We start from the raw sequence: 115,343 nt of genomic DNA, 5'->3' as shown, positions 1-115,343 counted from the left end.
GGCTTGTCTTTTCTGTCCGCTTTTTTGTTTAGGTTCATGTGCCGCTATGCCCAGCTCTTGTCTGTTTTTACCGCCAGCTACTGTATCAGAAACAACGCCGCCCGCCACGCTTGAACCGTGGCTCAATACTGACGGTTCACTCACTGCGCTGCTTGAGGCCAAAGCAGGTCAAGCGCTTCGAGTCGAGCCCAGCTTTGAGGGTTATCGGCTATTGACACTGGCGCAGAAGCGGCAGCTGGGCATGACAGGTGTTGCGCTCAATCGGCCGCAGCTGGCATGGGTGCGTGATGCTTTGCTCTATGGTAATGATGAGTGGCCTTGGGTGGCGGCGCAAAGTATTTTTCCATTGAGCAGCCTGACAGGGGAGGCGCGTCGCTTGCAGCAGCTCAAAGGCACACCCATTGGTTATGTGCTCTTTAAACGCTGTCGCCACCTCCCCAATCAGCGCCGCATTGTCTTAACTCAGGCAGGTTGGCAACGGCAAACGCGCTATGATTGGAGTGGGCGTGCTATTTTAATCAGTGAAACGTTTTTGCCCGCCTTTACGTCTGCTTGCACTGAACAGTAAACCTATCTTAGAGAGTGATAATGGTGCAGGTGGGGTGTTGCAGTAGTGAGCTGATATGGTAGAGGGCTATCTCAATAAATACACAGGTTTGTCGTCTAGGGTATATTCTAAAGACACGTTCTTAAGCTGGTCCTATCCTATCTAATAAACTGCTACCTATAATTTAATGCGACATATCATCTGGTTATTTTTGTCGCTTGCTGACAACGGCTTATTCAGGCTCAGGCCTGCGTATTTTGCGCTCGTTATAGGGCGTTTCATGTTACACTTGCTGCCAGTAATATCAGTGATGTAGGAGCGCATCTGCTATATTACTGAATGTTAGAAGCCCATTCTCGGCCATACCCTTCTGATAATTGTCACTATATAGGACATCAATATGTTTAAAGATATTTCTATCCAAGAATTTGATCCAGCACTTGCCGACGCCATGGCTGCCGAAAGCGCCCGCCAAGAAAGCCACATCGAACTGATTGCTTCAGAAAACTATTGCTCACAGACGGTGATGGAAGCACAAGGTAGTGACTTGACCAACAAATATGCAGAAGGCTATCCAGGCAAACGCTACTATGGTGGCTGTGAGCATGTGGACGTGATCGAGCAGTTGGCTATTGATCGTGCAAAAGAGTTGTTCGGTGCCGCGTATGCCAACGTTCAGCCGCATTCAGGCAGCCAAGCCAACTCAGCGGTATTCTTAGCGCTGCTTGAGCCAAATGACACTGTACTTGGTATGAGCTTAGACGCGGGTGGTCACTTGACGCATGGCTCACATGTCAACTTTTCAGGCATCAACTACAAAGCCGTACAGTATGGCCTAAGCGATGAGACAGGCGAGATTGATTATGACGAAGTCGACCGTTTAGCGCGTGAAAACAAACCCAAAATGATCATCGCAGGCTTCTCGGCTTATTCGCAAGTGGTTGATTGGCAGCGTTTCCGCGACATCGCTGACGAAGTGGGCGCATACTTAATGGTCGATATGGCACACGTGGCGGGTCTGGTTGCTGGCGGCGTCTACCCAAGCCCAGTACCCTTTGCCGATGTGGTCACCACCACCACGCACAAAACCCTACGTGGCCCACGTTCAGGCCTAATCATGTCGCGTGATGAAGTCCTTGCCAAAAAGTTAAACTCAGCCGTATTCCCAGGCAACCAAGGTGGCCCACTGGTGCACGTCATCGCGGGTAAAGCAGTGTGCTTTAAAGAAGCGCTAGAAGACAACTTCAAAACCTATCAGCAGCAAGTGGTTAAAAACGCCAAAGCGATGGCCGAAGTGATCCAAGCGCGCGGCTATGACATCGTATCAGGCGGTACTGAAAACCATCTGATGCTGATCAGCCTTATCAAGCAAGAAATGACGGGTAAAGAAGCAGACAAATGGCTTGGCGATGCGTACATTACCGTCAACAAAAACTCTGTACCCAACGATCCAAAATCACCGTTCGTAACTTCTGGTATTCGTATTGGTACGCCAGCGATTACCACGCGCGGCTTTGACGAAGCAGACGTAAAAGAGTTGGCAGGTTGGATGTGTGACGTACTTGACAGCCGCGGCGACGAAACCGTCATTGCTGAAACGCGCGAAAAAGTAAAAGCCATCTGCGCGAACAAGCCAGTATATGCCAAAAATCAGTAAGCACTGATTGAGGTATATCAGTAGGGCAGGTGGCGAACGTCACCGCGCCCGAAACTAAAAAACCGCCTGTGATAGGGCGGTTTTTTTGTGGACGTTTCTGCATCTGTATATTGAGCGTATGCATTGAAAGCGCGCAAAGATAAAGACAATCAAAGCTTATCGACACTGCTTAATTAAAAGCTAATATTCGGACGTCTTCAAAGACAGAAAGACATACCACCTCATTTTCACTGCGCTGTATCGTTATTATATTAGATTCACTGTATGTAGAGCGTCATCAGTAGATGCTTCGAGTAGTTCTGTAGCCAGTGCTATAGCGCGACTGTGCGCATCGGCCACTGACTGAGCGTGCCGTTCGTCTGTAAACTCTTGATACTCTGAATGAATTTCATATATGGAGTCAACGCCTAAATATTTACTTAACGTTTTTAGGTGCGGAGTCAAATGATTTGTCTCTGCTCTTATACCTTTAGGGTCAAAGCCGAATTCGCCACAAGAGGTGACGATAATCAAGGTCTTTCCTGATAGCATGGGTTTTAATGGAAAATCACCACGTGCTAAGTCAAAATCAAACGTTTTATTGATTCTCACAATTTGATCAAACCATGCTTTTAGCTGGGCGGGCATGCCATAGTTGTACATGGGTGAAGAAATGAGAATAATATGTGCTTTTGTCACCTCACTAATGAGCTGGTCAGATATAGACAGTATTGTTCGCTGTTGCTCTGTTCTGTTGTCTTCTGGAGTAAATACAGCACCAATCCATTCTTGATTGATAAATGGTGGTGGGTTGATGCCAACGTCCCTATAGATATGGTTGGTGTCAGGATTTTTATCTAGCAGTGTATTAACAAAGCTTTTCGCAATCCCTTTTGATATAGAGTTATGACTGACGTTTTCGTTTTCTAACGCTCTTACGCTTGCGTCGATATGCAATAAAATAGCCATGTTTCTTCCTATTGTTTGATGAGTAACAGGGACTATTTTGTCTGATGCTACGGTCACCTTACAAACGGATAGATTGCACCTATAGATGTGTTTAATTCATCTATAGAATGTATGTTGGACGCAGTGCACAGATAGGGAGGCAAAAAATGCAAGTGTCACTACAGGCTTTAAGAGCATTTGAAGCCGCTGCTCGTTTAAGTAGCTTCAAGCAAGCAGCAGAAGAATTATCGCTTACACCAACCACAGTGTCGCACCATATTGCTAATCTAGAAAGCAGATTGGGAGTGAGTTTATTCCATCGTCAGAATCGATGTATTGTATTGACAAGTACAGGGCAGTTTTTGGCAACTGCGATGACAGAAGGGTTTACGACTATCAATAATGCTTTAGAGCAAGTCGCTGATACGGCGCGTGTGGTACGAGTGACAACGACTTCATCTTTGGCGGCCATGTTACTCATTCCTTATCAATGTGAGTTTTCAGCAATCTATCCAGAAATAGACGTAGAAATTTCGACAGGCGAGACTCTAAATAACCAACCTTATATCATTCCCATTCGTTTGGGGGATATGGTGAGAGTGCCGCCCGAAGACATCATCAAACAAGAGTATTTTGATGTTTTTGGCGCGAATCAAGTTTCTGATGTTTGGTACTCTCAAGGAAAAACAACAATCTATACCACTGAATGGAAAAATAGTAAATTGCCTTCGCCATCGCTAGATACATGGCTTGCTTTGAATGATATTCCTCGCGATAGAGTTGTCGTGAAAAAATTTGATCAGGAGTTTTTCGCCATTCAACAAGCGATGGCAGAGGGCTGTCTTGTATTTTGCTCATCAACCATGGTGACAAGGCTCTTAAAAGCAGGCCTATTGAAATACTTTCAAACGCAAACAATCAAAACTCAGTTGTGTTATTACATACCAAAAAAGGCATCATTTGATAGCAAAAATGGTAAAAAGTATCTGGCGTGGGTCGAGACATTATTATGTAGTAGTTCATAATACGCTCAACCAAAAAAACCGCCTGTGATAGGGCGGTTTTTTTGTTAATCATTATTACTTACATAAATGGCAACTGCGTAAAGACTTGCAGTACCGTCGCATTGACAATATCGACAAAGAACGCGCCGACCATCGGCACAATCAAAAATGCCTTACGCGAGGGCAAATAACGGTCGGTCACCGCCTGCATATTGGCAATCGCCCTACACGTATTGGCTAGGGCAATCTGCCGCGCTGCTTGTGTCTGGGCGGTGGCGGCGCACCATAGATATATTGCCACCGTTTGCCATCATATAGCGCCACGCTCACGAGATTTGCGGCGAGTAACTTGCCATGTCTGGCATCAAGCCTGCGTGCAGACAATGGCGCAATTTGTTTTTCAAAATCATAAGGCTGACAGGTGAACGTCTCACTCTGCTGATCAGCGACGAACACGCCATGTTCACTACCGAAAAACACTCGTCCTTGATAGGCGACGGCGTCACAAAACTTGATGTTTTTACCTGTCCCAAAGACTGACCATGTATCCCCCCGTCCACGGATCACATAACCCCATGCGCAGCCGATATAGACATCGCCATTTTCGGCGCAGCATACCGACAACGGCAATAGTTTTTTTGCACCGATATCAATGTAATGCCACGCTATACCGTCAAAATGCCAAACATCGTTTTCACCGCCGACAGCGTACAACTCATCGCTTGAAAACCCATCCATGTCTTCAAAACCATGACCACTACCATGCTCACGTATATCTTCTGAGATGCACTGCCAGTTCTCAGGGCCAAGACGTTTAAAGACCTCACGACCCCAGCCAATTCCATAAATCTGGTCACCGACTCGCGCCAGTTGGTGAAAACGTGTTTTGGTAGACAGCTGCTTTTCAGCGAACTTATTGTCTCCAAGACCCAGATAATAGCCTTGTCCCGCATCATCGACCATAAGACATTCTTTATAGTCAGCATTGACCAAACGGGTGTTAAAGAAGGAATGGCCGTTCCACGTTCTACCTGCCCATATAGGCGGTTCATTGGGCTCTTGTGCTTTTGAGTTATAAATGCCAATACGGGTGGCGCCGCGATTGGTGTAATAATCGTATTTTTTTTCGGGCAGGCGTTTTTCACTGCTGACGCAAAAATAGTCTTCAGCGGCGATACAGCAATCATGAATAAAAGAGCCATGAAAGATATTGTATTTTATGTCGTTTTTTTTGGTCATTATAGTGCTCACATTGAACAAAGAACGGACAATATTAAGCCACTACCCCTCATAAAAAGCAACGCCCGTTGATCTTTGCACGTATCACAGGTGCAATAAGATAAACAGGCGTATAGGGGTCTATAAGCGATCAGTGCCCGCTGCGGTTGAGGTTACGCGCGCGTCTCACCATGACCATAAACGATCCATTTTTGTGAGGTTAGACCCTCAAGGCCAACAGGGCCGCGGGCATGAATCTTGTCTGTCGAGATACCAATCTCAGCACCCAAACCATATTCAAAGCCATCAGCAAAACGGCTAGAGGCGTTGATCATCACACTGGCAGAATCGACTTCACGGATAAAACGCTGCGACTTGGTATAGTTGTCGGTGATAATGACGTCAGTATGATGGCTACCGTGGGTATTGATATGCTCGATGGCGTCATCAATACCTGACACGATTTTCACGGCCAAAATAGGCGCAAGATATTCGGTATCCCAGTCCTCAGCGGTGGCCGCAGATAAGTGACCGTTTAGCGTGATCACATCGGCCAAGATGCTTTGGGCATCATCATCCACACGCAGTTGCATCGCGTCATCAGCTTCGATGATGGCTGTGGCAATTTTGGGCAATAAGTCTTTGGCGATAGCAGCATCGACAAGGAGCGTCTCCATGGTGTTGCACGTACCGTAGCGATGCGTCTTAGCATTGACGCTGACACTGATGGCGATATCGGCATCGGCATCGCGGTCGATAAAGGTATGGCAGTTGCCGTCCAAATGTTTGATGACAGGGACTTTGGCATCATTACTGATACGCGCAATCAGACCTTTGCCGCCACGTGGTACGATGACATCGACATAGTCAGTCATGGTGATCAGCTCCCCTACCGCCGCGCGGTCGGTGGTTTGCAATACTTGAACGCTGTGCTCAGACAAGCCTTCTGCTTTTAGACCTTCATAAATACATTTGGCAATCGCTTGATTGGACTCAAAGGCTTCTGAGCCACCACGTAAGATGATGGCGTTACCTGATTTTAATGCCAGTGACGCGGCTTCTAAGGTGACGTTAGGACGTGATTCATAAATCATACCAACCACGCCGAGTGGCACGCGCATCTTACCCAAATGAATGCCTGAAGGGCGATAGGTCATGTCAGTTACTTCACCGATAGGATCAGGTAAGTTCGACACGTCTTTGAGACCTTGGAGCATGCCATCAAAACGGGCATCAGTCAGCTCTAAGCGATCGAGTAGAGCCGCGTCCAAGTTATTTTGACGTCCATTATCCATATCAATCTTATTGGCAGATAAAATGTCGGCTTTAGCGGCAAGCAAGGCGTTGTGTATGGCCATCAACGCGGCGTTTTTGGCACCTGTGTTGGCGGCAGCCAGTGCGCGTGAAGCCGCGCGGGCTTGTTTGCCCACTTGCTGCATGTAAGCGGTGATATCTGTAGTGTCTGATTGACTCATAAAACATTGTCCTTATGTTTGAAGAATGGAAATGGGAAATCGCGCTCGTCTCTGGTTACTGCTTATTAAATATGTCATCTAACATAGAGCAGCAAAGGTCAATAGTAAAGGCCAGTTTGTGAGCGATGTTTGTCTGCGATGACTTTTTACTGCCTTATTATAGGCTTTATGTTGGGAGCGTTACGTATTGTGCACAAAATTGTGCTGCAACTCCTAACATTGTGGCGATCGATTGTCAGTATAGTAGGGGCAATGATCAATCACTATGTTTGACGGTCAACAGGGCAACGATACCCAATGTGACCCAAAAGAGAACGGAGAAGTCCCATGACAAGCAGTAATCAACCACAAAAGTCGATGTCGAAAACGTGGCTATTTGGTGCTATTGCCGCCGCCGCACTAACGCTAGGCGCTTGTGCAGACAAAAATGAAACACTAATGACAGACGCTGAACCAACTGCCGATGCACAAACTCCTGTTGAGCAAAACGAAACAGGGGTAGCAACAGCCGATATGAATAATGATGATGTTGCAGTCGCGACTGCCGACCCCATGGATCCTGCCAACGATGATGTCGCGGTTGCCACTGCTGGTGATGAAGCGGTACTTGATGGCACCGAAAGCGAAGAGCACGTATCAACCTATTAATAACAAAGTAAGTAGTAGGCAAAAGCAGTGTATTGATATTTGGCTCAGACCATTAGGCTGGGCCATTTTTATGTTTGGGCACTGATTAGATAGGGACAGTGGTTGCCTTTTTGCGGTGTTTTGAGCGACAATGTGGCGCAGCGGCGACGCAAATAACCACCTTGTCACGCCGCGCCAGCGCTTTTTATTCATACTTATTGGAAATCTGCAAAACCATGCCTGAGACTGCCGCAAACTCGACCCATCCGATTGCCTTAGATTTACAAGATATCCATAAAAGCTACGGCTCATTGGCTGTGCTTAAAGGGGTATCACTTACCGCATATGATGGCGATGTGATCTCCATCTTGGGGTCATCAGGCTCAGGAAAATCCACCTTGTTGCGCTGCATCAATCTGCTCGAAAAGCCCACTAAAGGTAAAATCTTTATTGGCGATGAAGCGCTTAAGCTTAAGCCCAATAAAGAAGGTGAGCTACAAGCAGTGAGCAACCAGCAGTTAGAGAGTCTGCGCGCGCGTGTGGGTTTCGTCTTTCAGAACTTCAATCTCTGGCCGCACAAAACGATTTTGCAAAATATCATCGAAGGCCCCACCCAAGTCTTAAAAATCAAAAAAGACCAAGCCATCAGTGACGCTGAAAAGCTGCTCGATAAAGTCGGTTTGCTCGACAAAAAAGACGCCTATCCTGCCAACTTATCAGGCGGTCAGCGCCAGCGTGTGGCCATCGCTCGTGCCCTTGCTATGCAGCCACGGGTGCTACTGTTCGATGAGCCGACTTCTGCCCTTGATCCTGAGCTGGTCAACGAAGTACTAGCGGTCATGCGCGAGCTGGCGAAGGAGGGGCGTACCATGCTGATCGTGACCCACGAAATGCGTTTCGCGCGTGAAGTCTCTAGCAAAGTGGTGTTTTTGCACCAAGGGGTCATTGAAGAAATTGGTACGCCAGAGCAGGTGTTTGACAATCCGACCTCAGAGCGTGTCAAAAACTTTATGGCCTCACATCGCTAAGGCTGAATGGTAGGCTATATAAGCGTTATAGCGTTGCATATCGGGTGTCAGAGGAGTACAGCGGATACCTCAAAAACACCTTTGATTTGAGCGATTTATATACAGGGTGATTATTACGCGAGCATGACAGTAGGTACGCAAAACGTTTGTTTTTGATATTTGACTCAGGTATTATCGGAAGTTTACACACCGTCAATAATGCTTATCAAGACGCGCGCTGGCATGGATGTCAGCGATTTGCTTGATTATCCTGCCTATCAAAGTCTAAGGAACGTATGATGCCTGATTCTCGTCTATTGTGGTCGTCACTGACCCTTTCAGTCGCCCTTGCCCTAAGCGCTTGTAGCCAACCTGCCAATGATGCTGCTGATACTACCGCCGATGCTGGTGCAGATGCAGCTGGCAAGACGATCCGTATCGCCACCGAAGGCGCATATCCTCCCTTTAACCAAACCAACGCTGATGGCAGTTTGAGCGGCTACGATGTCGATGTGGCTAATGCCTTGTGCGATCAAATGCAGGCCAAATGCGAGATCATCGCTCAAGAGTGGGACGGCATCATTCCTGGTCTGCTGGCGCAAAAATATGACGCCGTGGTAGCAGGTATGTCGGTTACCCCTGAGCGTCTAGAAAAAGTCGACTTTACCGAGCCTTATTTTGCCAACACCATGGTGTGGCTCACTGAAGCAGACAGCGGCTTTGACCCCAATGCGATCAGTGACTTGACCCTCGGTGGCCAGCGCTCAACCACACCCGGTGCGTATTTGCAAGACAACTATGATGGCAAAGATGGTAACACCGTGCGCTTATATGATAACTATGACAACGCCTATTTGGATCTGAAATCAGGTCGCAGCGATGCGGTATTGGCTGAAAAAGTCTCTGCCACCGCGTGGCTAAAAGACAATACAGAGGGCTTTGGTATTGTCGGCGATGAGATTGATAATAATGACAATATTGCCATAGCGGTACGCAAAGATGACCCGCTCAAGGACGATTTCAATCAGGCAATGAGCGAAATCCGTAGTAACGGAACGCTTGAGCGTCTCGAACAGGCAAATTTCGGTCAGTAGATGCCTGCTACAGGTAGGCAACGATCACATAATGGTCAACTCATCTTATAGGAAAATGCTCATGTCACTATCATATCCCTCTAAAGCCCTATGGCTTGCACCGCTCACGGCTGCCATGCTCATGATTACTGCTTGTAGCAACAGCAGTGACACCACCGATGCCAGCACCGATGCTGATGGCGCAAGCAGCGATACTACAACCGATATAAAAATTGCCACCGAATCAAGCTACAAGCCTTTTAGCTATACCGATGCCGATGGTAACGTGATTGGCTACGAGATTGAGCTGGTCGATGCGTTATGCGCCGAAATGAAGGCCAACTGTGAAGTCATCTCTCAAGACTGGGATGGTTTGATTCCAGGGCTGAACGCGCAAAAATTTGATGCGGCCATTGCGGGCATGTCGATCACTCCTGAGCGCCAAGAGGTGGTCGAATTTAGCGATCCGTACTTCCATAGCGGCATCGTATTAATCGGTAAAAAAGGCGACAGCATCAGCGTTGATGATTTAAAAGGGCAGCGTATTGGCTCGCAGCGCTCAACTGTGGCGTCGCAATACTTGCAAGATGAACACCCAGAAGCCGATATCAAGCTGTATGACACCCAAGACAATGCTTATCTGGATCTGACCTCGGGACGTGTCCGTGCCATGATGTCTGACCAAGTCACGGCGCTGAACTGGCTTACCACCGATGCGGGTCAAGATTACGAAATCAAAGGCGATGAGATCAGCACTGATGATGATGCGATGGGTATTGCCTTCCGCAAAGGTGATCCTTTGATTGCGAAATTCAACACCGCTTTGGCAGCCATTAAAGACAACGGCACCTACGATCAAATTACTGGCAGCTACTTCGGTACCAAATCAACCGCCGCGGCACAAAAAGTGGTCGCCACTGATGAGGTTGAAGAGGTGATAGTCGTTGATGATGGAAACGTCGATGCCAATGCGGTCATCGCTGAAGAAGAGCAAACCGAAGCGGCGAGCAACTGATAAACCACTGACCGCTTTGCTGCCTGCGCTTGAGTGGCTCGGTTCAACAGCAGGTGGCAGCTACGGCATAAAAGGCGATGAGATTGATATCAATGATAACTTTGCCATTGCGGTGCGTTCAGACGACCCGTGGCAAGCCAAGATCAATGAAGCGCTTGCTCATATTAAGGCCGATGGTACGTATGAGCGGATCAAGCAGCAGTATTTTGCAGTGCCTACTGCTCAAATGCCTGCCGTAGCCGGCACTGCACCAACCAGCACGGCCTCAAGTGGTCAGGCGGCTAATAGCACGACGGCTGAGTGATCGTGATGCTTGTTTTGAATCATATTGTGTTGATAGGGGAGGACATGACCGATAGGGTGATGTCCTTTTTTGTTTGGGTGTTGGTATGGGGATAGCTCATATCGGCTTGCTTGATGAATTTGGTGGGTCACTGCGTGTGATGGCGAAACTGACTCACCAGTGTCGCTGGTAATCGCTATTTTGGCATGTTTTACCGCGATAGAGGCTGGTTTGCGCCGCGCTTTTGCCGCTGAGCATTAACATAGGTCGCGGCGGATATGATAAAATCACGAGTTATTTTTACCCAGCCTGATGGCATCAATCAATCATTGGCGGGTGGTTATGAGTATCTGTGGTCTGTATGGCAGATATAAAATACTGATTTTTAACCTTTTTTATCAGGTTAATTTAAAGAGACTGAGTGGACAACTGTGTTTGACTTACAAGGATTTGGCGCGCTATTACTGAGCGGCGCAACTGTCACCATCAAGATCGCCTTGACCAGCTTAGCGATCGGTATGGTCTTGGGTCTGCTTGGAGCGACGGCCAAGCTGTCTAATGTGTGGCTGCTGCGTAAGCTGGCGACGGTATATACCGCAACGATGCGCGGCATCCCCGAGCTATTGTTAATATTGTTTATTTATTATGGCGGCTCAATGCTGCTGATGAGTGTCCTCAAAAACTTTGGCTATAACGATTATATCGGGATTAGTGCATTTTGGGGCGGTGTGGCTGCACTGTCTATCATCTTTGGCGCCTACGCGACTGAAATCTTTCGCATGGCGATTCAAGAGATTCCGACAGGACAACGCGAGGCGGCGCAAGCAGTCGGTATGCGCCCGTTACAGACTTTTTATCGTGTTATTTTGCCGCAGGTATGGCAGGTTGCGTTACCGGGGCTAGGTAATTTATTTTTGGTATTGCTCAAAGACACCGCACTGGTCTCTGTGGTGGGTCTCAAGGACATCATGTATCAATCAGTACGAGGCGCGCAGTCAACGCAGCAGCCATTTACCTTTTATATGGCAGCAGCCATTATTTATTTGGGGCTGACGATGCTGATCACGGGCTTTATGATGTGGCTGGAATGGCGCGCCAACCCAGCGGCACGCTACGCCAAAAAGCTGACCCGTCAATCGACCACAGGGTAGAGGAGAGATACTCATGAATTGGAATTGGCAGGTTATTTTTGAGCATATCCCTGATTTGCTTGGCGGTGCGGTACTTACCGCGCAGCTGGTGGTGATCTCTGGCATTTTGGGTTTGTTTTTTGGTTTGATTTTGGCGCAGCTGCGACTGTCCAAAAGCTGGGCTGTGCAGGCTTTGCCTTTTGTTTATATTTTCTTTTTTCGTGGTACGCCGCTATTGGTGCAGATATTTCTGATCTATTATGGTTTGGGTCAGTTTGAAGCAGTGCGCAATTCGTTTTTATGGGAACCAGTACTCAGTCAACCTTACTGGTGCGCGATCATTGCCTTTACCATGAATACCAGTGCGTATTTAGCGGAGATTATTCGCGGTGCGATTCAGAGCATTCCTGTGGGCGAGCTTGAGGCGGCGGATGCCATTGGCATGTCAAAATGGCAGAAGCTAACCCGCATCACACTGCCGCGCGCTTTTGGTATCGTGATCCCTGCGTATAGTAATGAAGTGATCTTTATGCTCAAAGGCAGTGCGCTGGCCTCGACCATTACTTTGATGGACATCACTGGAGTGACGCGAACCATTAATGCAGAAACATATACGACGCTAGAGATGTTTTTTGCCGCAGGTATTGTCTATTTGCTGCTGTCGTGGGTGATTTTGTTTGGCTTTAGATTGTTCGAAAACAAACTCAATCGCTATATGAGTTATGTACCACCTGATGTGGTGACACGCACCATTGCATAAGTAGGTGTGCGTATCCGTTTATCTGTTATTGCTAGATGAGGTATCGTTATGAGTCAGTCACCCCATGTATCATTGGCCAATGCCATTGTAGCTGGACATACTGATACGGCAGCGGTCAGTCCGCGCCCTATTGGCAAAGTGGTCTGCGTAGGCCGCAACTATGCTGCCCACGCTCGCGAGCTGGGTAATGATGTACCCACGATGCCGATATTGTTTATGAAACCTGCGTCATCGGTGGTGCATATCAGTCGCACCAATAGTAGCGCTGATAATGTCATTGTGCGTCCTGATGTGGCCACCTATGGTGAGACGCATTACGAGGCAGAATTGTGTGTCCAGCTGGCGACAGACTTAAAAAATGCCAGCCGTGAGGAGGCGCAGCAAGCCATCGGCGCGGTGACTTTGGGTCTGGATCTGACCTTGCGTGAGTTGCAAAGCGCTTTAAAAGCCAAAGGCCATCCGTGGGAGCGTGCCAAGTGCTTTGATGGGGCGTGTGTGCTGGCGGACTGGATGTCGCCTAAAGCCTTTGGTGATTTTAGTAATGTGCACTATCAGCTGTCTATCAATGAGACGCTCAGGCAAGATGGCGATAGCGCTTTGATGTTGTTTCCGCTATATGAGTTGCTGGTTGAGATCAGTCAGGCTTTTTGCTTGCAAGCAGGTGATGTCATCATGACAGGTACGCCAAGTGGTGTGGGGGTGTTGCATGCAGGCGATCAGCTCACGCTGACATTGGGCGAGCAGCAGTGGCAAGCGACTGTGGCGTGATAGCAGTATCACACATGATAGCCATAGCCGCGTGAGATAAGACGCGCGGTTTAGAGCCAACGTGGTGGATACCTTAATAAAAATCCCAAGTGCAGGCTTGGGATTTTTTTGTTTTTGAACGGTTTGTTTAAACGTCATGCGCTCTACAATACACTCGCAGTAACCTGCTGATTTGAATTTGTTTTTATCGTTACCATCTTGCTGATACTGCGTATCGCCTATGTGTGCTGTCATCAAACGGTCATCTAACCTTCAACGTACTGTCATGAAATCTTCGTAGACTCATGCGTGATTCGTATTGTTGTGATGATACGGCCGTTATGGTTCTTATATGGTTTTACACTCCTTTGACAATAACTTTTGATGACAACTCCGCCCAACAGCAAGGTGACTGATAATGACATTACGCCAAGACAAGCAAAATCTCGCCCACGAAATGGTAGAAGACTCCAATCCAACCAACAACCCTGACTTTCAAACCATTGTGAACCACCGTATGAACCGCCGCAGTATGCTCAAAGGCGGCACTGGTCTGACCGCAGCGGCATTTTTTGGCACGTTGCCACTGGTTGGCTGCGGTAGTGATAGCAATGACAGCAGCAGCTTGGTTGGCAGCGGTGATGATGCCGCCATTCCAGCGTCAGGTGACTTGGCGCGTCCAGAAACACTTCAGTTTCAAGCGGTTGCACACTCGATTGCGGCCGATATGAGCGTGGCAGAAGGCTACAATGCCGAGATGATTTTGCCACTGGGTACGCCTTTGATGCCAGGACTGGATGATTGGAAAGACAACCGTGAGCAGTCGGCTGAGTCATTTGAGCATCGTATGGGTGACAATCATGATGGCATGTGGTTCTTTGGCAAAAACGGCAACAACTATGACCCCAAAGCAGCTGATAGTGGGTTGTTGGTGATGAACCACGAGTACGTCAACAGTGCTGAGCTCAGCCCATTTGGTTATTATGTCGAAGAAGATCCCAACGCCGCGCCCATTTATCAGAAATTTCGTCTGGCTTCAGACGTGCGCCGCGAGGTCAACTGTCATGGCGTCGCGGTGGTCGAGCTTACACGCCGCGCCGATGGCATGGGCTATGAGATGGTACCCAGCTCTAAGTACAATCGTCGCCTAACCAGCAGTACCGTGGCTGAACTGACAGGCCCTGTGGCAGGCTCTGATTTGGTCAAAACCAAATATGATCCAACGGGTATGAGAACGCGCGGTATTAATAACAATTGCGGTGCAGGACTGTCTCCGTGGGGCACATACTTAACCACAGAAGAAAACTTCCTTGGGGTGTTTGCCCGCGGACAAGATGCCAGCCAACTGAGCGCAGCGCAAAACTATGGCCGTGATCGTTATGGTGCAAAAGAGAAATTCGCCAGCTGGGGCTATTTGTGGCACACCCCCGCCGCTACAGACGCGATTATCCCTGATGAGTTTGCACGCTGGGACATGACCGCTGCTGGTACGACTGCTGCAGACGACTACCGTAATGGCTTTAATACTTTTGGTTTTATGACCGAGATTGACCCCTTTGATCCCAATGCCCACCCCAGAAAACGTACAGCATTGGGCCGATTCGCGCACGAAAACTGTGCCTATGTCCCTGTCAAACAGGGCCAGCCTGTGGTTTTTTATATGGGTGATGATTCGCGCGGTGAGTACATCTATAAGTTTGTCTCAAAGGAGATGTGGTCAAACAGTGACATCGGTGGTGGCTTGGCAGCGGGTGATAAATATCTGAATGAAGGCACATTATACGTCGCTATCTTTAATGAAGATGGCAGCGGCGAGTGGAAGACGCTGACTTATGGTCAAAACGGTTTGGATGCGTCAAACACAAAGCTGCCATTTGGTGGTCAAGACGAGGTGCTGGTTTATGCACGCGCCGCTGCTGACGTACTGGGCGCAACCAAGATGGATCGCCCAGAGTGGGTATCGGTCAGCCCCATCACAGGGGAAGTGTATGTGACCTTGACCAACAATAAGTATCGCGGCGAGCGCGATGAACAGCCTGTATCAGCGTCTAACCCGCGCAGTTATGACAATCATGGCAATGACAACGGTCACATCATTCGCTGGGCGGAAATGGGTGGCGATCATGCGGCGACCAATTTTGAATGGGACATCTATCTGTTTGCTGCGCCCAGTGATCTGACGGCTGAAAACTTATCAGGGCTAAATGCCAATAATGATTTGTCATCACCCGATGGCTTGTATTTTGATCCGCGTGGCGTGTTATGGATACAAACTGATGATGGCGCGTATACCGATACCACCAACTGTATGCTGCTTGCCGCATTGCCCGGCAAGGTCAATGATGGTCAGCTGGTCACCACCTCAGCAGGCCAACAGACCTACCTAGGTATGCAGGCCAATGAGGATAACATCAAACGCTTCTTTGTCGGTCCTGCAGGCTGTGAGGTGACTGGTATTACCATGACGCCTGATTTTAAAACACTATTTATCAACATTCAGCATCCGGGTAACACATGGGGTGCGGTCGCAGGTGGACAAACCCCGCGCTCAGCGACCGTCATGATTACCCGCGAGGATGGTGATGTGATTTTGGCCGAGTCTTTTGCATCAGCATCCACCACCGTGTAAACGGCAAATGATGGTTAAATAGCAGCACACCACATCAAAACCCCAGGTGATGGCTTGGGGTTTTTTTATGTGGATCTTGTGTGCTGTTAACCACATTCACAACAGCCATACTAGGGCGTGTTCCCATGTAGTGATAAACGTTTAAACTAAGGACATGGCCTAATGATACAAATCAATGCTTTCGCTACGGTATGTCTCCACGTAGTATGTGAAGCCATATCCATCGCCAAATATTGATTATATGAGCTCCAGCCATTCTGCCCCTGACGAACGCATCAATCACAGCACCGACAACGGTCAAGACACACCGATAGATGACAATATGGATAATGAAGATGCCAAAAGCCACGCTTGTATTGATGATCATGTGGATCGTGGCTGTCTGCTCAGTGAAAGCGCCGCGGCACCTGTCCAAACCGTAGCAGTCTCAGAGACACAGGACATGAAGAGGGACGAGAGTCACGATTTTTATGAGCAGTTGGCGCAGCTTGACGATCTTGAGCTTGAGGCGCTGGTTGAGTCTGATGATGATATTATGGAGATGCTACCGCGTCCACCTGTTACCTTGGTGGGATTTTTTGATGGGCTGGCACAGCTGGCGACCATGGGTGTGGTCGAAGTCACTGAGATTGCCGAAGCCATTCACCGTGAGATTATTTTGCGCCCATTTGGCCGCTTAAATGAGCGCAACCTCAAAAAGTGGCAGCGCGGTATCACGGGGCGCATCTATGGTACGGTGCGGCAGGTGAGCATGCTGGTGGGCAACAACATGTCCACAGGGGTGCGCATCTATCGTACGCTGCGCAGACAAAAACAAACGCCGCCACTACCGCGAAAAATAAAACGACTGGTTAACGTGATCAATGGCGTGATGGGTGATCATTTAGTCAGTCATCATAACGCGATGGCAGTCTCAATGGCGTTATATGAAAACCAAGAACAGCGGCAGACAGCCACGATATCAGGGCGGGTGGTAGTACTGTGTCATGGTCTGTGCATGAGTCATCTAAGTTGGCATGTGACCGAAGGCGTCAGCCTTGGCGATCGGTTGACAACGCAGCAGCCTGACATCACCGTCTTGTACCTTGATTACAACACGGGTCAGCGCATCTCCAAAAATGGCCGCAATCTCTCCAAAGTGTTACAAGACCTGCTTGATGCCAACCCGAATATCAGCCAGATTGATTTGGTCGGGCACAGTATGGGCGGCTTGGTCGCTCGTAGTGCGCTGTTTTATGGTAAGTTGCAAGGCCGCTCATGGGTACACGGAGTGGGCAACCTGATTACCTTAGGCTCGCCGCATCACGGCGCCAGCCTTGAGCGCATTGGTTATTATGTTCAAGACATGATCGCCAAGCTGCCCTTTGCAGGCTCGCTGGCCAAGCTTGGCGATCTACGCAGCGCAGGTATCATCGATTTACGTTACGGCAGTATTCGTGATGCCGACTGGAAGTCGCTTGAGGGGCGCAGCGTATTGCCGCAAGAGTTTCGCCATCCTGCGCGCTTGCCGCTCGATATCCATACTTATTTTGCAGCGGCCACCTTGCTCGAAGATCATTACCATTCCAAAGCCACCCACCTGCTGGGTGATGGTTTGGTTACTATTGAGTCAGCGCTTGGTGAGCACACGGGCGAGCATACGCTGTTTTTACCCGAAAGCCACAAAGCGGTGTTTTATGGCGTCAGTCATTATGATTTGTTGTATAACGAGCGCGTGCATCAGCAGGTCATCACATGGCTGATGGCCAACGGGCATAGCGATCAGACATCAGATGACTATGAGCTGGGCGGGCGTATCGAATCCTACCCCAGCAATTTTGAAATATTACTATAGTTGCGGACGTTCCCATTACGTTGATGGTCACAAAACGCATGATATCATCATTCATAAAAAACCCCTCAAAGCGTATGCCTTGAGGGGTTCTAGGGATATACCCTAGTATGAGACATCTACTGGTTATTCTGCAAAAATAGCCGTGACATCGTCTTTATCAAAGCGATAAACGGAACCGCAAAATCCGCAATCCATCTCAAACGTGCCGCCTTGCTCATCAATGATTTCTAATGCTTCTGCTTCACCGATTTGTTCGATGGCCGTTTCACATTTCTCGCGTGAGCAGGTGCAACCAAAGGCTAGGGGGGCAGGCTTTGGCGCAACGATGTTTTCTTCATGATATAAGCGATAAAGAATCTCGCTCGCGTCCAGTGTTGTCAGCTCTTCTGCCTTGACCGTACGTGTCAACACACTTAAACGCGTCCATAGATCATCATCGATACCAGCATCTTCGTTTTGCTCGACTTCAGCCGTTTCTTCCGCTGTACGCGGTAGCATCTGCACCAATATACCGCCCGCTTGCAGGCCGTCAGAGGCCAGATTGATAAGCGTCGGAATCTGCGCTGATTGCTTTTGATAATGCGCCAAGCAGTCTGCCAGATTGTCATGGCTGCGCTCAACGATACCTTGGTACGGCTCACCGCCATCAGGCTGGATATTGATAAACAACACGCCTTGTCCCACTGCGCCAAGCTCGGCAAAGGCGTCTTTAGCATGGATCATATCGTGCCACGCTTGTATGTGCTCGTCCGTCTCACCTTTCCAGCTGGCAAGCGCACGGATGATACCGTTTTGATCGCACTCTGCCATCGCCCAGTTTAGTAGGCTGTCACTGTCTGAAGATTGCAACTGGATAGACAAGCGACCATTGATTTTAACGGTACTGATAAGCAAACTGGCGGCCGTCAACATCTCACCCAATAAGCGCTTGATGGCTTCAGGGTAGGGCTTTTGGGCAATGGTACTTGCATAGCTGCGTGATAGGCGTACCACATCGCCGCGCACAGGCGAGTCTTCAATAAAAAAACGTTGGCGTACGTCAACATCGGCCGTGGTGTGCTGGGCATCATTTTGGTCAGGAGTATTCTGGTTATGCTGTGTCATAGGTGCCATATGTGATTGAGAAGTTGCTAACTTTATGGGGATGGTTGCGTAATTATCAATTGTATACGTCGGCAAGCGGGTGCCCATTATCGTTATTTATGTCCCATAACAAGCGCTTATATTGCCTGTTGGTGGGATAAAACAGAGAAAATAAGTGCGGGTCACGTGCTTTGTGATTTGGTAACAAACAATCTCTACAGATAAAAAACATTACTCATGTTGGTGGATTTGTTGTAGAGTAACATTAACTTGCATGATGTAACGCACAGTAAGAGCAGGGAAGCATGGTCACGAAAAACCGATAAATCAGCGGTCACCGCGCCCAAGATCCCTTTCAAATTCGATGTGATAAAAAGGAAGTCTCGCATGGCCTATTTCAGCTCCAAACCTTTAGCCTTTGCCACCTTTATGGCCCTCGGTCTTGCTGGCTGTAACAACAGTAGCCAAACCACAGCCGAAGCGCCAGCCACAGATGGTGCAGAGCCAACTGAAGCGGCTGCCAACATGAATGGCACGCTACAAAAAATTAAAGATTCAGGCACTATTGTCGTCGGTCACCGTGACTCTTCCATTCCATTTTCTTATATTGCTGATGATCCCAATCAGCCGATCGGTTATGCGCACGATTTAGAAATGAAAGTTGTCGAAGCGGTCAAAGAAAAGCTCAACATGCCAGACCTTAACGTCCGTTATAACTTGATCACCTCACAAACGCGTATTCCGTTGGTACAAAACGGCACGGTAGATTTTGAGTGTGGTTCAACCACCAATAACGAAGAGCGTCAAAAACAAGTCGCTTTCTCCAATGGTTTCTTTGAAATTGGTACACGCCTACTCACCAAAAACGACTCGGGTATCCAAGGCTTTGAAGACCTAAAAGGTAAGACGCTTGTCACCACAGCAGGCACCACCTCAGAGCGTTATATCCGTCAGTATGATAATGACAACAATATGGATATGAACATCATCTCAGCCAAAGATCACGGCGAAGCATTTTTGATGCTAGAAAATGGCCGTGCTGATGCTTTTATGATGGATGATGTCTTGCTTGCAGGCGAAAAAGCCAAAGCCAAAAATCCTGATGAATGGGTCATCGTGGGTGAGCCGCAGTCATTTGAGATTTATGGTTGTATGATGCGTAAAGACGATCCTGAATTCAAAGCTGTGGTTAACGACGCGTTGAACAATGTCTTTAGCTCAGGCGAGATCAATAGCATTTATGACAAGTGGTTCTTAAACCCAGTCCCACCGAAAAACGTCAACCTCAACTTTGAGATGTCTGACAATCTAAGAGACTTGATTGCCAATCCACACGACGGCGCTCAGCCAAAAATGGCGACCGCTCAATAAAGTTTTTGTCCCTCAATATGGCTTGCCTATACGTCAGATATATCTTATCTGACGTATAGGTTTATCAATCGCGGCTTGGAGAGACAACCATGAATTATAGCTGGAACTGGGGTGTGCTCTTTGAGCAGACTGGTATTGGCAACGAGCTTTACATCCATTGGATGATCACCGGTCTCGGCTGGCTGCTACTGATTGGTAGTATTGCATGGGCCATCGCGATGGTCGTGGGTACAGTCTTTGGTATCATGCGTACTCTGCCCAATAAAACAGCACGTGCCATTGGTACGGCCTATGTGACCTTTTTTCGTAACATTCCCCTCTTAGTGCAGTTGTTCTTTTGGTTTTATATTGCTCCCGGCTGGCTGACGCCTGCGATACAAGAGTGGTGGTATAAGGATTTATCGCCAAATACTTCCGCCATGCTATCGGCGAGTATCGGTCTTGGCTTATTTACCGCCGCTCGTATTGTTGAGCAGGTGCGGACGGGTATCGAGTCGCTACCTGATGGACAGAGTAACGCCGCCTATGCATTGGGCTTTAGTATTCCACAAGTCTATAAAGAAGTGCTGCTACCGCAAGCCTTTCGTATTATTTTGCCACCGCTCAGCTCTGAGCTGACCAACTGTTTTAAAAACGCTTCTGTCGCCTCCTTGGTTGGGGTGATGGAGCTGATCAGTCAAACCAAAACCATCAGTGAATATACGCAAAACAGTATCGAGATTTATACTTATGCGACGATTATCTATTTGGTGTTCAATTTATCATTGATCGCTATTATGGGACTGATCGAGCGTAAACTGCGGGTACCTGGGCTTATTGCGGGAGGTCAGAAATGAGCATGATGACCGAATTAGCGACCGCTTATCCTGGTCTGATGGGCGGCATGATCACCACCTTAAAAGTGCTGTTTTTGGCAATTATTGGTGGTATTAGCTTAGGCACGGTACTGGCATTGATGCGCTTGTCTGGTATCAAAGCGCTTGAAGTCCCCTCAAAGTTATACGTCAATTACTTCCGCTCAGTACCGCTGCTACTGGTGCTGTTGTGGTTTTATTTTGCCGTACCGATGATTTACTTTTGGGTGGCGGGCAAGTATCTACAAATCAATGCTGCGTTTGCCTCTTGTGTGGTTGCCTTTATGATGTTTGAGGCGGCGTACTTCTCAGAGGTGGTGCGTGCGGGTATTCAATCGATTGGTAGCGGACAAATCAATGCCGCCAAAGCGCTCGGTATGACCTACGGGCAGACCATGCGTTTGGTCATCTTGCCGCAAGCCTTTCGCAAGATGCTGCCGCTGATTTTGCAGCAATGTATTATCCTATTTCAAGACACAACCTTGGTATTTGCCATTGGGTTGACCGACTTTTTCCGCGCAGCCTACGTCCGCGGTGAACTGATGGGTCTGCTCACCCCGTATATTTTAGGTGCGGGCGCGGTGTACTTTGTCATCAGCTTGACAGCCTCGATTGGTGTGCAGCAGATACAAAAGCGTTTGCGGTTTTAGGGTATATGCCGCGCGCTTAAACGTCAGTGTTTTGACAAATTTTTAATGATGTTTTTTAGATAGCAGTTATCGATAATAACGTGGTTAGGAGCCAGTGATGAGCAATGCTGATACGTATGTAAATTCCTTTGGTGGACTGGTTACTAACAATGGTCATGCGACCGATGAGATGGTCATTCAAATGACCGATGTCAGCAAGTGGTATGGCGACTTTCAAGTATTGACCAAGTGTACCGCGCACGTGCACAAGGGTGATGTGGTGGTCGTCTGTGGCCCTTCAGGCAGTGGTAAATCGACGTTGATTAAGACCGTCAATGGTCTTGAGCCTTTTCAAGAAGGCAAAATCATGGTCAACGGCATCTCTGTTGGCGACTCAAAAACCAATTTGCCCAAGCTGCGTAGTCGTGTGGGTATGGTGTTTCAGCACTTTGAGCTGTTTCCGCATTTGACCATCATTGACAACTTAACCGTCGCTCAGATCAAGGTGCTAGGCCGCAAAGAAAGTGAGGCCAAGCAAAAGGCCATGGCGTATCTTGACCGTGTCGGTCTGACCGAGCAAGCGCCTAAATACCCTGCCGAGCTCTCTGGTGGTCAGCAGCAGCGGGTGGCGATTGCGCGTGCGCTTGCCATGGATCCTGTAGCGATGCTCTTTGATGAGCCGACCTCGGCGCTTGACCCTGAGATGATTCAGGAAGTGCTCGATGTGATGATGGAGCTGGCGCGTGAGGGCATGACCATGATGTGTGTGACCCATGAGATGGGCTTTGCCAGTCAGGTCGCCAACCGCATTATCTTTATGGATGAGGGGCATGTGGTCGAGAATTGTAGCAAAGATGAGTTTTTTGAAGGCGCAAAAAGCGAGCGCGCGCAACTGTTTTTATCGAAGATTTTGAATCATTAAACACGCTTCAATTGACAATTATTGATCGTTTTATCTTCAATAAAAGTACCCGAACTAAACCCTATTTATCACCAGTAATGACGATACAAAGCGCCTTATTGAAGACAGTGAAATGCTCTCTTTGATAGGGCGCTTTGTATTTAGTATCTTTTATCTAGCGATTTGAAAAACGAACGGGAGACTGTGATGTTTACGCCCAAAGCCTTTAAAGAAGACAATTTTACGACCATAAAGGCCTTTATCAAAGAGCAGCCACAAGCGACGCTCATCGCACACACCAAGTCGGGATTGGAGGCTTGTCATGTTCCGATGTATTGGCAGGATGATGGTAGTAAGTATGGTTGTCTGTATGGGCACATCGCCAAAGTCAATACGCTGAACCACAGTGATAATCTTGATACGCCATGGCTGGTGATATTTCAAGATGCAGGTCATTATATCAGCCCCAATTGGTATCCAAGTAAAGCGATCACCCATAAAGAGGTACCGACTTGGAACTATCGTAGCGTGCATGTCACAGGGTCAGTGAGTCTGCTCACGGCACCTGAAGACTTGATTGATATTTTATCAATGCTCACTCAAGCTTTTGAAGCCAGTCAGCCGATGCCATGGTCGCTTAATGATGCGCCAGACAGCTATATTCAGTCGCTTTGCCGCGCGATTGTGGGTATTCGTGTCGACATTACGGATGTGCAAGCGCAGTTCAAACTGAGTCAAAACAAAACAGCGGACAATAGAGCGGGAGTCGTCGCAGGACTGAGGCAGTGCAATACAGCAAAGGCAGGTGCCATGGCGGCGCTGATTGGTTCAGTAAATCGGTAAAAACAGTACAATATAAATGGATTAAATATGACTTAACGATATCAATCTAACTTAATCTCACTAGGACAAGCTATGACACTAAAACGAACGGTTGGCATACTGCTATTTAACGAAGTAGAAGTATTGGACTTTGCTGGGCCTTTTGAGGTGTTCTCACTGGCCGAAAACGGCGCAAGCGATAAACACTTTGAGGTCATTACTATTGCCGAACATCCAGCAGCGATCTCGGCTAGAAACGGCCTACAGGTCATCCCTGATTATAGTTTTGCCACTCATCCAAAGATTGACGTACTCGTGATCCCTGGTGGTTATGGTGCTGAAAAAATAGAAATCCACAACCAGACAGTGCTTGATTGGATCACCACGCAAGCAAGCGTCGCTGAGCTGACCTTGTCGGTATGCACAGGTGCGCTGCTACTGGCAAAAGCAGGACTGCTCGCTGGTCGAGCGGCAACCACGCACTGGATGGATTTAGACACCTTAGCCTCGTATCCCGATATAGAAGTGATTGCTAACACCCGCTATGTTGATGCCAGTGTCGATGCCAGCGATGATACGCATAATATTGTCACTTCAGCAGGAATCAGTGCAGGCATCCATGCAAGCTTATATTGCGTGGAAAAACTCATAGACAATGACACCATGCATGCAACCGCCAACCGTATGGAATTCGATATTGACTAGGGCGCGGTTCGATAGGTGAGTGTCTGTCTGTTTACTGATACAATAGCGGCCAAGATGCTAATAATTAAAAGAAGCCGTCAACCATAGTGGAGCAGTTATGAGTACAGAAAAACAAGCAAATAAAGGTATCGTGATCATTGGTGCAGGCTTGGCAGGCTGGCATGTGATTGATGCGATTCGTGCCAAAGACAAAGACATTCCGATTACCTTAATCACTGCCGATAATGGCGATCGTTATCACAAACCGATGCTGACTATGGCGATCAGCCAAAACAAACGCGCGTCAGACCTCGTACGAGCAACAGGCATGGATGCGGCAAAAACGGCAGGCGTGACGCTACTTGCCGATACGCAGGTCACAGATATTGATACGACTACTCAGCAGCTACAGCTTATCTCAGCCAACAGACCAGACCCAGCTCACACCGATTATGCCACGATCAATTATGATAAGTTGGTGCTGGCGATGGGCGCGCATCCTATTTTCCCCAAAAGTTTGCCAGAAGATTTGGTCTGGCATGTCAATCATATCGAGCAATTTAGTCAGCTACAAGAAAAGCTGGCAACAGGTAGCCAACACGTTGCCATCGTTGGCGCTGGCATGGTCGGCACTGAAATTGCCGAAGACCTACTCAAAGCAGGTCATCAAGTCACACTGATTGATCTGAATGATGCGCCATTATCACAAATGCTACCAGCCAAAGCGACGGCACGGATTGCTAAGGCGATTGAATCACAAGGCATTCAATTCTTGGGTGGTTATCAAGTAGCTGCCGTTACTCGTATGAGTGATAGCGACAGCGATGCTGAAAAACTCAAAGTAGACTATATGCCGCTTGCTTCAACAGATGACAGCGCCGAAGCTGAGCAGCCCGAGCCATTGATCGTCGATCATGTAATCGCCAGTACAGGACTCACTGTCGATGAGCAATTGCCAGCGGCGGCAGGAGTAGCATTTGACCGCCGTACGGGTATCGAGGTCGATGCGGCGACTTTGCGCACTGACACTGCAGACATCTACGCTATTGGTGATTGCATGTCGATCAATGGCGTGGCCTGCCGTTACGTGGCACCACTGCGCGCGCAGGCAGCGACCATCGCTGATGATATCTTGGGTCAGGAGCACAGCGGCTACGACCACAAGCCACCGATGATTCGCCTAAAAAACAAAGCCATCTCAGTGATGGTGACGGGCGTTCCATACGCGGCTGGTAACTGGCAAGTGACCACTGAAAGTGAGGAGGAGCTCATCATGGATTTACTGGATGGTAACGATGCCGTCAGTGCCACAGTAACCATCAAAGCGCCTGCAGCACCCAAAGCCTCCTAATGGATTCGTTTAAAAAGTAAGTATAAAAAAATATTAGTGATCATTGAGCCAGCCCATTTTTAGAATGTGGCTGACTTTTTTATGTCAAAAAGATGCCATCAGTTTGTGTTATCTTTTCTGTAGTCAGAATTTTTATGACTGATTAAATGATACATAATGTATTGATATTATTGACAGGCTTTCATTTATGGCGTTATAGTAGTTAAATGCGATGTGCAATCTGATCAAGGAAGAACGGTTGCCAGCAAGCCATTCATGAGCACTGTCTATAAATACTATAAAAAATAAAACGAAAGGACTCGTTATGACTCAAAATTCTAATTCCGCTGCAACTCACGTTGATTTCGATGCGATTTTAAATAATATCCCGAGTGTCAATATGGGCGCGCGCTCCGCCAATGCGCCGCTGACCCAAAGCTACGACAAAGGGCCTGATGTGCCGCTGATTGAAGCGACCATCGGTGACTTTTTTGATGCCATTGTCTCCAAATACCCTGATCGTGAAGCGCTGGTCGTCTGTCATCAAAACATCCGCTGGACCTACCAACAGCTACAGCAGCAGGTCAACCAGTTAGCCAGTAGTATGATTGAGATGGGGCTGGAGGTTGGTGACCGTATCGGGATTTGGTCACACAACAACGCCGAATGGCTACTGATGCAATTAGCCACTGCAAAAGTCGGCGTTATCCTCGTCAATATCAATCCTGCCTACCGCACCTTTGAGCTGCAATACGCTCTAAACAAACTCGGCTGTTCAGCGCTGGTGCTCATGCGTCATTTTAAAACCAGTGATTATGCCAGCCTGATCCGGGAGCTATGTCCTGAGATTTATCATAAAAACTACACCCAGCTTGATTTGGTTGAGATACCTACGATCGAGCGTATCATTTGGATTGATGAACCAGAGTCGGATGAAACCTTTGGTTTTATGCAAAAATTCTCAAACTGGATGGCGGAAGGCGATGCCAATGATCCACGCGTTGCCGAGCGCCAAGCCCAGCTTAGTAACACCGATGCCATCAATGTGCAATTTACCAGTGGCACGACAGGCACACCAAAAGGCGCAACCTTAACCCACCGCAATATCCTTAATAACGGCTATTTTATCGGCGAGGCCATGAATCTCACTGAAGAAGATAGACTGTGTATCCCAGTACCGCTGTATCATTGTTTTGGTATGGTGCTGGGCAATTTGGCGATTCTGACGCATGGTGGCTGTATCGTTTATCCAAACGATGGTTTTGAGCCGTTGACCGTATTACAAGCCGTCGAAGAAGAGAAGTGTACGGGTCTACATGGCGTGCCCACGATGTTTATCGCTGAGCTGGACCATCCTGAATTTGAGAACTTTGATTTATCCACCTTGCGCACGGGCATCATGGCAGGCTCCAGCTGCCCGATTGAGGTCATGCGCCGCGTCATCGATAAGATGCATATGAGCGAGGTCACCATTGCCTACGGTATGACCGAAACCAGTCCCGTATCTTGCCAAACCAATGAGCACACGCCACTTGAGAAGCAAGTATCGACCGTCGGACTGGTACAGCCCGCGCTTGAGGTCAAAGTGATCGACACCGAGACGGGCGAGATTATGCCGATTGGGGAGACAGGCGAGCTACTCACGCGTGGCTATTCTGTGATGAAAGGCTATTGGGGCAGCCGCTTCAAAACGCGCGCGTCGATAAAAGATGGCTGGATGCATACGGGTGATCTGGCCACAATGGACGAAGATGGCTATGTCAAAATTGTCGGTCGTAGTAAAGACATGGTGATTCGCGGTGGCGAAAACATCTATCCAGTCGAGATCGAAAACTACCTTTATCGTCATCCCAAAATTCGTGATGTGCAAATCGTCGGCATACCTGATGAGCGTTATGGCGAAGTGCTGGCGGCGTGGATTATCCCCAAAGAGCCGGACTGCTTGAGCGAAGAGGAAGTGCGTGAATTCTGTAGCGAGCATATCGCCCATTATAAAGTGCCGACTTACTATCGCTTTGTCACCGAGTACCCCATGACCATTACGGGTAAAATCCAAAAGTATAAAATCATTGAGCAGATGAAAGAAGAGCTCGGCTTATAGTAGATCGCCTAGTTCGTCTGTAAGAAAAAAACTATCTAGCATTTGTACCATTTAGTGTCTGTATCATTGAACATTATCATTATGAGTCGAGACAACAAGAAAAAGTGACTCACATTTATAAACAAGGGACATCATGAGCACGATCATCACCAGTAAACTGAGCCCAAATTCGAGCGACTTTCAGCAAAACAGTGCCGCGATGCAAGCGATCGTCGATGATCTGTATGTACACCTGCGTAAAGTCGCCCAAGGCGGCTCAGAGCGCGCCCGTGCTAAGCATCTAGCACGCGGCAAACTGTTGCCACGTGAGCGGGTCGAGCGTTTGCTTGATGTGGGTACACCGTTTTTGGAAGTGGCACCGATGGCCGCCCACGACATGTATGGCGAAGAGATTCCAGCGGCGGGCGTGATTGCGGGTATCGGGCGTATCAACGGTATCGAGTGTATGATCGTCTGTAATGATGCCACTGTAAAAGGCGGCACTTATTACCCAATGACGGTCAAAAAGCATCTACGCGCGCAAGAAATTGCACAAGAAAATCATCTGCCGTGTGTTTACTTGGTCGATTCAGGTGGTGCCAACTTACCGAACCAAGATGACGTATTCCCTGATAAAGAGCATTTCGGCCGTATCTTTTTTAACCAAGCCAATCTAAGTGCGGCAGGTATACCACAAATCGCGGTGGTCATGGGTAGCTGTACGGCTGGCGGCGCGTATGTGCCTGCGATGAGCGATGAGTCCATTATTGTCAAAGAGCAAGGCACCATCTTTTTGGGTGGGCCGCCACTGGTCAAAGCAGCAACGGGTGAAGAGGTGACCGCAGAGGATTTGGGCGGCGGTGATGTGCATACGCGGCTCTCAGGCGTGGTCGATCACTTAGCGCAAAACGACACCCATGCGTTATCCATCGCCCGTAATATCGTCAGTCATCTCAATCGCCCTGCTAAAAATATCCCCAATCAAATCACACCCAAGCCACCACGGTATGAGGCCAAAGAGCTATACGGTGTGATTCCAACGGACAAGCGCAAGCCATTTGATATCAAAGAAATCATCGCCCGTATCGTTGATGACAGTGCCTTTGATGAATTCAAAGCGCGCTTTGGCACCACCTTAGTGTGCGGGTTTGCCCATATCGAAGGAATGCCCGTCGGTATCATTGCCAATAACGGCATTCTATTTAGTGAGTCGGCGCAGAAAGGCACGCACTTTATTGAGCTGTGCTGTAAACGCAAAATACCGTTGGTGTTCCTGCAAAATATCACAGGCTTTATGGTTGGGCGTAAATACGAAAACGAAGGGATTGCCCGTCATGGTGCCAAAATGGTCATGGCCGTCGCCAATGCCAAAGTACCCAAATTCACCGTCATTGTTGGCGGCTCATTCGGCGCGGGTAACTACGGCATGTGTGGCCGCGCTTATAGTCCACGTTTCTTATGGATGTGGCCAAATGCCCGTATCTCAGTGATGGGCGGTGAGCAGGCGGCCTCAGTATTGGCAACCGTCAAGCGTGATAACTTTAATCGCAAGGGTGAGGCTTGGAGTGAGGAAGATGAAGCGGCCTTTAAAGCGCCAATTCGTGAGATGTACGAAGAACAAGGACATCCCTATTATGCCACCGCGCGCCTGTGGGACGACGGCGTGATTGACCCTGCGGATACCCGTCATGTATTGGCCTTAGGATTGAGTGCTGCTTATAACGCCCCGATTGAAGAGACGACTTTTGGTGTCTTTAGAATGTAAGCGCTGCGGGTTGCCCGTAATAAGATAGTGGTGCGACACCTTTTTAAACATACAATTCTATCGCGCCATCGAAGTTTGACATCTTACTTTCTTATATGGGCATTATGATGGATAGCCCAAACCTTGGGCTAAGTAGTTACATAGACATATAAATAGGAAGATAGAGACAGTTATGAAAGAAACAAAGAAAGAAGCAAAATCAAAAAATAGTCATGATTATAAAAGCCTGTTGGTCAGCGTTGAGCAGCATGTGGCTACCGTGACATTGAATCGTCCTAAAATACGTAATGCCTTTAATGATGAAATGATTGCCGAGTTGACCGATGCCTTTACTAAGCTAGGCGCTGATGACAATGTACGTGTCATTGTACTCGCGGCGGCTGGCAAGGCATTTTGTGCGGGCGCTGATCTTAATTGGATGCGCGCCATGGCGGATTATAGCTATAAAGAAAATCTAGCGGATGCTGATAAATTGGCGCAAATGCTCAAGACGATTTATGAATGCCCTAAGCCGACGATTGCGGCAATCCAAGGCGATGTCTATGCTGGCGGTATGGGTCTGGTTGCGGTCTGTGATGTGGCGATCGCGGTGAATATTGCCAATTTTTGTTTAAGCGAAGTGCGCTTGGGTTTAGCACCTGCCACGATCAGTCCTTATGTCATCCGTACCTTGGGTGCGAGAGCCTCTCAGCGTTATTTCTTAAGTGCTGAGGTATTCGATGCCAAAAAGGCGCGTCAGCTTGGCTTTATTCACGAGCGCGTCAGCGAAGAATGGCTGGATGATGAAGTAGCGGCATTCTGTAGCAAGGTCGTTAAAAACAGCCCCGATGCGGTCAAAACCTGCAAGCAGCTATTACACGATGTCGCTGGTGCGCCCATCACTGATGAGCTGATTGCCGATACGGTCAAAGGTATCGCTGATATTCGTTCATCTACACAAGGTCGCGAGGGCGTGCAAGCCTTCTTGCAAAAGCGTAAGCCTGATTGGCTAACGTCAAACTAACTAGCAGCAGAATAATGATAGATAAACGGACAAATAGACAAGACGTCAAATAACAACGACAAGACACAGGGATAGTTATGTTTTCTAAAATTTTAATCGCCAACCGTGGTGAAATTGCTTGCCGAGTGGCTGCGACTGCCAAGCGTCTGGGTGTCAGTACCGTTGCGGTTTATTCTGATGCTGATCGTAGCGCTAAACATGTGGCGGTCTGTGATGAAGCGATCTATTTGGGCGGTTCGGCACCAAAAGACAGCTATCTCAAAGGCGATGATATTATTGCCATTGCCAAGCAAACAGGTGCTGAGGCTATCCATCCGGGCTATGGGTTCTTAAGTGAAAATGCCGACTTTGCACAGGCCTGCCAAGATGCGGGTTTGGTCTTTATCGGTCCCTCTGCTGATGCCATCCGTGCCATGGGCGGCAAGTCTGAGTCCAAGCGCTTAATGGAGGCCGCTGGCGTGCCGCTAATACCGGGCTATCATGGTGACAACCAAAATGCCCAGTTTTTGCAGCAGCAGGCAGATGATATTGGCTATCCTGTCTTGATTAAAGCGAGTGCTGGTGGCGGTGGTAAAGGTATGCGTATCGTTGAAAAAAGCAGCGATTTTATTGACTTGCTCGACTCGTGCCGCCGTGAAGCGATTACCAGCTTTGGCAATAATCAGGTATTGATCGAAAAATATGCGCTCAAACCACGCCATATCGAAATTCAAGTATTCGGTGATACGCATGGCAATTACGTGCATCTGTTTGAGCGTGATTGTTCCGTGCAGCGTCGCCATCAAAAAGTATTAGAAGAAGCACCTGCACCGGGTGTCGATACTGCCATGCGTCAGGCAATGGGCACCGCCGCTATCGAAGCGGCACGCGCGGTTGATTATGTCGGCGCGGGCACGGTTGAGTTTATCGTTGAGCAGCGCGAAGGCACGATGAATTTTTATTTCATGGAAATGAACACGCGCTTGCAAGTTGAGCATCCCGTCAGCGAAGCCATTACTGGTGTGGATTTGGTCGAGTGGCAACTGTTGGTCGCTGCGGGTCAGCCATTGCCAAAATCGCAAGACGAGCTAGCGATTAATGGACATGCGATCGAAGCGCGTATCTGTGCTGAAAACCCCGACAATAATTTCTTACCAGCGACAGGGACGTTATTCACTTATCAAAAGCCTGAGCACAGCACCTTTAACATTGCTGATGTGCGTATCGACGATGGCGTCCGCGCGGGTGATGTGATCAGTCCTTTTTATGACTCTATGATTGCCAAACTTATCGTGCATGCGCCTACGCGTGAGCAAGCATTAGCAAGACTCGATCGAGCATTGGCGCAGACGCGTATCGTGGGTTTGCCAAATAACGTGGCGTTTTTGCGTTATATTTTAAATACCGACTCGTTTAGCAACACCAATCTTGATACGGCGCTGATAGAGCGCGAGCAGGACAAGCTGTTTGATCAGCATCCGCTTGGGTTATCGACGCTTGTGGTGACGGCTATTATCCAGCAGCTTGCCAGCGAAGCCGTATCGCAAAAGACAGATACTGACCCCTTTAGTAAGCCGACAGGGTTCCGTGCTTATAACGATTATACCCGCTCTTTTAGCCTCATTTATGATGAGCAGTCATATATTGCGCGCATCAGCAATTGGCATAATGCGAATTGTGCTGATAGTAAAAAGAGCGACGATAATCGCAGTAGCTTTACGCTTGTTATCGAGAAAGAAATCGCGAATACGCAGGACGCTAGTAATATAAATATGGCTGCTCAGACAGAAACGGTGTACGAAGGGCAAGTCAGCTACGACAGTAGTGACGCGCACAATCATACTTTGTGGTTAGAGGGTGCACGTATCAGCGCCCAAAGCTGGGTAAATAACGAGACGGTCTATGTGTTCACAGACAGTGGACGCGATGAAATTACCCTGATTGATGTGATGGCGCATGTGGGTGAGGACACCGCAGCGGTCGGTAGCTTAAAATCACCGATGCCCGGGCAAGTGGTTGCCTTTAAAGTGGCGGTAGGCGACACGGTCAAAAAAGGTGAGCCGCTTGCCGTCATCGAGGCCATGAAGATTGAACATACCATTACCGCGCCGACAGATGGCGTGGTGGCAGAGCTACTGTTTGCAGCAGGTGACTCGGTTGCTGATGGTGATGAGCTATTGCGCATTGATAGTGAAAGCGAATAAAAAAGGATAATAAGTATGAGCCATTCGTATCCAGAGCATGTCACTATTGTCGATGTCAGTCCGCGTGACGGCCTACAAAACGAATCAGCGACGGTGCCGACTGCTATTAAGCAAGCACTCATTAATGATCTGATTGCAGCGGGCGTCAAAAAATTGGAAGCAACCAGTTTTGTGTCGCCAAAGTGGGTGCCGCAAATGGGTGATAACAGCGCGCTACTCGAAGCACTAGCGCCGACACGGCAGAAAGACGTTTGCTATTCGGTACTCGTGCCCAATATGCGCGGCTTTGAAAATGCTATTTTGCACCGTCCTGATGAGATTGTCATTTTTGGCTCAGCCAGTGAAACCTTTAGCCAAAAAAACATCAACTGTAGTATCGATGAAAGCATTGAGCGTTTCGCACCAGTAGCTGCGGCAGCAAAAGCGCAAGGCATCAAAGTACGCGGCGTTATCTCTTGTACCGTTGGCTGTCCTTATGAAGGCGAGATTGACCCGAGCCAAGTCGCTTATGTCACCAAGCGCTTGATTGAAATTGGCTCAGAGCAGATTGGTATTGCCGATACCATTGGGGTGGGTACACCGCTTAAAGTGCAGCGTGCCCTGCAAGCCGCCCTTGAGTACGCTGATATCACGATGCTGTCTGGCCACTTTCATGACACTTATGGTCAAGCGCTCAGCAATACCTTAGCGGCGTTACAAATGGGGGTCAGTGAGTTTGATACCTCAGTCGCAGGCCTCGGTGGTTGTCCGTATGCCAAAGGCGCAACGGGCAATGTCGCGACCGAAGACGTCGTGTATATGCTACATGGTATGGGTATCAGCACGGGTATCGACTTGGATAAATTGGTCGTGGCGGGTGAACGTATCAGTGATTTCTTAAAGCGTCCAAATGGCTCAAACGTGGCACGGGCTTTGATTAATAAACGTCAGTCTTAACTATCACTACTCTTAATAATAGTTATGACAAAAGGAATACAGCGCTACTGAGATAAATTTTATGCAGCCTCTGTCTGCGAAGGCACAGCAAGCAAGAAAAATTTGTTTCAGTTGCGCGTGCAGATACAGATACTTTTTTTGTTTAGTATTGACTAGAGTTTAAATAAAAATTGACGTTTCAAAAATAAAACCTCAAAAAACAAGGAATGGTTATGAGTTTACTTGGATTGAATTTTCAGCTTGGCGAAGATATCGACGCCCTACGCGATGTCGTGCAGCAATTTGCGGCAAATGAGATTGCTCCGCGCGCAAGCGAGATTGACAGTAGCGATGAGTTCCCCATGGATCTATGGCAAAAGATGGGCGATCTCGGCCTGCATGGTATCACCGTTCCTGAAGAATACGGCGGCTCGAACATGGGTTATGTCGCCCATATGGTGGCGATGGAAGAGATCAGCCGCGCGTCGGCATCGGTAGCGCTCAGCTACGGTGCCCACTCCAACCTGTGTATCAACCAAATCAAACGCAACGGCTCTGAGGCGCAAAAACAAAAGTATTTGCCAAAGCTGATCAGTGGTGAGTTCATCGGCTCATTGGCAATGAGTGAGACAGGTGCTGGCTCAGATGTCGTTAGTATGAAACTCAAAGCTGAAGAAAAAGATGGCAGTTACGTCTTAAACGGCAGCAAAATGTGGATCACCAATGGTCCTGATGCGGATGTGATGGTGGTCTATGCCAAGACCGATCCCGAAATGGGTGCCAAAGGCATGACTGCCTTTATCGTTGAAAAAGATATGGAAGGGTTTGGCATGGCGCAAAAGCTCGATAAATTGGGTATGCGAGGTAGCCACACGGGCGAGATGACCTTTAACAATGTGACAGTACCGAGCGAAAATATCTTGGGCAGTCTCAATGAAGGCGTCAAAGTGCTGATGAGTGGTCTCGACTATGAGCGCGCCGTACTGGCGGCGGGGCCTATTGGTATCATGCAGGCGGTGATGGACAATGTCGTTCCCTATATCCATGACCGTAAGCAGTTTGGTCAGGCGATTGGTGAGTTTCAGTTGATCCAAGGTAAAGTGGCGGACATGTATACGGTGCTACAAGCAGGACGCAGCTTCTTATACACGGTGGGTAAAAACCTCGATATGCTAGACGCGCGCGGCGCAGGTCATAGCCGAGAAGTGCGTAAAGACTGTGCCAGCGTGATTCTATGGTGCGCGGAAAAAGCCACATGGATGGCAGGTGAGGGCATTCAAATATTTGGTGGTAATGGTTATACCAATGAGTATCCACTTGGACGTTTTTGGCGTGATGCTAAGCTGTATGAAATCGGTGCAGGTACTAGCGAGATTCGCCGTATGCTCGTCGGTCGTGAGCTGTTTAATGAGACGAAATAACGTTCACGTAGACAAGCCTCATTAAGATCGTTAGCAGAAAATAAACTATTGTGCTAAGGTACGGTTTTATTTTATTGATTTACAATAATCGATTAATGAAGCTGCGCCTTAGCTTTTTTCATTTGCCCTACTGCCAAGATCCCTTCTATGTTGCCGACTGCCACTACACTGTTCACTCAAATTCGCCTTAAAATAAGCCAAAGATCAACCCCTATTGCCGTGCTGACAGCGTTGACACTATTATTAAGCACACTAACAGGCCACAGTGCAAACGCTGAATTGATTGATTTATCTCCTGATAAACCTACCATTCAGTTTGCAGCATCTGAGGCACGGTGGGTAAGCGCACCAGACTTGTCTGAATTATCAAAGATAAACTGTTGTGAAGATATGGATATAGAATTTTTACTATATGTCAATCAGCAAGGCCGCATTATAAATGTTGACGTGATAAAAGGTAGAGGCCATCGTAGAGTAGAGGCTATTGCTATACGTCAATTGCGGATGGCGCGCCTTAAGCCTTTTGTCCAAAATGGTAAACCAGTGGCTGCTCTTGTCAGGCTTCCCGTGAAATTTGGATCTCGGTAGCATTTAACATATCAGTCAAATGGCTGGCAGTGTGTCTTGCTTAGCGACCTTTATAACGCACTACGACTGCTTACGATAATCAAAATAACGTGCCAACCCATTTAATAATAAATCATCACGGATACGCACTGAGCGGTTAATGTGCTGGGCAATGATATTGGCATCGCCTCCTGTCATAATCAGCTCAAAGTTGGGATGACGGTGGCTGATTTCATTCACCGCGCCGACGATAGAGAGCAAAATACCACGGTGCACCGCGTCTTGGGTGGTCATGCCTTGGCTGACACTATCGAATGTGCCATTAGAGATGGTGATCTGTTTGGTACCAGAAAATAAAGATTCGCGTTGCAAGTAGATACTGGGGAAAATATACCCGCCTAAATGCTCAGCATGATCAATCAAATCAATCGTTACCGCCGTACCGCAGCCGATTACACACTGGCGTTTTTTCTTATCGACGGCGCCGAGCATCTGTAGCCAGCGATCCACACCAAGCTGGGTGGCGTCGTAGGCGCTGTGCATCAACGGATATTGAGCATCGACATGGACAAATTCAAAAGGAATGTTTAAGCGGCTCAAGGTTTGGGCGACGCGGACATTGATTTGCTCACCAAGCACCGAAGAGATCCCAATAAAGTCGGGTGCATAACGCTCAAAGCGATCGGTCAGACCCATCAATAGCTCGGCAGGGGCTTGCAAATGCTGCTTGGCATCATAAGCGACAATTTGACCGATATCATCGGTCAGCCAGTATTTAAGTCGCGTGTTCCCTAAATCAAGCCAAAGCATAAACATCCTTATTATGAGTGTCGGTGACAAGGTTGACGGCACTTTAGCTTGCCACATAAAGCGCTCAATGGCCTATCACCATAAATCAATGAAAATGAGTATTAACCGTCAGTCGCGCAAGACGTCAATGCGGCCTGTAAACAGTGAGTGCAGTGTTCCAGTGGTCGTGCGCAGTTGCAGGCAACCATGTGTGTCAATTCCGCAAGCGCTTCCCTCTACTATCTGCAAATCGTCTTTGATCTGCTGCGTGACCCGTAGCGGACGACCTGCCAGAGCATCCATACTGGCAAACTGTTGCAAAAACTCAGCCATTAGGTCGTTGTCTGTGCTACCAGCTGCTTGTGCGCTCATTAACGCATCAAAGCGCTGCAAGGCGGCACACAGCGCGGTGCCCATTTGCTCATAGAGCACGGTCAAACTTGGTAAGGCGGGCAGCAACGCTGGCATGTCAGCGGGTAGCGAGTTTGACGCGCTGAGCGTCTCATGTGCCGCGACCAACTGATGATACAAGTCTTGTAAACTGATGGCGCGATAGCTCATGCCTTCAGCAGTTTTTGCGGTCAGCGTTGGGGTGGCTTGTACGTTCAGACCGATACCGAGCACCACGCCAATAGGTTTGCCATTTTGCCACACCGGCTCAATCAAAATGCCTGCCAATTTACTAAAATAAATCAGCGCGTCGTCATCGCCAGATGCTTGATAAAAGCCCAAGTCATTGGCCCATTTAACCGCGACAGGTGGCAGCTGGCAGTTGCGCCGCGCGCGGTTCAGCGTTTGGATCACAGGCATGTCTGCCAGTGCCACGCCCACGACCAGTGACAGTAAGCCGCTGATAGGACCACTAATGGGATGGTAGAGGGACAAGTAGACGTTGCCCACTGGTGATTGCCACGAGCGACCATGCTGCCCGCGACCAGCGCTTTGTGTATCGGCAGTCAGCATATGGACACGTTCGGCAGACAGCGTGCCGTCTTGGATATCACCTACCAGCTCGCTATTGGTTGAGATACTGCTGGCCACATGGCGATGGTTGAGCGTTGCATATAAACTGGTGTTGGATAGCGAGATGGGCATGGGTAGTGTCTGTTATTGAGTAAGTATTGGAGTCGGGCGAGTACAAAGCGGTAATAGCAAGCGCGGTGGTGGCCGCTGGCACGTGGTTGATTATCCTGTCCGTACGGCACTGATAAACAGCACTGGCATTAATATTTTGCTAGTGAGCTTAGCATGTAGCCTCTAACCCGTCCGTACCATACGTGTTTTAGCGTGCGCTTGTGGGTCAAGTTGGCTATTATGATACAAAAATTACCATGATGAAAGGTTGGGGCGACGATGTTATATGTTTGGTTTGTAATTGCAGGGGCGTTTGCTGGGGTATGTGCAGGCTTATTTGGTGTCGGTGGCGGTATGATTATCGTGCCCGCCTTGGTGTGGGTATTTACCGCTTATCACTTCTCCCCCGATGTCGTGATACATTTGGCTATCGGAACATCACTTGCGACCATCATGGTCACGTCTATCAGCTCTTTGACGGCGCATCACAAACGCGGCGGCGTACGCTGGGATGTATGGAAACAGATGGCGCTTGGCTTGGTCATCGGGAGCTTGATCGGTGCTGGAGTCGCCGATAGCATTGATGGCGATGCGCTACAAGCGATCATCGGCGGCGGTGCGCTGCTGGTGGCCTTTAAAATGTTGTTTTTGTCCAATAAAGAACAGCTGGGCAAGCCGTTGCCGCCCAAAAGCGTCCAGTTTGGCGCAGGTACAGGTATTGGCCTTGCGTCTTCGATCTTTGGGATAGGCGGCGGCAGCTTAACCGTACCGTTTTTAAACTGGTCGGGACTGTCGATGAAGCAATCGGTCGGCACCTCGGCGGCTTGTGGTCTGCCTATTGCCGTTGCTGGCGCGTTGGGGTTTGCGTGGTTTGGCCAAGATGTGCCCAACCTGCCTGAAGGGGCGATCGGTTTTGTCCATATTACCGGCTTTTTGTGCATCTCGGTTGCCAGCTTTATCATGGCCAAGTTTGGTGCCAAGCTGGCGCACCAGCTGCCCGCAAAGACATTGAAGCGCGCCTTTGGTATTTTGTTATTGTTTGCAGGTGGTCAGCTGTTGTTAAGTGGGCTTGGGGTGATTTGATAATCTTCAGATATTCTAGGGTGTGTCTCTATTTTAAAAATGGCGATAAACATTTAGCCATTTTTAGCCCATTTAGTTGTAAGCGTTTGAATGGAAGACACGCCCTAGTGTTAAGGTTGAGAACTCAAACAGGTTTTGTCAACATTCTAAAAATCATATCATGCAGAGTATCACGGGCAGTTTGTGAGGGTGTGGTATTAGCCAGACCACAGCGCAATCCCAACCCTTCTATAGCGTCTAATATGAGTTTTACTGTCTCCTCAATGTCGCTGATATCTTGTCGAATACTATTTTCTGACATACCATGTTTTATTGTTGCTACAAGGGCGTCCAAAAGTTTGGTGCGGTTGATCTCAAACTGTTTTGCAATAGCGGGGTTGCGTAGTGACTCTGCGATAATATCTATGGTCAAAAAGCTATTTTCAACACTGCACATATAATCAAGATAGTCATCTATAAACTCCCTCATTGCCATTAATGCATCAGCGTTTGCGTTTAGCGCTGTTGCAAATATATCAAGACCCTCCCCATCTAATACCGCTATTTCTGCAATAAGATCATTTTTGCTAGAAAAATAATTGTACAAATTACCAAGACTGATATTAGCCTGCTTGGCAATGTCACGCATCCCTGTCTGATGCATGCCTTTATGAATAAAGCATGTGATTGCTGCATTCATAATGAGGGCGCGGCGTATCGCTTTGGTCGGTTTAGTTGTTGTCATCTCTGTACCTTTGTCTTGCAATTAAATTAAAATAATTATATTATGAACGAACGTTCGTTTTTATAATTAAAAATGGTGTATTTTAAACAGTTGCATCCAAATACAAATCACGTAGAGGGTCACATCATGAAGCTGCAATCACACTGGTATCTTGGATTTTTGGGTTTTGTGGGGTTATACAAAATCCCTCTATGGTGGGCAGTATTTAGAGGAGGAGCGCATTGGCTTGAGCTCTCAAATATACTTTGGTTTTTATGGTTCTTATATTTTTTGCCTGAACCTGACACCCAATCAAGCAGTGACGAAAAACTGTAGCCATAAAATCGAGGTTCTATCATGACAGTAGATCAGTTAGTAGCGTTTTTTGAAACCCATCCAATGATGCTTGTTGTGACACTATTGTTCGTGTTTAATCTTAGCATTACATTATTAGAAATTATATTAGATTTGTGCACACATAAAGAGCGAAGATGGAAAGATACAGTTGCAAACTGTCTTATCTTTCTGGCACATCAAGTGATTGAAAAAACGGCAGTAGCATCTATTGCTTTTGTCGCTCTGCTGCCATTTTTTTTCATAACACCGCTACATATACCGATGACATGGTGGACATGGGTTTTAGCATTATTTGCTGCTGATTTCACTTATTATTGGATGCATCGAACAGAGCATAAACACCGCATTCTTTGGGCCAGTCACAGCGTTCATCATAGCTCACAGGAATATAATCTGACAATTGGCTTTCGTTTGAGTGTGGTTGAGGGGTTATTTGAATGGATATTTTTGATTCCGATGGTACTGATTGGTTTTAACCCGTTTCAGGCGATTATTGCGTTGGTTCTTATTGCACAGTACCAGCACTGGATTCATACTGAGCGAATTGATAAGCTTGGGTGGCTGGATGAAGTTTTTAATACACCATCAGTACACCGTGTTCATCATGGATCTAATACACAGTATTTGGATAAGAATTTTGGCGGTGTATTAATGGTTTGGGACAAGTTATTTGGGACTTTCGAGCGTGAGGACGAAAAAGTCATTTATGGATTAACACGTAATATTCACACTGATAATCCAATTAAAATTACTTTTACAGAGTTTGGTAATATATGGCGTGATTTGAAAAAATGCCGAAATTATAAAGATAAATTTAAAGTTATATTTGGAAAACTGTCATGGCGGCCTGATTATTTTTCAAAACGAAAAAGATAACGATATAGGAGTCGTCAATGAAATCTTAAAAATTCACCAAAATTTCAGGTAGAATAGGCGCTTGCTTTCGCTAAGTTTATCGATCCTCCATGCGCCTAAAATCTTTAAAACTGGCGGGCTTTAAGTCCTTTGCCAACGCCACGCTATTTACTTTTCTATATTTATGAATCAATTTTATTGAGTCAGTGAGTATTATCTAAAATATTAAAGGGGTTGGTGATGGCAACTGATTTTCTCAAATACTCACAACCTACTTCAACAACTGTCCAAGCTCTTGAGTACTTAGATCGATTTTTTTCTGAACAGTCGTGGGAAGATGGACTGGCATTTGAAGATGAGTTACATGAGTGTGATTTGGATTATAGCCTCGATAGTCTCAATAGAATTGATGCTTTAATTGACCGTATTAGAGCTCGCTTCGCTCCTGATCCGCATAGTTTTCTAAGAGACCCAAAAAACTATAATTTCATAATTTTATTGGCTTTTTATTGTGGAGAGGTGGCAGGGCGCGCGCGTCAGCAAGCCACTGTTTGGTACGAGTATCCTCAATATATTCAGCGCAATCCTATGCTTGAATCTATTTATCCACCTGTGTTTTGGAACGCTTTAGTTTGTGATTTTGAAGATGCTGAAGGTAATTCTAACGTGCTCTTCCCATTGGTAGGTATTTTTGATGTCTTATTCAGTGAGTTTCCTGAAAAAAGCGTTTATTTTAGTACTACGGCATTTTTACCTAATGACATTAATTCTGAGCTATCACTAAGTGCGCCGCCAGCACAGTCTCTAAAATTTTCAGGTATATCGGCTTTAAGAAACACCCCAGTCGAGCATCTTGCTTATTTGCAAATCTTACCACCCCAATTTTTGGCAGGACATCCGCTTCATATACAAATGTATAACATGGGTATGCTGTACCAAAAAGGGCGTGTTGTGTGGGCATCATTGGTACAAGCAAATAATATGCTATTTGAAGAGGGCAACTACGCATCTTGCCCAGCTGAAGTGATTTATGACCCAAGTGGCCGCACCGACCCGTACTCTTTACGTATGGTTGCTAAAAGGTTGTTTGCGCTAAAAGGTACTCAGCCAAATGATCCAGCTGCTGCCGCTTACGCAGCACATATCACTAATGAACGCAGCTCTATGTTTAAAGAAGTACCAAAAACGATCACTCATCTACCACTGCGAGTGGCGAGTATCTTTATTTGGCGACCGCATCTGCCAGACGGAATGTTGTCTATGTCGCTATTTCCTATTCTGATTGCAGATGATACGCCTGCAGTGACCGTGCTTCCTGCTCGTTATTGGCAACATACTGAACATTATCAAAATTGGTGTGGCTCTCTAGAAACGGAAAATCATTATGAAAATGTGGAGGGGTCTCAAAAGCAAATTGTAAAGCAAGAAACAACCGCTGCTTTTGCAGTATTGCTTGAAGAGAGTAGTGACTTTTGGCAAGGCTATTCAGAGCTGTTATATCCACAACCTTATGAGATACCAGATTTAGGAGCGAATATCTGTGGGCAGACTGAATCTGTATCGATGATTACCAATGACGACAATAAATTATTTATCAAACGTTGTGGTATGGATAGTAAAGCGGATTATCGTCGCTATTTGGAGGATCTTCCTGATGAGTCATATATTCAAAACTGTATAATGCAATTAAAAGAAAAGCAGCCATACATCAATCATGCTGTGAATGTACAAAAATATGCGCGTCTGCGTGTTTTTGACTATGGCAGCTTGCTCAGTGATTTAGATAATAATGATTATAATCAACAGCTTAAACAAAGCGCCTTACCAAAAATAGCGCAAGCTATCCAAAGATCAAACCTCACCAAATTTCAGAAAATCAAGTTAATTAGATATTTGATAAGACAGGCGAGTAAAGGTGATAGAGATATTATTATCAATGAGAGAAAGCCCAACGATCCCGACATTGTAACCCGTGACAGTAATAGCAACAGTACAACAGCAATGCTATATTTAGCCTACCTCTACCTATCGGGTAAATTTGTCCAGCAGTCTATTAGAGAAGGCGCTGCATGGGCACGCTATGCATCAGGATTGGGTGATTGGCGCGGTACGCAGTTACTCGCTGAGCTCTTATTAGATGTACCAAAAGCTGCACAGGAAATTTGGGGTGAGCAAGCTAATAGAGAAAGCTCAGAGTTGGGCTTTACGTTGATTGACTATCCAGAACGCCTTGTTGAGATGGATAAACAAGTAAAGGCATATCTACAATACCAGCCCGCCATACTTGAGGTTGTTCGTAATCAGTTAAGTCATGCGACTGAGCAGGGTCATCCGTTGGCTGCGTCTCGCTGTCGTCAGCTCATTGAGACACAAATTTTGCCTCCTAGTATCCCAGAAGCGCGTTTGTATAATGCGCGAACATGGATAATGGATTATTTTAATCAGCAAGAAAAAACATCGCCTTTTGATCGCAGTGATGCGCCATTTGAATTAGGAAAGGTATCTTCTGACAAAAAATATGTCTCGATGGCGCTACAATGGGGAGTGATCGCACTGATAGTATACGGCGCGGTAGCATTCCTCAGTGGTAACGATGACAATCATGATGCTCAAGTAGTGGATACGTCATCGAATACTCCTACCGCATCATCTGTAGATCAGAACTTAGTAAATAACACGCAAGTAAATGCTGGCAACCAATCTCAGCCATCTAGCCAAACTAAAGACCTTGCTAATAAACTTCAAGAAACCGTGAGGAATATTAATCAAAAACTGCCTGTTGCTTTTCGATTAGACCCAAGCATACAGGTGACTGATATTAAGCAAAAAGGCAGTAGTGTCATTGTTGACTTAAGGCTATCACAAGAAGTAATGATGAGCATTCAAAATGGTCAGGCACTATTTTGTAGTGAACAACTATTTAAAGACATTCGCCAAGCTAATATCTCAATGATCTTAGCCGTCAATCGTCCAAATGGTGAGCATTTTTATGATATAGGTTTCTCGCCTAGCGACTGTCGCTAGGTAGCTGGTTGACTGCTAAGGTGAATGGCTGTTTTCGATTCAGGTTATGTATGCAGTTATCATTTTAACCCAAAAACCAAACGCGATTTACGTTAAAATAGCGCCTTGTTTTTTTGTAGACCTGCTGAACCCTCATGCGCCTAAAATCTCTAAAACTGGCGGGCTTTAAGTCCTTTGCCAACGCCACGACCTTTACCTTTCCCAAAGGCATCACCGCCATTGTCGGCCCAAACGGCTGCGGCAAATCCAATGTTATTGACGCCATCCGCTGGGTGCTGGGCGAAACCTCAGCCAAGCAGCTGCGCGGCGGCGCAATGAGTGATGTCATCTTTGCAGGTACGCAAAGCCGCGCGGCCAAAAGTGTCGCCAGTGTCGAGCTGATCTTTGAGCACACCCAAGACGAGCAAACGGGCATTCGTCACGAGCTAAACCTTTATCATGAGTTGTCGGTGCGGCGACAGGTCAATAAAGATGGCCGCTCCGATTATTTTATCAATGGTACGCGCTGTCGCCGCCGTGATGTGGTCGATGTATTTTTGGGAACTGGTCTTGGCGCGCGCAGCTATGCGGTGATTGAGCAAGGCATGATTGGGCGCATTGTGGAGTCCAGCCCCGTGCAGCTGCGCGAATTTATCGAAGAGGCGGCGGGGGTGTCGCGCTATCAGGTCAGACGCGATGAAACGCAAAAAAAACTGGAAAAAACCCAAGAAAACTTAGCGCGGCTGCATGATATCGAGCATGAGCTGGTACGCCAGCGAAAAATGCTGTCTAAACAAGCCGCCAGCGCCCAGCAGCATGAGCAGCTCAGCCTAACGCTAGCCGACATCAAGCAGCAGCTGGCGATTCAGCAGTTGTATCAAGCCAAACATGATGAGCAGCAACAGCAAAAAAACCTAACTGATAGTAGTAGCGCGGTCAATAATGTGCAAGCCAGTTACGGCCAGCTCAAGCTCAAGCAAGACAAACTCGCTGCGCGCATTAACGAAGAGCAATGGCTCAAGGATGATGCACAAGCGGCGCATTATGAACAGCAGCTTGGCTATCAACAAGCCGAGCATAAGACAAATGAGCTACAAGCGCAGCTCAAACAAACCCAAGCACAGCTGTCAGGACTGAGCCAGCAACGCCAGCAGACTGGCGATGAGATCGACGCACTCAAAGCCGAAAAACAAACGCAAAAAGACAAGCTACAGACTGAACGCCCCAAGTTGGCTGTACTGAGCACCAAGCGAGAAGGTCATCAGCGTGACAAGCAGCCGCTACAAGACGCCTGGCATACCGCCCAAGCCGAGCAGACGCGCCTGCAAGACCAGATGCGCACCCTAAAGCAGCAGCAAGCGCTCAATCAACAATCGCAGCAGCGGCTACAATTGTCACAGCAAAAATGGCAGCGGCGCGAGGCACACTGGCAGACGCAATGGACACAGTTGCAACAGTCTCAGCAAAGTAGCGACCCAGAACAGACTGCGCCAAGTACCATTGAGCGTTTGCAGCAAGACATCACGCAGTTGACGCGTCAACATGAGAGCGTAACGGAGCGCTTAGAGACCATGCAGCCGCAAACGCGTCAGCTATATCAGCAGTTGACCGAGCAGCGCCGTACTGTGGCAGATAATGAAAAGCGCCACGCCCAGCTGGCAGGTGAATACGATACCTTGCATCGTATCTTGCATCCTGCACCAGCCAAACAGAACCCGCTCGCGTGCAATGCGGATAAAAAAAGCGCAGCAACAAATGCCGCTAGCGAAGCAATCACGAACCCAGCGCCGCCGCTAGCGATCAGCACCTTACGTGAGCAGATTGAGCTTAGCCAAGCAGGGCAGGCACATGCCCAGCTGCTGGATAAATGGTTGGCTTTATGGCTCGACAGCCATGTGCTACTGAATCAAGATGCAACGTCTGCCGCGCCGCACAGGTCTACTACTGATCCCAGTACAGACAGTTTGTGGTCACCGCTTGCGCCCTATTTGGCAGACTTATTGCGCTATCAAGCGTACCAGCCAGCCAGCACCAGCCAAAAAAACGCGTCTAAACACCCGCATCAAGCAGCGCACAGTTTGTGGCTACCTGCTGACGACCGCACAGCGACTACCAGCACAAACGCCCAAGCACTTAACGCGCTCTCTGAGCATTTGCAAGGCTATGTGCTGCCTGTGGCAACCTTGATTGCCAAGCCTGCGCTGGCACTTTGGCAGCAGTGCTACCTGTACCTGCCGCCCGATAACGCCAGTACGGCTACCGACATGCAGGCGGTACTGAACGATATCTTGCCGTTACTGCCTGCGTCGGCACTGCTACTGACGCGTGATGGTTGGGTGATCAGTCGCCAAGGGACGATCCATTTGCAGCAGTTCGCAGGGGCACAAAGTCGCGGCGACAGTCATTTTTTAAGCCAGCGCCAGACCCAGCGCGCCCGCCTAGAAGCGCTTGAGGCGCAGCTGACCGACATTGAAACCCAGATTGAGACGCAGCAGAGTACCACCGCACAGCAGCAGCGCGACTATGATGCCTTGCAAGTCAGCCTCGAAGAGACACGTGCGCAAGCCGCTGTACTGACCCAAGAGAATCACCAAAAGCAGCAATCGCTACTGGCTGCGCAAGCGGTGAACGAGCGTTTGCAAGCAACCACCCAGCGCTTACACGCTGACAAAGCCACCCTCACTGAAGAATGGCACGAGATTGAAACTGAGCAGCAGGTGCTGAACGAAGGTCAAGCAGACATTGAGCAGCGCATGGCTGAGTTGCTACCCAAGCTTGAGGCGGCACGCCGCCAGTGTGAGCATTATCAAGCTGAATACAACGAGATGAACCGCGCCCGCCAAGCTGATGACGAGTCATGGCAGGCATTGCAGCTCGTCATTCAGCAAAGCGAAATCCGTCTTGAGCACACCGTCAGCAGCTTGGTACGGGCAAAAGAAACCCACTATCAGTTGGTGCGCAAAGTGCGCGCGCTCACCACGCGGCTAGAGCGTTATCAGCAGCAGTTGCCCAAGCTACAAGCTGACCTTGTGCAGGCACAAACCATCCGCGACCAGCACCAGCAGGTCTTGAGCGAGCGTGAGGCTGCCCTTAGTGCGCTCAAAGCTGACTACAGCCAGCAGCAAGCCGCACTTGATACCCAGCAAACCGTGCTACAAGACGCGCAGCAAATCCAAGCCGACCATCGTACCGCGCTGGCACTGAGCGAGCAGCGTCTGGCTGATGCCCGTCGCCACGCCGAGCAAGCCCTCAGCGCCTATCAGCAATTGAGCGCTGGCAAAACGAAAGACATGCCTGCGCCGCACGCGAGTATCTCCAGTCTATTGACTGACTTTATCACCCACGAGCGCCGACTGCGCCCTGACAAAGTCAGCAGTTTACAAACGGAGCAAAAAGCGCTGGAAAAACAACTGAGCAAAATCGGCGCGGTCAACCTCGCTGCCGCCGCTGAGCTGGCCGAGGTCAATGAGCGCTTAGAGCCGCTTGCCCAGCAGACCGAAGACATTGCCGCCAGTATGCGTACCTTAACCGATGCCATCGCCGCCATTGATGAAACCACCAAAACCTTGTTTATGGAGACCTTGGAGGCGGTCAATACCGAACTGGCCAATTTATTTGCCAAAGTATTTGGCGGCGGTCATGCCAGCTTAACCTTAAACACTGATGATATGCTTGTGGGTACGCCAAAATCAGAACAATGGCGCGCAGGCCTCACCTTAATGGCACAGCCAAAAGGCAAACGCAACAGCCGCTTGGCTGTGCTTTCAGGCGGAGAGAAAACCTTGACCGCGCTGAGCCTGATTTTTGCGATATTCAAGCAGCACCCTGCGCCCTTTTGTGTGCTTGATGAAGTGGACGCGCCGCTTGATGATGCCAACGTGTCTCGCTTTACCAGCTTGATTCATGAGCTGGCGGGTGATTTGCAGTTTATTTTTATCAGTCATAACAAGCTGGCCATGCAAATCGCTGATGAGCTAAAAGGCATCACCATGCCAAGTGCCGGCATCTCAACACTGGTCAGTGTCTCACTAGAAGATGCCGCGCAGTATATCGACAGCTGATGATGGCGTTAGCAACGGTCACCCATTACCACTGCCATGTGCCCGACACATCTAACACCGCCCAGCATCAAACGGCGGTGTCATCAACGCGTACGCTGAAAGCAGTACAATGTGGTGACGATGTCAGCAAGCCATGCTAGACTGTTGCCGTTTACCTACACTTTTTCCTCTACTTGTCTTTTACATCAGGATGTGTTTCTCATGACTGCTATTCAGTTTATATTGATTGTCATTCTCGCATTAGTTATCTTGGTAGGGCTGTTTATCTTGATTCGCAGCTTTAAGCGCCGTCAAGATACCGATGTACCAGTGGTCAATTATGACAAAAATGGCATCCCGATTATTCCGCGTCATGAGCGCAACATCGTCGATCAAAAAGACTTTGATGACACCGTCGCAGGTGAGACCACCATCGCACCCAATCGCAAATATCTCAATGCGGTGGTCGAAACCAAACCGCTACTCAAAGCCCAAAAGACCACCCAGCCATCTGAGGACAGTACCGCCCAGCCCAGCAGTCATAGCGACTCTGCCACACAGCAACCGCAAGGTACATCAGGCGATGACGACGACGCTTTCTCAAGCCTCATGTCTGCTACTGATAACATTATGCCCGCGGTCGACATCGCTGAAGAGCCAAGCTTTACTGATAATAGCCCGATCTTAGATCAGCATTTGATCGAGTCGGAGGATGAGGCACAAAACGGCCCCTTGATCCACGCTAAAGACAACATCAATATCACCATCTTGCCCAACCAGTACCGCGACCGCCCAGCGTCTATGGTACGAGGCCGTGACCTGCTGGCGTTGATTGACAAATACGGTTTGCGCTTTGGCGCGATGAATATGTTTCACCGTTACGAAAACAAAGACGGCACAGGCATGCTGTGGTTTAGCATGATGGGCATCACCGATAACGGTATCGCTCCCTTTGATCCGCACAGCGTCGCCACCAACACGTATAATGGCGTGGTGGTGTTCTTATCCTTGCCGCATCCGCACGCGCTGATGAGTTTTGATGGTATGATGAGCATCGCGTACATGATGGCCAATGACTTAAATGCCATGCTCCTTGATGAAAACAACGAACCAATCACCCCAGAATACAAGCAGCAGCTGCGTAACCAAGTCCGTGATTATCAGGGTTAGGTCGTCAGAGTTAGTTAGTCAAGATCAAGCGGTCAAGGTTAAACCGCTAAGACCCATGATGTATGTTTTACCATTCGTTCAGCTGCCGCGTTACCTTTAAAAAAGTACATGTCGCGTCAACCTTTGTCGTGATATGTGTGCGCCTCATCAAAATACCCCACAAAATTTGTTATGATATCGGCATCTTGAACCATAAAGCCGCCGACTATGACTGACTCTATTTTATCTTCTAAAGACACCGCTCAAACCGACGCTACCATCATCACCCAAATGCGTACCTTGATTGACACGCTAAAGACGCATAATTATGCCTATTATGTGCTCGACAATCCTATTTTAGAAGACAGCGAATACGATCAGCTGCGTCAGTCATTGATGGCACTAGAAGACCAGCATCCAGCGTTGGTACAGCTTGATAGTCCCATCAATAGCGTGGGCGATCAGCCACTATCGGCCTTTACCCAAGTCACCCATGACGTGCCAATGTTGTCCTTGGGCAACGTCTTTGAAATGGGCGATCTGCAAACCTTTATGCGCCGCGTTAACGACCGCCTAAGTGACGCGCAGCAAAACCCTGAATACGAGATGGAGCTAAAGCTTGACGGTCTGGCGGTCTCGCTAAAATACGAACAGGGTAAGTTCGTGCAAGCGGTTACGCGCGGTGATGGGCAGACAGGGGAGGACATCACCCAAAATGCCAAAACCATCCGCAACCTGCCGCAGTGGCTGCCCGAAGCGGCGGATATTGCACTATTAGAAGTGCGCGGTGAAGTGTTGATGCCCAAAGCAGGCTTTGAACGCTTGAACCGTATTGCCCGTGAAAAGGATGAAAAAGTCTTTGCCAACCCGCGTAATGCCGCTGCAGGCAGTCTGCGCCAGCTTGATCCCGCCATAGCCGCCAGTCGTCCGCTGGCCTTTTATGCCTATTCGATCAATCAAGGAATGCCTGATACCATCGACTCCCAATCAGGAGCGCTGGCGTGGCTCAAAAACATTGGCTTTACTGTCAGCGCTGTAGAAGTGGTCGCCAATCCACGCGCTGCACAGACCTATTATGAATCCGTGATAGAGGGACGTGGCGATCTGCCATTTGAGATTGATGGTATGGTCATCAAGGTCAACAGTCTGGCCTTGCAGCAGCAGCTCGGCTTTTTATCCCGCGAGCCGCGTTGGGCGACCGCCTATAAATTCCCTGCCGAAACCGTCATGACCCGTCTCAACGATATCGAATGGCAAGTCGGACGAACAGGGCAAATCACCCCAGTCGGTAAGCTCGAACCCGTCAAAGTCGGCGGCGTCACCGTCAGCAATGTCACCTTGCATAACTTTGGCGAGATACAGCGTTTGGATGTGCGCGCAGGTGATGTGGTCAGTGTGCACCGCGCAGGCGATGTGATACCCAAAGTCACCCGCGTCTGGACAGATCAGCGCCCAGCGGATTCTGAACCTGTTGCATTACCATCAACTTGTCCTGTCTGCGACTCGCCTGTCGTCCTACCAGAAGACGAAGCATTGGCGCGCTGCACAGGCGGTCTGTTTTGCCCCGCGCAGCAGACTGAGGCACTGATTCACTTCGTCTCGCGCCGTGCCATGGATATCGATGGGCTTGGCGAGCGCTGGCTCATTAGCTTCTTTGAGCATGGTCTGGTCAAAACCGTCGCTGACATCTATCAGTTGCATAACCATGCAGAGGAGATGATCACCTTTGAAAAACTGGGGGAAAAATCGGTCCAAAACATTATCAGCGCCATTGAGGCAAGCAAACACACCACGCTGGCACGCTTTATCTACGCGCTCGGTATTCGTGGCGTTGGCGAGGGGACAGCGCAGAACTATGCCCAGCAGTTTGGTGACTTAGATAGTCTGATGGCAGCTGATATTGAAACTTTAGTTAAAACCCCAGATGTCGGCGAAATCACCGCTGAGCTGACCTATGAGTTTTTCCACGCGCCGCACAATATCGAAGTCATCACAGCACTACGAGAAGCAGGTGTGCATTGGGATAAAGTCGAGCAAATCGCATCAGAAGGGCTGCCACTCGATGGGCAAACGTGGGTCATCACAGGCACGCTCAGCCAGATGGCACGCGATGAAGCCAAAGCCAAACTGCAAGCGCTGGGCGCAAAGGTCTCAGGCAGCATCTCTGCAAAAACCACGGCGCTACTGGCAGGCGAAAAAGCAGGCTCTAAGCTAACCAAAGCGGAAAAGTTGGGTGTAAAAGTAGTGAGTGAAGATGAGTTTTTGGCGATGGTTGGGGAGTAGGGTTTTAAGAAAACATCTTGGTTGTAATATAGAAATATAAGTTTTAAATGAGTTTCTTTTGAGGTAGTTATAGATTTTGATAGTCATAACTACCTTTTTTAAGTCTACTACCTAAACTCTTCTGGAGTGTAGATGGGCTGTACATCGCCTGTCCTTTGAATTAAACGAACTTTTATGCTACCTGAAATAATAGGAAATTTTTCGATATCCACAGCTTTTATATGTTCATTCTCAGTGACATTTTCAGATATATAGTTTATATATTCTTGACTGGAAAAACATATTCTAACTATGTCTTTATTTAAAATATCACTCAAAACTTCAGTATCATCTGAACTTTTGATATGAATCAACCTGTTTCTTATTTCGAATAGCTCCATCAAGCTTGACCAGAATTTCGTTTGCTTAATTTCTGGCAGTTTGTATATGTCATTAACAACTAGATTTATTTTTTCCTTCCAAGAGATATATCTTTCAATTTGTTCTTTATTATAAATTTCCTTTTTTCTTGTGGTGGTTTTTTCCCAAATAAAATCTTTTGGTATAGATAAGTTTATGAAAGTCTCTAAAGCGGTAAAGCTGAATATAATAGACTTTTGAGCTTGCTCGATAAATTCGTATACTTCTAAAGTGTGACCTATAATTTTCTCACCAAGATCTCTATCTTCTTTTTTCTGTTCGGAAGGGATTTTTTTATTCTATCCTTAAGTTTTTTAATGTTTCTTATTGAGTCGTTAGCGATATTAACCTGAATAGCAACCATACTGGGTGTTAAGAATTGTATTTTTGAATCTCTAATATTTACTTCTTCTACATCTCTTGAAAGGAATTTGTAGTTATCTATATCGCTAGGAACCAATATTTTAGGAGGTAGAAATCTCATGTCTAATAATTCTAACGAATCTTCTTTGAATTCAGATATAAGAGCTATTTTTTCATTATTGATTTCCATATGAATTCCTATTTTAATAAATAAAGTCAGTAAAAAATACTAGGGTTATTGTTCTTGCACAATTAAAATTCGCTAAAATATTATCGAAGCTAATTTTGATTGTCTGCTTATAAATAGTTAAGCCAAATTATATTTTTTTAATTGTACCAAACAAATAAGCATAAGCCTCATCCACAACCGCCAGCATCTCTGCCGTTTTCATCTTGATCACTTTTACTGACCAGTAATGCTCGTCGAAATATTTGGGTCGTTTAGGTGACTGATCGGCATTAAAAAACCTTTCATACTCTTTTAAATCTTCAGGATAATCGTCTAAATTTTTAGGGTTGCGATGTATGTGAATAATGACCAGTTTGGTTTCGTCTTTATAGTTGATGATAAACGGATACCACCCTTTGTCCCCATATTCATGTGGCTCTATGTCCCAAAGATAATCTACAAAATTTTCACAATCAAAAAAGTCATCATCGTATAGGCTCTCTTCGTATTCTTCGATTTTGTCTGGTGTGTACAGCGTTGGTTGCAGACCTAACCTTATACGCTCTTCCACTTTCCACTCAGAGAAATATTTTTTTGCCAAGGCAATCATCAACGCTTTATCGCTTAGATGAAATAATTCAGGTGACTGAGTCTTAAAAATATCTCTGTCAGTAAGCGGCGCTATGAACATGCTTTTCATGTTATAAGCCAGATGTGGTGGAATCATCTGTATATCGACACATAGATTAAGACTATAAAAGTCTGCTGTTAGATGCTCAATGACAATAGCAAAATTGCTATATTTACCATCACATGTGATTCCTGGATTTCCAAATATCATGTTTACCCTTTTTTCGATAAATAGACAAAATCGTATCTGACTATAAGAAATAGCGTGTCATATGTTCTTAAATCATGGGTCTAAATGAGTCTATTATCAGTTATGGAAACGGTGTGCAAAATAATAATGAACATATAGTGAGTTTATATTACATTGTTGCTTGTTTTAACTAATTATTTAAGGAGTCACGTGATTTTTGCCAAAATCAAAGACCTACTCATGTCTCTAGCCAGCATCATCGTCTTAATCATGGCGGGTTCGATTGTATATATGGCTTGCGTTTTCGCTTATTATCCTAAGAAGATGCAAGAGTTTTGTGATTCTGTGGCAGTGGGTAGCTCGGTGACTGATATTACGGATCAAGCTGAGGCTAAAAACTTTCGTGTCAGTGATATAAATAAAGATGGAAAACTGTTTATTTATGACACCAAGACAATGGCTAAGTCGACATGCTTTATCGACTATACCGAAGCTGGCCGCGTAGTTGCCGCCTCCTATAGGGGCGATGAGTAGGCACACAGCAACACGCCATCCCTACAAAACACACGCTACCACTTATCATTAAACCTAACAAAGTTAACAAGACTGATTCAGATCGCCCTTACCGACGCTTATAAGATAATAGTCACAGTTATAAGAAAACCTATGATTAAGCAGCGAATAAGCAAAACGTAAGGAGCGCGTCATGGCAGACAATAATAACAACCAGTCTCAGTCCGACACCATAGACAATAGCCACAGCCAGCAAGTGCAGCACCTCATCGACACCTTACAAGGCGAGCATATCGGCAAAGCAGGCGGTCAGTCTGCCATTATCTTTCGGATGGTGATGCCAGACCACCTATGCCCGTTTGGCCTCAAGTCAATCGACGCGCTCAAGCACGCAGGCTACGACATCATTGATCGCCATATCACCACCCAAGATGAGAATACATTGGTCAAAGACACGCTTGGGGTCAAGACCACGCCGCAGACTTTCATTGATGGTAAGCGCGTGGGTGGTAATGACGATCTGCAAGTATTTTTGGGCAATCATGAACCCGAGACAGGCGACGACACCACTTACGCGCCCATTATTGCGATATTTTCTGTCACCGCGCTGATGACGTTGGCGTTATGCTGGGCATTTGCCGTCAGCGTCTTATCGATGCAAGCGCTTATGTGGTTTGTCGCGCTCTCCATGTGTGTATTGGCGATTAAAAAGCTTGAGGATTTAGAAGGGTTTAGCACAGGGTTTTTGGGGTATGATTTACTGGCGCGCCGCGTGGTACGCTACGCCTATGTTTATCCGTTTTTAGAAGCCTTTGCAGGTATTGCCATGCTGGCGGATCAGCCTTGGCTCAATCCGATTGCAGGTCTGATCGCCTTTGTCATTGGCTTAATTGGCGGAGTATCAGTTATTAAAGCCGTTTATATTGATAAGCGTGAGCTAAAATGTGCCTGCGTGGGCGGCGATAGCAATGTGCCACTGGGCGCGATTTCATTAACCGAAAACGTCATGATGTTTGGTATGGGCAGCTACATGCTGATTCGGGCGTTGATATCATAACGCTTATGCGATGGTCGATGCTACGATAAGGTGGCGCTATCGCTCAGCCTCCATCAAACCAACACTGCTATAAAACCGCTTACGTAACAGTCAGTTTTTTCTTGCTTACTGCGGCATGTCGCCGTGCGCTTCTATCTCATTATCCATGTCCACTTTTTTGCCATCAGGTTGTATGACGATAGGCAATACCAAGCCTTTAGCGAAGTCATCGGCCAGCACATAGTCATAGCGATCGGCTGCCATATCGGAGCTGGTGTGGATGATTAACGCGACGTTGTCGCCATCGCTCAGCTCATGTGAGACGTAGCGGCCGCTTAACTGGTCGAGGACTTTTGACAGCGCTTCGTTACTCGCCATACCGATGGTGAGGTTGTGCTGGGCGGTCTTGGCATCGACATTGAAATAATCGGCATAGGCGCTGACCGATTGGCTATCAAGGGCAAATGGATACTCATAGTCTGCGAGCGGCGCGGCTTTTTCTCCGCTTTTGATTTGCGACCAGTCGATACGGTTTGTTTGGTCACTTGCGGCTTCTGTCTGCGCGGTGTCTGCGCTATCTGTGGCAATTGTGTCGGCGTTGTCCGTCTTTTGGGTCGCTTGCTCACTTTGCTGTACGTCGCTGCTGGTTGCCTCTTGGTTATTACAGCCAGTCAGCGCGCATAGTAGGGTAGCGCTCATGATGAATAGGGGGAGGCGCTGTACCATGGAGAGATCCTTTTATAAGTGCTCATGAGACGCGGCGGTCGGTATATGTCGGCGCGAACAGATGGCGATGATTGGCAATAGATAGCAAATGATAGATGACTGCCGCTATTTTGCCAGTTTTTGCGCCGCTTCTCCACTCGGTCGCACAGCTAACGGGGATCTGATGGCACATGCTACTCGATTAATGCGTGTGGTTAAAGCACTGCCCTGTTTTGAGCACAAAAAAAACAGCCATCATTTGATGACTGCATGATCAGGTGCGGCGACTGCGTTTGACAGCGGCTAACTTACAGCTGTTCACAGGTCACGTGATAGTCTTTGCCGTTGCGCCATTTTAGCGCCAACAGTCCCGCGCCTTGCTTCATGTGCCACGCATAGACGATATCGGGGTTGGTGTCATTCATATAGCTGGCGGTTGCGCCATTGACGCCGCCATTTAGGATGATGGGCTGCTGCTGCCAGTTGATGCTGGGCAAAGTGACATTGATCATCACTTGTTTTTTGTCGATAGACTGCTTGGCAGTGATTTGGCTGTTGTCGGTGCAGCTGTAGCGGTTTGACGCCATGCGATCATAGGCAGCGAGTGGAATTTCGGTGGCGCTATTGGCGCTGGCATTGGTGACGCTATTGTCTGCACTGTTTGGCATCGTTGCCGCGCAGGCACTCAATAGGGCGAGTGGTGGTAAGGCAGCAGCAATTTTTAGTAATGGGGTCATGGGTATCTCCAAGCATGGTGGCTGTGTCACGGCACAAATTTAGGCCAAGTATCAGCCGATTTTACGAACTGCGGATGCAGCAGCGCCCATGGTAGCGATAACCCTCATACGATTATGTTAGGAATTGTTCATAACCTCTTTATGGTATGACAAAATTGCTGCTTAATGTAATCACATCGTCCTGATGGTCAGCACATTGATGGTCAGCTTAAAACACAATGCATGAGTTATGAAAACGATCGACGCAGGCGTTTTTTGCTTGCTGTGATGGTGTCTCCAAAGACATCAAAAAAGCGCCGCATCATTGGTGATACGGCGCTTTTTTGTGCGTTATTGATTTTGCCAATCAGGCGGTATTACTTGGTTTTGCGTGGTGGTAAGCCAGTATGTTGGGTTTGGAAATTGCCTTTACTCACCTTTTTATGCGGCCGCTTGGGGTTTTTGCTGCCATTCTTGCTGGTTGCTTGACCCGCTGCGTTTTTCGGATTGTGGCGTTTGACTGAGTCATTGCCAAGGCGACTGTTCTTTTTGCGCGCCGACTGATAGCTGTCCTGCGCCGCATCACGCCCTTCTAGGTGCGCGTTGAAAGGTGGTATCAAGCAGCCGCGATTTTTACCAATCAGGTCACTGCGTCCCATGCGTTTGAGGGCATCACGCAGCATGACCCAGTTTTTTGGGTCATGATAACGGAGGAATGCTTTGTGCAGTTTGCGCTGCTTGCCAGATTTGACGATATCCACATCGCCTTCGGCGCGGCTGACTTTGTGCAACGGATCTTTATGAGTATGGTACATGGTGGTGGCAGTGGCCATCGGGCTTGGGTAAAACGCCTGTACTTGGTCGGCGCGGTAGTCATTGCGCTTGAGCCATAGGGCGAGGTTCATCATGTCTTCGTCGGTCGTGCCAGGGTGGGCAGCGATAAAGTAAGGGATCAGGTATTGCTCTTTGCCTGCTTCAAAGCTGAACTGCTCAAACATGGCTTTAAACGCATCATAGCTGCCCATGCCTGGCTTCATCATTTTTGACAGCACGTTTTCTTCTGAGTGCTCAGGGGCGATTTTTAGGTAGCCGCCGACATGATGCGTGACCAATTCTTTGACGTATTCAGGGTCTTTGACCGCAAGATCATAGCGTAGGCCTGAGGCGATCAGGATTTTTTTCACGCCTTTGATGTCACGTGCTTTGCGGTACAGCTGGGTTAAGTTGCTGTGGTCGGTCAAGAGGTTTTCGCACACGTCAGGATAGACGCATGAGGGTTTGCGGCAGTTTTTCTCGATCGTTTCGTCTTTACAGCTCAAACGGTACATGTTGGCAGTGGGGCCACCAAGGTCTGAGATGACGCCCGTAAAGCTGGGCGCAGTATCGCGAATGGCTTCGACTTCACGCAAGATCGATTCTTCTGAGCGGTTTTGAATGATGCGGCCTTCGTGCTCGGTGATGGAGCAAAAGGTACAGCCGCCAAAACAGCCACGCATGATATTGACCGAAAACTTAATCATATCAAAAGCAGGAATGCGCGCATTACCATAGCTTGGGTGCGGTAGGCGCTGATAAGGCAAGTCAAAGACGTAGTCCATCTCCGCCATTGATAATGGAATCGGTGGCGGGTTGAGCCACACGTCGATCGCGGTATGTGAGTTGCCACCGCCGCTGCCGTGACGCTGTACCAGTGCGCGCGCGTTGCCAGGGTTGGTTTCCATATGCAGGATGCGGCTGGCGTGGGCGTAGAGTACGGAGTCAGATTTGACCGCTTCGTAGTCAGGTAGGCGAATGACGGTCTTGTCGCGCGGTGGCAATTTAAGTTTGTGTTTGCGAGCGGTCATTGGCTTGTTGGTTGTGGGATTGGTCATGCCGCGCAGTTGTACCACTTGGGTGTCGGTATCGACATCACGCTCATTGATGATTTTATTGGTCACAGGCTCTGCGACAAAGCCTTTGTACTGTGCTTCCATCGATGACATGGCTTGACCAACAGGGGAGTCGCTGGTTTTTTCTTGCTCAATTTTGCAGCTGTCGACGTCTTCGGTCATCACGTAAGGGTTGATGATGGGATCGACGCGGCCAACGGTATCGACGTCGTTACTGGCGACTTCGGTCATGTCCGCTTGCCAGTGTTTACGCGAGGGGGATAGCAAATAGGCAGTACCGCGCAGCTTGCTCATTTGCTCAAAGCTATAGCCTTTTGACAACCCATGTACCACATCGACGATGGCGCGCTCGGCATTGCCGTATAGTAAGACATCGGCGCGCGCGTCCAGCAAGATACTGCGGCGCACCTTGTCTGACCAGTAGTCATAATGTGCGATGCGGCGCAAGCTGCCTTCGATGCCGCCTAGGATAATCGGCACATCAGGATAGGCTTCGCGGCAGCGCTGGCTGTAGACGATGGCGGCGCGGTCAGGGCGCTTGTCCGCGACATTGCCGGGTGAGTAAGCGTCATCACTGCGGATTTTGCGATCGGCGGTGTAGCGGTTGATCATACTGTCCATATTGCCTGCAGTCACGCCATACGCATAGACGGGCTTGCCCAGTTCCATAAAGGCGTCTTTGCTCTTCCAGTCAGGCTGGGCAATGATACCCACGCGAAAGCCTTGCGACTCTAGCAAGCGGCCGATGATGGCCATACCAAAACTTGGATGATCGACATAAGCATCGCCTGAGATGATGATGACATCGCAAGCATCCCAGCCCAAGTCATCCATCTCTTTGCGACTCATGGGCAGATAAGGCGCAGGCTCATAGCAGCTCGCCCAATGTTTGTCGTAATCATAAAGCGGCTTGGTGCCTTGTTTAAAGGCGGTGCGGGCGATGGTATCAGCTGACATGGGCAAACCTATAGACTAAGAAGGAGACAATTTAAAAACCGCTCATCTTAACATGAATGCCCCTCAGGTAGCGATAAGTTATTGATAGCGTAAGATAATCTATCAACAATTAAGGTGTAAGAAAAAGACTCAGAGAAGCGTCTATGAACAATGGATAGCAAAGGCTACTTTAAAAGTGCTCTTTTTCTTTAACTCGCATTCAATTCAGGTAGAACACTGATACTGAGAACTTAATTAGTAGTAAATAGAGATTTTTCAGGTGTAAACATATAATCATCGGTCATATCTCCTTGCACTATTTCACCGGTACCTCTTGCCCCTGACATGTTCGAATGCCAAAAGTAAACGCTACCGTTTTTCATAATTGCAGCTGATACGTAACGACTATAATATAGTTGCTGTGGATTAACTTTTTTCTTGATTAGACGGGGTTTTCTAAACTGTGTGGTATCAGACTCGTACTCGCTTTTTGTTTCAGTCGTATTCTTGTAGGTTCCCCATACATATAAGTTACCATTTTCAGTGACGGCTTGATTCTCACCAATATTAATAACCTTGTGTAGCAGCTCATGTTTCACTGGTAATAAAGCCTCATCGACCAAACCATTAGATACGTTTCCTTCAGTGAACTCATTATTAAGGTCAATATAGAGACCTTTTAAGGTTGTGTCTCTCATCGTTAAGTTTTTCTGCTTACCCCATATCCAAACACTTCCATCCTCTAGCAATGCCATAGGTGTTCTAACTGAAGCAACAAAGTCCACGACTTTTTTTGGCAATATGACTTTATTAGCGATATGAAAGTCGTTATTGGGGTTCTTCAGAGCATTTGTTATTCTACCTAACCTATATGTTGAGACACCAGTAGAGTATAACTCACCCTTTTTATTAAGTGCTAATAGCAGCTTACCACTTATTTCTATACGAATAATATCCGTTAAGTTAGGTACTTTGATGGGTGTCTTTAGAATCTCTTGAGTTAAATCACCATTGACCCAACCAGAAGTGTTATTGCCTATAATATACACACCACCCTGTTGCGTTAGAAACACTAAGTTGTCATCGTCAATGGCAATATCCATGACATTATTTATTCCCTTAATCTGGCGCAAATCTTTAATAATATATGAATCATCATCAGGATCTACTATGACGTCAGTACTTCCTACTCGCCCCCATGCCCATACTGTGCCATCTGCTTTAAGCAGTGCGAAAACACCTAAACCTCCTGTGACAACTGCAACAGCATCATCAATCCCTTCGATCTTATAAGGTATGGTATCGTCTATTCGACTCTTCTTGTTTTCATCACTCCTAAGATAACCTTCATTGAAGCCCCAAGTCCATAAGGTCCCATCATCTTTGATAGCAGCTACAGAGGAAATATCTATGGCAATTTGTTTGGAGTCATCAACTATTTTAAGTGTAGGATTCAGTGGTTCATCGACAACATCTATAATTTCAAATTTCCTTTTTGAAATCGTATCAATGTACTCATAGCCTTTAAAAATTATCGGTGATAACACTAGAATAAGTAAAAAAATAGAAGTTAATATGTATTTCAATTTGAAAAGTGACACAACAGAATCCAATTGATGAGCAAGTATTAGGTAAGATGTGCTTAGTAATATTGATGAGTTAAAAATATTAAGGAAGGTATTACTATAGCGGTATTGTCCAGATCACAATGTGAGTCATAAAAGACTAAGACATAAGTTATTGATAGCGTGAGATAATATGATGATCAGCTCACGCTTTTACGCCATTTTTGTTCAGTCCAATTGACCAAGGATTTGTAGTGGTAAGGTCGCCACGTCAAAGGCGAGGGCAAAGGGCAGCAAAATTAGCTTGTCCGCAGTGCTCTTGCCGCGTTTTCTGGTTTCTTCTTTATTGGTATAGAATGAGACAGTGTATGGCTTACTTAGCGGGCGATAATTGGAGCGAATCACTTGCAGATTACTGACAGCAGGATAAATTGCGCCGCGTACAGGCACATTAAAACAAAAGCGTTGGGCATTGATACGCGTATCGCTGGATGAGGTGCAGTCTTCGCCATTATTTTGTAAAAAGTATTGATAATCACTTTTGTTAAACTCGTCTTTGAGCTTGGCATAAGAAAAACTCATGACCCCTTCAAAATGTCCATTATTGTTGGGCACTTCAAATTCCATAGCATTTTTGACCCGTATGTTTTTGGGGTCAAGGTTGCTCAATATGCTAATCATCTCATTGCCACCTTGGGTCAACACGTAGCTGTTTCTTTCACCGACGATGACCATCGACGCATTGGGTGTTCTCGGTAGTGCTTCGGCAGGTTTGCCAAAGGCCACAATTTGGTCAGTAGAGAGCACCTTTTTCTGTGTTGAAGTATAAGAAGATTTTTCGTCTAGTACGCTACTGGTAGCGCAGCCTGTACTGACCAGCATGACCGCAAGTGCCCCTGTGGTTAATAGGGCTTTTGTAGTCAAGGTGGTAGGTAATTTATACATAGTGGTATCCATCAAATAAGTAAAAAATATCAGTGATATCAAGTAGTGTGCATCAAAAATAGTAGAGCAAACTTCCGTCTGTATATTACCTTGTTTTACGGATGATATGCCATCAAAACCGTGACCATTACCCAACTTGCCATGGGGGATTATCATAGTAAGGCTGCCGCAGCCAACCCTATTGGCATACGTTTTGCTCCAGCACTATAGCGGTCGATTGCGGTGGTTTGCCACCGAGTATCGCACCATTATGGGTATTTGATAATTCAATCATTGTTTGGAGTAAATGGAATGAAACAAACTTTTTTTGGGCGTGAGCATCGTCATGTCCGTTCACCATCCATGCGGCCTATGCGCCTGCATACATGGGTGGCAACGCCTAGGAGTAGCGGTCAAAAGATACTATTTGCCAGCGGCTTATGGGCAGCGAGTATGCTGCCAGCACAGGCGGCAGGAGCCGCTACGCTAACGGTGGCCCAGTTACTAGAATATCAAAATATTGCATGGATTATTTGGGCTGGGGTGTTGGTATTTTTTATGCAAGCAGGTTTTGCACTGTTAGAGAGCGGCTCAGTGCGTGCCAAGAACGCGGTCAATGTGATGATGAAAAACTACACCGACATGTGTATCGGTGGCCTGAGTTTTTATGTGCTGGGCTTTGGCCTGCTGATGGGCAGTAATGACACGGGGTTTTTTGGTAGCGATCACTTTATACCGACCAATTTGTCCAACCTCGAATGGGCGATTTTGTTCTTTCAGATGATGTTTGCGGCGACTGCAGTGACCATTGCCAGTGGCGCTATGGCTGAGCGGGTATCCTTTGTGGGCTATGCCATTGCGGCCTGTATGATTTGCTTGTTTATTTATCCGGTGTTTGCCAGCTGGGCATGGGGCGGCTATTTTGGTGGCACAGGCTGGCTCGCTGAGCGCGGCTTTATTGATTTCGCTGGTTCAACAGTGGTGCACTCAGTCGGCGGCTGGTTGGCGCTGGCGGGTATTCTTGTGATTGGGCCACGCTTGGGCCGTTTTGCGCCAGATGGTACACCAAGGCTGATTGCAGGACATAACATGACCTTGTTGGCACTGGGCGGCTTTATTTTGTGGTTTGGGTGGTTTGGCTTTAATGCAGGCTCGACGTTGTCGATCACTGGCAATATTGGGCTGATTGCGGTTAATACCTTTGTGGCTGCGATCAGTGCGGTGGTTTGTTATATGGTCATCTCCGTGGGTATGAAAAAAGCCGTTTTACTGAGTGATAGCATCAATGCCAGTTTGATCGGTCTGGTATCCATAACCGCAGGCTGCGCCACCACCACGCCTTTTTTTGCTATTATCATTGGTATTGTGGCCTCTGGTGTTTATATCGTAGCAAAACAAGCACTGCTCAAACTAAAGATTGATGATGTGGTTTCAGCAGTTGCTGTGCACGGGTTTGGCGGTGTTTGGGGTACTTTAGCGGCAGGACTTTTTTATTCAGAAGATTTGTTTAACCTATCACGGCTTGGTGTGCAAGCCCTAGGCGTAGGCGTAGCGCTCGTGTGGGGACTGGGCCTTGGCCTAGCGATGTATAAGCTAATTGATGTAAGCTTAGGATTAAAAGCCAGCCGCTTGCACGAGCAGCGCGGCCTTGATTACACCGAACATGCAGAGCTTGGCTATCCTGAGTTTCAAAAGCAGATATTTGATGCCAAAGGACTAACAGAACGTCATCTATAGGAGAGTACTGATGAATGATAGTGTACAGTCAGTAGACAAGACGGTATCTTCAATGGCAGCTGTACTTGCAGACTACTTAAACCATCAAGAGATCGTACGGCTGACAGCGTCGTGGCGACAGCACTCTGAGGTGTCAGTCAAAATGATACAAGCGTGCGTCTTGGATGCCACCACACAATACCCCAGACTTAGAAAGCATAGGTCTGATATTCGTAAGGCTTTTTGGCGCACGGCGCTGCAAATGAATAAGCCGATATCCGATGAAGATGCCAATCCACCATCTGCAGCAGATGCGCCCAGCTCAGACAGTGTTTTGGTTGATGCGTTTTATGAGGTTATGCTGGGCTTGAAAGCCCAACTGCGACCAGCAGAGCGTCAGCAGGTATTTGCCATGCTGCACCATATGGTGGCAAAAGAGCGCACCTTTAAGGGGCAAAACATAAATATCATGGCTTTTTTAGCAGATCATTTGCCCTTGGTGCCTGATGATGTTGATTTATTGAACAATTTGGTTCAGTTGGCTTATGTGTGTTTGTGTGATGTCGAAGGGCCTGTTGAAGCCGACCGTATTTTTTATCAAGTATCAGAAGATGCCAAAGCGCAGCATTCCAGTGCCACTGTTGAATGTTTATTTTAAATTTCAATTATCGTAATGACGCGCCATCATTACGATAACCATGTTGTTATTAATCCAGCTCAATTTTGGTGACATTTTTAGTGACATTCATCACAAACTGACTTTTAAAATGCCGTACATTGTTTTCATAAGTAAAAGTACTGCGGGCAAATTGATGATAATCACTCATATCTTTGGCATTAACCATTAATAAAAAATCCACATCACCTGATACTTCATAACAACCCATAACCTGCGGCTGTGCATCCATTAGGCGCTCAAATCGATGTTGTAATGCGGTATTAGAACGTACCATTTCAATCATCACAATGATGCTAAGGCCATAGCCTACCTTATTTGGATTGATAATCGCCACTTGCCGATCAATGATGCCACTGTCAATCAGTGCCTGTACGCGGCGCTGCGCGGTTGCAATCGATACATGGGCATGTTCTGCGACTGCCTTTAGAGGTAAAGTGGCGTCATCTTGTAGCATGTCTAAAATGGCTTTATCTATTTTATCTAGGGGATGATTCATAATCTCTCTCTTATTACTGTCTCTATAGTTACTATCATACGCGTAATAAAAAGGAGGGAATAGAGAAAATGATCAGTCATTAGATAGAAGTTTTGTATTGAAAAATAAATAGTTTTTTTAAATGTTTTTAGAGAATAAAAATCATAATTATTTAAAAACTGAAATTATATTTCATGGTCTTACGGTAGAATAAACCCCATGAATCGGCAATTAATTAAAAGGGCCGATAATCTTTATCTTTTCGGTATTATGGTGATTGATATGTCTGCTTCTGTGTTATCAAAAATAGTGATGGCAACGTTGCCGCGTTTGCCACTGGCTGCAATTTGGATAGACAGCAACCCGCAGCAGCGCACGATGCTGATGGGCGTGGCGCTGGCAATATTGTCCAATCTATTGTTTGGCATTTTGTATGCCTATAGCAGCTTTTTGGCTCCGCTGTCTGGCACGCAGGTATTCATCTGGCGTATGCTGTCCATGTGGGCTGCGCTGCTTGGGTATTTGCTCATCAGTGGCCGTTTGGGACTGCATATTAACAAACTACGCGCTTTACGGACACTTAAGCAGCGGGTTTGGCTGCTGCTACCCACGCCCATTTTTTTAAGCCAGCTGTGGTTGTTTGTGTGGGCACCTGTCAACGGACAAGGCGTACAAACAGCGATGGGCTATTTTTTGTTTCCTTTGATGATGGTGGTATTCGGTTGCCTGTGTTTTGGGGAGAAGCTTAGCCGTTTGCAGTGGTTGGCAGTGGCGTTTGCGGCGGTAGGCGTTGGTAGTGAGATCATACGCACGCACAGTATCTCTTGGGCGACGCTGTGGGTATGCGGCACGTATCCGGTGTATTATATTTTGCGCCGCTTGCAAGGGATTGGTGCAGTCACGGGACTACTCATTGATTTGACTTTGTTTGCGCCGTTTGCGCTGGCCTATTTGCTACTGATTAGCCCTAGCAGCTTGGGGCAGGTGGCAGGTTCAGGGTTTATCATTTTTATGCTGGCAGGGCTTGGGATATTAAGCGTGCTGGCCATGAAAACCAATATCGATGCCAGTCAAATGCTGCCTGTGAACGTCTATGGCATGATGAGCTATTTGGAGCCTGCGCTGCTGTTTGTCTTAGCCATCACGGTGCTGGGCAATCCTTTTGAGTCGGCAATGCTGTATAGCTATGGGCTGATTTGGTTAGGAATAGCCTGCCTCGTCACGCATGGTATACGCCAACTGCGTCTGTCACGGCGTACGATCCATGTCTCTGCTTAAGCACACTCATTTTGCTAAAAAGCAGCGGTATTCATTGTGAGTACCGCTGCTTTTTTGGTCTGTTGAGACACGGGTCTGATATCGTCTTTAAGATTTAATCCATATGCTGTTTAAAGCCGCGCTCTTTGGTACGTTCCCAATCGCGATCTTTAGAGGTTTTGCGTTTGTCGTGTAGCTTTTTACCTTGAGCCAGCGCGATTTGGCATTTGACCAATGAGCGCTTCCAGTAGCAAGACAGTGGCACGCAGGCAAAGCCTTTTTGGTTGATTGCGCCGTAAAGCTTGTCAATCTCGCGGCGATTGAGCAGCAACTTGCGGGTACGGATATTGTCAGGGTTGACGTGGGTTGAGCTTGAGAGTAGCGGCTGAATATGTGAGCCGAACAAAAACGCCTCACCATCACGTAAGATGACGTAGGCCTCGGTGATGCTCATTTTTCCTGCGCGAATGGCTTTGACTTCCCAGCCTTGTAGCGACACCCCCGCTTCAAAGGTCTCTTCGATAAAGTACTCGTGCCGCGCTTTTTTGTTGGCACAAATTTGGTTATCAGGTTTTTTTGCTTTTTTTGACATAATGTCCTCGTCTAACTGATTCCTCATATCATCAGCACCACATGGCCTTCTTGATGCGGATAACGCTGTATGAGTCGAACTGCCTATTGTAGCAAAGCTGCTTGTACAAAGGTATGCGGCTGCTTATGACAAATGTAGCGCATGAGTGTTAAATTTCGGCAAAATTTGCTAGCATACGCAGTAACCTTACCGATCAGATTAGTCCGCTATGAGTCTCCCTGCCACTTCTTCACGCTTGCATACTAAAATCTTGTACCCCGGTACGTTTGACCCCATTACCAATGGTCATGTGGATCTGGTCACACGTGCGGTTAAGCTGTTCGATGAGGTGGTGATCGCGGTCGCTTCAGGTCATCATAAAAAGCCACTGTTTGATTTTGAAGAGCGGGTGGCGCTGGTGGAGACGGTTTTTGCTGATTTACCGCAGGTATCAGTGGTTGGGTTTGAAGGCTTGCTGGTTGACTTTATGCGTGAAAAGCAAGCTACTGCCGTTCTGCGCGGCTTGCGCGCGATGTCCGATTTTGAGTACGAGTTTCAACTGGCCAATATGAACCGTGAGCTGGATGAAAACTTTGAAGCGGTATTTCTGACCCCGTCACAAAACTTCTCTTTTATCTCATCCACCATGATCCGCGAGATTGCCAAGCTTGGCGGCGATGTTACCAAGTTTGTGCCCACCTGCGTCTCAGAGGCTTTTGCGCAAAAGCTGACGCTACCAAGCCGCTGATGCAGCGCAGGTGATGTCCCTTTTCTATTGATTGACCCTATCTGCTAAGGAGCTGTTCATGGCGCTATTGATCACTGATGAGTGCATTAACTGTGATGTGTGTGAGCCTGCCTGCCCCAATGAGGCCATCTCAGAAGGTGAGGATATCTACGTCATTGACCCTGACCTATGTACCGAATGTGTGGGGCATTTTGATGAGCCGCAATGTGTGGTGATTTGTCCGATTGACTGTATCCCAAAAGATCCTAACCATGTCGAAACCGAAAGCGATTTACTGGCCAAATACAAGCGCATCACTGGTCAGTAAATATTGATACAAGACTGATGACGTTTGGGTTTTTAACGTTTTAGGAACAATGCAATGACCACAAAAACAATGACTACCAAATCTATGCCAGCAGTAAGTGAGTTTGACCAGCAGCACCTCTGGCATCCGTATGCCAGCCTACCGCCCACCTATTCTAATATGGTCATTGATCGCGCTGATGGTATTTATATTATCACTAAAGACGGTACGCGTCTGATTGATGGCATGTCATCATGGTGGGCAAGCGTTCACGGCTACAACCATCCTAAGCTAAACGAGGCGCTGACTCAGCAGTTGGGTAAAATGGCGCATGTGATGTTTGGTGGTTTAACGCATCAGCCAGCGATAGACTTGGGCAAAAAGCTGCTTGATATTGTCCCTACTGGTCTTGATGCTATTTTTTATGCTGACAGTGGCAGTATCGCGGTGGAAGTGGCACTGAAAATGGCATTGCAATACCAAGTCGCTGGCAAGCGCCCAACCAAGCAGCAGTTTGCCTCAACCCATTCAGGCTATTACGGTGACACGTGGCATGCCATGAGTGTCTGCGATCCTGTCAATGGGATGCACAGTTTATATGGCAAGCAGTTACCGCTGCAGCATTTTGTCCCCGCACCGCCGCTTGGGTTTGATCGTACATTGACCACAGCTGAGCGTGACACGCTGTCTGAGTTTTTTGCAGTGCATGGCGCGCAGCTGGCAGGTTTTATTATCGAGCCGATTATTCAAGGCGCAGGCGGCATGCGTTTTTATAGTCCTGAGTATTTGCAGCTATTACGCGCACTTTGTGATGAGCACGATGTGCTATTGATTGCCGATGAAATTGCCACTGGGTTTGGTCGTAGTGGTAAGCTGTTTGCCTGTGAGCACGCGGATATCAGTCCTGATATTATGACCATCGGTAAAGCGCTGACGGGTGGCTATATGACCTTTGCCGCGACGTTGTGTACCCGCCATATTGCCGATACCATTCACAATAGTGCGTATCCAGCGCTGATGCATGGCCCGACCTTTATGGGCAATCCCTTAGCTTGTGCTGTCGCCTGTGCGTCGATTGATTTGATCCTGTCTTATGATATCGAAGCATGCACTGCCACTATGCAACGCACGATGGAGCAAGCGCTTATGCCAGCTGCATCACTTGATGGTGTTGCTGAGGTACGTTGTTTGGGCGCCGTGGCGGTGATTGAATTAGATGACGCCGTTGATATGCCCATTTTTCAGTCTTTATTGATCGATCATGGCATTTGGGTCAGACCCTTTGGTAAATTGGTATACATCATGCCGCCGTATGTGATTACTAATGACGAGCTGACTACCTTATGCCAAGCGCTACTGAAAGTGGTACGCACGTATCTAGAAAGTCGAGCTCAATCATGAGCGTGTTATTTGTTTCTGGCATCGATACCGATATTGGCAAAACTTACGCCACAGGCCTACTTGCCAAAGCATTAATGCAGCAAGGCGTGAATGTCATCACGCAAAAACTGGTACAAACAGGCGTTTGTATCAATGAAAATGATGGCACCTTAAATATCGCGGATGACATCGTTACTCATCGTCAATTGATGCAGATGCCTCTGCAGCCCTGTGATCTTGATTTTACCACCTGTCCTTATCGTTATGAGAAGCCTGCGTCCCCGCACTTGTCTGCTGCCTTGGCAAACCGTCCTCTTGATATCAAGGCGATTGCCGATGCTACTACATCATTGCAAGCTGACTACGATATGGTGTTGTTAGAGGGCGCGGGCGGGCTGCTGGTGCCCATTACCACCGAGTTATTAACCTTAGATTATATTGCGGAGCAAGGCTATCCTATCGTTTTGGTCACCTCTGGCCGTTTGGGCAGCATCAATCATACCTTGCTGAGCTTAGAAGCCATCACTCAGCGCGGCTTGTCTGTACATAGCGTGATCTATAACCATATTAATGATAATGCTGAGCAAACCGATGCTGAGATTGCCAGTAGCACCATGGATTTTTTGCAAGCGTATTTGGCGCGTTATTATCCCAAAGCGCATTGGCTCGTATTAGCCAAGCAAGTAAATGCGACAGACAACACCGACATAACATTACCAACAGGGTTTATCTAACTTTCTAAGGTATTTTTAACGTATTTTTGAGGTAGTCACAGCCATTCTTAAAATAAGCAGAAAAGACATTCCCATATAGGTGTTAGTTTTGCTATACTAGCGCGCTTGGTAGACTAGGCGATCGCCGCTGCACACTGGCAACAGATGAGCAGGGGAGGAAAGTCCGGGCTACATAGGGCAGCGTGCCAGCTAACGGCTGGGCAGGGTAACTTGACGACCAGTGCAGCAGAGAGTAGACCGCCTTTGGTATCTTAGGACATCATCGGTAAGGGTGAAAGGGTGCGGTAAGAGCGCACCGCGTGGATGGCAACATTTCACGGCATGGTAAACTCCACGCGTAGCAAGACCAAATAGGCATCGGCATGGCGCGGCCCGCGTTCGATGCGGGTAGGTTGCTTGAGCGTATTAGCGATGATACGCCTAGAGGAATGATCGTCCACGACAGAACCCGGCTTATCGGTTTACCAACCCTTTTTTATCGTTTGTTGTAGTACTTATTGCAATTAATCTGAATGATATTCATTTTCTTGCAAAAAATGCCAATTAGGGGTTGACGGCAGTCAGCAGCTTGGGCATAATGTGCAGCCTAAAAAGGCGATGTAGCTCAGCTGGTTAGAGCGCACGACTCATAATCGTGAGGTCGAGAGTTCAAGTCTCTCCATCGCCACCATATATAGCAAGATCTGCAATACCAAAAAAGCCAGTCTCCTTGAGATTGGCTTTTTTTTGCTCAAAAAAAGCATTGCTGTCTATCTTCCTTACCCATGATATCGTTATCAGCAGCTGCCACCCGTAAGTATACTGCAAATGCAGGCCTTGTGTATCCGCTGATTCATCAATCAAATCGCCACTGACAAAATCGCCTTACTTTGTAGCGGAAAACTGCTAGAATACGGTGACATGTCCAGATACTGCCTTAATCTTTTGTCACCGCCCATGTGTGGACGTTGGCCAAATCTATCAGTCTTACCCAGATAGATCATGATGTCATCAGCAGCGACGGGCGTGGCTGATTTTTTATTTTTTCACGATGATTATTTAATCACCCTTATTTAGTAGGCGCTTTGTGACTGCATTAGCCAATATTCGTAATTTTTCTATCATTGCCCACATTGATCATGGCAAGTCGACGCTTGCTGATCGCTTTATTCAGATGTGCGGTGCGCTGCAAGATCGAGAGATGCAAGCACAAGTACTCGACTCAATGGACATTGAGCGCGAGCGTGGCATCACCATCAAAGCGCAGTCCGTGACCTTGTATTATGACCACCCAAATGGTGAGCGTTATCAGTTAAATTTTATTGATACCCCCGGCCACGTTGACTTCTCCTATGAAGTATCGCGTTCGCTCGCGGCTTGTGAAGGTGCGCTATTGGTGGTTGATGCAGCACAAGGCGTAGAAGCGCAGTCGGTAGCCAACTGCTACACGGCAGTGGATGAAGGCCTTGAAGTCATGGCGGTATTGAACAAAATTGACCTGCCGCAAGTTGAGCCTGAGCGCGTGATTCAAGAGATTGAAGACATTATCGGAATTGACGCTGTCGATGCGCCGCGTGTTTCTGCTAAATCAGGCCTTGGGGTTGATCATCTGTTAGAGGCCTTGGTTGAGTTTATCCCTGCACCAACGGGCGATCGCGATGCGCCGCTACAAGCTTTGATTATTGATTCATGGTTTGACAACTATTTGGGTGTGGTCTCACTGGTACGTGTGCGTCAAGGAACGGTGCAAAAGGGCGATAAGATTTATATCAAATCGACGGGCGATGCCCACCCTGTCAGCTCTATCGGTGTATTCACGCCTAAGCCTGTCGATACGGGTATCCTAGAGGCGGGTGAAGTTGGCTTCGTGATTGCGGGTATTAAAGACATTGCTGGTGCACCAGTGGGTGATACCATCACCCATGCTAAAACGCCTGATGTGGATCGTATTCCTGGGTTTAAACAAATTACGCCGCAGGTGTATGCTGGGCTGTTCCCTGTTGATTCTAACGATTTTGAAAAATTCCGTGAAGCGCTGCAAAAACTGCAAATCAATGATGCAGCGTTATTCTTTGAGCCAGATACCTCAGATGCCTTGGGCTTTGGCTTTCGCTGCGGCTTCTTAGGCATGCTGCATATGGAGATCATCCAAGAGCGACTAGAGCGCGAATATAACTTGGATTTGATCACCACCGCACCGTCAGTGATCTATGAGATCGAAAAGAAAAATGGCGATGTGATTTATGTTGATAACCCGTCACATTTGCCCGAACCGAACAATATTGAAGAATTTCGTGAGCCGATAGCGCGTTGTCAGATTTTAGTGCCGCAAGATTATTTGGGCAATGTCATGACCTTGTGTATCGAGCGCCGCGGCGTGCAGGTAGACATGCGCTTTATGGGCAAACAAGTCCAGCTCATCTTCGATATTCCGATGGGTGAGGTGGTGATGGATTTCTTTGACCGCCTAAAATCAGTATCACGCGGCTTTGCTTCTCTCGACTATAACTTTGAGCGTTATCAGTCGGACAAACTGGTCAAAGTTGACGTACTGATTAACAGCGACAAAGTTGATGCTTTAGCCATGATTTGCCATCAAGATCAAGCCCGCTATCGCGGTAATCAACTCGTGACTAAGATGAAAGAATTGATCCCCCGTCAGATGTTTGATGTGGCCATCCAAGCCGCGATTGGCAGTCAGATTATTGGTCGTAGTACGGTCAAAGCCATGCGTAAAGACGTATTAGCCAAGTGTTATGGTGGTGACGTCTCTCGTAAGAAAAAATTGCTGTCTAAGCAAAAAGAAGGTAAAAAACGTATGAAGCAAGTCGGTAATGTGGAGATTCCACAAGAAGCGTTCTTGGCTGTTTTACAAGTGGATAGCTAAGTCGTCGCTTTATAGCAGATCGTTTTGGTACATTACAGTTGACTGTAGTCCGTCTCACCGTTCAAGCAGCTAGACAAGCGGCTTATTAATAGGCAATTTGGTATGGATTTTGATTTTAATTTAATTTTAGTACCGTTGACCATTGTTCTAGGTATTGTCTGGTTGTTGGATAAAATATGGTTCAAGCAACATGGTGGTTATCATAAACATATCAAAGAGATGGACTTAGCTACCGCAGGTTTGCAAAGAGAAGAGCAAACTTTAATAGCCTTACTGAAGTCACACAATATTGAATATGCCGATATCCACAATCTAGATAAAGACAAACTACCAGCAGAAGTATCTAGCCAATATAACCGATGTCTTGAGGCAAAAAGCTTTGCTAATATTACGGGTACCAAAGCTGTCAGAAAACATGAAAATTTCCTGATTCGCTGGGCCTATGATTTTTTTCCGGTACTGGCGGCGGTGCTCATTGTGCGCTCGTTTTTGCTTGAGCCATTTAATATTCCATCGTCCTCTATGGTGCCGACGCTCTATACTGGTGACTTTATCGCGGTTAATAAGTATGCCTATGGGGTGCGATTGCCACTGACTTATAATAAAGTCTTGGATACGGGTTCGCCTGAGCATGGTGATGTGATGGTTTTTCGCTATCCTGAAAACCCCAGCATTTATTATATTAAACGGGTGATTGGTTTGCCAGGTGATACTGTCAGTTATGATCAAGGGCAGATTGCCATCAATGGTGTACCAGTAGATACGCAGCCTGTCAGTTTTGATGCCAATCCTGAGTTGACCTCACAGCTATATGGCGCAGGAGAGATTGCACCCGGTCAAATGCTGAGTGAATCTGAAGCCGCACAGCTGGGTCAAGAAGAAGAAGTGCGTGCGCAATACCTACAAGAAACCCAAGGTGAGCACCAGCATCTGGTGCGCTACTTAACTGGTATGAATAGCTCACAATATGCCCCATTCTTGCAGCAACAATCGCCAGAAGTGATAAGCTCAGAAGGAACAAAGTGGCAAATCACAGTGCCTGAAGGTGAGTATTTTGTGATGGGGGATAATCGCGATCGCAGTGCGGATGGCCGTTTTTGGGGTTTTGTGCCCGATGACAACTTAGCCGGCAAAGCAGTCTATATCTGGATGCATAAGCCGCCTGGTGTGAGTTTGCCCACCTTTGTACGCAATGGTGCTATTCCTTAAATCGCACTATACGCGCGTGAAACAATGTACATATATACACAGTCAGCACTGAAGTATTGGCAATCAATAGTGGACACAAGTCCTTACTTCAGATGCGTTTATACTGTATGGTTATCTTTTCATTAGGAGTCGTCATCATGTATCCGTCAAATAGTCTGTCTGCTCAGCGCGGTGCGAGTGTTACTGGTGTGATTCTATTACTGATTGTGATTGTAGTTTTAGGGAAGCTCTTGGTAGCTATTTTACCCGCTCAGGTAGGTGACTATCAGTTGACGTCTCTTTTGTCTGAAGAGCTGAGTAAGGCTAATGCTGAGAACTTGACTGCAAAACAGTTTGTCGCCAAAGTGGATCAGCAACTGTCTATCAATGCTGATTACAATACTAAAGCTGAAGAAATAGTGACCTTTACCAATAGTAAACCAGGCCAGCTGGCCATCCGTAAAGAGTATGCAGTAACCAACAATTTTTTTGGGAATGTCGATATTGTTAATCGTTTTGAAGGTGATATTGAGCCTGCACCTGCCAAGTGATTTAAAAAAATCTTATCTGGATTAAGCCTACTTGATAACCAGACTTTCTTGAAATCCCTTTTTATGACTGTCATACTGACTATGCTGTCAATTATATGAGTAACACTCATAACTACATAAATTATAATTAACAAGTGTTTGCATTTGCAGTATGATGCAAACACAGCTTCTTCGAGCCGCGAATCAAATAGGATAGCCAAAAACCAAGCATGAAACCAACTTCACCCCAATACCAAGCGGTGTCCGCTACCAAAAACTCTAGTGTCACTGTAGATGCGCTGCCAGTCACCCCTGACTTTATGCAGCGCCTAGAGGTGCTGACGCGTAAATTGGGGTATACGTTTAAAAATCCCAGCCTACCAAGATTGGCACTGACACATCGCTCGTTTGACAGTAAAAAAAACTATGAGCGTTTGGAGTTCTTGGGCGATGCTCTGTTAGGGATGATCGTTGGCGAAGCGCTTTATCATCGCTATCCGACTCAAAAAGAAGGTCGCCTGACCCGTATGCGCGCCACATTAGTGCGTCAAGAGTCATTGGTTACGATTGCTCAAAACTTGGATCTGTCTAACCATTTAATTTTGGGTATTGGTGAGCGTAAAGGCGGCGGACGCAACCGTGCCTCGATATTGGCTGATGCAGTAGAGTCGCTACTGGGCGCCATTTATTTGGACAGTCAAGACATGGAGGTCACTCGTACTTGTGTGCTGGCATGGTATGGTGATCTGATTGACAATGTGAATGATCAAAAAGTGCTCAAAGATGCTAAAAGCCGTTTGCAAGAATGGTTGCAATCGAAGCAGTTTGATTTGCCGAATTATGAATTGATTGAAACCAAAGGCAATGCACCGCATCAGATATTTGTGGTGCGCTGTCAGGTTGATATTATCGAATGTCCCGCCATTATTGAATCGGGTGAAAGTCGCCGTATTGCTGAGCAAAAAGCGGCAGAGCTGATGATCAATCAGCTGCACAAATTGCCAAAATCATATAAGAAACGTCCATAGCCTGCGTATGATACGCAGCGGATGCCTTATTCTATCCTATATAGATGACGCTTTATTTTATACTGACAAGTGCGCTGCGGTTTGATACATAGACCGTAGCGCTGCTTGCGTTAAGCCACAGGAATTATCCATGAGCAACTCAAATGACTTGCCACCCAACCAAAAAGACCACACACAGACCATGACAGAATCTACCAATATGCCTACCCAGAGCAGCACTATTACATCAGAGCAAGACAGTCACACCCAGCATCATAATGATGATGCTATTGCTGAATTTTTTGCCCCTAGTGGTCAGGCAAAGTTAGCTGATGATTTTAAGGCTGGTTATGTAGCGATTGTGGGTCGTCCCAATGTTGGTAAATCAACGTTGATGAACCACTTACTGGGTCAAAAGCTGTCCATTACTTCACGTAAGCCACAAACCACGCGCCACCGTATTCATGGTATCTTTTCGACCAACGAGATGCAGGCCGTTTTTGTAGATACGCCAGGTATTCATCACAATGAAGTACGCGCGATCAACGAGCGCATGAACAAAGCAGCAGTTTCTGCCTTGGTTGATGTTGACTTAGTCTTGTTTGTGGTTGATTCTGATCAGTGGCGTGAAGATGATTTACTTACTTTGCAAAAGCTTGGCGAGACCGATCTAACCGTGGTATTGGTCATTAATAAAGCCGATACCCTAAAGGATAAAGGTACGCTATTGCCATTGATTGAAACCTTTAATGACAGTTTTGATTTTGCCGATATCGTCCCTGTCTCAGCGCTAAAGAACCAAAACTTGGATCGCTTAGAAGAAGTGATTGCCTCGCATCTGCCTGTTGCCAACCCAATTTACGATACAGAGCAAATCACCGATCGTTCAGAGCGCTTTTTGGCCAGTGAAATCATTCGCGAAAAAATCATGCGCAGTGCTGGCGATGAAGTACCTTACGATTTGACAGTACAGATTGATGCGTTTAAAAATGAGCCTGCTCACAAAGACCCAAAAACAGGCCGACCGCGCAAAGCGTGCACTTTTATTGATGCGACCATTTATGTCGAGCGCAGTGGTCAAAAAGCCATTGTTATTGGCGAAAAAGGTCAACGTATCAAACAAGTGGGTATCGATGCCCGTAAAGACATGGAGCAACTTTTTGATAAAAAAGTGATGCTGACCCTATGGGTTAAAGTCAAACGTGGCTGGTCAGATGATGAGCGCGCGTTAACCAGCTTGGGTTATTAACTGGTTAAAGTGTACTACCTTTTCAATAGCTGTGAGTTTTGGGCAGATAAAGGACAATCATGATGCGTAATGAGGCGCTCACAGGGTACTTGCTACACCATCGTCCTTACCAAGAAAAGCGAGCATTGTACTATCTGTTTTCTTACGAGCAAGGCGTGATTCATGGTGTGGGCAAAAAAGGGGCGCCACTATTTGAACCCTTACAGCTGTTTGCAACGGGTAAAAATAACCTTAAGACATTCAGTCAGATTGCTTTATTGTCTTCTACTACAGAGAATGGGCCTGAGCGCTATGAGCAAATTACAGGTCAGCGTCAGTATGCTGCGCTATATATCAACGAGATACTATGGCGCCTGTTACCAACTGGCGATGCCATGCCTGCACTGTGGCAGCATTACCAAGACAGCTTAAGTGAGCTTAAACAGTCGCTTACTACTGATGAGTTGCGTCTTTGTCTGCGCCGGTTTGAGCAGCAGTTATTTGTTGAGCTGGGGTTTGCGATTGCATTGACTGCGGACCACGCCCAGACCTCTATTAATGCTACGTGTCATTACCGCTTTTTACCTGATATGGGACTTGTGACAGTTGGGAGGCATGAGCAGTTGAAGCCACTGGCTGCGCAAAATGTATTCAGTGGTCAAGATCTTATTTTGATGATTGATGAAGGCATCAGTATGGACACGATTACATTATGGTCGCGGCTGCATCGCCAGTTGATTGATCATTTGCTTGATTATCAGCCTCTACAAAGTCGCCTCTTATGGCAGCAGCAGCAGCGTTACCAATAAACTCATGCTGATATGGTTATAAGAGCCACGCTAAGTAACGTTTTGATATAAATAACACAAGCAATAACTGCTAAAAGGATGTTTATGAACCGCTCATCTTTAGTCTCTGATAATCAAAAAAAGCCACTGCTAGGAGTCAATATTGACCACGTGGCGACGTTGCGTCAAGCTCGCGGTGTCAATTATCCCAGTCCGCTCGATGCAGCTTTATTGTGTGAACAAGCGGGTGCTGATGGTATTACCATTCATTTGCGTGAAGACCGTCGTCATATTCAAGATGCTGATGTGTATGGGATTGCGGCTCAGCTTACTACCCGCTTGAATTTAGAAATGGCCGCGACTGAAGAGATGCTGAGCATTGCTTGTGACGTTCAGCCATTTTGGGTCTGCTTGGTTCCCGAAAAACGCGCAGAGTTGACTACCGAAGGTGGTTTGGACGTGAAAGGCCAGCAGGAGTGGCTCATAGGTTACATCCGCAAATTGCACGATGCGGGTATTAAAGTATCTTTGTTTATTGATCCTGACGAAGCGCAAATTAATGCTGCTACAGCGTGCCGCGCAGATGCTATCGAACTGCACACAGGCGCTTACGCCGAAAAAGGACTGGCAGCAGATAGAGAAGGGCAGGCATTAGAGTTACAACGCATCAAGGCTGCTGTTGGTCTGGCGCAGCAAGTAAATGAAACAATGCTCATCAATGCAGGTCACGGTTTAACTCGTGACAACGTTAATGCTATTGCCAGTATTGAAGGTATTTACGAGCTGAATATCGGTCATGCCTTGATTGCTGATGCCGTGTTTGTAGGGCTTACTGAGGCGGTCGGCATGATGAAGTCTGCAATGTATCGATAACGCATTTAAACGAGGTATCATGGGCAGCCTGTTGGATGCAGGCTATTTGGCTTATGCCGTATGATACCTGTTTGACTAAACGACACCTGATACATGGCTTTACTGTAGCTTGAGGTTGGGCAATACTTAATATGACCAAAAAAGCCACGTGGTGTTCCACTATCGCCTGAAAATCTAATATAGTGACGATTACCTGCACGCAGATGTAGGCGACCGTATTTAGCATTTAGGGCGTATTTTACCAATAATGTGTCCTGAATATCATCGAGTTTTCGATTCCCATCTTTATCGATAAACAATAACAAGCTTTCCTGACTGTCTTTATCACATTGATCTTGGTCGTTTGCTAAGCAAGCAGTGACATCTTGGCGCCGCATAAGACTCTCCACTTTGCCAGTACTGAGCGTACTCATAATATCTTGTCTGACTCTTTTTGCCTCCATATTTGCCAGCATCTCAAAAATAGATGGTGCGGCAATGGTAGCGATGATTGCTAAAATAGTTACTGTGACCATCAGTTCAATCAGAGTAAAGCCGCTACTAACAGATGAGGCTGCCATGTATTCTCTATTTGACACTGCTGGAGTAGAAGCAGAGTTAAGAGGTAGAGCCTGATAGCGATAAAAAGAGTCTCTCTTAGGTTTAAAGAAAGTAGATATCCTACATAACATAGTCATAGATAGTCGTTACTTATCAGTGATTTAATTTGACGCATTGCTACATTATTAGCAATACCTGCCTTTTGTTAGCGTCTTTGTATGATTGCTGGAGTAGCCTGCCATACAAAACTATATTAGTGAAATAATGTTCACTTCGTAAATATAAGCGAATTATAAACGAAATGTCAAAAAATGTTTTAATTGGTGAACAAATTCTTTTATGGATAGAGAAAAAAAATAAATTGTATTAAACTGTTTCAAACAATATAAAGACGTATAGGCTATACGTTACTCGCCAGTGTACAAAAAGCAATGAAATGTAAATTGTGTTATTTCTCATTAACTTGAGTCCCTTTTTGTGTTTGGGTTATAACAACGTCGTGTAATAATGTGTAGCTGCCTTACGAAAAAAGTTGTAAACTGAATTGATAGTCGCTAAGCTACTTCGTAATTGGTTTTGTTGTATGATTACGCATTAAAATGAATGTCTAATTGTCATATCATCTAGGAAGCGGTGTTGCTTAACGCATCACTCAAATCATCCTTTGGAGGAAGTCCATGAAATTGAATAAAATTGCTATCGCCCTATTGGCTGTAACTGCTGCGCCATTGGCTGCTAATGCTGGTGTGACTATCAGCCCACTATTACTGGGTTACCATTACAGCGAAGGCGCTGATGATGAGCAACGTGAATTGTTCAATACTGGTAGAGATCTAGCTACTGGTGCACCAAGCAATAACCCAGAAAACTCTGGTATTTACAAAGAAAACGGCTTGTACACCGGTGCTGCTCTTGGTATTGAATTGACGCCATCAACTCAGTTTCAAGTAGAGTACGGTGTATCAAACACTGATGGTGTTAACGATAACGCAAGCTCAAATGTTGCTGGTAGTGAGTACGACGTTGAACAAGAAATGATCTCTGGTAACTTCTTGATTGGTACTGAAGAGTTTACAGGTTACACTGACAGCGCATTGAAGCCATATGTTCTTATTGGTGCAGGCCAATCTAAAATTGAGATCGAAAACCAAGAAACTTATAATGGCATCCCAGCAGGTACTGAAGTATTGGAAACAACTGATACTATCGGTAACCTAGGTCTAGGTGCTATGTACCGTATCAATGATGCACTAAGCTTACGCGGTGAAGCTCGCGCCATCCATAACTTTGATCAAGATTGGTGGGAAGGCATGGCTTTGGCCGGTTTAGAAGTGGTACTTGGTGGTCACTTAGCACCTACTGTTGCTGTACCACCAATGGAAGAACCAGAAGTTGTTGAAACCCCAGTAATCATTGTTGATCCAGTAGAAGAAGACATGGACTCTGACGGTGACGGCGTATACGACAGCATGGATCAGTGTCCAAATACTCCGATGAACAAAGTGGTTGACGAGCGTGGCTGTACCGTATCAGTAGACGTTACTGATGAGTTGAAGATGGAATTGCGCGTATTCTTTGATAACGACAAATCAAACATCAAAAACCAGTATACGCCTGAAATCGCTAAAGTAGCAGAGAAGATGCGCGAGTATCCAAACTCTATGGCGCGTATTGAAGGTCACGCTTCTAAAACTGGCCCATCAGCACGTTATAACCAACGTTTGTCTGAAGCCCGTGCTATCGCTGTGAAATCTATGTTGACTAACGAATTTGGTGTTGCACCAAACCGCCTATCAACGGTTGGTTACGGCTATGATCGCCCAATCGCTTCAAACGATACTGAAGAAGGTCGTGCTATGAACCGTCGTGTTTATGCCATCATCACTGGTGACAAAACCATGACTGTTGACCAAACTAAAGATATGGTTATTCAGTAAATAGTGATTGCTGCCAAGTCAGCATCTCTATAGCGTTACAAAAAAAGCTACCCACGCGGTAGCTTTTTTTTGTTATGTCAGCATAAAAATCAGTTATTGCATAAACTTATGATGCAATAATGTTATACTAGCCGCCCAAACACCTTGTCGATTGGCAAAGTGTATACCAGCATGGCTAACTGTGCGATGGATGTATCGGTATAGATGTTTGCTTTTACTGTGGCAATTTATCCTCATATGGGTACAGACATGGTAGATTATCTGGCTGATTGATCATGAAAGCTTATCCAGCGGCGCTTCCTGCTACTGCATTTTATTAAGACAAAACGAGCATTTTATATGGCGAACGACATTAAATACCTGCGTAATATTGCAATCATTGCCCACGTTGACCACGGTAAAACTACTTTGGTTGATAAGTTATTACATCAATCTGGTACTTTTGGTGACCGTGCAAATATCGCGGAACGCGCAATGGATTCAGGCGATATTGAGCAAGAGCGTGGCATTACCATTCTTGCCAAGAATACTGCGATTAAGTGGCAACATCCTAAGCAAGATATCGAATATCGTATTAATATTGTAGACACCCCAGGTCACGCCGACTTTGGTGGTGAAGTTGAACGCGTCATGTCTATGGTTGACTGCGTCCTTTTGGTTGTTGACGCGGTTGATGGCCCAATGCCGCAGACCCGCTTTGTAACTCAAAAAGCGTTCGAGCAAGGCCTGAAGCCAATCGTTGTTATCAACAAAATTGACCGCCCAGGCTCACGTCCTGATTGGGTCATGGATCAAATTTTTGATTTGTTTGACAACTTGGGTGCAACCGATGAGCAGTTAGATTTTCCAGTGGTCTATGCGTCTGCCCTAAATGGTATAGCAGGTCTTGATGCTGACGATTTGGCTGACGACATGACGCCATTGTTTGAAACCATTGTTAATGTGGTAGAGCCGCCACAAGTTGATGCTGACGCACCGTTTCGTATGCAGATTTCAAGTCTTGACTACAACAGCTTTGTTGGCGTCATTGGTATTGGTCGTATCCAGCGCGGTAAAATCAGCACCAACACACCAGTTACGGTTATTGATAAAGAAGGCAATACGCGTAACGGTCGTATCTTAAAAATCATGGGCTATCATGGTCTTGATCGTATTGATGTGACCGATGCCCAAGCTGGTGACATCGTGTGTATCACAGGTATTGATGCGCTTAATATTTCAGATACCATCTGTGATCCGAACAACGTAGAAGCGTTACCAGCATTGACGGTTGATCAACCAACGGTATCGATGACTTTTCAGGTAAACAATTCACCATTTGCTGGTCGTGAAGGTAAGTTCGTCACGTCGCGTAATATCCGTGAGCGTCTTGAGCGTGAATTGATTCATAACGTGGCACTGCGCGTAGAAGATACGGATTCTGCAGAGAAATTTAAAGTTTCAGGCCGTGGTGAATTGCATCTTTCTGTATTGATCGAAAATATGCGCCGCGAAGGTTTTGAGCTTGGTGTATCACGTCCAGAGGTTATTGTTAAAGAAATCGATGGTAAGCTCCAAGAGCCGTATGAAAATGTTGTCTTCGATATTGAAGAAGAGCATCAAGGCAGTATCATGGAGCAAGTGGGTCTGCGTAAAGGCGAGATGACCAATATGGAGCTTGATAGCAAAGGTCGCATGCGTATCGAAGCAACCATGCCAGCTCGTGGTTTGATTGGCTTCCGTTCAGAGTTCCTAACCTTAACCTCAGGTTCTGGCATTTTGACCTCAAGCTTCTCACATTACGGTCCACAGAAAATTGGTGATGTAGGTGGTCGTACCAACGGCGTATTGGTTTCTATGACTAATGGTACTTGTTTAGGTTTTGCACTATTTAACCTACAAAAACGTGGTAAGTTATTTGCTGAGCCGCAGCTTGAAGTGTACGAAGGTATGATTGTTGGTCAGAACTCACGCGGTGATGACATGGTGGTTAACCCAACGACTGGTAAGCAATTGACCAACGTTCGTGCAAGTGGTACAGATGAAGCGCTGACCTTGACTCCAGCGGTTAAGTTTACGCTAGAGCAAGCGCTTGAGTACATCGAAGATGATGAGCTGGTTGAAGTAACACCAAAATCTGTTCGCATACGTAAGCGTTATTTGACCGAAAGTGAGCGTAAACGCCACGGCCGTAAAAAATAATATGTGATATGAGCAGCAATAAAAAAGGCTAACGCAACGTTAGCCTTTTTTTATGTCTTTATGATTTTGCTTGACTATAAAAGGGTGTCATTATTGATGGTACTTCAAAAATCAATCAATATAGCGCCAGCACTTTGATGTTGTACCTACCATGTGCCAGATATCTTATGGAGTAACGACCACATAATCATCGGTATTGATTAAAATCTCTGAGGGACGGTCAACCACGATACGCACAACGTTATCATCTACTACTTGTGATTTATAATAATTATCTTCAGCAACCGAACATCCTAAGCAGCGACCCATTGCATTCCAAGGCTCAACGACCAACTTTTGCTGTGCTTGGTCAGCATTGCCGCCAATCAATGAGAATGGCAAGCTTACGAAGTAAGTAGCAGTTCCAGTAACGGCCGTGAGTAGTTGTAGCGGCTTACCGATGACTGTATCCACTGCCATCGTTTCATAAGAAGGACCAAATTCACCTTCATCTATCTCTATAGCGGCTGTAGCAGGCTGCATGACAGCGCACATGATGCTCAGTCCTGCAATAGCAGTGATCAGCTTTTGCTTGGTGGGGCGTAATGAGTGGGTATTCATGGTCATGATGGTGTCCTAAAGCTCATAGGTGATGTATGAAATGGTGCTGCAAGGAACAAAGTAACACGGCAGCAATAAACACTATTAAAGCAAGATGTGCGCAGATAAGCAATAAAAATGCACAGCTGTTAGATATTATCTGTGATATATCACAAAAATGTTTTAATTTTTAGACCATTGTGGAGATTATTCACAAGATCGTTGGTAGTGGCTGACAGTTGGGACAGTAAATACTGGCGCGTCCCGTAATTTTGATATTTTCAAGCACAGTGCCGCAGGTAGGACAGGGTTCACCTTTTTTGCCATATACATGCAATGTTTGCTGAAAATATCCTGTTTGACCGCTCGCCACAGTAAAGTCGCGCAGGGTAGAGCCACCAAGGGTAATCGCGCGTGCCAGTATTTGCTTGATCTGCGCTACTAGGTCTTCAATTTGGGCCATTGTCAATTGGTTGGCGGGCGCTGCAGGGTGAATACCAGTCAAAAAAAGGCTTTCTGTGGCGTAGATATTACCCACGCCGACAACCACTTGCTGCTCCATGATGACCGCTTTTATTGGGCGGCTAATGGGCTTACGTTTTGATGTTGTACTATTATCTGTACGCTGAATAAGATGATACAGGTATTCTGCATTAAACGCTTGCGATAAAGGTTCAGGACCTAAATGTTGCAGCAGTTTTTGCTGATAGTCATCATGCCATAGCACGGCGCCAAAACGCCGAGGGTCATGGTAATGCAGCTGCGTACGTGTACCGCTTGTATCTGTTAGGGTGAAAATTACATGGTCATGCTTGCGCTTTTGCGTGCCATCAGGGTGCTGCTGTAAGCTGCCTGACATTCCCAAATGAACGATAAGCCGTTTCGGTTCTGCTGCCTTGTTGTCTGCCAAAAAGGTTAATATTAAATATTTGGCACGGCGCTCAGTGCCGTGTAATGTATGACCATCAAGCAGTGTCAGATCCGCTGGTATTGGCCAGCGTAGTTTTGGCTGAAACACCTGTACCGCACTGATATGTTGACCTAGTAGTGGCTCAAGACTGGCTTTGGTGGTTTCGACTTCAGGTAGTTCAGGCATGAGTAATATCGTGGCCTTATATGGTACAAAAATAAAAAATAGCGATGTGATCGTTTGGCGGTTATATCACTGCGCGGCGTGCATGCAAAACACCAGGTTGCTGCTCAAGTTTGGCCAATAATTTGGACAAATGCGCCAGCCCTGATACTTCAACATGGAACTTCAAAAAGGCGATATTTTCGTCATTACTAACCGTATCGACCTTTCGAATATTGACGTTCTCTTTATCAATCACTTGAGTCAAATCTCGGAGTAACCCGCGCCGATCGTAAGCTTCGATATGGATGTCGACAGGTTGATAACGTCCTGATTTAGACTTCCACGCCGCGCTAATTTCACGCTCAGGATCACGTTCAATCAGACGCAAATACTCAGGACAGCCGCGATTGTGAACACTGACGCCGCGCGATAAAGTAATATAACCAGAGATAGGCTCACCATGTACAGGATGACAGCAGCCAGCCAGATTGACTTCAATATTATCTAAACCGTCAATAGAAATCTTATAAGCATCTATTTTACCCGTTGATTTGGGATCAACACTTGGAGTGAAATCTTCTTCTTCTTTTTCAGGTTCAAGGTGTAGTTGCCGTGAGATGTGTCCTGTCAGTTGATGAATACCAATGTCACCAGTTACCAAGCCAACAATGATGTCATCAGTCGTGTTGACATTAAAAAACTGCAAATAATCGTTTAAATCGATGCTGTTTGGATGCACTGACAAGCGCTCGAGCTCTTTGCTGAGCATCTGCCGTCCAATCTCGATGTTCTTGTCTCTATCTTGTTTGTTAAACCATTGGCGCAGTTTGGAACGGGCACGATTGGTATGGATATAGCCCAGAGAGGCTACCAGCCAATCACGATTTGGCTCACGTGAGGATTTGGTGATGATCTCAACTTGCTCACCAGTTTTGAGTAAATAGGTGAGCGGCACATAGCGTTGATTGACTCGCGCTGCTTGCGCTCGGTTACCGACTTGGGTATGCACATAATAGGCAAAATCCAATACCGTCGCGCCTTTTGGTAACTCTGTGATGTCACCATCGCGGCTAAAGATATAGATCCGCTCAAGGCCATCAAAATCGACTGTTTGCTCTTCATCATCAAGCTCAATCGCGTCAGAGTCTTCAGCCGCTGTGCCAGTGCTATTGGCTTTATGCGTTTGATTATTGATGGATAGCAACTGGCGCAGTGAGCTAATCTTTTGATTAAGGTAAATGTCTCTTTTGTTTTTTAGCCCTTCCTTATAATTTACATGTGCACACATGCCAAGTTCGGCTTCAAAATGCATCTCTTGAGTGCGAATTTGTACTTCAAGTGATTTACTTTCGGCAATAACCGCCGTATGGAGTGAGCGGTAACCGTTGGGTTTTGGGTTGGTAATATAGTCGTCAAATTGCTCTGGAATATACCGCCACAGTCCATGTACTAAGCCCAGCACATGATAGCAGTCAGAGGGTGTATCGACCAAAACACGGAGCGCGCGAATGTCATAGAGCTGATCGAATGATAAGCCTTTAAGCTTCATTTTACGATAGATTGAATAAATGTGTTTGACGCGGCCAGATACTTCACCGGTAATGCCAGCGCTTTTCAATGCGTTGTTAAGCTGGTCTTCAACACGCTGGATATAGGCTTCACGTTCACTACGCTTTTCAGAGAGCAGTTTGGCGATTTCCTTATAACGATCGGGCGCTAAGTAGCGAAATGCCAAATCTTCTAGCTCCCATTTCAGCTGCGCGATGCCAAGGCGATGCGCCAATGGTGCATAAATGGTCATTACCTCACGGGCAACGCGGCGCTGACGTTCAGGTCTAGAAAATGAAAGCTCACGCATGGCGAAGGTACGTTCTGCCAGCTTGATCAGAACCACCCGCACATCGTTGGTGACTGAAATGAGCATACTGTAGATGTTGGATAACTGATCACGGTGGTTATTGGCAAAATGGTCTTCTAGACGTTTATTGCTTTCAATGATCGCTGACAGTTTACCCATAGCGAGCGTATCTTTGACCAAGGTATGAATTTGGCTGCCAAAGCGTTTTTCGATATCGGGCAAGCTCACCAGAGACTTTCGCGCACTGCGATACAACATAGCGGCGACCAGCGCATCTTCATCTTGGTAAAGATAGGTCAAGATGTCGGTCATACCAATACCAGTCACATAAGCACCAGAGCGCTCGGATTTACTGGTATTCATGCGGCTACGTATAAACTCGCAAGCCAAAGCTAAATTCGGTACGGTATCTTGTCCAATGCGTTTGGCCACGTTATCGAGCCAAGCAGGTACGTCGATATTGGCTTGGTCAACATCAATGGCGGCCAGATGTTCTTGAGAGAGGGGAGGCTCTTCTAACTCTTTATTATCGAGATAACCAAAACGTTCAGAGCGATCAAAAGTGGTGTGGAGTTTATGCGTGGCCAGTTGTTTTTTGATATCGAAGGGGACTTGAGCATAGCTATTAGCAGACTGATGAGAGCGCTGGTTGGCGACCAGTTGTGCGGCTAACGTCGCACTATCCGCCTCAGTGGTTTGTCCATCTACCAGTGGTAGCCCTTCACGAATCTTTACCATAGCCGACTCCTCTTAGCTATTATGAGACGATGCATCGTCTCGTTATTATATGGTCTGCTATTTATGATTTGACAATACCGATCGCAAGCTGTGAGATCAGAAGAGACAAAAATAGCCAGACAAAAATATCAAAATACCAGATACAAACCAGCACCATCACCAAAGTAGTCGCTTGGCAATGCAAATTCGCGGGGTATCAAAATAATGTGCTCAATGAAAAATATTCAATCGCTTAATATGTCCAGTATTGGGCTGAACGTATTAAGCGAATAAAAACATGTCCTGAAGAAATGAACAGAAATAAAACATGTTAAATCGTAAACAACACGTTCTATTAAACAGCGACCAGTCCGTGGTTACTCGCTATAGTACTTATCTATTAAGTATGTCATCTCACGCTCACAATTCAAGCGGGAAACTGTAATAATCTGACACTTGGGCGTAACATAGTAGCGATAATCTACAGACTTTAATCGATAAAATTGGTGTGGGTATGATAATAAATATCAGGCCAAATTGAAAGATAAGTCTGTAGATATCGTTTTTATTTATGCTGAGATTTTCTCAAAACGGGCAATTGATTCTACGTGACCGGTGTGGCAGAACATATCCATCACGCCAGCATGCGTCAAGCGATAACCTTGTTCGATTAAGGCTTTGGTATCACGAGATAGGGTTGCTGGGTTACACGAAACATAGACGATGCGTTCTGCATTAAATTTGGGTAGGTATTGCATAATCTCCCATGCACCAGAGCGCGGCGGATCGATTAGTAGGGCGTCAAAGCCTTGATTGGCCCATGCTTCACCTGAACAATCTTTGGTCAAATCTTGACTATAAAAGGCTGTATTACTGATACCGTTGCGGCGTGCATTGTCTGCGGCACGCAAGGTCATGGCCTCACTGCCTTCTACACCCACGACAGATCCTGATTCACCAACCAAACGTGCTAATGGTAGACTAAAGTTACCCAGACCACTGAACAAGTCCAGTACGCGCTCACCTGGTTTAAGGTCTAACAAGTCACAAGCGAGTTTGGTCATCTGCCGATTGACCGACAGGTTAACCTGAGTAAAGTCTGTTGGAATAAACTCAAAAGTCAGGTCATATTCGGGCAGCTGATAATACAGTCGGCCAAACTGCTGCGTCATGTCATCATCTGCAGTAAGCTGTACTCGTTGAATACTGTCTACGCCCTTTGGCTGTAGATATAGTTGCCAGTGACGCGCAGCAAAAAAGGCTTTGAGCTTCTCGATATCATTATCAGATAGTGGCTCTAGGTTACGGACAATCAGCGCCACAGGCTGCTTACCATCGGGCAGATCAGCAATATGCTCGCCCATGGCCAGCTCAAGCTGAGCAATCGTACTGCGCCCATCAAGCGAGCTGATCAGGGCTTTTAGGTTTTCGATGTCAAAGCCAATACGAGGGTCTAAAATGTGACACTCGTTTAATTCAGCCAAAAAGTTACTGGCACGCTCACGAAAGCCAACCAGTGCGGTCTCTTTTTTGGCCACATAGCGCACGCCCAATCGTGCTTTGGTGCGATAACCCAACCGATCACCAACGACAGGAGCAAGCCATGTATCAGGCTGTACATCAGCTTGGTGTGCCAGCAGCTCTGCAAGCACCGACTGCTTAAATTGGATTTGGCCTTCTGGTTGCCAGTGCTGCAAGTTACAGCCACCGCACACGCCAAAATGCGGGCAGGGTGGTACAGCGCGTTCATCGTTTGGATTGGCCAGAACGCGAGTGGCGTCGCCTTCCTCAAAGCTACTACGGCTGTTGGTCAGTTTTACCTCTACCTGCTCGCCTGGTAGTGCAAAACTGACAAATACCTTTTTACCGTGCTTGTCAGTGGCATGACCATCGTCTTCGCCAAACGCACTACCATAAATGGCTACACCGCGGCCATCATGCGATAAACCATCAATAGCAAAAGGCAACGGCTCAGCATCTTTTAAGCGTCGACGAGTACGTGTAGACGGTTTAGACTTTTTCTTGTTGGGCGGTGTGATGATGGTCGTTTGATCATGAGCATTGTGCTCATCGCTAGTGGTTACAGAAGTTTTAGAATCGGTGGGCTGCATAAACCTGCCTATATAGTCGACTGTCGATAGCAGACAGTAAGATGAGTGCGGAATTAATGAGCGTAATTTTAGCATATAATATTGATGACAGATGCAGCTGTATGGATGATTGCGCAGCAGCAACAATGAATAATAAGCGATAAGTCATAGTAAAAGAATTGATGTTATGAAATCACCATTTTTATGGTGCCAATAAAAATGGCGACCCCAATGCTAGGGTCGCCATCGCTTTATCGTATTAATCGGTCAAAACATGATAGCTTACGCCGTCTTTTTAAAACGCTTACGATACATTTTACGGATGATTGGCATGAAGATCATGACCACGACCAGACCCCATAGCGCTACTGTGATTGGGCTACTCCATAGAATAGCCATCTCACCTTGAGAGATAGACAGAGCACGTCTGAGGTTAGACTCCATCAGCTCACCCAATACATAACCTAAGATCAGCGCTGATAATGGGAATTGCAGTTTACGTAAGAAATAACCAAAGATACCCAGTCCTACCATAAACACCATATCAAAAGTGGTGCTGTTGATAGAGTAAACACCAACGAAACTGATAGCAGCGATTGATGGGATCAAGATATAGTTTGGTACGTTAAGTAGCTTAGAGAAGAAGCCAACCAACGGAATGTTCATGACCAACAAAATGACGTTACAGATAAACAATGAAGCGATAAGGCCCCAAACCACATCAGGCTGTTCTGTAAATAGCTGTGGCCCTGGCGTGATGTTGTACAACGTCAACGCACCCATCATAACCGCTGTCGTACCAGAACCCGGTACACCCAGCGTCAACATCGGTACGAATGAACCACACGCTGAGGCGTTGTTGGCCGCTTCTGGAGATGCAAGACCACGAAGGTCGCCTTCACCGAATTTACCATCATCGCCCGCGATTTTACGTTCACTGGCATAGGTCATCGCACTGGCGATTGTTGCGCCAGCACCAGGCAAGATACCAACGAAGAAGCCCATTGCGCCACTACGTATCATGGCACCAATCGTAAAGAGGAATTCTTTTAGGTTGAATAAGCTGCGTTTACCTTGTGCGATTACTTTGCCACCTGTACTGGTTCTTTCGAGCAAAATCAAGATTTCACTAACACTGAAGAAGCCAATAACGATGGTGGTAAACTGAATGCCGTCAGACAAATTGACGGAGTCAAAAGTGTAGCGATAAATACCGGTAACGGCATCGACACCGACAGTCGCAAGACCCAGACCGATCAAGGCTGAAACGGCCGTTTTAATCGGCTGATCACCGACCAAACCACTCAAACAGCAAATGGCGAATACCATCAAGACGAAGTATTCCGCAGGCCCAAAAGACACTGCCCATTTCGCCAGTAACGGCGCGAACAACACCACACCGATGGTGGCAATCGTCGAACCAATAAACGAGGCGACCGCAGATATGGACAAGGCAATACCGGCTTTGCCCTGTGTTGCTAGGGGATTACCGTCCAATGAGGTCATCACCGCCGCTGCAGATCCAGGGACGTTCAGTAGAATGGCAGAAATACGTCCACCATATTCACAACCAAGATAAACTGCTGCCAACAAGATAAGCGCACTCTCTGGTGGCAGACCAAGGGCAAAGGCAAAAGGTAATAAAATTGCCACCCCGTTAATAGGGCCAAGACCCGGCAGCATACCCACAACTGTACCGATAAACGCGCCAATGAGGGCAATCAGTAAGTTTTTGGGCAACATTGCTACGCCGAAACCGTGCATTAAAAAGTCAAAAGTTTCCATAATAGCTATCCCATTATTCCTGATAATATTCCAAGTGGCAGAATGACGTCCAGTGCCATGTCAAATAAGACATAGAGGGCGATACTGATCACAACTGAAAAGATAATACTTTTAACAGGATTGCCGGCGAACAAGAGACCAACTGCAAAACACATCAGCGTGGTTGCAATAATAAAACCGAGTGGCTCAAAAATTAAGCTGTAGATCAGCAATGCGCTGACACATAGGACTAGGTTTCTAATGACGACCTTGTTGTAACCTAAATCAATCGCTTTGGTAAAGCGCGCTGGACGAAAGGCAATAACTGAGGTCAAAAGTGCCATTAAGGAGAAAATTAAGATAGGATAGGGGCGAGGACCGATAGGGTCATAGGCAATGGGAGCGACGTAACCGATAGCTAAATAAACGAAAAATAAGCTAACCAGTGCCATCAATCCAGAGAACGCACGTTCCATCGTCATATAAGTATTCCTTAAATTTCAAAATAAAAGGTTGATAGATATCTCATCTGTCAACCTTCGATAAATACTAAGCAGTGTAGTATTCACTCATTAAGGGGATATGATCTTAGTAATACTATTTGGCAGCATCAACAAGACCGTACTCAGCAGACAATTCACGTAGCTCACCAGTACGCTTATAAACATACTGCTCAAGCTCTTCGCCAGTCATAGAGAATGGTAGGAGCTCTTGCTGTTCACGTAATTCTGCGAATTTTGGATCAGCAAGCATTTTATCAAATGACGCTTTCCACCAATCGTATGCCGCAGGGCTCACATCTGGACCCATGTAGTAACCACGAACGACAGGCCAAGACACATCATAGCCTTGCTCGATAGCCGTAGGAATATTCTCCATTGAGCCGCCCAGTCTTTTGTCTGCAAACACAGCTAGTACACGCAATTTGCCAGCACTGGCTTGTGGCATCAGCTCGGCAATGCCAGAGCTTACGACAGTCACATGGTTACCCATCACCGCAGTAATGGCTTCGCCGCCACCTTCCATAGCGACATAAGTCATATCGCTAGGGTTAACGCCAACGGCTTTGGCCAAAATAGCGGTTTGCATCCAATCCTGACCGCCAACACTACCACCAGCGGCGAAGCTCACCGCTTTTGGATCTGATTTAAGCTCAGCAACCAAGTCATCCAGATTTTGGATGGGCGAGTCAGTATTAACGGCAATAGCACCGTAATCGGTACCTACGGCTGCGAGCCATTTCACATCTTCTTCAGTGAATTTACCGAACTTACCTTGTGATAAGTTTAGGATAGAACCTGTTGAGAACGCGATAATGGCGTCTTCGTTAGCACGATCATTGGCGACGATTTTGTTATACGCAACTGCACCAACGCCGCCAGGCATGTAAGTGACGCGCATGGGATCTTCTAAGATACCAGTATCTTTTAAGCCGGCTTGAGCAAGCTTACACGTCAAGTCAAAACCGCCACCTGGCTTTGCAGGAGCGATACATTCTGGACGTGAAGGACCTTCAAAAGCGCTTTGATCAGCAGCAGCGGTATCAGCAGTATCGCTAGCATTGTTACAAGCAGTAAGAGAGAGGACAGAGAGGCCTAGAGCCAAATAGGATAGTTTTTTCACACGACACTCCTTGTGTGTTGAGGTCACTAAAAATTAAGCCATTATCACCAGACATATTGGGTAATGCACCCAAATGCTAGATAGCCATCTTTAGTCAGCGTGGTTTTTTATAGGGTATCAACCATGCTGAACCAAGTGCGCCATATTGACGTGCTATAGCCAATCAGATATCGCAGCGATAACGAGACTTGAGGGGTATATTTTCTTTGAATCTAGCGCAAAAGATGAGAAGCATTTTGCGCTAAAGGGGAATGTGGCATGGCAAAAAAATCGAAATAATCATTGCTGGGTTGTTTATTCACCACGACTAAGTAAACATTCCTTGCAGGATTATGTAGTAAAATGAAAAATAACACAAGCGTATCTATACAAATTATTGTCTAAACATACATATGTTTTGATATGTTTATATCGAAATCCAATCGGTTACAAAATCCTGATGTCGTAAATTGCCGTCTTCTTGAGTCAAGGTTGCGAGGTAGTCTTTAGTATGTTGCTGCCAAAATGTAAACCGATCTGATGACAATTTATCGGTCAATCGCAGCCAGCGTAAATAAATCAGCCATGTGTTTAACACATCACTTTCGCAGTACACGGTCAGCGTTTGCCACTGCTGGTCGCTGACCAAGTCACCGACCATACTGCCATCCACATGAGTCTTACCAGGTAGGCCGTAAAGGCTGGCGACAACATCCATAGACTGGCGTGCGCTGGCGCCAAACTGACTGAATCTATCCATCAGATCCAGATGACGACTGTGATAGCGATTGATATAGTTGTCATAACGCATCTCACGCACGCGGTCACCTTCCTCAAATAAGAGTGGCACGCTCAAATCGTAGAGCATGGCGCGATAGATGAGCACAGGGATGTCAAAGCCTGAGCCATTCCAACTGACCAGCTGCGGTAAATCCTGAAAGTCACTAAACGCGCGAAAGAATTTACGTAAGATTTCTTTTTCCGATAGGTTTTCGGCACTTAAGGAAAACAGCTTGGTTTCACCATTTTTAATGTATAGTGCGGAAATACAGACGATACGCTGGAGCGGCAGACGCATAAAATCACGCCCCGTTTCTTGTACGCGAATCGACTGCAGAGCACTTAATGTGTCATCATCGTTTAGCTCAGCCAGCTTGGGGTAAATGCGCCGCGCCGCTTCAATATCAGCGATGGTCTCGATATCGAAGATGAGCACCGGATTGTAAGGTAAGTCATGGGTCATCAGAAGGTCCTAAGTGCTCATAGGCACGAATGGGCAAGGTGCCGCTTATGGGTTAGAGAAATCACTATCGCTGCTGTCATCAATACTGTAAAGCCCTGTGGATAAATAGCGGTCACCGCGATCACAGACGATAAAGGCAATCACAGCATCAGGGTTGGTGCGCGCGACTTCTAACGCGGCCCATGCTGCTGCGCCTGAGGACACGCCTGCAAAAATGCCTTCGGTTTTGGCCAGTTTGCGCATATGGATTTCTGCGACTTGCTGATCAACGTCCATCACGTCATCGATCAAATCGGCTTCAAAAATGCCGGGCTTATAAGCGGCAGGCCAGCGGCGGATACCCGCGATAGAGGCAGTTTCGTCAGGCTGAAGTCCAATAATCTTGACATCAGGATTTTGCTCTTTGAGGTATTTGGCCACACCAGTGATGGTGCCTGTGGTACCCATAGAGCTGATAAAATGGGTAATTTTGCCTTCAGTCTGCTGCCAAAGCTCAGGGCCTGTGGTCAGATAGTGGGCTTGTTTGTTATCAGGATTGTTGAACTGATCCAGTACCACGCCCAGCCCTTCTGCTTGCATTTGTAGTGCCATATCACGCGCCGCTTCCATGCCCTCATCGACTTCTATCAAGGTTGCACCGTAGGCGGCCATGGCATCTTTACGCTCTTGGGTAGAGTTGGTAGGCATCAATAAGATGATGGGGTAGCCGCGCATCGCTGCCACCATGGCCAAAGCAATACCGGTATTACCGCTGGTGGCTTCTATTAATGTATCACCCGGCTTGATGTCACCACGCTGCTCAGCTTGATAAATCATATTAAACGCGGGGCGGTCTTTGACTGAGCCTGCAGGATTGTTGCCTTCTAGTTTGGCCAAAAGCTGCGCGCCGTTATTGATACATGCTTGTTCAGGCAAACGCTGCAGTTGAACGAGCGGCGTCTGACCCACGCAATCGGCAAGAGTGGTGACTTGAGTGATGAAGTTCGAGTTTGACATAGCCGTAGACGACATAAGGCTTCCTTGAGTGGTATTGGCGAATATCTGCCTCTAAATAAAAGGGAATATCAGCGATAAATAATAGCGACCGCAAGCACATTACGGCAAACAATAGAGCAATAAAAATGGCGTTATTATATCAGTTTGTGCCTATTTGCGTAGATCATGCCCCAACTTTTGCAACAAGTTTACAGAGTTGCTGGGGGTGTACCATGTGAATGATACGATAGGTTCGCTGTCAGAATACTGATAAAATAAGCCCAATGCGACACTGATGATCAGCGCGTTTGCTCACAGAATAACGGTGCGCGTGTCACAAAAGCAACAACGGAGTTTGAAAAACGCATGGCATATAAAAAACGCTTTGATACCAGTACCGCCTATGGTCAGCTGATCTTATTGGTGTTTTTACCCATTTGTGTACTGGCTACGGTTGGCGGGATTTTGGTATTTCATGAAACCATGCGTGCCAGCGAGTCCGAGCAAGAAGCATTGGCTGAAGCGGTATTAATTCGCTACAAGCCAATGGCGGTAGAGTTGATTCCTGACTTATTGGCGCAGGAGCGTCAGCAAATTGCAGATAATGAAAAGACTGTTCAAAAAATTGTCGAGCAAAGCACAGCGCCTAGTAACCAGCCATCCCTTGAGAGCAGCTTAAAAGACACTCAGGTGGCGCTGTCACAAGTACATTCTGATAACTATATGGCCTCAGGTGGGGATCGTTTAAGCAGTGCAGTACTGTCAGAAGAAACCATCGGTCGCGTAACCACGCCGCTACAATCAAATACCATGAGCGTTGATGAGAGTTTGCTGGATGCGGATAATAAACCACAAGGCGCGATTGCCACACTGGTGACCATTCGCGATAAGCTCAGCCGTATGCAATCAGAGCAGCATGTGCAGCGTATTGCCATTATCCGAGATAACAATCAAGTATTGGCAACCGTGGGTTATGGGGTGAATTACACATGGCCACTGATTGATACCAGCAAGCGTTTTTTGTCGCGGCAAACCACGCCAATCGGAACGGCCTATGGTACGTTTTTGGGCAGTTTTGAAGGCGATCGTTTATGGCTATTGGTCGATATGGACAATGAGCCGCTGTATATCTCACGCTACCGCATTGCGATGGCGTTGGTGATTACGGGGTTGTTTACCATCTTGATTTTACTGCTGAGCCTCAATATCTATGCCAAACGCTGGATTGCGCCTATTTATGAGCTGCGCTTACGTTTGCAGCGCACCCACGTGGACAACTTGTATAAGCCCATCCCTGTAGAGTCTGATGGCGAACTCAACCTATTGCAGCAAGACTTGGTAAAAACCCTGCGCCGATTGCACAGCAGTTTTCAAGAGCTAAAAAGCCACGCCGAGCAGACCGAAGATGACTTGCGTTTGGCGTTTGATGAGATGGAAATGCAGAACATTTCCATCCGTAACGCCCGTGATGCCGCGATTTCGACCAGTCAGGCCAAGTCTGCATTTTTAGCCAATATCAGCCACGAGCTGCGTACGCCCTTAAACAGTATCGATGGCTTTATTAACCTGCTGGCGCGTCACGGTGAATTAAACCCTGAGCAAGACCTCTATGTGCAAACCATTCGCAAATCTTCTGCGCATTTATTGGCACTGGTTAATGACGTTTTGGACTTCTCCAAAATCGAGGCTGGCAAGTTGGTACTGGATCGACATGAGTTTGATTTGTATGACACCATTTATGACGTGGTGGACATGCTCTCGCCAGTGGCAGCGGAAAAGGGACTGCGTATGGCAGTGCTGTTTTATAATGATGTGCCGATGCGCATCAATGGCGATGCGCTGCGCCTCAAGCAAGTATTGACCAATATCGTGGGTAATGCGATTAAGTTTACCGATAGCGGCGATGTGGTGGTACGTGTCAGCTTGGATGATCATCAGGACAACTGCTTGATGATTAGTGTGCAAGATAGCGGTAAAGGCATCTCACCTACTGATCAAAAAATGTTGTTCCAAAGCTTCAGCCAAGGCGATCCGTCTATCACACGTCAATATGGCGGTACAGGACTGGGGCTGGTCATCTCAAAACAGCTGACTCGGTTGATGGGCGGCGATATTGGTTTTTATGACAATGCACAAGAAAACATTGCCAACCAAGGTGCAACGTTTTGGTTTCGCATGCTAACCCATGTCGATGTGTTAGAGGCCGCCACTGGTCAAAGCATTTTGCCCCCAGTCTTGGCACCTTTGGCTAGCGCTACCGATACTTTCAACGTGTTGGTATGGATCAACCACACTGCATCTAAGCAGGTGCTCAAAGCCAGTCTTCAAAACCTACCCATTACTTTAACTGAAGCCAACTCTTTGCCCGGTGTCCTTGAGTCGTTAAAAGAGCGCGGTAATTATTGGGATTGGGTGATTGTTGATAACGATACGCAAGATGACATGATGGCGCTGTTAAAACAAATTCGCCTGCACTATCAGGGCAAGCTTGCCGTCTTTGGTTATCAAGTGGCTGCTGATCAGACCTTGCTCAATCGCTACCATGCCAATATTTTGTACGAGCCGTTAGACAAGCGCCAATTATATGCCATGCTCGATACCCAAAAACGTGAAGATAGCGCGCAAGTGTCGACACCGCGCTGGCATGGCGTCACCGTACTGGCTGTGGACGATCATCTGCCCAATCTGCTGGTACTCGATGCTTTACTTAGCGAGTTGGGTATTCATGTGATTACCGCTAATAGCGGCTTTGATGCTATTGAACTGATCAGCAAGCAGCAGGTTAAAGATAGCAAAACAGCTAAAGCAGATCGAAAAGTATTGTCACACAAAACCCAACTGTCTAAAGCAGAATTGCGCGCGCATACCAATAGCGCACAGTCAGCCGCAAGTCAAGATACAGCATCTGACAATGATACTGAGTCAGACAGTGCCGAGCATATCGACCTGATCTTTATGGACATTCAAATGCCCCGTATGTCGGGCCGAGAAGCAGCAGAGCAAATTCGCAATATTGAAAATCCTGACAAACGCATTCCCATTATCGCACTGACGGCACACGGCCTCTCTGATGAGCGTGACAAGCTGATGGCCAGTGGTATTGACGATTATGTGGGCAAGCCCATTAGCCAACCGCAGTTGTTGCAGATATTACAAAAATGGCTGGGACGCACTCAGGGCGAAACCACAAGTGTCCTACCAAGCGATGTGCCTGCCAGTCATTCAGCAGTCGCCTTACACAATGATATATCACCATCTGTTGTCTCAGACGAGCCGCAACATGACAACGATATGATGCCGTCTGCACTATCCATAGCAAATGTCATGAACGATGAGCATCTTGGTGATGCCACCTTACAGTTGGACACGGTTCAAAAGATTCCTCGCCCATTGTCATTAAAGAAAATTCGCGATGACTATATGCGCGACAGTCAGCCGCGTGATGATCATTTGCGTGAGCCGCAACGCGCTACTCAGCCGCGTTATCAAAGCTTGCAGTACCAAAACCAGCCTCAAGAGGTAAACAGTGACGCAGAAGCCCACCATGACCTATCGCCGAACGCAGTTACTCATATAAGCGATGCAGAAGCACTAGCCATCTTTGATTGGAACGATGCGCTCACCCGCTCAGCAAATAAGCCAGATTTGGCCGCCAAGCTGATTATGATGATGATAGATAGTGTCGAAACTGAAAAAAACGATCTGACGCAAGCATGGCAGGCACGTGACCGCGCGCAGTTGGCACAAGTGGCGCACCGTATATTGGGTGCCAGTCGTTACACGGGTGTACCACAGCTGAGAGCGGCCAGTCAGGACTTGGAAGATAAGTGCTTACTCAATGTGCAACACAACACCCCTGTACAGTTTGCGATGTTAGAGCCTTATTATCATACGCTACTACAAGCATTGACCCAGCTACAGGCACTGGACTTGTCTCCTTATCCGCAGCTTGCCTATCACCGCTTGAGTGAAAATGACATGACATGGAAAATGATATAACGTCTATCTGCTGACATACCACCTTGAGTGATCAGGATGAATGACGGAGAGCTTTGGTAGCATATGGTTATGGCACAGAGACGACCTTGGCAGTCAAGAATGGTGGCAGCATAATAGACAAAGGCTTGTTAATATAGCTTGTTTAGATATGATTTTGATACGCATTTTCATTAAAAATTATAGTTAAACATCTCAACAAATAATGGCAACGGCATCGATATCATGATGCAGCTCCTGCATCAGCGCGAATTACCGCTTGTAGCCAGTTATGGTTCTCTCAAGCCCTGTTATTCATGTTACCAAGGACGATCATGCACCCTATCACCACGTACCAATACCGTACCCTGCAAGTGAGTGTTTGCGACGAGGTTTTAAATATCAGCTTACATCGGCCGCAGAAAAAAAATGCCATGAGCTTTGAGATGATGCGTGAGCTGATTGCTGTGGCGACGCGGATACAAGCAGATAAAAACCTGCGAGCGGTCATCATCAAAGGGTCAGAGGGAACGTTTTGTTCAGGGATTGATCTGGCAGACTTGAACCAACCCAAAAACCAAGCATATGCCTTATGGGAATTGTTAAAACCATGGCAAAGCTTGTTTCAGCGCGTCTGTTTGGTCTGGCGCGACGTGCCAATCCCAGTGATCGCGGTACTAGAAGGGCATTGTATAGGTGCGGGCTTGCAACTGGCACTGGCGTGTGATGTGCGTATCAGCCACCCTGACTGCCAGCTGTCAATCATGGAAGCCAAATGGGGGCTTGTGCCAGATATGGGACTTACCCAATCGGCATTGGGACTGGTGCGTGCTGATGTACTCAAAGAGTTGGCCATGAGCGCCCGTGTTGTTGATGGTATGCAAGCGGAGCAATATGGTTTGGTCAGTTACTGTAGCAGCAGTCCGCTGATGCAGGCCCAAGACTTGGCTGACGAGCTTATCCAGCGCTCCCCTGATGCGGTGTTGGCCAGTAAGCGCGTCATCAATGCCATGTATCAACAGTCAGTCGGTACACTATACCAAGAAAAATTGTGGCAAATAAAATTAATACTTGGCCGCAATCGTAAGCTGGCGCTAAAAAAAGCCAAGCAAGCCAGTATTCGTTTTACTCAGCGTCAGTTTCGCTAAGCTGTCTCATTGGTGAATCGGTGCTGAGCGCCATTTCTATGGCCTTGGCAGCAACAGTATTGTCCAATATAAAAAATCGCGTCTTTAAGGCGCGTTTTTATATGGCTGTCTGCTGTCTGTTGAAATGGCAGTTTATGTCACGATATAGCATTATCTATAGAACAACTGAATGATCAAACCACTCATTGATAAAATAACCACTAAAAATAATTCCTCCCTCATTCTACAAAACGGTCTGTGTTATGTCTGCTCCAAAATCTACGCCGCCTAGCGCGGCTGCTTCTACCCCCGTTCGATCAGCTGAGCTGCCTGTTGCTTGGATTATGATGCTTGGGCTTATGGTGGCGGTTGGGCCGTTATCCATTGATATGTATCTGCCCGCGCTGCCGTCGATGGCAGATAGCTTTGGTGTGCCCACCGCCTTTATTGCCAACTCCGTGCCTGCCTATTTTGTGGGTTTGGTATTTGGCCAGCTGTTTTATGGTCCTTTTAGCGACCGAGTAGGGCGCGTCAAACCGCTGTATATTGGCATGACGCTCTATGTGATTGCCTCGGTCGTGTGTGCAACGACAGAAAATGAGTATGTGCTTTTTGTAGGACGCACCGTGCAAGCGCTCGGTGCTTGCGTTGGCGCTGTGGTGACGCGCGCTGCAATCCGTGACCGTCTAACCGCGCGGCAAACGGCAAAAGCCTTTTCTATCATGATATTGGTAATGGGACTAGCACCTATCTTGGCACCCTCACTTGGTGCGCTGTTCCTACAGTTCTTCAATTGGCATTCGATTTTTTGGTTTTTGGCCGCTTTTGGTGCCCTCAACTTGCTGTTGACCAAGTTCTTTTTCTTTGAAACCTTGGCCGAAGAGAATCGAAATGTGCGTCCAGCAAAAGAGGTGCTCAGTCAGTACTGGGATTTATTAAAAGACCCAACTTTTAATTATCCGGCCATTGGCGGTGGCCTGTTAATGGGCGCGATGTTTGTTTATATCAGTGCCGCCTCCGAGCTGTTGATGGATATGTATGGTATGTCAGCAACACACTTTAGCTGGGTATTTGGTGCCAATGCGGCAGGTTTTGTGGCTCTGACGCAGCTTAACCAATGGCTGACCAATCGTTTTCGTATTTTAAGTATTTTACGATTCGGGGCGATGATGCAAGTAGTGTCGGCTGGCGTGCTGTTTGTCATTGGTTTGATGTTGGGTACGGATGCGTGGCTGCCACTGGTACTAGCGTGTATTTTCTTCTGTATTGCCGGATTGGGTTTGACCCAGCCTAATGCTTCGGCAATTGCATTGGCTTTTCAAAAACGCCGTGCAGGCATGGCAAGCGCCCTACAAGGTTCATTGATGTTTTCTGTCGGTATATTTGGCGGTCTATTATTAAATCTATTCCCCGTCAATCCCGTGCTCAAAATCGGTATTGCGATGTTTGCACTCATGAGTATTGGCACCTTTTTGATTTGGCAAATAGACAGCAACCTAAGCCTTGATGATGCAGAGTAGCTTAACCCCAGTTTTTAAAAGCCCTTTTTTATAAAGGACTTTTTTATGCCTGTTGTTCGCTGAGTAAATGATTTTTGTTGACATTGAATAAGTCCACAAAAGGTAGCGAAATGTATTGCCTTTACAAAACAGTTGCAATACTATTAATATTAATTGTAAGTAATATAAGTTTTACTTATATATTGAGTAGTACCAAGTCTCGACTGACCAAAACAGTCCGCTTTCAATTCTTATTTAACGCAGCAAGGACACGCTATGACAGCGCTATATCGCATATTACCCATGGTATTGAGCGTCGGTATTTTCGGGTGTAGTAACTCTACCTCAGAGACGCCAACCACCGAAACCAAGACCACCGAAACAGCAACCGCTCAAAACACGTTACCTGACTCAGCACCTATCGTAAAAATGGCCAATGATTTCAACTTTGCACCTTATGATTTCAAAGATGAATACGGCAATACGACCGGCTTTGACATAGAATTAATGGAAAAGATTGCAGCAGATCAGGGTTTTAAGCTTGAGAAGTTCAATGATGACTGGGAAGTGATTTTTGATAACTTGGATGCTAAGAAGCGAGATATGATTGCTGCTGCTGTTCCTTATAGTGCGGAGCGTGCTAGCAAATATTTACTCTCAGATCCCTATGCCCCGCTACCATCCACCATTCTCTATGTTGACGAAGACATCACCATTAATTCGTTAGATGATTTAGATGATGTCAGTCTTGGCGTGCTGATTAACACGGTGCAACTTGACTACTTCACAAGTGGTCAGGTTCCAGTAAAAGAGGTGACCTCCTATGCGACTACCTTTGCTGCTGTGCAAGCCATGGCCCAAGGTAAAATTGACGCGGTTGCGGAAGATGCAGGGGCGTTACGATATCTTATGAGGGGCATACCACAATTAACCCCCAAATACTTTGATTATGAAGATATCCGTTCAGAATCTGCTTTTAAAGTGCTGGTTGTCGACAAAGATCAGCCTGAGCTGCTAGAAAAAGTAAATGCTGGCCTTAAAAACCTCAAGCAAGATGGTACTTATGCTGCATTGACTGAAAAATGGTTCGGTGAGGACTTGACTGCTGACGTCTTATCACAAGAAGATATGCCTATGGCGCAATGATGGCTGGTCATGTGTAACATCTACCAGCAATGAGCGATAATTGAGCAACTGATTATTTTATTAACAATAATGAAGCCGCGATAACATTGGTTACTGCGGCTTCATTATGCCTATTGCATTATTTTTTAGTTAGCAATTAACTGAAAAGTATTGTACCAATTTATCAGTAAAACTCAGTCATGAACGATGCTTTTTTATATTTACGTTTATAACGAAAACCAAATAGCATCAATACCTTTTGTATGTCTTCAGTTATCAATAATGTGTAGATATAGATATTGCAATAGATCTCTTGCATAAGTCATCGCTAGCCCTTGTGACTTCGTTAGTTAAAGTCAATAAACTGGTACTTTTGCAAGAGGTCTAATGATAGGATTCAATGGGTAGTATCTAAAGTAAGCTTATGTTGAAAAACAAGGAAAGTAAGCTTGTGTTAAAAACTAGGAGAAAAATATTATCCCATTTTGCTAAAAACTATTCATTAAACCGCATGATAACGCTAATTTTCAAGAAATGATTATGAAGCAGTTATATCAAGTCTTACCCATTCTATTAAGTGTTGGCATCTTTGGGTGTAATAACGCTAGTACGCCAGAAAATGCGGGCACTACAACACATCTCAAGAGTCGCAAGAGGAATTTGTCAGTAGTATTCCTAACTCAGCGCCAGTATACAAAGTAGCCACCACTGGTGTCACGCCTCCGTATTCATCTCAGGATGATTATGGCAACCTGCAAGGTATTGATATTGACGCTATTCGAGTAGTTGGAGAAACGCAAGGCTTTAAGGTAGAGTTTTATCAGGAGCCATGGGTTCAGATGTTTAATACGGTCGAGGCGGGTACTAGAGATATGGCGTTGGCAGGTATGGCCTATACGCCTGATAGAGTCAGTAAATATGGCTTATCCGATCCTTATTTTTTCAGCCCTTCTGCATTAATATAGAAAAACCCTGATTTAAAGATTGAAAAATTAGAAAACATTAAAGGACTAAAAGTTGGAGGATAGGGCGGAGGAAAGTCTATTGCTCAAGCCAGAGAAGTGGGTGGCTATTCAGATTTGGAATCTGAAAAAATAGTGTTTTTGTTGTTTGAAAAACTCAAGCAAGGCGAATACGATGTGATAACGAATAGCTCTGTTGTTTGGCGCTATATCGCCAAAAGCTACCTAGACAGCAATGTGACGATTGTGCCCTATGAAGATGAGAATGAACCATCTGCTTATCAGGTCGTGCTCATGGCAAAAGACAATACCCAGCTGATTGGTACTGTGAACGAAGGTATTGCAAAACTCAAAGAAGAAGGAAAGTTTAAAAAGATTGAAGAAAAATGGCTTGGGGACGCACCTCCTGCGGTCAGCACGGCTGTCATCGCGGGACAAGCAAATTAAAGGTGCCCTAAAATTAAATGTGCTCTATACGGTTACCATTAATGGGGGAGACAACAAATGTTATCCCCGCCGCATTGATTAGGCGGCATTTTTTCGTCCTTGATTCACTCCGTCTTTTTAGCATGAGCTTATGACGTTACATGGTTACGAATTATCATACCTTAGCATGACATCATTTATTTTATTAATATGAAACTATGTTGACTAAAAAACATAAAAACCTTTTGTATACAGATGCTTATCGCATCACATGCGAACATAGTTATTGCAATAATAAAATTTGACACGTATTATTTACTATAACTTTATATAAATAAGTATTGTGGAAATATTGCTTTACCTTACTAAATCATTATTTATCGCACTGTCCACTAACGTTAATTTCCAAGGATGGATCATGAAGCAATTGTACCGAGTTTTACCAATCATTCTGAGTGCCGGTATCTTTGGCTGCAGCAACTCCAGCACCCCAGAGAGCAGCACAGCTGAAACCAATACGCCCCCACCTACTGCTAAAGAAGGACAAGACGACTTTGTCAGTAGCCTGCCAGACTCAGCACCTGTATTAAAAGTAGCCACAACTGGTAACCTAGCCCCTTACTCAATGCAAGACGACTACGGCAATATGCAGGGTATCGATATTGATATTATTCGTGCTATTGGAGAAGATCAGGGTTTTAAAGTCGAGTTTTATAAAGAAACATGGCAAGAGCTGTTTGATAGCGTTGTTTCGGGTGATCGAGATTTGGCCATCTCAGGTATCTCTTACAATGACCAGCGTAATGAAAAGTATGGCTTATCTATGCCTTACTACTTCAATCCTTCCGCGATTATGTACAAAACAGGTGAACATCAACTCAGTACCTTAAATGATCTAAAAGGCTTGCGTGTCGGTGTTTTAGAAGGAGCTAAGCAAGCGGATCAGATGGAAGCGGTCGGTGGTCAAGAAAGCCTTACTGGACTCCCGACAGGATTTTTATTATATGAAAATCTAGTACAAGACAATATTGATGTCGCACTGCTTGATGCACCGATTTTACAATATACTGCTAAGAACCACCCAGAATATGATTTGACTGTGGTGCCATATGAAAAAGAATCTGACCCAGCATCTCAATCAGTGATATTGATGGCTAAAGGCAATGATCAACTGATTGATACTATCAACCAAGGTATTGCTAATCTAAAACAGAAAGGTGCCATTGAAGAGATTGATTCACGCTGGTTGGATAAGTAAGGTAGCGTATAAACGATTGAGGAGATAACAGCCAATAAAGGCAGGGTATAGTGATGGCAGTTTTAATATATGTCGATAGTAAAATGTAGCACGACTCGACCACTTCCACTGCATTATCCCTGTCTTTAATAGCGTCTTTCTTTGCATTCAATTTTTATTCCTGACGCTTGTTTAAAAAAAGCGCCTTTTATTAATCAAAGTGACAGAGTTACAAACCATAATTTTTTGGCTTTACTATACTTATATATGAGTACAGGTATCAACTTTCTCGTAATAACACTATTTTGTTGATTTATTTAACGAAATATCAAAGGCTAAGAGCAACTTACACAAGAGATCTATTGTAATAGTAAAATTTGACCAGTATCATTTGTCGTAATTTTGTGTAACTATATATTGTAAAAATATTACCTCATATTGCTAAATCATCATTAAACAAACTGTACAAACCGTTAGTTCCCAAGGACAGAATATGAAGCAGTTATATCGCATGCTACCAGTTGCTTTGAGCGTAGGTATCTTTGGATGCAGCAACTCTAGTGCGCCAGAAAATGCCGCGGCAACCGAGGCACCCGCCCCTAAAGCAGAGCAAGAAGAGCAAGTAGAGTTTGTGAGCAGTCTTCCAGATTCGGCACCAGTCCTCAAGGTATCAACCACGGGTACGATGCCCCCATTTTCGTTTCAGGACGACTATGGCAAGCTGCAAGGGATTGACATTGACTCAATACGCGCTATTGGCGAGGAAGAAGGGTTTAAAGTCGAGTTTTATAAAGAAACATGGCAAAACATGTTTGATACGGTAGAGTCAGGCAATCGTGATTTGGCAATCTCGGGTATCTCTTACAAGGATGAGCGCGATGCTAAGTATGGGTTATCACAGCCTTACTTCTTCAACCCTGCTGCTATTATGTATATTGAACCTGAAATGAACGTTAAGAGCTTAAATGATTTGGCAGGTAAGAAAGTTGCTGCAATGGAGGGCTCTAAGCAGTTCGAGCAAGCAGCGGCAATGGGTAAGTCTGATAGTTTGACACCCCAAAAAACAGCCTTTTTGTTGTATGAAGACTTAATACAGGGTAAAGCGGATGCCATTTTGCACGACCTACCTATTCTTCAATACACGGCGAAAAACCACCCTGAGCAAAAAGTAAACATTGTGGCTTATGAAGGAGAAGATACACCAGCCGCGCAGCAAGTCATTCTTATGGCCAAAGAGAACAAAGATCTTATTGCAAAGATCAATTCAGGTATTACCAAACTGAAAGCGGAAGGTAAGTTTAAGGAAATTGAGCAAAATTGGTTGGGTCAGACCGCAGCGGTATCTGACGACACTTCTGCTTCGCCTACTACTGAGCAATCAAACTAAGGGACGCTTAATATGGCTACAATAAATAATGTAGATAACAAACGCTATCGCGGTTTGATTATCTCAATTGCGCTATTTTTATCTTTGATTGGGGCGTTGCTTGCGTTCACTTTCTATACCTCAAGTCTACTTGAACGTAATACGGTATTGATTGATCAAACTAACCAAGTGGCGAACAGTGCTCAGGCAGTAATTAAAGATCTGTTCGATTTAGATAGCAGCTATGGTGAAGATACCAACTCGCCGCATATTCAACGTGTACTAGAGCGTCTAGAAGAAAATACCGCGCTAATCAATGAATCGCTTACCGCGATTGGTCAGGGCGGTACCATCACTGAGCAAGCAGACGGTAAAACTTATAAGCTGCCTAACATTAGTGGTGTGGCACAAGATAGCGTACAAGAAGCCAATAACCAGTGGCAACTCCTAGAGCCGCGTATTCAAGCGTATCTTGAAAATGCCGATAACGTCATGATCAGTTCTGCCGATGAATTGACTCAAGCCGTTGAACAGGCCAAAACCTCAAGTCTCTTGATGAACGAATCGCTAGAAGATTTGACCAATGAGGTATTTGATGATGCAGAGAGTCAAGCAAATACCATTCGTTTGATCCAGCTTCTTGGGGTTGTGGCAATCTTTGCATACTTCTTGATCTTCGTATTCTTCTTTGTACGCCGCTTGCGTGAAACGGATGCTGAAGCGCTCGCCGCTCGCCGCGAAACTCAAGAGATTCTACAAACCGTAAACACAGGTCTGTTCCTATTGGACAAAGATCTGAACATCGGTCAGCAGCATTCTCGCGCACTGACCAATATTATTGGTTCTGAGCAGTTGGCAGGGGAGAACTTTGCACAGGTGCTACGTGGTCGTATCTCAGATAAAGACTTGGCAACCACGCGCCAGTTTATTGAGCAGCTATATAATCCACGTGTTAAAGAAAAACTGGTTGACTCGCTCAATCCACTACACAGAGTGATGCTGCACAATACATCAGGTGAGCAAAGTACTGATAGCCGCTTCCTTGACTTCAAATTCTCACGAGTTTATGAAGACAAGAACATTGAACGTATCTTGGTCAACGTGAATGATGTATCTGATGCCGTTTATCTAGAACAGCGCCTTGAAAAAGAACGCGCGCAGAACGACATGCAGATTGAGATGCTGACGACCATCTTGAACGTAAATCCAAAAATTATTAATGAGTTCATCAGCAATACCAAATCGAATATCGATAAGATTAACAATATTTTGAAAAACCCAGGTAGCTCGCAGTATGAGCTTGAAAGTAAGCTAAAGGCCATTTATCGTGAAATGCACAGCCTAAAAGGTGAGGCATCTGCACTGAAACTGCACAGCTTTACCAAAATCGCATCCGATGCTGAAGATAAGCTCTATGCGCTACAAAACCAAGGTAAGCTGTCAGGTAATGATTTCTTACCACTAGCGGTAAACTTGGATGATTTGCTCAGCCTTTCAAATACTATTGAAACTTTGGGTGAACGTATTAACCAGTCACCAGCCAGTAGCATACCTGCTGCCACGCCAGCTGCTGCCGCTGCCGCGACACCAGATGTGACAGCAAGCTCAGATCTTGGTAATAACATTGATTTGGATGAGCCTACTGAGACAGAAAACCATCTATTTGCTTACTATCAAGACTTTGTGCGCGAAATCGCCGCAAGACAAGGCAAGCAAGTACAGCTCAATAGCGATAGCGTTGCAACGGTTAAAATACCAGAGCATCTAAACAAAGCAGTAAAAGAGATCAGTATTCAGCTGGTACGTAATGCAGTAGTACATGGTGTTGAGTCACCATCTGTACGAATGGGACTTGGTAAGCCGTCAGTTGGTACGATTGATCTAGAAATGCAAAATAATGAAAAAGACTTTGTCATCACCATTGAAGATGATGGCCAAGGTATCAACTACGATAGCATCCGTGAGCGTTTGGTTACCCTCGGACGTTATAGCAGTGACGAAGCACGTAATCTTGAACGTGGACAGTTGCTCAAAGAGCTGTTCTCATCAGGATTTTCAACCAAAGAATCTGCTGACGAAGATGGTGGACGCGGTGTTGGTCTAGATATCATCAAAGCACAAGTTAAAGAATACGACGGCACGCTCAATGTAAATAGTGAACTTGGTAAGATGACCCGTTTTGTGATCACTTTGCCAAATGCTTAATTAAGGACGATGGATAAGTTATGTATAAATTAATGATTGTTGATGATTCTAATATCATTCGAAACCGTATTCAGCGCGCTTATGACTCAGGCCAGTTCACATTGGTTGCCACGGCAACCAGCGGTGTGGCAGCTATCGAGAAATTCAATATTCACCGCCCTGATGTGATTACCATGGATTTGACCATGCCGCAGATGGATGGTCTAGAATGTATCGAAAAGATCATCGCGATTGATCCAGAAGTACGTATCTTAGTGGTTTCAGCACTATCAGATAAAGCCACAGGTATTGAAGCACTGTCACTTGGAGCAAGTGGATTTCTATGTAAGCCATTTTCAGAAGAAGAGCTGGTCGAAGCATTAGAAGAGCTGATGCAAGACTAATATCATACAATGACTTGAGTAAATGCGACTATGAAAGCACAGAAATTACAGATTTTTTTAGATATTGTTAGCCGTTATTTTCAGCAATTTGGTGGTGCCGAGCTTGTCGTCGATACCCCTTATTTGTTAGAAAATGAACATCCCAAAGTTCACGACTATACTGGCGTGATTGGGATTTCTGGGGCACAAAAAGGGGTGGTATATTTTTCAGCCAGCCGTCAGCTACTTGATTGTATCTTAGACAGCATGGGTGAGCAGGACAAAGGTGAAGACAACTTAGTCGACTTGGCAGGTGAGGTGGCCAATACCATTGCGGGTAATGCCCGTAATGAGTTTGGTGCTACCTTCCATATTTCTGTGCCAGTCGTGTTTAAAGGCTCACCACAAAGTATCATTTTACCTAAAAATGAGCGTTCTTTTATCATTCCCGTCACATGGCAAGACAAAGTCGGGGAAATTGTGGTATGTTTGCAAGATTGATTGGCAAGCATACGATAAGCATTGGCGATAATATATTATGGTTAAAGTAGAAAAATTAGGGGTGTTTTTAAGCTCCATCAATGCGTTTTTTTCGCAAATTGACGAGAGTCCAGTGGCGCTTGATACTCCTTATCTCAACAATAATAAAAGTGCTATTGGGCATGATTATAGCGGTGTGATCAAGATTTCAGGGCCGCTCGAGGGCTGCGTATATGTTAGTGCCCCCAGTATTATGCTGCGTGAAGTCCTCAACATCATGGGTGAGCCAGATTCATCCATCGCCATGATGAAGGATTTGCTCGGTGAAATGGCCAATACCATCTCAGGCAACGCTCGTACTGAGTTTGGGCCTGACTTTGTTATTTCACCGCCCAAGATTGTTGACGGTGCGCCACAGTCTTATTTACCAAAAGGTATGAACAGCTACGTGACACCATTTAGTTGGCGCGGTTACAGTGCTGTTATTGGTATTTGTATCAACTAACTAAAAGACGGCAGATAAAAAAGCGGCAATTATATGCCGCTTTTTTTATGCCAAAATGAGTAAAAAGTTCACTTGAGTGGGTCATAAGGCAGTATTTTCAACTGAATAGTACGCTCGGGATAATGACAAACTGCTGGAGCTTACTATTGGTTATGTGGTAAAATACGCCGCAGCTTTATTTTAGTAATAAGCGCACTTTTTAAACAACCAATGACACACACATCATGGCAAAAAATTGCTGGGTGTTTGGTGACTTGATTAATTTGCCGCCAAGCGAGATCACTCGCTGGCAAATGCGTGTCACCAAATAGGCAGTTTTTGTGATGTGGAGGCATAACCCAACACGAAGGACGTTTTACATGGCAAATCAAAACCCAACACAAGTTTCAATGCGTGACCTACTACAAGCAGGCGCTCACTTTGGTCACCAAACTCGTTTTTGGAATCCAAAAATGGGTCCTTATATCTTTGGCGCGCGTAACAAGATTCATATCATCAACCTAGAGCACACCGTAAAAGCCTTCAACGAAGCGCTAAACTACGTCAACAACTTGGCCAGCAAGAAAAACAAAGTATTGTTTGTTGGTACTAAGCGTGCAGCAAGCGGCATCATCCGTGAACAAGCAGCTCGCGCTGGTATGCCATATGTTGACCATCGCTGGTTGGGCGGTATGTTGACCAACTGGAAAACACTACGCCAGTCAATCAACCGTCTAAAAGAGCTTGAAAAACAAGCAGAAGACGGTACGTTTGCTAAGTTGACTAAGCGTGAAGCGTTAGAGCGCACTCGTGATATGGAAAAACTTGAGCGTTCACTAGGCGGTATCAAAGATATGGGCGGCTTACCTGATGCTATCTTTGTGGTTGACGTTGATCATGAAGCGATCGCAATTAAAGAAGCCAAAAACCTAGGTATCCCAGTTATCGGTATCGTTGATACCAACTCTAACCCAGACAATGTTGAATACATCATTCCAGCTAACGATGACGCTATCCGGGCTGTGACTTTGTATGTGACAGCGGTTGCTGATGCGATCATCGCTGGTAAAGAGTACGCACAAACTCAAGCAAGTGGTAACGCAAACGCTGAGCAAAATGTTGATCAAACTGACGCTGTAGAGCAAGCTGAAGAAGCACCTGCTGTAGAAAATCCAGCCGAAGCACAAACTGATCTGTAATATTGGTGATATAAGTGCTTTGCTATACTGTTATCGGCACTTATAAGCTATTGTAAGAACAGAAAAAGCATATAACAGGCATGATGTGGCTTCCTCGTCATGCCTTGTTTTTGTTGGGTTATCATCATCTATCAGTTACAGCCTAACTGACTGTACGGTTATGACATGATGGTTTATCCAGCTTTACGATGATACTTAATCACTCCCATACATAACAATATTGAGGTACTTCCCATGGCACAAGTAACCGCCAAAATGGTAAAAGAATTGCGCGACCGTACTGGTCTTGGCATGATGGAATGTAAAAAAGCACTAGAAGAGTCAAATGGTGATGTTGAAGTTGCCATCGACAACCTACGTAAATCAGGTCAAGCAAAAGCAGCTAAAAAAGCAGGTAATATCGCAGCTGATGGCGCGATCATCATCGCTCAAGAAGGCAACAAAGCCTTGCTATTAGAAGTCAACTGCCAAACTGACTTCGTTGCTAAAGATGACAACTTCACTGCGTTTGCAGAAAAAGTAGCCAGCATCGCTCTAGAAAATAACACTACTGACGTAGCGGCACTTTCTGAGTTGTCGTACGGCAACGGCCAAACCGTTGAAGAAGCACGTGTTTCATTGGTACAAAAAATCGGCGAAAACATTCAAGTACGCCGTGCCGAAACCATCGAAGGTGACAACCTAGCATCATACCGTCACGGTATCCGTATCGCGGTTGTGGTATCTTACGAAGGCGGCACGCCAGAAACTGGTAAAAACCTTGCCATGCATATCGCTGCCTTTAACCCAGTAGCGGTTAGCGATAGCGACGTTTCTGCTGATGTACTTGCTCGCGAAAAAGACATCATCGAAGCCAAAGCGAAAGAGTCTGGCAAGCCTGACAACATCGTTGAAAAAATGATCGAAGGTGGCTTGCGTAAGTACCTAGACGAAGTTACCTTGCTACGTCAGCCATACGTTATGGATAACGAAAAGAAAGTTGGTGACGTTCTAAAAGCTGAAGGCGTAACGGTTGTTAGCTTCAAGCGTCTAGAAGTTGGTGAAGGCATTGAGAAAAAACAAGAAGACTTCGCAGCTGAAGTTGCGGCCGCTCAAGCAGCATCTGCAGGCAAATAAGTCCGAAGTTGATTGTGAATCTTAGTGTTGTCCTTAACACTAAGGTTTAAAGAAAGCCCGTTATGTGAGTAACGGGCTTTTTTGTGTTTGCTAGTTTACTTCTTACATGGCAATAGAGTTAGCGCAGGGCGGCGTAAGCTGAGTTGGCATAGCTTGAGCCAGCGGTGTTGTTACTGGTGCCGTAGCTGACAGTACGGATATTGGCATTGGGTACTGTGTTGCTGGCTGTGATACTACTGCCTGTTAAGCTGGCATCATTTTTATAAAGTGTGTGATAGCGACTCATCACTCGCTGCACATAATTGCGAGTTTCTTTGAAAGGTGGAATACCCTTGTACTTATCCACATTGCCTTCACCTGCATTGTAACCTGCGACAGCATACTCGACATTGCCATTAAAGCGACGCAGTAGCCACGCGATATATTTTGCAGAACCCTCAATATTTTCTGCAGGATTCCAAGGATTGCTAACAGAAAAACGGCGGGCTGTGGCGGGCATTAACTGCATCAGTCCTTGCGCGCCCACAGGCGAACGAGCATTTGGATTGAAAGCAGATTCGGTATGCATCATGGCTTTCATCAACGCTGGATCAATGCCATGCCGTACAGCTGAGGCGCGAATATAGCTATCGTATGCGTTGCGGTTACCGCTATTGCTGGCCGCACTACGTCCATATTGGCCATTACTCGGCGCGGCATTATCATAAGACTGTGAATCGCGATAATACGTCACTTTGACTTTTTTAGTGAATTTATCAAAGTTACCACTGGGGCTGACATTAGTGAGCAGTACTTGCCCACCTTTGTCTTTATAGACATACATATTGCCCGCATGAGCCGTCGTCATAAGCGCAGATACAGTGGCAGCAGTTAATAAGAAGGGCGAGATATAGCGGCTAAATAAAGTCATAGCATTCATCATGGAGGTGTCACTTTTCATTGGAAAGTAGCAAATTGCTTTGCCTGCGCGGTCATTATGAGTAAGACTGGCTCAGCAGTTACTGTGAGTATGTGCAGCGATATCAATAATCAACAAAAATCACGTGGCAGTCACATGGGAATCACAAAAGATACTTGGAACAGATACAAAAGATAATAGTTTATTACTATAGCATAAAATAAAAAATGGACACATATGAATGGCAAAAACTTCAATGGAATGGGCGTTAAATTGTAAATTTGGAAAATTGATAAATAAACCAATATCTTATTTATCGATAGGTGTTGTTGAAGAGCGTATCAATCACAGACAGGAGAGCGCCACTTTTTACCAAGTGGCGAGAATATTAGCACTGTAGTACCAGTGCAAATGTTGAGCTTAAAACCTATGAGAGTAGATAAGTGGGCACGTAAACAAGCAGTTAATATTCACCCTTATGGTCATAAAACCGTTAGGCCAAAAAGGTGCTGATAAAAATAGGTACCCAGACGGCGGTTAATAGTCCGTTGACCGCTAGACCAAATGCGGCATAGCGGCCAGCAGTAGGACTGATTTGCCATGCTTCAACGGTACCAAAAGCATGCGCGACCAGACCGAGTGCTAAGCCTTTGGCACGATCATCCTCGACACTTCGAAATAAGAACCGCGCTAAGGTGCCGCCAAGTAATCCTGACACAATGATAATCAAGTTGACCATTGCCAGTGGTGCTTGGATTAAGCCTGCCACACTCAATCCAATCGGTGTGGTTACTGAGCGAGTAGCAAAGGCAAGTATCGTATCGTAATTGAGCGAAAATAGATAAGCCAGTCCCATTGGGAGCAGTGCACCCACCACACTGGCAATCACCACAATAATACTGAGACGCTTAATGGGTAAGCCTTTAAAATTCATTGCAGCAAGTGGTATGGCCAGCAGCACCGTGACATGACCCAATAAGCGATCAAACACAGGCTGGGCTACCGCATAATAATGCTCATAGTCCCACTGCACGATGAATAAAAAGACAACCACTAAGATGATCGCGGTAATGACCATTGGCAGCCACGTTAACCTGCGTGCCAAAACACGGGCAGTGATATGGGCGGCTAAGGTTAGAGTAATGGCAGCGATGGTCGCGAACACGGCGCTATGAAAAATCATGAATGCCCCTTACGCGGCGTGTTGTCAGTAGATGTCTTGTTGAGCCAACGGTTGGATAATAAGGCCAGTGCCCATAGTGGTATCAAGGTGCTGATGATGATCGTGGCCATCACGCCCCAAAAGGCGTGACCTAAGGCAAACAGTAATATGCCAGCACCAGCGGAGACAGGTAAGAAAGCAAAGCCACTATCGACCAAAAGGGTGTTGCTGGCAGCAGTAAGCCAACTGGGCAGTCCTCTGATCAAGCGCCACAGCACCAATATCAAAAACATGGCAACCATACCTACAATATTGGCTGCTTTTTCAATGCCCAAATATTGACAAATCACCACCGCTGATTCGCGTATGGCGATGACAAAGACTAAGGTCAGCAAGATGGCAGCCCACAATGGCAGTGAGGTCGAAGGTTCAGGCTTCATAGGCAGTCCTTGCGGGTTTGGGCTCAGAAGACAGTATAGAGTTTGCAAGCAGCGGTGTGACACTAAAGGAATTTATGGTAACGCATTGCTATGGGGGAATGCTGTCATATGACGTCACTATCATTAGCGATTAACCATCATTGGCTATTAACATGATAGTAGCAATTATATCGGATACAGGGAAGTAGCAAACGCTATATTGATAGGGCTGTTATCGGTCAAGATGGTATCTCGCAGATTCGGTCACTTGCGGCGTCTAAAGATGCTTATAGAAAAGGCTTAGTAGCACAAGGACGAATCTGTCACTTTTGCTACTAAGCCTGATGAGCCGCTACTATTAGCGGAGGTCAATACTAGGACATGTCCCTAGTTCAAACGTTTATTACCATTTTTACAATAGGAACACGCCCTAGCCAACAACCCAGAAAGTGCTATTCGGTAGGCATGTCTGTGTCGTAAGCGCTGTCTGTATCATCTGCCAGCTGAACATCTGTAGGCTCATCTTTTTGCTCAAATGGCTCAAGAGTAGGCATCAACAGTGTGGCCTGCGCCAGCGGCAAAACGGCCATAGGCGACAAATTGGCTTGCCCCAATAACTGTTTGAGTTTATCGCTTTGCAGGCGAATGGTCAGATGCTCGTGCCCTGTCTCATCGTAGCTTTCTGCTTGAATGACGTTTAGCTCATACAGCGTATTTTTGAGCTGACCAGCATCATAAGGCAGCGTGAGATCAAAAGTAGTCAAGGTTCCAGTCAGCAGTTGCTGCACGGCGAGTGACAGCTCTTCGATACCCAGATTTTCTTTTGAAGACACGTAGACACGGTTGGGTTTGTTTTCACTGGCATAGCCGATGTGAGCAGGCTCGCCAGTCAAATCGATTTTATTATAGACATTGAGCACAGGCACATCGTTTTTAATCTCAGCCAGTACGCTTTTAACCGCTTGAATTTGCTCATGCATGTCTTCACTAGAAGAGTCAATCACGTGCAATAGCAGATCTGCCTCAAGGGTTTCTTCTAGGGTAGCATGAAAAGACTCAACCAGTTCATGCGGCAAGTGACGTACAAAGCCTACGGTATCGACCAAAACCACACGGCCAACACCCTGCCAATCAAGGCGGCGTAGCGTGGGGTCTAGCGTGGCAAACAGCTGGTCAGCCGCGTAAATGTTTTCATCGACCAAGCGGTTAAAGAGTGTTGATTTACCCGCGTTGGTATAACCGACCAGTGAGATGGTCGGTACGTCTGACTTTTGGCGCTTGGCTCGCCCTTGTGCGCGGGTTTGCTTGACCTTATCCAGCTTGTTTTTGAGCTGAGTAACTCGCGTTTGTAGCAAACGGCGATCGGTCTCAAGCTGAGTCTCACCCGGACCACGCAAGCCGATCCCACCTTTTTGGCGCTCCAAATGCGTCCAACCGCGCACCAGACGCGTGGATAAGTGATTAAGCTGCGCCAGCTCAACTTGCAGCTTACCTTCATAGGT

97 protein-coding genes, 1 tRNA gene, 1 other RNA gene and 1 pseudogene (1 of these 100 only partly in view) are annotated in these 115,343 nt (G+C 46.5%); 68 read left to right on the top strand and 32 right to left on the bottom strand.

Features of this window, described 5'->3' with window-relative positions; translation table 11 throughout:
• Nucleotides 1-46: 46 nt before the first annotated feature.
• Together ACFI32_RS00765 and glyA are read left to right on the top strand one after the other, a co-directional pair.
• Nucleotides 47-568: a chorismate--pyruvate lyase family protein gene (locus ACFI32_RS00765; protein WP_462624578.1), complete on the top strand. Its 522-nt coding sequence runs from the start codon at nucleotides 47-49 to the stop codon at nucleotides 566-568.
• A gap of 379 nt (nucleotides 569-947) precedes the next feature.
• Nucleotides 948-2,204 (top strand): serine hydroxymethyltransferase, encoded by a 1,257-nt coding sequence (glyA, locus tag ACFI32_RS00760; protein WP_462624577.1) that lies wholly within the window; start codon nucleotides 948-950, stop codon nucleotides 2,202-2,204.
• Nucleotides 2,205-2,450: 246 nt separating this feature from the next.
• Here glyA and ACFI32_RS00755 read toward each other — a convergent pair whose 3' ends face one another.
• On the bottom strand, nucleotides 2,451-3,152 hold the full coding sequence (locus ACFI32_RS00755) for an FMN-dependent NADH-azoreductase (protein ID WP_462624576.1): 702 nt from the start codon (nucleotides 3,150-3,152) through the stop codon (nucleotides 2,451-2,453).
• A 146-nt stretch (nucleotides 3,153-3,298) separates the two neighbouring features.
• On the opposite strand from ACFI32_RS00755, the gene ACFI32_RS00750 reads away from it, so the two are divergent.
• Nucleotides 3,299-4,156, top strand: coding sequence for a LysR family transcriptional regulator (locus ACFI32_RS00750; protein ID WP_462624575.1), 858 nt, complete (start codon nucleotides 3,299-3,301; stop codon nucleotides 4,154-4,156).
• A 58-nt stretch (nucleotides 4,157-4,214) separates the two neighbouring features.
• Here the strand turns inward: ACFI32_RS00750 and ACFI32_RS00745 are convergent.
• From ACFI32_RS00745 to ACFI32_RS00735, 3 genes and pseudogenes are all read right to left on the bottom strand, one after another.
• Nucleotides 4,215-4,367: pseudogene (locus tag ACFI32_RS00745) on the bottom strand (sodium/glutamate symporter); the annotation flags it as partial.
• 5 nt (nucleotides 4,368-4,372) lie between these two features.
• Nucleotides 4,373-5,374, bottom strand: a complete 1,002-nt coding sequence (locus ACFI32_RS00740; protein ID WP_462624574.1) for a hypothetical protein — start codon at nucleotides 5,372-5,374, stop codon at nucleotides 4,373-4,375.
• A 152-nt stretch (nucleotides 5,375-5,526) separates the two neighbouring features.
• Nucleotides 5,527-6,828, bottom strand: a complete 1,302-nt coding sequence (locus tag ACFI32_RS00735; RefSeq protein WP_462624573.1) for a glutamate-5-semialdehyde dehydrogenase — start codon at nucleotides 6,826-6,828, stop codon at nucleotides 5,527-5,529.
• Nucleotides 6,829-7,155: 327 nt separating this feature from the next.
• On the opposite strand from ACFI32_RS00735, the gene ACFI32_RS00730 reads away from it, so the two are divergent.
• The 10 genes from ACFI32_RS00730 to ACFI32_RS00685 all read left to right on the top strand — a co-directional run bounded on the left by ACFI32_RS00730 (nucleotide 7,156) and on the right by ACFI32_RS00685 (nucleotide 17,933).
• Nucleotides 7,156-7,476 carry a hypothetical protein gene (locus tag ACFI32_RS00730; protein ID WP_462624572.1) on the top strand — a complete coding sequence of 107 codons (321 nt, stop codon included), beginning with the start codon at nucleotides 7,156-7,158 and terminating at the stop codon, nucleotides 7,474-7,476.
• 215 nt (nucleotides 7,477-7,691) lie between these two features.
• Nucleotides 7,692-8,483, top strand: coding sequence for an ABC transporter ATP-binding protein (locus ACFI32_RS00725; protein WP_462624571.1), 792 nt, complete (start codon nucleotides 7,692-7,694; stop codon nucleotides 8,481-8,483).
• A 278-nt stretch (nucleotides 8,484-8,761) separates the two neighbouring features.
• Entirely contained in the window at nucleotides 8,762-9,556 is a 795-nt protein-coding gene (locus ACFI32_RS00720; protein ID WP_462624570.1) for a transporter substrate-binding domain-containing protein, read from the top strand.
• A 61-nt stretch (nucleotides 9,557-9,617) separates the two neighbouring features.
• On the top strand, nucleotides 9,618-10,550 hold the full coding sequence (locus ACFI32_RS00715; RefSeq protein WP_462624569.1) for a transporter substrate-binding domain-containing protein: 933 nt from the start codon (nucleotides 9,618-9,620) through the stop codon (nucleotides 10,548-10,550).
• Nucleotides 10,498-10,854 (top strand): transporter substrate-binding domain-containing protein, encoded by a 357-nt coding sequence (locus tag ACFI32_RS00710; protein WP_462624568.1) that lies wholly within the window; start codon nucleotides 10,498-10,500, stop codon nucleotides 10,852-10,854. Before ACFI32_RS00715 ends, ACFI32_RS00710 begins: the two co-directional genes overlap by 53 nt.
• 410 nt (nucleotides 10,855-11,264) lie before the next feature.
• A complete protein-coding gene (locus tag ACFI32_RS00705) occupies nucleotides 11,265-11,984 on the top strand; it encodes an ABC transporter permease (protein WP_462624567.1) in 720 nt (239 codons plus the stop codon).
• A gap of 13 nt (nucleotides 11,985-11,997) precedes the next feature.
• Nucleotides 11,998-12,723: an ABC transporter permease gene (locus tag ACFI32_RS00700; protein ID WP_462624566.1), complete on the top strand. Its 726-nt coding sequence runs from the start codon at nucleotides 11,998-12,000 to the stop codon at nucleotides 12,721-12,723.
• A gap of 48 nt (nucleotides 12,724-12,771) precedes the next feature.
• The gene (locus ACFI32_RS00695; RefSeq protein WP_462624565.1) at nucleotides 12,772-13,491 is read left to right on the top strand and encodes a fumarylacetoacetate hydrolase family protein; all 720 of its coding nucleotides are present in this window, start codon (nucleotides 12,772-12,774) and stop codon (nucleotides 13,489-13,491) included.
• A gap of 397 nt (nucleotides 13,492-13,888) precedes the next feature.
• Nucleotides 13,889-16,099 (top strand): PhoX family protein, encoded by a 2,211-nt coding sequence (locus ACFI32_RS00690; protein WP_462624564.1) that lies wholly within the window; start codon nucleotides 13,889-13,891, stop codon nucleotides 16,097-16,099.
• Nucleotides 16,100-16,340: 241 nt separating this feature from the next.
• Nucleotides 16,341-17,933 (top strand): alpha/beta fold hydrolase, encoded by a 1,593-nt coding sequence (locus ACFI32_RS00685; protein WP_462624563.1) that lies wholly within the window; start codon nucleotides 16,341-16,343, stop codon nucleotides 17,931-17,933.
• Between the two features lie 123 nt (nucleotides 17,934-18,056).
• Here ACFI32_RS00685 and hslO read toward each other — a convergent pair whose 3' ends face one another.
• Nucleotides 18,057-19,037 carry an Hsp33 family molecular chaperone HslO gene (hslO, locus tag ACFI32_RS00680; RefSeq protein ID WP_462624562.1) on the bottom strand — a complete coding sequence of 327 codons (981 nt, stop codon included), beginning with the start codon at nucleotides 19,035-19,037 and terminating at the stop codon, nucleotides 18,057-18,059.
• A gap of 366 nt (nucleotides 19,038-19,403) precedes the next feature.
• On the opposite strand from hslO, the gene ACFI32_RS00675 reads away from it, so the two are divergent.
• From ACFI32_RS00675 to ACFI32_RS00610, 14 genes are all read left to right on the top strand, one after another.
• Nucleotides 19,404-20,387 carry a glutamate/aspartate ABC transporter substrate-binding protein gene (locus ACFI32_RS00675; RefSeq protein WP_462624561.1) on the top strand — a complete coding sequence of 328 codons (984 nt, stop codon included), beginning with the start codon at nucleotides 19,404-19,406 and terminating at the stop codon, nucleotides 20,385-20,387.
• Nucleotides 20,388-20,476: 89 nt separating this feature from the next.
• Nucleotides 20,477-21,223: an amino acid ABC transporter permease gene (locus ACFI32_RS00670; RefSeq protein ID WP_462624560.1), complete on the top strand. Its 747-nt coding sequence runs from the start codon at nucleotides 20,477-20,479 to the stop codon at nucleotides 21,221-21,223.
• Complete coding sequence (locus ACFI32_RS00665) at nucleotides 21,220-21,891, top strand: ABC transporter permease subunit (RefSeq protein ID WP_462624559.1); 672 nt, start codon at nucleotides 21,220-21,222, stop codon at nucleotides 21,889-21,891. The genes ACFI32_RS00670 and ACFI32_RS00665 overlap by 4 nt, the downstream gene beginning before the upstream one ends.
• 169 nt (nucleotides 21,892-22,060) lie before the next feature.
• Complete coding sequence (locus tag ACFI32_RS00660; RefSeq protein WP_462624823.1) at nucleotides 22,061-22,792, top strand: amino acid ABC transporter ATP-binding protein; 732 nt, start codon at nucleotides 22,061-22,063, stop codon at nucleotides 22,790-22,792.
• A gap of 186 nt (nucleotides 22,793-22,978) precedes the next feature.
• Nucleotides 22,979-23,614: an FMN-binding negative transcriptional regulator gene (locus ACFI32_RS00655; RefSeq protein WP_462624558.1), complete on the top strand. Its 636-nt coding sequence runs from the start codon at nucleotides 22,979-22,981 to the stop codon at nucleotides 23,612-23,614.
• A gap of 72 nt (nucleotides 23,615-23,686) precedes the next feature.
• Entirely contained in the window at nucleotides 23,687-24,298 is a 612-nt protein-coding gene (locus ACFI32_RS00650) for a DJ-1/PfpI family protein (RefSeq protein WP_462624557.1), read from the top strand.
• A gap of 97 nt (nucleotides 24,299-24,395) precedes the next feature.
• Nucleotides 24,396-25,628: an FAD-dependent oxidoreductase gene (locus tag ACFI32_RS00645; protein ID WP_462624556.1), complete on the top strand. Its 1,233-nt coding sequence runs from the start codon at nucleotides 24,396-24,398 to the stop codon at nucleotides 25,626-25,628.
• A gap of 304 nt (nucleotides 25,629-25,932) precedes the next feature.
• A complete protein-coding gene (locus ACFI32_RS00640; protein ID WP_462624555.1) occupies nucleotides 25,933-27,708 on the top strand; it encodes an AMP-binding protein in 1,776 nt (591 codons plus the stop codon).
• A gap of 133 nt (nucleotides 27,709-27,841) precedes the next feature.
• Entirely contained in the window at nucleotides 27,842-29,452 is a 1,611-nt protein-coding gene (locus ACFI32_RS00635) for a carboxyl transferase domain-containing protein (RefSeq protein WP_462624554.1), read from the top strand.
• Between the two features lie 172 nt (nucleotides 29,453-29,624).
• Nucleotides 29,625-30,455: an enoyl-CoA hydratase/isomerase family protein gene (locus ACFI32_RS00630; RefSeq protein ID WP_462624553.1), complete on the top strand. Its 831-nt coding sequence runs from the start codon at nucleotides 29,625-29,627 to the stop codon at nucleotides 30,453-30,455.
• A gap of 77 nt (nucleotides 30,456-30,532) precedes the next feature.
• Entirely contained in the window at nucleotides 30,533-32,638 is a 2,106-nt protein-coding gene (locus ACFI32_RS00625; protein WP_462624552.1) for an acetyl/propionyl/methylcrotonyl-CoA carboxylase subunit alpha, read from the top strand.
• Between the two features lie 15 nt (nucleotides 32,639-32,653).
• Nucleotides 32,654-33,574, top strand: a complete 921-nt coding sequence (locus ACFI32_RS00620; protein WP_462624551.1) for a hydroxymethylglutaryl-CoA lyase — start codon at nucleotides 32,654-32,656, stop codon at nucleotides 33,572-33,574.
• 212 nt (nucleotides 33,575-33,786) lie between these two features.
• Nucleotides 33,787-34,974 (top strand): isovaleryl-CoA dehydrogenase, encoded by a 1,188-nt coding sequence (locus ACFI32_RS00615; RefSeq protein ID WP_462624550.1) that lies wholly within the window; start codon nucleotides 33,787-33,789, stop codon nucleotides 34,972-34,974.
• Nucleotides 34,975-35,121: 147 nt separating this feature from the next.
• A complete protein-coding gene (locus ACFI32_RS00610; RefSeq protein WP_462624549.1) occupies nucleotides 35,122-35,562 on the top strand; it encodes an energy transducer TonB in 441 nt (146 codons plus the stop codon).
• Nucleotides 35,563-35,622: 60 nt separating this feature from the next.
• On the opposite strand, the gene ACFI32_RS00605 is transcribed toward ACFI32_RS00610, so the two are convergent.
• Both ACFI32_RS00605 and ACFI32_RS00600 read right to left on the bottom strand, forming a co-directional pair.
• Nucleotides 35,623-36,351: a pantothenate kinase gene (locus ACFI32_RS00605; RefSeq protein WP_462624548.1), complete on the bottom strand. Its 729-nt coding sequence runs from the start codon at nucleotides 36,349-36,351 to the stop codon at nucleotides 35,623-35,625.
• Between the two features lie 108 nt (nucleotides 36,352-36,459).
• Nucleotides 36,460-37,425: a biotin--[acetyl-CoA-carboxylase] ligase gene (locus ACFI32_RS00600; RefSeq protein ID WP_462624547.1), complete on the bottom strand. Its 966-nt coding sequence runs from the start codon at nucleotides 37,423-37,425 to the stop codon at nucleotides 36,460-36,462.
• A gap of 258 nt (nucleotides 37,426-37,683) precedes the next feature.
• On the opposite strand from ACFI32_RS00600, the gene ACFI32_RS00595 reads away from it, so the two are divergent.
• Nucleotides 37,684-38,487, top strand: a complete 804-nt coding sequence (locus tag ACFI32_RS00595; RefSeq protein ID WP_462624546.1) for a sulfite exporter TauE/SafE family protein — start codon at nucleotides 37,684-37,686, stop codon at nucleotides 38,485-38,487.
• Between the two features lie 124 nt (nucleotides 38,488-38,611).
• Here the strand turns inward: ACFI32_RS00595 and ACFI32_RS00590 are convergent, their stop codons facing one another.
• Complete coding sequence (locus ACFI32_RS00590; RefSeq protein ID WP_462624545.1) at nucleotides 38,612-39,211, bottom strand: TetR/AcrR family transcriptional regulator; 600 nt, start codon at nucleotides 39,209-39,211, stop codon at nucleotides 38,612-38,614.
• 336 nt (nucleotides 39,212-39,547) lie between these two features.
• Here ACFI32_RS00590 and ACFI32_RS00585 point away from each other — a divergent pair, with 336 nt between their 5' ends.
• The 5 genes from ACFI32_RS00585 (at nucleotide 39,548) to ligA (ending at nucleotide 50,877) form a co-directional block, all read left to right on the top strand.
• Nucleotides 39,548-40,423, top strand: coding sequence for a sterol desaturase family protein (locus ACFI32_RS00585; RefSeq protein ID WP_462624544.1), 876 nt, complete (start codon nucleotides 39,548-39,550; stop codon nucleotides 40,421-40,423).
• A 219-nt stretch (nucleotides 40,424-40,642) separates the two neighbouring features.
• Complete coding sequence (locus tag ACFI32_RS00580) at nucleotides 40,643-43,426, top strand: hypothetical protein (protein ID WP_462624543.1); 2,784 nt, start codon at nucleotides 40,643-40,645, stop codon at nucleotides 43,424-43,426.
• A 134-nt stretch (nucleotides 43,427-43,560) separates the two neighbouring features.
• Nucleotides 43,561-47,466, top strand: a complete 3,906-nt coding sequence (locus tag ACFI32_RS00575) for an AAA family ATPase (protein WP_462624542.1) — start codon at nucleotides 43,561-43,563, stop codon at nucleotides 47,464-47,466.
• Nucleotides 47,467-47,667: 201 nt separating this feature from the next.
• A complete protein-coding gene (locus tag ACFI32_RS00570) occupies nucleotides 47,668-48,615 on the top strand; it encodes a cell division protein ZipA (RefSeq protein WP_462624541.1) in 948 nt (315 codons plus the stop codon).
• A 207-nt stretch (nucleotides 48,616-48,822) separates the two neighbouring features.
• Nucleotides 48,823-50,877, top strand: coding sequence for an NAD-dependent DNA ligase LigA (gene ligA, locus ACFI32_RS00565; RefSeq protein WP_462624540.1), 2,055 nt, complete (start codon nucleotides 48,823-48,825; stop codon nucleotides 50,875-50,877).
• 107 nt (nucleotides 50,878-50,984) lie between these two features.
• Here ligA and ACFI32_RS00560 read toward each other — a convergent pair whose 3' ends face one another.
• From ACFI32_RS00560 to ACFI32_RS00550, 3 genes are all read right to left on the bottom strand, one after another.
• A complete protein-coding gene (locus tag ACFI32_RS00560; RefSeq protein ID WP_462624539.1) occupies nucleotides 50,985-51,257 on the bottom strand; it encodes a hypothetical protein in 273 nt (90 codons plus the stop codon).
• A gap of 257 nt (nucleotides 51,258-51,514) precedes the next feature.
• A complete protein-coding gene (locus ACFI32_RS00555) occupies nucleotides 51,515-51,829 on the bottom strand; it encodes a hypothetical protein (protein WP_462624538.1) in 315 nt (104 codons plus the stop codon).
• 127 nt (nucleotides 51,830-51,956) lie between these two features.
• Nucleotides 51,957-52,649, bottom strand: a complete 693-nt coding sequence (locus ACFI32_RS00550) for a hypothetical protein (protein ID WP_462624537.1) — start codon at nucleotides 52,647-52,649, stop codon at nucleotides 51,957-51,959.
• Nucleotides 52,650-52,838: 189 nt separating this feature from the next.
• Here ACFI32_RS00550 and ACFI32_RS00545 point away from each other — a divergent pair, with 189 nt between their 5' ends.
• Both ACFI32_RS00545 and ACFI32_RS00540 read left to right on the top strand, forming a co-directional pair.
• Nucleotides 52,839-53,162: a hypothetical protein gene (locus ACFI32_RS00545; protein ID WP_462624536.1), complete on the top strand. Its 324-nt coding sequence runs from the start codon at nucleotides 52,839-52,841 to the stop codon at nucleotides 53,160-53,162.
• A gap of 172 nt (nucleotides 53,163-53,334) precedes the next feature.
• Nucleotides 53,335-54,198, top strand: a complete 864-nt coding sequence (locus ACFI32_RS00540) for a MauE/DoxX family redox-associated membrane protein (RefSeq protein ID WP_462624535.1) — start codon at nucleotides 53,335-53,337, stop codon at nucleotides 54,196-54,198.
• Nucleotides 54,199-54,303: 105 nt separating this feature from the next.
• Here the strand turns inward: ACFI32_RS00540 and ACFI32_RS00535 are convergent, their stop codons facing one another.
• The 5 genes from ACFI32_RS00535 to ACFI32_RS00515 form a co-directional block, all read right to left on the bottom strand.
• On the bottom strand, nucleotides 54,304-54,903 hold the full coding sequence (locus ACFI32_RS00535; protein ID WP_462624534.1) for a hypothetical protein: 600 nt from the start codon (nucleotides 54,901-54,903) through the stop codon (nucleotides 54,304-54,306).
• 287 nt (nucleotides 54,904-55,190) lie between these two features.
• Nucleotides 55,191-55,619: a hypothetical protein gene (locus tag ACFI32_RS00530; RefSeq protein ID WP_462624533.1), complete on the bottom strand. Its 429-nt coding sequence runs from the start codon at nucleotides 55,617-55,619 to the stop codon at nucleotides 55,191-55,193.
• Between the two features lie 356 nt (nucleotides 55,620-55,975).
• Entirely contained in the window at nucleotides 55,976-58,444 is a 2,469-nt protein-coding gene (locus tag ACFI32_RS00525) for a YgiQ family radical SAM protein (RefSeq protein ID WP_462624532.1), read from the bottom strand.
• Nucleotides 58,445-58,674: 230 nt separating this feature from the next.
• Nucleotides 58,675-60,024 (bottom strand): RCC1 domain-containing protein, encoded by a 1,350-nt coding sequence (locus ACFI32_RS00520; protein WP_462624531.1) that lies wholly within the window; start codon nucleotides 60,022-60,024, stop codon nucleotides 58,675-58,677.
• Nucleotides 60,025-60,216: 192 nt separating this feature from the next.
• Nucleotides 60,217-60,933 carry a YidX family protein gene (locus ACFI32_RS00515; protein ID WP_462624530.1) on the bottom strand — a complete coding sequence of 239 codons (717 nt, stop codon included), beginning with the start codon at nucleotides 60,931-60,933 and terminating at the stop codon, nucleotides 60,217-60,219.
• 432 nt (nucleotides 60,934-61,365) lie between these two features.
• Between ACFI32_RS00515 and ACFI32_RS00510 the strand changes: the two genes are divergently transcribed.
• Together ACFI32_RS00510 and ACFI32_RS00505 are read left to right on the top strand one after the other, a co-directional pair.
• Nucleotides 61,366-62,649, top strand: coding sequence for an ammonium transporter (locus ACFI32_RS00510; protein WP_462624822.1), 1,284 nt, complete (start codon nucleotides 61,366-61,368; stop codon nucleotides 62,647-62,649).
• Between the two features lie 10 nt (nucleotides 62,650-62,659).
• Nucleotides 62,660-63,286, top strand: a complete 627-nt coding sequence (locus ACFI32_RS00505; RefSeq protein WP_462624529.1) for a hypothetical protein — start codon at nucleotides 62,660-62,662, stop codon at nucleotides 63,284-63,286.
• Between the two features lie 49 nt (nucleotides 63,287-63,335).
• Here ACFI32_RS00505 and ACFI32_RS00500 read toward each other — a convergent pair whose 3' ends face one another.
• Nucleotides 63,336-63,803, bottom strand: a complete 468-nt coding sequence (locus ACFI32_RS00500; RefSeq protein WP_462624528.1) for an Lrp/AsnC family transcriptional regulator — start codon at nucleotides 63,801-63,803, stop codon at nucleotides 63,336-63,338.
• A gap of 261 nt (nucleotides 63,804-64,064) precedes the next feature.
• On the opposite strand from ACFI32_RS00500, the gene rarD reads away from it, so the two are divergent.
• A complete protein-coding gene (rarD, locus tag ACFI32_RS00495) occupies nucleotides 64,065-65,060 on the top strand; it encodes an EamA family transporter RarD (RefSeq protein ID WP_462624527.1) in 996 nt (331 codons plus the stop codon).
• A gap of 94 nt (nucleotides 65,061-65,154) precedes the next feature.
• Here the strand turns inward: rarD and smpB are convergent, their stop codons facing one another.
• Nucleotides 65,155-65,631: an SsrA-binding protein SmpB gene (gene smpB / locus ACFI32_RS00490; RefSeq protein ID WP_462624526.1), complete on the bottom strand. Its 477-nt coding sequence runs from the start codon at nucleotides 65,629-65,631 to the stop codon at nucleotides 65,155-65,157.
• 208 nt (nucleotides 65,632-65,839) lie between these two features.
• Here smpB and coaD point away from each other — a divergent pair, with 208 nt between their 5' ends.
• The 13 genes from coaD to ACFI32_RS00425 all read left to right on the top strand — a co-directional run bounded on the left by coaD (nucleotide 65,840) and on the right by ACFI32_RS00425 (nucleotide 77,238).
• On the top strand, nucleotides 65,840-66,358 hold the full coding sequence (coaD, locus tag ACFI32_RS00485; RefSeq protein ID WP_462624525.1) for a pantetheine-phosphate adenylyltransferase: 519 nt from the start codon (nucleotides 65,840-65,842) through the stop codon (nucleotides 66,356-66,358).
• A 58-nt stretch (nucleotides 66,359-66,416) separates the two neighbouring features.
• Complete coding sequence (locus ACFI32_RS00480; protein WP_462624524.1) at nucleotides 66,417-66,665, top strand: YfhL family 4Fe-4S dicluster ferredoxin; 249 nt, start codon at nucleotides 66,417-66,419, stop codon at nucleotides 66,663-66,665.
• 54 nt (nucleotides 66,666-66,719) lie between these two features.
• Entirely contained in the window at nucleotides 66,720-68,045 is a 1,326-nt protein-coding gene (bioA, locus tag ACFI32_RS00475; RefSeq protein WP_462624523.1) for an adenosylmethionine--8-amino-7-oxononanoate transaminase, read from the top strand.
• Nucleotides 68,042-68,758 carry a dethiobiotin synthase gene (gene bioD, locus ACFI32_RS00470; RefSeq protein WP_462624522.1) on the top strand — a complete coding sequence of 239 codons (717 nt, stop codon included), beginning with the start codon at nucleotides 68,042-68,044 and terminating at the stop codon, nucleotides 68,756-68,758. Before bioA ends, bioD begins: the two co-directional genes overlap by 4 nt.
• A gap of 105 nt (nucleotides 68,759-68,863) precedes the next feature.
• Nucleotides 68,864-69,230: RNase P RNA component class A (rnpB, locus tag ACFI32_RS00465), an RNA gene on the top strand.
• A gap of 121 nt (nucleotides 69,231-69,351) precedes the next feature.
• Nucleotides 69,352-69,428: transfer RNA gene (locus tag ACFI32_RS00460), tRNA-Met, on the top strand.
• A gap of 396 nt (nucleotides 69,429-69,824) precedes the next feature.
• Nucleotides 69,825-71,624, top strand: coding sequence for a translation elongation factor 4 (lepA, locus tag ACFI32_RS00455; protein WP_462624521.1), 1,800 nt, complete (start codon nucleotides 69,825-69,827; stop codon nucleotides 71,622-71,624).
• 102 nt (nucleotides 71,625-71,726) lie between these two features.
• Entirely contained in the window at nucleotides 71,727-72,833 is a 1,107-nt protein-coding gene (gene lepB / locus ACFI32_RS00450) for a signal peptidase I (protein ID WP_462624520.1), read from the top strand.
• A gap of 137 nt (nucleotides 72,834-72,970) precedes the next feature.
• Nucleotides 72,971-73,363 (top strand): DUF4845 domain-containing protein, encoded by a 393-nt coding sequence (locus tag ACFI32_RS00445; RefSeq protein WP_462624519.1) that lies wholly within the window; start codon nucleotides 72,971-72,973, stop codon nucleotides 73,361-73,363.
• A gap of 209 nt (nucleotides 73,364-73,572) precedes the next feature.
• Complete coding sequence (gene rnc / locus ACFI32_RS00440) at nucleotides 73,573-74,370, top strand: ribonuclease III (RefSeq protein WP_462624518.1); 798 nt, start codon at nucleotides 73,573-73,575, stop codon at nucleotides 74,368-74,370.
• A gap of 199 nt (nucleotides 74,371-74,569) precedes the next feature.
• Nucleotides 74,570-75,598 carry a GTPase Era gene (gene era / locus ACFI32_RS00435; protein ID WP_462624821.1) on the top strand — a complete coding sequence of 343 codons (1,029 nt, stop codon included), beginning with the start codon at nucleotides 74,570-74,572 and terminating at the stop codon, nucleotides 75,596-75,598.
• A 62-nt stretch (nucleotides 75,599-75,660) separates the two neighbouring features.
• Nucleotides 75,661-76,386: a DNA repair protein RecO gene (gene recO, locus ACFI32_RS00430; protein ID WP_462624820.1), complete on the top strand. Its 726-nt coding sequence runs from the start codon at nucleotides 75,661-75,663 to the stop codon at nucleotides 76,384-76,386.
• Between the two features lie 84 nt (nucleotides 76,387-76,470).
• Nucleotides 76,471-77,238, top strand: coding sequence for a pyridoxine 5'-phosphate synthase (locus ACFI32_RS00425; RefSeq protein ID WP_462624517.1), 768 nt, complete (start codon nucleotides 76,471-76,473; stop codon nucleotides 77,236-77,238).
• 17 nt (nucleotides 77,239-77,255) lie between these two features.
• On the opposite strand, the gene ACFI32_RS00420 is transcribed toward ACFI32_RS00425, so the two are convergent.
• The gene (locus tag ACFI32_RS00420; RefSeq protein ID WP_462624516.1) at nucleotides 77,256-77,798 is read right to left on the bottom strand and encodes a pilus assembly FimT family protein; all 543 of its coding nucleotides are present in this window, start codon (nucleotides 77,796-77,798) and stop codon (nucleotides 77,256-77,258) included.
• A gap of 657 nt (nucleotides 77,799-78,455) precedes the next feature.
• Here ACFI32_RS00420 and ACFI32_RS00415 point away from each other — a divergent pair.
• Nucleotides 78,456-79,715: an OmpA family protein gene (locus ACFI32_RS00415; RefSeq protein ID WP_462624515.1), complete on the top strand. Its 1,260-nt coding sequence runs from the start codon at nucleotides 78,456-78,458 to the stop codon at nucleotides 79,713-79,715.
• 339 nt (nucleotides 79,716-80,054) lie between these two features.
• Nucleotides 80,055-81,896 carry a translational GTPase TypA gene (gene typA, locus ACFI32_RS00410; protein WP_462624514.1) on the top strand — a complete coding sequence of 614 codons (1,842 nt, stop codon included), beginning with the start codon at nucleotides 80,055-80,057 and terminating at the stop codon, nucleotides 81,894-81,896.
• Nucleotides 81,897-82,061: 165 nt separating this feature from the next.
• Here the strand turns inward: typA and ACFI32_RS00405 are convergent, their stop codons facing one another.
• The 9 genes from ACFI32_RS00405 to cysM form a co-directional block, all read right to left on the bottom strand.
• Nucleotides 82,062-82,502: a hypothetical protein gene (locus tag ACFI32_RS00405; protein ID WP_462624513.1), complete on the bottom strand. Its 441-nt coding sequence runs from the start codon at nucleotides 82,500-82,502 to the stop codon at nucleotides 82,062-82,064.
• A 184-nt stretch (nucleotides 82,503-82,686) separates the two neighbouring features.
• Nucleotides 82,687-83,571 (bottom strand): bifunctional DNA-formamidopyrimidine glycosylase/DNA-(apurinic or apyrimidinic site) lyase, encoded by an 885-nt coding sequence (mutM, locus tag ACFI32_RS00400; protein WP_462624512.1) that lies wholly within the window; start codon nucleotides 83,569-83,571, stop codon nucleotides 82,687-82,689.
• 61 nt (nucleotides 83,572-83,632) lie between these two features.
• Nucleotides 83,633-86,146 (bottom strand): RelA/SpoT family protein, encoded by a 2,514-nt coding sequence (locus tag ACFI32_RS00395; protein WP_462624511.1) that lies wholly within the window; start codon nucleotides 86,144-86,146, stop codon nucleotides 83,633-83,635.
• Nucleotides 86,147-86,694: 548 nt separating this feature from the next.
• A complete protein-coding gene (gene rlmD / locus ACFI32_RS00390; RefSeq protein ID WP_462624510.1) occupies nucleotides 86,695-88,236 on the bottom strand; it encodes a 23S rRNA (uracil(1939)-C(5))-methyltransferase RlmD in 1,542 nt (513 codons plus the stop codon).
• 261 nt (nucleotides 88,237-88,497) lie between these two features.
• Nucleotides 88,498-90,000 (bottom strand): tripartite tricarboxylate transporter permease, encoded by a 1,503-nt coding sequence (locus ACFI32_RS00385; protein WP_462624509.1) that lies wholly within the window; start codon nucleotides 89,998-90,000, stop codon nucleotides 88,498-88,500.
• Nucleotides 90,001-90,005: 5 nt separating this feature from the next.
• Nucleotides 90,006-90,461: a tripartite tricarboxylate transporter TctB family protein gene (locus tag ACFI32_RS00380; protein WP_462624508.1), complete on the bottom strand. Its 456-nt coding sequence runs from the start codon at nucleotides 90,459-90,461 to the stop codon at nucleotides 90,006-90,008.
• A 115-nt stretch (nucleotides 90,462-90,576) separates the two neighbouring features.
• Nucleotides 90,577-91,602 carry a Bug family tripartite tricarboxylate transporter substrate binding protein gene (locus ACFI32_RS00375; protein ID WP_462624507.1) on the bottom strand — a complete coding sequence of 342 codons (1,026 nt, stop codon included), beginning with the start codon at nucleotides 91,600-91,602 and terminating at the stop codon, nucleotides 90,577-90,579.
• Between the two features lie 406 nt (nucleotides 91,603-92,008).
• Nucleotides 92,009-92,824 carry a 3'-5' exonuclease gene (locus tag ACFI32_RS00370; RefSeq protein WP_462624506.1) on the bottom strand — a complete coding sequence of 272 codons (816 nt, stop codon included), beginning with the start codon at nucleotides 92,822-92,824 and terminating at the stop codon, nucleotides 92,009-92,011.
• 45 nt (nucleotides 92,825-92,869) lie between these two features.
• Entirely contained in the window at nucleotides 92,870-93,835 is a 966-nt protein-coding gene (gene cysM / locus ACFI32_RS00365) for a cysteine synthase CysM (protein ID WP_462624505.1), read from the bottom strand.
• 330 nt (nucleotides 93,836-94,165) lie between these two features.
• Here cysM and ACFI32_RS00360 point away from each other — a divergent pair, with 330 nt between their 5' ends.
• The 14 genes from ACFI32_RS00360 to tsf all read left to right on the top strand — a co-directional run bounded on the left by ACFI32_RS00360 (nucleotide 94,166) and on the right by tsf (nucleotide 111,362).
• On the top strand, nucleotides 94,166-97,798 hold the full coding sequence (locus ACFI32_RS00360; protein ID WP_462624504.1) for an ATP-binding protein: 3,633 nt from the start codon (nucleotides 94,166-94,168) through the stop codon (nucleotides 97,796-97,798).
• A 311-nt stretch (nucleotides 97,799-98,109) separates the two neighbouring features.
• A complete protein-coding gene (locus ACFI32_RS00355) occupies nucleotides 98,110-98,922 on the top strand; it encodes a crotonase/enoyl-CoA hydratase family protein (protein ID WP_462624503.1) in 813 nt (270 codons plus the stop codon).
• Nucleotides 98,923-99,164: 242 nt separating this feature from the next.
• Nucleotides 99,165-100,421: a multidrug effflux MFS transporter gene (locus tag ACFI32_RS00350; RefSeq protein ID WP_462624502.1), complete on the top strand. Its 1,257-nt coding sequence runs from the start codon at nucleotides 99,165-99,167 to the stop codon at nucleotides 100,419-100,421.
• 255 nt (nucleotides 100,422-100,676) lie between these two features.
• Complete coding sequence (locus ACFI32_RS00345) at nucleotides 100,677-101,546, top strand: substrate-binding periplasmic protein (protein WP_462624501.1); 870 nt, start codon at nucleotides 100,677-100,679, stop codon at nucleotides 101,544-101,546.
• A 650-nt stretch (nucleotides 101,547-102,196) separates the two neighbouring features.
• Complete coding sequence (locus tag ACFI32_RS00340; protein WP_462624819.1) at nucleotides 102,197-102,490, top strand: transporter substrate-binding domain-containing protein; 294 nt, start codon at nucleotides 102,197-102,199, stop codon at nucleotides 102,488-102,490.
• A gap of 114 nt (nucleotides 102,491-102,604) precedes the next feature.
• On the top strand, nucleotides 102,605-102,934 hold the full coding sequence (locus ACFI32_RS00335; RefSeq protein ID WP_462624500.1) for a substrate-binding periplasmic protein: 330 nt from the start codon (nucleotides 102,605-102,607) through the stop codon (nucleotides 102,932-102,934).
• Between the two features lie 397 nt (nucleotides 102,935-103,331).
• The gene (locus ACFI32_RS00330; protein WP_462624499.1) at nucleotides 103,332-104,171 is read left to right on the top strand and encodes a substrate-binding periplasmic protein; all 840 of its coding nucleotides are present in this window, start codon (nucleotides 103,332-103,334) and stop codon (nucleotides 104,169-104,171) included.
• Nucleotides 104,172-104,643: 472 nt separating this feature from the next.
• Nucleotides 104,644-105,537, top strand: a complete 894-nt coding sequence (locus ACFI32_RS00325) for a substrate-binding periplasmic protein (RefSeq protein ID WP_462624498.1) — start codon at nucleotides 104,644-104,646, stop codon at nucleotides 105,535-105,537.
• 12 nt (nucleotides 105,538-105,549) lie between these two features.
• On the top strand, nucleotides 105,550-107,721 hold the full coding sequence (locus tag ACFI32_RS00320; protein ID WP_462624497.1) for an ATP-binding protein: 2,172 nt from the start codon (nucleotides 105,550-105,552) through the stop codon (nucleotides 107,719-107,721).
• Nucleotides 107,722-107,741: 20 nt separating this feature from the next.
• The gene (locus ACFI32_RS00315) at nucleotides 107,742-108,104 is read left to right on the top strand and encodes a response regulator (protein WP_462624496.1); all 363 of its coding nucleotides are present in this window, start codon (nucleotides 107,742-107,744) and stop codon (nucleotides 108,102-108,104) included.
• 30 nt (nucleotides 108,105-108,134) lie between these two features.
• Nucleotides 108,135-108,584, top strand: coding sequence for a chemotaxis protein CheX (locus tag ACFI32_RS00310; protein ID WP_462624495.1), 450 nt, complete (start codon nucleotides 108,135-108,137; stop codon nucleotides 108,582-108,584).
• A gap of 37 nt (nucleotides 108,585-108,621) precedes the next feature.
• On the top strand, nucleotides 108,622-109,068 hold the full coding sequence (locus tag ACFI32_RS00305; protein WP_462624494.1) for a chemotaxis protein CheX: 447 nt from the start codon (nucleotides 108,622-108,624) through the stop codon (nucleotides 109,066-109,068).
• A gap of 359 nt (nucleotides 109,069-109,427) precedes the next feature.
• Nucleotides 109,428-110,246 (top strand): 30S ribosomal protein S2, encoded by an 819-nt coding sequence (gene rpsB, locus ACFI32_RS00300; protein WP_462624493.1) that lies wholly within the window; start codon nucleotides 109,428-109,430, stop codon nucleotides 110,244-110,246.
• Nucleotides 110,247-110,480: 234 nt separating this feature from the next.
• Nucleotides 110,481-111,362 carry a translation elongation factor Ts gene (gene tsf, locus ACFI32_RS00295; protein WP_462624491.1) on the top strand — a complete coding sequence of 294 codons (882 nt, stop codon included), beginning with the start codon at nucleotides 110,481-110,483 and terminating at the stop codon, nucleotides 111,360-111,362.
• A 118-nt stretch (nucleotides 111,363-111,480) separates the two neighbouring features.
• Here the strand turns inward: tsf and ACFI32_RS00290 are convergent, their stop codons facing one another.
• On the bottom strand, nucleotides 111,481-112,284 hold the full coding sequence (locus ACFI32_RS00290; RefSeq protein WP_462624490.1) for a lytic transglycosylase domain-containing protein: 804 nt from the start codon (nucleotides 112,282-112,284) through the stop codon (nucleotides 111,481-111,483).
• A 217-nt stretch (nucleotides 112,285-112,501) separates the two neighbouring features.
• On the opposite strand from ACFI32_RS00290, the gene ACFI32_RS00285 reads away from it, so the two are divergent.
• Nucleotides 112,502-112,660 (top strand): hypothetical protein, encoded by a 159-nt coding sequence (locus ACFI32_RS00285; protein WP_462624489.1) that lies wholly within the window; start codon nucleotides 112,502-112,504, stop codon nucleotides 112,658-112,660.
• Between the two features lie 93 nt (nucleotides 112,661-112,753).
• On the opposite strand, the gene ACFI32_RS00280 is transcribed toward ACFI32_RS00285, so the two are convergent.
• From ACFI32_RS00280 to hflX, 3 genes are all read right to left on the bottom strand, one after another.
• Nucleotides 112,754-113,443, bottom strand: a complete 690-nt coding sequence (locus ACFI32_RS00280) for an LrgB family protein (RefSeq protein ID WP_462624488.1) — start codon at nucleotides 113,441-113,443, stop codon at nucleotides 112,754-112,756.
• Nucleotides 113,440-113,862, bottom strand: coding sequence for a CidA/LrgA family protein (locus ACFI32_RS00275; protein WP_462624487.1), 423 nt, complete (start codon nucleotides 113,860-113,862; stop codon nucleotides 113,440-113,442). The genes ACFI32_RS00280 and ACFI32_RS00275 overlap by 4 nt, the downstream gene beginning before the upstream one ends.
• 431 nt (nucleotides 113,863-114,293) lie before the next feature.
• Nucleotides 114,294-115,343 carry the 3' portion of a ribosome rescue GTPase HflX gene (gene hflX, locus ACFI32_RS00270; protein ID WP_462624486.1) on the bottom strand. 354 nt of this gene lie beyond the right edge of the window, so 1,050 of the gene's 1,404 nt are visible here — the last part of the coding sequence; its start codon lies off the right edge, out of view; its stop codon occupies nucleotides 114,294-114,296.

This window comes from Psychrobacter sp. PSi21 (assembly GCF_054960615.1).
This window is presented reverse-complemented; position numbering and strand designations above follow the sequence as displayed.

Coding starts and splice junctions, on each gene's coding strand:
- ACFI32_RS00765 (WP_462624578.1), top strand. CDS start 47: ATGCCCAGCTCTTGTCTGTTTTTACCGCCAGCTACTGTATCAGAAACA.
- glyA (WP_462624577.1), top strand. CDS start 948: ATGTTTAAAGATATTTCTATCCAAGAATTTGATCCAGCACTTGCCGAC.
- ACFI32_RS00755 (WP_462624576.1), bottom strand. CDS start 3,152: ATGGCTATTTTATTGCATATCGACGCAAGCGTAAGAGCGTTAGAAAAC.
- ACFI32_RS00750 (WP_462624575.1), top strand. CDS start 3,299: ATGCAAGTGTCACTACAGGCTTTAAGAGCATTTGAAGCCGCTGCTCGT.
- ACFI32_RS00740 (WP_462624574.1), bottom strand. CDS start 5,374: ATGACCAAAAAAAACGACATAAAATACAATATCTTTCATGGCTCTTTT.
- ACFI32_RS00735 (WP_462624573.1), bottom strand. CDS start 6,828: ATGAGTCAATCAGACACTACAGATATCACCGCTTACATGCAGCAAGTG.
- ACFI32_RS00730 (WP_462624572.1), top strand. CDS start 7,156: ATGACAAGCAGTAATCAACCACAAAAGTCGATGTCGAAAACGTGGCTA.
- ACFI32_RS00725 (WP_462624571.1), top strand. CDS start 7,692: ATGCCTGAGACTGCCGCAAACTCGACCCATCCGATTGCCTTAGATTTA.
- ACFI32_RS00720 (WP_462624570.1), top strand. CDS start 8,762: ATGCCTGATTCTCGTCTATTGTGGTCGTCACTGACCCTTTCAGTCGCC.
- ACFI32_RS00715 (WP_462624569.1), top strand. CDS start 9,618: ATGTCACTATCATATCCCTCTAAAGCCCTATGGCTTGCACCGCTCACG.
- ACFI32_RS00710 (WP_462624568.1), top strand. CDS start 10,498: ATGCCAATGCGGTCATCGCTGAAGAAGAGCAAACCGAAGCGGCGAGCA.
- ACFI32_RS00700 (WP_462624566.1), top strand. CDS start 11,998: ATGAATTGGAATTGGCAGGTTATTTTTGAGCATATCCCTGATTTGCTT.
- ACFI32_RS00695 (WP_462624565.1), top strand. CDS start 12,772: ATGAGTCAGTCACCCCATGTATCATTGGCCAATGCCATTGTAGCTGGA.
- ACFI32_RS00690 (WP_462624564.1), top strand. CDS start 13,889: ATGACATTACGCCAAGACAAGCAAAATCTCGCCCACGAAATGGTAGAA.
- ACFI32_RS00685 (WP_462624563.1), top strand. CDS start 16,341: ATGAGCTCCAGCCATTCTGCCCCTGACGAACGCATCAATCACAGCACC.
- hslO (WP_462624562.1), bottom strand. CDS start 19,037: ATGACACAGCATAACCAGAATACTCCTGACCAAAATGATGCCCAGCAC.
- ACFI32_RS00675 (WP_462624561.1), top strand. CDS start 19,404: ATGGCCTATTTCAGCTCCAAACCTTTAGCCTTTGCCACCTTTATGGCC.
- ACFI32_RS00670 (WP_462624560.1), top strand. CDS start 20,477: ATGAATTATAGCTGGAACTGGGGTGTGCTCTTTGAGCAGACTGGTATT.
- ACFI32_RS00665 (WP_462624559.1), top strand. CDS start 21,220: ATGAGCATGATGACCGAATTAGCGACCGCTTATCCTGGTCTGATGGGC.
- ACFI32_RS00660 (WP_462624823.1), top strand. CDS start 22,061: ATGGTCATTCAAATGACCGATGTCAGCAAGTGGTATGGCGACTTTCAA.
- ACFI32_RS00655 (WP_462624558.1), top strand. CDS start 22,979: ATGTTTACGCCCAAAGCCTTTAAAGAAGACAATTTTACGACCATAAAG.
- ACFI32_RS00650 (WP_462624557.1), top strand. CDS start 23,687: ATGACACTAAAACGAACGGTTGGCATACTGCTATTTAACGAAGTAGAA.
- ACFI32_RS00645 (WP_462624556.1), top strand. CDS start 24,396: ATGAGTACAGAAAAACAAGCAAATAAAGGTATCGTGATCATTGGTGCA.
- ACFI32_RS00640 (WP_462624555.1), top strand. CDS start 25,933: ATGACTCAAAATTCTAATTCCGCTGCAACTCACGTTGATTTCGATGCG.
- ACFI32_RS00635 (WP_462624554.1), top strand. CDS start 27,842: ATGAGCACGATCATCACCAGTAAACTGAGCCCAAATTCGAGCGACTTT.
- ACFI32_RS00630 (WP_462624553.1), top strand. CDS start 29,625: ATGAAAGAAACAAAGAAAGAAGCAAAATCAAAAAATAGTCATGATTAT.
- ACFI32_RS00625 (WP_462624552.1), top strand. CDS start 30,533: ATGTTTTCTAAAATTTTAATCGCCAACCGTGGTGAAATTGCTTGCCGA.
- ACFI32_RS00620 (WP_462624551.1), top strand. CDS start 32,654: ATGAGCCATTCGTATCCAGAGCATGTCACTATTGTCGATGTCAGTCCG.
- ACFI32_RS00615 (WP_462624550.1), top strand. CDS start 33,787: ATGAGTTTACTTGGATTGAATTTTCAGCTTGGCGAAGATATCGACGCC.
- ACFI32_RS00610 (WP_462624549.1), top strand. CDS start 35,122: ATGTTGCCGACTGCCACTACACTGTTCACTCAAATTCGCCTTAAAATA.
- ACFI32_RS00605 (WP_462624548.1), bottom strand. CDS start 36,351: ATGCTTTGGCTTGATTTAGGGAACACGCGACTTAAATACTGGCTGACC.
- ACFI32_RS00600 (WP_462624547.1), bottom strand. CDS start 37,425: ATGCCCATCTCGCTATCCAACACCAGTTTATATGCAACGCTCAACCAT.
- ACFI32_RS00595 (WP_462624546.1), top strand. CDS start 37,684: ATGTTATATGTTTGGTTTGTAATTGCAGGGGCGTTTGCTGGGGTATGT.
- ACFI32_RS00590 (WP_462624545.1), bottom strand. CDS start 39,211: ATGACAACAACTAAACCGACCAAAGCGATACGCCGCGCCCTCATTATG.
- ACFI32_RS00585 (WP_462624544.1), top strand. CDS start 39,548: ATGACAGTAGATCAGTTAGTAGCGTTTTTTGAAACCCATCCAATGATG.
- ACFI32_RS00580 (WP_462624543.1), top strand. CDS start 40,643: ATGGCAACTGATTTTCTCAAATACTCACAACCTACTTCAACAACTGTC.
- ACFI32_RS00575 (WP_462624542.1), top strand. CDS start 43,561: ATGCGCCTAAAATCTCTAAAACTGGCGGGCTTTAAGTCCTTTGCCAAC.
- ACFI32_RS00570 (WP_462624541.1), top strand. CDS start 47,668: ATGACTGCTATTCAGTTTATATTGATTGTCATTCTCGCATTAGTTATC.
- ligA (WP_462624540.1), top strand. CDS start 48,823: ATGACTGACTCTATTTTATCTTCTAAAGACACCGCTCAAACCGACGCT.
- ACFI32_RS00560 (WP_462624539.1), bottom strand. CDS start 51,257: ATGGAGCTATTCGAAATAAGAAACAGGTTGATTCATATCAAAAGTTCA.
- ACFI32_RS00555 (WP_462624538.1), bottom strand. CDS start 51,829: ATGGAAATCAATAATGAAAAAATAGCTCTTATATCTGAATTCAAAGAA.
- ACFI32_RS00550 (WP_462624537.1), bottom strand. CDS start 52,649: ATGATATTTGGAAATCCAGGAATCACATGTGATGGTAAATATAGCAAT.
- ACFI32_RS00540 (WP_462624535.1), top strand. CDS start 53,335: ATGGCAGACAATAATAACAACCAGTCTCAGTCCGACACCATAGACAAT.
- ACFI32_RS00535 (WP_462624534.1), bottom strand. CDS start 54,903: ATGGTACAGCGCCTCCCCCTATTCATCATGAGCGCTACCCTACTATGC.
- ACFI32_RS00530 (WP_462624533.1), bottom strand. CDS start 55,619: ATGACCCCATTACTAAAAATTGCTGCTGCCTTACCACCACTCGCCCTA.
- ACFI32_RS00525 (WP_462624532.1), bottom strand. CDS start 58,444: ATGTCAGCTGATACCATCGCCCGCACCGCCTTTAAACAAGGCACCAAG.
- ACFI32_RS00515 (WP_462624530.1), bottom strand. CDS start 60,933: ATGTATAAATTACCTACCACCTTGACTACAAAAGCCCTATTAACCACA.
- ACFI32_RS00510 (WP_462624822.1), top strand. CDS start 61,366: ATGCTGCCAGCACAGGCGGCAGGAGCCGCTACGCTAACGGTGGCCCAG.
- ACFI32_RS00505 (WP_462624529.1), top strand. CDS start 62,660: ATGAATGATAGTGTACAGTCAGTAGACAAGACGGTATCTTCAATGGCA.
- ACFI32_RS00500 (WP_462624528.1), bottom strand. CDS start 63,803: ATGAATCATCCCCTAGATAAAATAGATAAAGCCATTTTAGACATGCTA.
- rarD (WP_462624527.1), top strand. CDS start 64,065: ATGTCTGCTTCTGTGTTATCAAAAATAGTGATGGCAACGTTGCCGCGT.
- smpB (WP_462624526.1), bottom strand. CDS start 65,631: ATGTCAAAAAAAGCAAAAAAACCTGATAACCAAATTTGTGCCAACAAA.
- coaD (WP_462624525.1), top strand. CDS start 65,840: ATGAGTCTCCCTGCCACTTCTTCACGCTTGCATACTAAAATCTTGTAC.
- ACFI32_RS00480 (WP_462624524.1), top strand. CDS start 66,417: ATGGCGCTATTGATCACTGATGAGTGCATTAACTGTGATGTGTGTGAG.
- bioA (WP_462624523.1), top strand. CDS start 66,720: ATGACCACAAAAACAATGACTACCAAATCTATGCCAGCAGTAAGTGAG.
- bioD (WP_462624522.1), top strand. CDS start 68,042: ATGAGCGTGTTATTTGTTTCTGGCATCGATACCGATATTGGCAAAACT.
- lepB (WP_462624520.1), top strand. CDS start 71,727: ATGGATTTTGATTTTAATTTAATTTTAGTACCGTTGACCATTGTTCTA.
- ACFI32_RS00445 (WP_462624519.1), top strand. CDS start 72,971: ATGTATCCGTCAAATAGTCTGTCTGCTCAGCGCGGTGCGAGTGTTACT.
- rnc (WP_462624518.1), top strand. CDS start 73,573: ATGAAACCAACTTCACCCCAATACCAAGCGGTGTCCGCTACCAAAAAC.
- era (WP_462624821.1), top strand. CDS start 74,570: ATGCCTACCCAGAGCAGCACTATTACATCAGAGCAAGACAGTCACACC.
- recO (WP_462624820.1), top strand. CDS start 75,661: ATGCGTAATGAGGCGCTCACAGGGTACTTGCTACACCATCGTCCTTAC.
- ACFI32_RS00425 (WP_462624517.1), top strand. CDS start 76,471: ATGAACCGCTCATCTTTAGTCTCTGATAATCAAAAAAAGCCACTGCTA.
- ACFI32_RS00420 (WP_462624516.1), bottom strand. CDS start 77,798: ATGGCAGCCTCATCTGTTAGTAGCGGCTTTACTCTGATTGAACTGATG.
- ACFI32_RS00415 (WP_462624515.1), top strand. CDS start 78,456: ATGAAATTGAATAAAATTGCTATCGCCCTATTGGCTGTAACTGCTGCG.
- typA (WP_462624514.1), top strand. CDS start 80,055: ATGGCGAACGACATTAAATACCTGCGTAATATTGCAATCATTGCCCAC.
- ACFI32_RS00405 (WP_462624513.1), bottom strand. CDS start 82,502: ATGACCATGAATACCCACTCATTACGCCCCACCAAGCAAAAGCTGATC.
- mutM (WP_462624512.1), bottom strand. CDS start 83,571: ATGCCTGAACTACCTGAAGTCGAAACCACCAAAGCCAGTCTTGAGCCA.
- ACFI32_RS00395 (WP_462624511.1), bottom strand. CDS start 86,146: ATGGTAAAGATTCGTGAAGGGCTACCACTGGTAGATGGACAAACCACT.
- rlmD (WP_462624510.1), bottom strand. CDS start 88,236: ATGCAGCCCACCGATTCTAAAACTTCTGTAACCACTAGCGATGAGCAC.
- ACFI32_RS00385 (WP_462624509.1), bottom strand. CDS start 90,000: ATGGAAACTTTTGACTTTTTAATGCACGGTTTCGGCGTAGCAATGTTG.
- ACFI32_RS00380 (WP_462624508.1), bottom strand. CDS start 90,461: ATGACGATGGAACGTGCGTTCTCTGGATTGATGGCACTGGTTAGCTTA.
- ACFI32_RS00370 (WP_462624506.1), bottom strand. CDS start 92,824: ATGACCCATGACTTACCTTACAATCCGGTGCTCATCTTCGATATCGAG.
- cysM (WP_462624505.1), bottom strand. CDS start 93,835: ATGTCGTCTACGGCTATGTCAAACTCGAACTTCATCACTCAAGTCACC.
- ACFI32_RS00360 (WP_462624504.1), top strand. CDS start 94,166: ATGGCATATAAAAAACGCTTTGATACCAGTACCGCCTATGGTCAGCTG.
- ACFI32_RS00355 (WP_462624503.1), top strand. CDS start 98,110: ATGCACCCTATCACCACGTACCAATACCGTACCCTGCAAGTGAGTGTT.
- ACFI32_RS00350 (WP_462624502.1), top strand. CDS start 99,165: ATGTCTGCTCCAAAATCTACGCCGCCTAGCGCGGCTGCTTCTACCCCC.
- ACFI32_RS00345 (WP_462624501.1), top strand. CDS start 100,677: ATGACAGCGCTATATCGCATATTACCCATGGTATTGAGCGTCGGTATT.
- ACFI32_RS00330 (WP_462624499.1), top strand. CDS start 103,332: ATGAAGCAATTGTACCGAGTTTTACCAATCATTCTGAGTGCCGGTATC.
- ACFI32_RS00325 (WP_462624498.1), top strand. CDS start 104,644: ATGAAGCAGTTATATCGCATGCTACCAGTTGCTTTGAGCGTAGGTATC.
- ACFI32_RS00320 (WP_462624497.1), top strand. CDS start 105,550: ATGGCTACAATAAATAATGTAGATAACAAACGCTATCGCGGTTTGATT.
- ACFI32_RS00315 (WP_462624496.1), top strand. CDS start 107,742: ATGTATAAATTAATGATTGTTGATGATTCTAATATCATTCGAAACCGT.
- ACFI32_RS00310 (WP_462624495.1), top strand. CDS start 108,135: ATGAAAGCACAGAAATTACAGATTTTTTTAGATATTGTTAGCCGTTAT.
- ACFI32_RS00305 (WP_462624494.1), top strand. CDS start 108,622: ATGGTTAAAGTAGAAAAATTAGGGGTGTTTTTAAGCTCCATCAATGCG.
- rpsB (WP_462624493.1), top strand. CDS start 109,428: ATGGCAAATCAAAACCCAACACAAGTTTCAATGCGTGACCTACTACAA.
- tsf (WP_462624491.1), top strand. CDS start 110,481: ATGGCACAAGTAACCGCCAAAATGGTAAAAGAATTGCGCGACCGTACT.
- ACFI32_RS00290 (WP_462624490.1), bottom strand. CDS start 112,284: ATGATGAATGCTATGACTTTATTTAGCCGCTATATCTCGCCCTTCTTA.
- ACFI32_RS00285 (WP_462624489.1), top strand. CDS start 112,502: ATGGCAAAAACTTCAATGGAATGGGCGTTAAATTGTAAATTTGGAAAA.
- ACFI32_RS00280 (WP_462624488.1), bottom strand. CDS start 113,443: ATGATTTTTCATAGCGCCGTGTTCGCGACCATCGCTGCCATTACTCTA.
- ACFI32_RS00275 (WP_462624487.1), bottom strand. CDS start 113,862: ATGAAGCCTGAACCTTCGACCTCACTGCCATTGTGGGCTGCCATCTTG.